General features: G+C 61.3%; 81 protein-coding genes, 1 tRNA gene and 5 pseudogenes (1 of these 87 running past the window's edge). 63 read left to right on the top strand and 24 right to left on the bottom strand.

Annotated features, from left to right (window positions below; translation table 11 throughout):
• The 9 genes from JFT44_RS20550 to JFT44_RS20510 all read left to right on the top strand — a co-directional run.
• On the top strand, nt 1–2,019 hold the 3' portion of the coding sequence (locus tag JFT44_RS20550; RefSeq protein ID WP_057438933.1) for a type I secretion system permease/ATPase. 138 nt of this gene lie to the left of the window's left edge; 2,019 of the gene's 2,157 nt are visible here — the last part of the coding sequence; its start codon lies beyond the left edge, outside the window; its stop codon occupies nt 2,017–2,019.
• Complete coding sequence (locus tag JFT44_RS20545; RefSeq protein ID WP_115129340.1) at nt 2,012–3,370, top strand: HlyD family type I secretion periplasmic adaptor subunit; 1,359 nt, start codon at nt 2,012–2,014, stop codon at nt 3,368–3,370. Before JFT44_RS20550 ends, JFT44_RS20545 begins: the two co-directional genes overlap by 8 nt.
• 332 nt (nt 3,371–3,702) lie before the next feature.
• Nucleotides 3,703–4,623 (top strand): LysR family transcriptional regulator, encoded by a 921-nt coding sequence (locus tag JFT44_RS20540; protein ID WP_057444856.1) that lies wholly within the window; start codon nt 3,703–3,705, stop codon nt 4,621–4,623.
• Nucleotides 4,624–4,855: 232 nt separating this feature from the next.
• Nucleotides 4,856–6,391: an MFS transporter gene (locus JFT44_RS20535; RefSeq protein ID WP_057438938.1), complete on the top strand. Its 1,536-nt coding sequence runs from the start codon at nt 4,856–4,858 to the stop codon at nt 6,389–6,391.
• A gap of 25 nt (nt 6,392–6,416) precedes the next feature.
• The gene (locus JFT44_RS20530) at nt 6,417–7,475 is read left to right on the top strand and encodes an HlyD family secretion protein (protein WP_057438939.1); all 1,059 of its coding nucleotides are present in this window, start codon (nt 6,417–6,419) and stop codon (nt 7,473–7,475) included.
• Nucleotides 7,472–8,917 (top strand): efflux transporter outer membrane subunit, encoded by a 1,446-nt coding sequence (locus JFT44_RS20525; RefSeq protein WP_120731179.1) that lies wholly within the window; start codon nt 7,472–7,474, stop codon nt 8,915–8,917. Before JFT44_RS20530 ends, JFT44_RS20525 begins: the two co-directional genes overlap by 4 nt.
• Nucleotides 8,918–8,990: 73 nt before the next feature.
• Nucleotides 8,991–9,500: a sigma-70 family RNA polymerase sigma factor gene (locus tag JFT44_RS20520; protein ID WP_057438940.1), complete on the top strand. Its 510-nt coding sequence runs from the start codon at nt 8,991–8,993 to the stop codon at nt 9,498–9,500.
• Nucleotides 9,497–10,453, top strand: a complete 957-nt coding sequence (locus tag JFT44_RS20515) for a FecR domain-containing protein (protein WP_198831078.1) — start codon at nt 9,497–9,499, stop codon at nt 10,451–10,453. The genes JFT44_RS20520 and JFT44_RS20515 overlap by 4 nt, the downstream gene beginning before the upstream one ends.
• A gap of 227 nt (nt 10,454–10,680) precedes the next feature.
• Complete coding sequence (locus tag JFT44_RS20510) at nt 10,681–13,134, top strand: TonB-dependent siderophore receptor (protein WP_198831077.1); 2,454 nt, start codon at nt 10,681–10,683, stop codon at nt 13,132–13,134.
• A 43-nt stretch (nt 13,135–13,177) separates the two neighbouring features.
• On the opposite strand, the gene JFT44_RS20505 is transcribed toward JFT44_RS20510, so the two are convergent.
• Together JFT44_RS20505 and JFT44_RS20500 are read right to left on the bottom strand one after the other, a co-directional pair.
• Nucleotides 13,178–13,885, bottom strand: a complete 708-nt coding sequence (locus JFT44_RS20505) for a DUF3142 domain-containing protein (RefSeq protein ID WP_186625051.1) — start codon at nt 13,883–13,885, stop codon at nt 13,178–13,180.
• Between the two features lie 4 nt (nt 13,886–13,889).
• Complete coding sequence (locus JFT44_RS20500; RefSeq protein ID WP_120731183.1) at nt 13,890–16,046, bottom strand: outer membrane assembly lipoprotein YfiO; 2,157 nt, start codon at nt 16,044–16,046, stop codon at nt 13,890–13,892.
• A 149-nt stretch (nt 16,047–16,195) separates the two neighbouring features.
• Here JFT44_RS20500 and JFT44_RS20495 point away from each other — a divergent pair, with 149 nt between their 5' ends.
• The 19 genes from JFT44_RS20495 (at nt 16,196) to JFT44_RS20405 (ending at nt 50,031) form a co-directional block, all read left to right on the top strand.
• Nucleotides 16,196–16,438: a DUF2789 domain-containing protein gene (locus JFT44_RS20495; protein ID WP_057957941.1), complete on the top strand. Its 243-nt coding sequence runs from the start codon at nt 16,196–16,198 to the stop codon at nt 16,436–16,438.
• A gap of 269 nt (nt 16,439–16,707) precedes the next feature.
• Entirely contained in the window at nt 16,708–17,139 is a 432-nt protein-coding gene (locus tag JFT44_RS20490; protein WP_057438945.1) for a MarR family winged helix-turn-helix transcriptional regulator, read from the top strand.
• Nucleotides 17,136–19,214 carry an FUSC family protein gene (locus JFT44_RS20485; protein ID WP_198831076.1) on the top strand — a complete coding sequence of 693 codons (2,079 nt, stop codon included), beginning with the start codon at nt 17,136–17,138 and terminating at the stop codon, nt 19,212–19,214. Before JFT44_RS20490 ends, JFT44_RS20485 begins: the two co-directional genes overlap by 4 nt.
• The gene (locus JFT44_RS20480; protein ID WP_057438946.1) at nt 19,211–19,420 is read left to right on the top strand and encodes a DUF1656 domain-containing protein; all 210 of its coding nucleotides are present in this window, start codon (nt 19,211–19,213) and stop codon (nt 19,418–19,420) included. Before JFT44_RS20485 ends, JFT44_RS20480 begins: the two co-directional genes overlap by 4 nt.
• Nucleotides 19,417–20,307: an efflux RND transporter periplasmic adaptor subunit gene (locus JFT44_RS20475; protein WP_198831075.1), complete on the top strand. Its 891-nt coding sequence runs from the start codon at nt 19,417–19,419 to the stop codon at nt 20,305–20,307. The genes JFT44_RS20480 and JFT44_RS20475 overlap by 4 nt, the downstream gene beginning before the upstream one ends.
• Nucleotides 20,304–21,746, top strand: coding sequence for an efflux transporter outer membrane subunit (locus JFT44_RS20470; protein ID WP_198831074.1), 1,443 nt, complete (start codon nt 20,304–20,306; stop codon nt 21,744–21,746). Before JFT44_RS20475 ends, JFT44_RS20470 begins: the two co-directional genes overlap by 4 nt.
• Nucleotides 21,747–21,827: 81 nt before the next feature.
• On the top strand, nt 21,828–22,460 hold the full coding sequence (locus JFT44_RS20465) for a hypothetical protein (RefSeq protein WP_057438948.1): 633 nt from the start codon (nt 21,828–21,830) through the stop codon (nt 22,458–22,460).
• Nucleotides 22,461–22,717: 257 nt separating this feature from the next.
• Nucleotides 22,718–24,214 carry a YdgA family protein gene (locus JFT44_RS20460; RefSeq protein WP_057957945.1) on the top strand — a complete coding sequence of 499 codons (1,497 nt, stop codon included), beginning with the start codon at nt 22,718–22,720 and terminating at the stop codon, nt 24,212–24,214.
• A 326-nt stretch (nt 24,215–24,540) separates the two neighbouring features.
• Nucleotides 24,541–26,991 (top strand): poly-beta-1,6 N-acetyl-D-glucosamine export porin PgaA, encoded by a 2,451-nt coding sequence (gene pgaA / locus JFT44_RS20455; protein ID WP_198831073.1) that lies wholly within the window; start codon nt 24,541–24,543, stop codon nt 26,989–26,991.
• 12 nt (nt 26,992–27,003) lie between these two features.
• A complete protein-coding gene (gene pgaB, locus JFT44_RS20450) occupies nt 27,004–29,004 on the top strand; it encodes a poly-beta-1,6-N-acetyl-D-glucosamine N-deacetylase PgaB (RefSeq protein WP_169990435.1) in 2,001 nt (666 codons plus the stop codon).
• Nucleotides 29,005–29,007: 3 nt separating this feature from the next.
• On the top strand, nt 29,008–30,354 hold the full coding sequence (gene pgaC / locus JFT44_RS20445; protein WP_057438950.1) for a poly-beta-1,6-N-acetyl-D-glucosamine synthase: 1,347 nt from the start codon (nt 29,008–29,010) through the stop codon (nt 30,352–30,354).
• On the top strand, nt 30,351–30,818 hold the full coding sequence (gene pgaD / locus JFT44_RS20440; RefSeq protein ID WP_057438951.1) for a poly-beta-1,6-N-acetyl-D-glucosamine biosynthesis protein PgaD: 468 nt from the start codon (nt 30,351–30,353) through the stop codon (nt 30,816–30,818). Before pgaC ends, pgaD begins: the two co-directional genes overlap by 4 nt.
• Before the next feature lie 178 nt (nt 30,819–30,996).
• Complete coding sequence (locus tag JFT44_RS20435; protein ID WP_198831072.1) at nt 30,997–32,718, top strand: ShlB/FhaC/HecB family hemolysin secretion/activation protein; 1,722 nt, start codon at nt 30,997–30,999, stop codon at nt 32,716–32,718.
• A gap of 30 nt (nt 32,719–32,748) precedes the next feature.
• Nucleotides 32,749–43,227 carry a filamentous hemagglutinin N-terminal domain-containing protein gene (locus JFT44_RS20430; RefSeq protein WP_198831071.1) on the top strand — a complete coding sequence of 3,493 codons (10,479 nt, stop codon included), beginning with the start codon at nt 32,749–32,751 and terminating at the stop codon, nt 43,225–43,227.
• Nucleotides 43,224–43,751 carry a hypothetical protein gene (locus JFT44_RS20425; protein ID WP_233098397.1) on the top strand — a complete coding sequence of 176 codons (528 nt, stop codon included), beginning with the start codon at nt 43,224–43,226 and terminating at the stop codon, nt 43,749–43,751. Before JFT44_RS20430 ends, JFT44_RS20425 begins: the two co-directional genes overlap by 4 nt.
• Nucleotides 43,752–44,112: 361 nt before the next feature.
• Nucleotides 44,113–44,400, top strand: a complete 288-nt coding sequence (locus JFT44_RS20420) for a hypothetical protein (protein ID WP_233098396.1) — start codon at nt 44,113–44,115, stop codon at nt 44,398–44,400.
• A gap of 94 nt (nt 44,401–44,494) precedes the next feature.
• The gene (locus JFT44_RS20415; RefSeq protein ID WP_198831070.1) at nt 44,495–45,187 is read left to right on the top strand and encodes a hypothetical protein; all 693 of its coding nucleotides are present in this window, start codon (nt 44,495–44,497) and stop codon (nt 45,185–45,187) included.
• A 407-nt stretch (nt 45,188–45,594) separates the two neighbouring features.
• The gene (locus JFT44_RS20410) at nt 45,595–48,183 is read left to right on the top strand and encodes an autotransporter outer membrane beta-barrel domain-containing protein (RefSeq protein ID WP_198831069.1); all 2,589 of its coding nucleotides are present in this window, start codon (nt 45,595–45,597) and stop codon (nt 48,181–48,183) included.
• A gap of 414 nt (nt 48,184–48,597) precedes the next feature.
• Nucleotides 48,598–50,031, top strand: coding sequence for a PLP-dependent aminotransferase family protein (locus JFT44_RS20405; protein WP_198831068.1), 1,434 nt, complete (start codon nt 48,598–48,600; stop codon nt 50,029–50,031).
• 3 nt (nt 50,032–50,034) lie between these two features.
• Here the strand turns inward: JFT44_RS20405 and JFT44_RS20400 are convergent, their stop codons facing one another.
• The 7 genes from JFT44_RS20400 to JFT44_RS20370 form a co-directional block, all read right to left on the bottom strand.
• On the bottom strand, nt 50,035–50,199 hold the full coding sequence (locus tag JFT44_RS20400) for a hypothetical protein (protein WP_198831067.1): 165 nt from the start codon (nt 50,197–50,199) through the stop codon (nt 50,035–50,037).
• Nucleotides 50,200–50,437: 238 nt separating this feature from the next.
• Nucleotides 50,438–51,217, bottom strand: coding sequence for a class I SAM-dependent methyltransferase (locus JFT44_RS20395; RefSeq protein ID WP_169990439.1), 780 nt, complete (start codon nt 51,215–51,217; stop codon nt 50,438–50,440).
• 93 nt (nt 51,218–51,310) lie between these two features.
• The gene (locus tag JFT44_RS20390) at nt 51,311–52,210 is read right to left on the bottom strand and encodes a DMT family transporter (RefSeq protein WP_057441728.1); all 900 of its coding nucleotides are present in this window, start codon (nt 52,208–52,210) and stop codon (nt 51,311–51,313) included.
• Nucleotides 52,211–52,272: 62 nt separating this feature from the next.
• On the bottom strand, nt 52,273–52,896 hold the full coding sequence (locus JFT44_RS20385) for a 2OG-Fe(II) oxygenase (protein WP_057957953.1): 624 nt from the start codon (nt 52,894–52,896) through the stop codon (nt 52,273–52,275).
• A gap of 2 nt (nt 52,897–52,898) precedes the next feature.
• The gene (locus JFT44_RS20380; RefSeq protein ID WP_198831066.1) at nt 52,899–53,993 is read right to left on the bottom strand and encodes a fatty acid desaturase; all 1,095 of its coding nucleotides are present in this window, start codon (nt 53,991–53,993) and stop codon (nt 52,899–52,901) included.
• Between the two features lie 143 nt (nt 53,994–54,136).
• Complete coding sequence (locus JFT44_RS20375) at nt 54,137–55,336, bottom strand: hypothetical protein (protein WP_169990441.1); 1,200 nt, start codon at nt 55,334–55,336, stop codon at nt 54,137–54,139.
• A 4-nt stretch (nt 55,337–55,340) separates the two neighbouring features.
• The gene (locus JFT44_RS20370) at nt 55,341–56,081 is read right to left on the bottom strand and encodes an SDR family NAD(P)-dependent oxidoreductase (protein WP_198831065.1); all 741 of its coding nucleotides are present in this window, start codon (nt 56,079–56,081) and stop codon (nt 55,341–55,343) included.
• Nucleotides 56,082–56,766: 685 nt separating this feature from the next.
• Between JFT44_RS20370 and JFT44_RS20365 the strand changes: the two genes are divergently transcribed.
• The 13 genes from JFT44_RS20365 (at nt 56,767) to JFT44_RS20305 (ending at nt 77,509) form a co-directional block, all read left to right on the top strand.
• Nucleotides 56,767–58,485, top strand: coding sequence for a ShlB/FhaC/HecB family hemolysin secretion/activation protein (locus JFT44_RS20365; RefSeq protein WP_057957957.1), 1,719 nt, complete (start codon nt 56,767–56,769; stop codon nt 58,483–58,485).
• A gap of 30 nt (nt 58,486–58,515) precedes the next feature.
• The gene (locus tag JFT44_RS20360; protein ID WP_198831064.1) at nt 58,516–67,545 is read left to right on the top strand and encodes a hemagglutinin repeat-containing protein; all 9,030 of its coding nucleotides are present in this window, start codon (nt 58,516–58,518) and stop codon (nt 67,543–67,545) included.
• Nucleotides 67,542–68,408 carry a PoNe immunity protein domain-containing protein gene (locus JFT44_RS20355; protein WP_198831063.1) on the top strand — a complete coding sequence of 289 codons (867 nt, stop codon included), beginning with the start codon at nt 67,542–67,544 and terminating at the stop codon, nt 68,406–68,408. Before JFT44_RS20360 ends, JFT44_RS20355 begins: the two co-directional genes overlap by 4 nt.
• The gene (locus tag JFT44_RS20350) at nt 68,405–68,686 is read left to right on the top strand and encodes a hypothetical protein (RefSeq protein ID WP_198831062.1); all 282 of its coding nucleotides are present in this window, start codon (nt 68,405–68,407) and stop codon (nt 68,684–68,686) included. The genes JFT44_RS20355 and JFT44_RS20350 overlap by 4 nt, the downstream gene beginning before the upstream one ends.
• Nucleotides 68,687–68,732: 46 nt before the next feature.
• Nucleotides 68,733–69,299, top strand: a complete 567-nt coding sequence (locus JFT44_RS20345) for a hypothetical protein (RefSeq protein WP_169960008.1) — start codon at nt 68,733–68,735, stop codon at nt 69,297–69,299.
• Nucleotides 69,300–69,361: 62 nt separating this feature from the next.
• A complete protein-coding gene (locus tag JFT44_RS20340) occupies nt 69,362–71,935 on the top strand; it encodes an autotransporter outer membrane beta-barrel domain-containing protein (protein WP_198831061.1) in 2,574 nt (857 codons plus the stop codon).
• A gap of 140 nt (nt 71,936–72,075) precedes the next feature.
• Nucleotides 72,076–72,657 carry a hypothetical protein gene (locus tag JFT44_RS20335; protein ID WP_198831060.1) on the top strand — a complete coding sequence of 194 codons (582 nt, stop codon included), beginning with the start codon at nt 72,076–72,078 and terminating at the stop codon, nt 72,655–72,657.
• 31 nt (nt 72,658–72,688) lie between these two features.
• Nucleotides 72,689–73,369 (top strand): CsgG/HfaB family protein, encoded by a 681-nt coding sequence (locus tag JFT44_RS20330; protein WP_057436965.1) that lies wholly within the window; start codon nt 72,689–72,691, stop codon nt 73,367–73,369.
• A 29-nt stretch (nt 73,370–73,398) separates the two neighbouring features.
• Nucleotides 73,399–73,761, top strand: coding sequence for a DUF4810 domain-containing protein (locus tag JFT44_RS20325; protein WP_057957961.1), 363 nt, complete (start codon nt 73,399–73,401; stop codon nt 73,759–73,761).
• Entirely contained in the window at nt 73,758–74,408 is a 651-nt protein-coding gene (locus tag JFT44_RS20320; protein ID WP_057436967.1) for a DUF799 domain-containing protein, read from the top strand. The genes JFT44_RS20325 and JFT44_RS20320 overlap by 4 nt, the downstream gene beginning before the upstream one ends.
• A gap of 203 nt (nt 74,409–74,611) precedes the next feature.
• Nucleotides 74,612–76,243 (top strand): VWA domain-containing protein, encoded by a 1,632-nt coding sequence (locus JFT44_RS20315; protein ID WP_198831059.1) that lies wholly within the window; start codon nt 74,612–74,614, stop codon nt 76,241–76,243.
• A gap of 94 nt (nt 76,244–76,337) precedes the next feature.
• On the top strand, nt 76,338–76,910 hold the full coding sequence (locus tag JFT44_RS20310; protein ID WP_120731200.1) for an RNA polymerase sigma factor: 573 nt from the start codon (nt 76,338–76,340) through the stop codon (nt 76,908–76,910).
• Nucleotides 76,907–77,509 carry a hypothetical protein gene (locus JFT44_RS20305; RefSeq protein ID WP_057957964.1) on the top strand — a complete coding sequence of 201 codons (603 nt, stop codon included), beginning with the start codon at nt 76,907–76,909 and terminating at the stop codon, nt 77,507–77,509. Before JFT44_RS20310 ends, JFT44_RS20305 begins: the two co-directional genes overlap by 4 nt.
• Nucleotides 77,510–77,610: 101 nt before the next feature.
• Here JFT44_RS20305 and JFT44_RS20300 read toward each other — a convergent pair whose 3' ends face one another.
• Entirely contained in the window at nt 77,611–78,513 is a 903-nt protein-coding gene (locus JFT44_RS20300) for a LysR substrate-binding domain-containing protein (RefSeq protein WP_273866388.1), read from the bottom strand.
• A 108-nt stretch (nt 78,514–78,621) separates the two neighbouring features.
• On the opposite strand from JFT44_RS20300, the gene JFT44_RS20295 reads away from it, so the two are divergent.
• A complete protein-coding gene (locus tag JFT44_RS20295) occupies nt 78,622–78,996 on the top strand; it encodes a nuclear transport factor 2 family protein (protein ID WP_057436977.1) in 375 nt (124 codons plus the stop codon).
• Between the two features lie 185 nt (nt 78,997–79,181).
• Here the strand turns inward: JFT44_RS20295 and JFT44_RS20290 are convergent.
• Nucleotides 79,182–79,258: transfer RNA gene (locus tag JFT44_RS20290), tRNA-Arg, on the bottom strand.
• 369 nt (nt 79,259–79,627) lie between these two features.
• Here JFT44_RS20290 and gabD point away from each other — a divergent pair.
• From gabD to JFT44_RS20275, 3 genes are all read left to right on the top strand, one after another.
• Nucleotides 79,628–81,070, top strand: coding sequence for an NADP-dependent succinate-semialdehyde dehydrogenase (gene gabD, locus JFT44_RS20285; protein ID WP_057957966.1), 1,443 nt, complete (start codon nt 79,628–79,630; stop codon nt 81,068–81,070).
• A gap of 180 nt (nt 81,071–81,250) precedes the next feature.
• The gene (gene gabT / locus JFT44_RS20280) at nt 81,251–82,531 is read left to right on the top strand and encodes a 4-aminobutyrate--2-oxoglutarate transaminase (protein WP_057957967.1); all 1,281 of its coding nucleotides are present in this window, start codon (nt 81,251–81,253) and stop codon (nt 82,529–82,531) included.
• Nucleotides 82,532–82,665: 134 nt separating this feature from the next.
• On the top strand, nt 82,666–83,877 hold the full coding sequence (locus tag JFT44_RS20275; RefSeq protein ID WP_169990533.1) for an HDOD domain-containing protein: 1,212 nt from the start codon (nt 82,666–82,668) through the stop codon (nt 83,875–83,877).
• A 192-nt stretch (nt 83,878–84,069) separates the two neighbouring features.
• Here the strand turns inward: JFT44_RS20275 and JFT44_RS20270 are convergent, their stop codons facing one another.
• Nucleotides 84,070–85,074, bottom strand: a complete 1,005-nt coding sequence (locus JFT44_RS20270; RefSeq protein WP_198799811.1) for a sensor domain-containing diguanylate cyclase — start codon at nt 85,072–85,074, stop codon at nt 84,070–84,072.
• A gap of 208 nt (nt 85,075–85,282) precedes the next feature.
• Entirely contained in the window at nt 85,283–86,467 is a 1,185-nt protein-coding gene (desA, locus tag JFT44_RS20265; RefSeq protein ID WP_057436984.1) for a delta-9 fatty acid desaturase DesA, read from the bottom strand.
• Nucleotides 86,468–86,632: 165 nt separating this feature from the next.
• Between desA and dibA the strand changes: the two genes are divergently transcribed.
• From dibA to JFT44_RS20235, 6 genes are all read left to right on the top strand, one after another.
• Nucleotides 86,633–88,543, top strand: a complete 1,911-nt coding sequence (gene dibA / locus JFT44_RS20260; protein WP_057957970.1) for a phosphodiesterase DibA — start codon at nt 86,633–86,635, stop codon at nt 88,541–88,543.
• A 289-nt stretch (nt 88,544–88,832) separates the two neighbouring features.
• Nucleotides 88,833–89,015 carry a sulfur starvation response protein OscA gene (gene oscA, locus JFT44_RS20255; protein WP_057436988.1) on the top strand — a complete coding sequence of 61 codons (183 nt, stop codon included), beginning with the start codon at nt 88,833–88,835 and terminating at the stop codon, nt 89,013–89,015.
• Between the two features lie 75 nt (nt 89,016–89,090).
• A complete protein-coding gene (locus tag JFT44_RS20250; RefSeq protein WP_120731206.1) occupies nt 89,091–90,101 on the top strand; it encodes a sulfate ABC transporter substrate-binding protein in 1,011 nt (336 codons plus the stop codon).
• A 167-nt stretch (nt 90,102–90,268) separates the two neighbouring features.
• Nucleotides 90,269–91,087 carry a sulfate ABC transporter permease subunit CysT gene (gene cysT, locus JFT44_RS20245; protein ID WP_057436992.1) on the top strand — a complete coding sequence of 273 codons (819 nt, stop codon included), beginning with the start codon at nt 90,269–90,271 and terminating at the stop codon, nt 91,085–91,087.
• A gap of 13 nt (nt 91,088–91,100) precedes the next feature.
• The gene (cysW, locus tag JFT44_RS20240) at nt 91,101–91,973 is read left to right on the top strand and encodes a sulfate ABC transporter permease subunit CysW (protein WP_029299486.1); all 873 of its coding nucleotides are present in this window, start codon (nt 91,101–91,103) and stop codon (nt 91,971–91,973) included.
• Nucleotides 91,974–91,976: 3 nt separating this feature from the next.
• Nucleotides 91,977–92,957 carry a sulfate/molybdate ABC transporter ATP-binding protein gene (locus JFT44_RS20235; RefSeq protein ID WP_057957971.1) on the top strand — a complete coding sequence of 327 codons (981 nt, stop codon included), beginning with the start codon at nt 91,977–91,979 and terminating at the stop codon, nt 92,955–92,957.
• Between the two features lie 125 nt (nt 92,958–93,082).
• Here the strand turns inward: JFT44_RS20235 and JFT44_RS20230 are convergent, their stop codons facing one another.
• Nucleotides 93,083–93,607, bottom strand: coding sequence for a DUF962 domain-containing protein (locus JFT44_RS20230; protein ID WP_057957972.1), 525 nt, complete (start codon nt 93,605–93,607; stop codon nt 93,083–93,085).
• A gap of 83 nt (nt 93,608–93,690) precedes the next feature.
• Between JFT44_RS20230 and JFT44_RS20225 the strand changes: the two genes are divergently transcribed.
• Nucleotides 93,691–94,377 carry a Crp/Fnr family transcriptional regulator gene (locus tag JFT44_RS20225; RefSeq protein ID WP_057437003.1) on the top strand — a complete coding sequence of 229 codons (687 nt, stop codon included), beginning with the start codon at nt 93,691–93,693 and terminating at the stop codon, nt 94,375–94,377.
• 134 nt (nt 94,378–94,511) lie between these two features.
• Here the strand turns inward: JFT44_RS20225 and JFT44_RS20220 are convergent.
• The 4 genes and pseudogenes from JFT44_RS20220 to JFT44_RS20205 all read right to left on the bottom strand — a co-directional run.
• A pseudogene (locus JFT44_RS20220) lies at nt 94,512–94,682 on the bottom strand (arylsulfatase); the annotation flags it as partial.
• A gap of 17 nt (nt 94,683–94,699) precedes the next feature.
• Nucleotides 94,700–95,872, bottom strand: a complete 1,173-nt coding sequence (locus JFT44_RS20215) for a CynX/NimT family MFS transporter (RefSeq protein WP_198791973.1) — start codon at nt 95,870–95,872, stop codon at nt 94,700–94,702.
• Entirely contained in the window at nt 95,859–96,326 is a 468-nt protein-coding gene (locus tag JFT44_RS20210; RefSeq protein ID WP_057957975.1) for a nucleoside deaminase, read from the bottom strand. Before JFT44_RS20210 ends, JFT44_RS20215 begins: the two co-directional genes overlap by 14 nt.
• Nucleotides 96,323–96,937 (bottom strand): ankyrin repeat domain-containing protein, encoded by a 615-nt coding sequence (locus tag JFT44_RS20205; protein WP_233093229.1) that lies wholly within the window; start codon nt 96,935–96,937, stop codon nt 96,323–96,325. The genes JFT44_RS20210 and JFT44_RS20205 overlap by 4 nt, the downstream gene beginning before the upstream one ends.
• A 154-nt stretch (nt 96,938–97,091) precedes the next feature.
• On the opposite strand from JFT44_RS20205, the gene JFT44_RS20200 reads away from it, so the two are divergent.
• The 7 genes and pseudogenes from JFT44_RS20200 to JFT44_RS20170 form a co-directional block, all read left to right on the top strand.
• On the top strand, nt 97,092–97,943 hold the full coding sequence (locus tag JFT44_RS20200; RefSeq protein ID WP_057957984.1) for a LysR family transcriptional regulator: 852 nt from the start codon (nt 97,092–97,094) through the stop codon (nt 97,941–97,943).
• Between the two features lie 66 nt (nt 97,944–98,009).
• The gene (locus tag JFT44_RS20195; RefSeq protein ID WP_057957977.1) at nt 98,010–98,189 is read left to right on the top strand and encodes a hypothetical protein; all 180 of its coding nucleotides are present in this window, start codon (nt 98,010–98,012) and stop codon (nt 98,187–98,189) included.
• Between the two features lie 102 nt (nt 98,190–98,291).
• Nucleotides 98,292–98,873 (top strand): alpha/beta hydrolase, encoded by a 582-nt coding sequence (locus tag JFT44_RS20190; protein WP_032856553.1) that lies wholly within the window; start codon nt 98,292–98,294, stop codon nt 98,871–98,873.
• Nucleotides 98,874–98,923: 50 nt separating this feature from the next.
• Nucleotides 98,924–99,850, top strand: coding sequence for a sigma 54-interacting transcriptional regulator (locus tag JFT44_RS20185; protein ID WP_057957978.1), 927 nt, complete (start codon nt 98,924–98,926; stop codon nt 99,848–99,850).
• Between the two features lie 149 nt (nt 99,851–99,999).
• Nucleotides 100,000–100,782, top strand: coding sequence for a MetQ/NlpA family ABC transporter substrate-binding protein (locus JFT44_RS20180; protein ID WP_057437018.1), 783 nt, complete (start codon nt 100,000–100,002; stop codon nt 100,780–100,782).
• A 527-nt stretch (nt 100,783–101,309) separates the two neighbouring features.
• Nucleotides 101,310–101,735 (top strand): annotated as a pseudogene (locus tag JFT44_RS20175) (ABC transporter permease subunit).
• Nucleotides 101,716–102,147: pseudogene (locus tag JFT44_RS20170) on the top strand (ABC transporter permease subunit); the annotation flags it as partial. The pseudogenes JFT44_RS20175 and JFT44_RS20170, both read left to right, overlap by 20 nt.
• A 21-nt stretch (nt 102,148–102,168) precedes the next feature.
• Here the strand turns inward: JFT44_RS20170 and JFT44_RS20165 are convergent.
• Entirely contained in the window at nt 102,169–103,329 is a 1,161-nt protein-coding gene (locus tag JFT44_RS20165; protein WP_198831058.1) for an AAA family ATPase, read from the bottom strand.
• Between the two features lie 146 nt (nt 103,330–103,475).
• Here JFT44_RS20165 and JFT44_RS20160 point away from each other — a divergent pair, with 146 nt between their 5' ends.
• From JFT44_RS20160 to JFT44_RS20145, 4 genes and pseudogenes are all read left to right on the top strand, one after another.
• The gene (locus JFT44_RS20160; RefSeq protein WP_198831057.1) at nt 103,476–104,579 is read left to right on the top strand and encodes an efflux RND transporter periplasmic adaptor subunit; all 1,104 of its coding nucleotides are present in this window, start codon (nt 103,476–103,478) and stop codon (nt 104,577–104,579) included.
• A complete protein-coding gene (locus JFT44_RS20155; RefSeq protein ID WP_057957981.1) occupies nt 104,576–105,646 on the top strand; it encodes an efflux RND transporter periplasmic adaptor subunit in 1,071 nt (356 codons plus the stop codon). Before JFT44_RS20160 ends, JFT44_RS20155 begins: the two co-directional genes overlap by 4 nt.
• A complete protein-coding gene (locus JFT44_RS20150) occupies nt 105,643–108,693 on the top strand; it encodes an efflux RND transporter permease subunit (protein WP_198831056.1) in 3,051 nt (1,016 codons plus the stop codon). Before JFT44_RS20155 ends, JFT44_RS20150 begins: the two co-directional genes overlap by 4 nt.
• Before the next feature lie 259 nt (nt 108,694–108,952).
• A pseudogene (locus JFT44_RS20145) lies at nt 108,953–111,188 on the top strand (glycoside hydrolase).
• Nucleotides 111,189–111,580: 392 nt separating this feature from the next.
• Here JFT44_RS20145 and JFT44_RS20140 read toward each other — a convergent pair.
• From JFT44_RS20140 to JFT44_RS20120, 5 genes and pseudogenes are all read right to left on the bottom strand, one after another.
• Complete coding sequence (locus JFT44_RS20140; protein WP_057444596.1) at nt 111,581–112,216, bottom strand: bifunctional 2-polyprenyl-6-hydroxyphenol methylase/3-demethylubiquinol 3-O-methyltransferase UbiG; 636 nt, start codon at nt 112,214–112,216, stop codon at nt 111,581–111,583.
• Between the two features lie 40 nt (nt 112,217–112,256).
• Nucleotides 112,257–112,901, bottom strand: coding sequence for a methionine ABC transporter permease (locus tag JFT44_RS20135; protein WP_057957985.1), 645 nt, complete (start codon nt 112,899–112,901; stop codon nt 112,257–112,259).
• Complete coding sequence (locus JFT44_RS20130; RefSeq protein WP_198831055.1) at nt 112,891–114,006, bottom strand: methionine ABC transporter ATP-binding protein; 1,116 nt, start codon at nt 114,004–114,006, stop codon at nt 112,891–112,893. The genes JFT44_RS20135 and JFT44_RS20130 overlap by 11 nt, the downstream gene beginning before the upstream one ends.
• Nucleotides 114,007–114,008: 2 nt before the next feature.
• Nucleotides 114,009–114,533, bottom strand: a pseudogene (locus tag JFT44_RS20125) (MetQ/NlpA family ABC transporter substrate-binding protein); the annotation flags it as partial.
• Between the two features lie 37 nt (nt 114,534–114,570).
• A partial coding sequence (locus JFT44_RS20120; RefSeq protein WP_198831054.1) for an integrase core domain-containing protein occupies nt 114,571–115,343 on the bottom strand: 773 nt, incomplete at its 5' end.

The raw sequence follows: 115,343 nt of genomic DNA, 5'->3' as shown, positions 1-115,343 counted from the left end.
CCATTGCCGTCACAGCAGCTGACCGCCGATTTGCTGGCCCGGGCCGCGGCCCGCGCCGGTTTGCAAGGCCGGCTGCTGCAACGCAAGCTCGATTCGATCCCCGCGATTGCCATGCCGGCGCTGCTGTTGCTCAAGGACGGCCGGAGTGCCGTGCTGCTCGGCTGGCAGGGTGAAGACGAGGCCCAGGTTCTGCTCAGCGAAAGCGATGGCGGTGAAACCATCGTCAAGCGTCAAGCCTTGGCCGATGACTACATCGGCAAAGTGTTTTTTGCCCAGCCCCAGCACAAATTCGATGTCAGCCACGGCACCCTGATCCCTCGGGCCCGTTCGTGGTTTCGCGACACCCTCAAGCGTTCGCGTTGGCTCTACGCCGATGCCATCGCTGCCAGTTTCCTGATCAACCTGATTGCCATGGCCGCGCCGCTGTTCGTGATGAACGTCTACGACCGCGTGGTGCCGAACCAGGCCACCGCCACCCTGTGGGTGCTGGCCACCGGTATTTTCATCGCCTACGTCTTCGACCTGGTCCTCAAGAGCTTGCGCAGTCTGTGCCTGGACCTGGCCGGCAAAAAAACCGACCTGATCATCTCGGCCACGCTGTTCGAGCGGATCGTCGGCATGTCGATGAAGTACCGCCCGGCGCGGGTCGGCAGTTTCGCCCAGAACATCCACGAGTTTCAGAGCCTGCGCGACTTCCTCGCGTCTCTGACCCTCACCAGCCTGATCGACTTGCCGTTCACCCTGCTGATCTTCATGGTGATCGCCATCCTCGGCGGGCACCTGGTGTGGATCCCCATGCTGGCTTTCCCGATTGCCCTGGGCATCGGTTACCTGCTGCAAAAACCGCTGGTGGCCACCATGGAACGCACCATGGCCCTGGCCTCCGAGCGCCAGTCGAGCCTGATCGAAACCCTGGCCGGGCTGGATGCGGTCAAGGTCAACAACGCGGAAAGCGAGCGCCAGTACCAGTGGGAGCAGACCATTGGCACCCTCAGCCGCCTTGAATTGCGGGTGAAAATGCTCTCTGGGCTGTCGATGAACATCACCCTGCTGATCCAGCAACTGGCGGGTGTGATCATGATTGTCTTCGGGGTCTACCAGATCATCGGCGGCAACCTCAGCATGGGCGGCCTGATTGCCTGCTACATGCTCAGTGGCCGCGCCCTCAGCCCCCTGGCGTCGCTGTCGGGCCTGATGACCCGCTACCAGCAGGCCAAAGTCACCATGGTCTCCACCGACCAGATGATGGAACTGCCTCAGGAGCGCAACTTCGAAGAGCGTCCCTTGAGCCGCCGCACCCTGCAAGGGGCCATCGAGTGCCGGGGCCTGAACTTTACCTACCCCAACCAGCAGAACATGGCGCTCAAGAACATCAACCTGGTGATCAAGCCCGGCGAGAAAATTGGCATCATCGGGCGCAGCGGTTCGGGCAAAAGCTCCCTGGCCAAGCTGATCGTCGGCCTCTACCAGCCCGACTCCGGCGCCCTGCTGGTGGACGGGGTGGACATTCGCCAGATCGACGTCAGCGAACTGCGCCACAACGTCGGCTATGTGCCTCAGGACATTCAACTACTGGCCGGCACCCTGCGCGACAATCTGGTCTCCGGCGCCCGCTACGTTGAAGACGAAGTGGTGCTGCAAGCCGCCGAACTGGCCGGCGTCCACGAATTTGCCCGTCTGCACCCGCAAGGCTACGAACTGCAAGTGGGCGAGCGAGGCCAGAACCTCTCTGGCGGTCAGCGACAAAACGTCGCCCTGGCCCGTGCCCTGCTGCTCAACCCGCCTATCCTGCTGCTGGACGAACCGACCAGCGCCATGGACAACACCGGTGAAGAACGCCTTAAACAGCGCCTGCAATCCGTTGTGGAAAACAAGACCGTGGTGCTGGTGACACACCGGGCGTCGCTGTTGTCCCTGGTGGACCGCTTGTTGGTCATCGACCGTGGGCAAATCCTCGCCGATGGTCCGAAAGCCGTAGTGATGGAAGCGTTGAAGAAGGGGCAGATCAGTGTTGCGTAAATTCAAGGACGCAGTCCGTCGTTACTTTATCGGTTCCGATTCGCTGGACGGCCAGCCACTGCCAGAGGTCAAGAAGGCCCTGATCGAAGATGCCCCGCGCGTGGTGCGGCTGACCATCTGGGGGATCATCGGGTTTTTCCTGTGCATGTTGCTGTGGGCCGGCTTTGCCAAGGTCGACGAAGTCACGCGCGGTGATGGCAAGGCCATCCCTTCCTCCAAGCTGCAGAAGATCCAGAACCTGGAAGGCGGCATCGTTGCCGAGCTGTTCGTCAAGGAAGGGCAGATCGTCGAAGCCGGTGCGCCGCTGATTCGCCTGGACGACACACGTTTTGTCTCCAACGCCGGGGAAACCGAGGCCCAGCGCCTGTCCCTACTGTTGCGTATCGAGCGCTTGAGCGCCCAGGTCGAAGACCGGCCGTTGAACATCCCTGAAGATGTGCGGGCCGCTGCGCCCACCCAGGCCATCAACGAGCAGTCGCTGTACGAAAGCCGGCGCCAGCAGTTCAAGGACGAAATCGGCGGCTTGCAGGAACAACTGACCCAGCGCCAGCAAGAAATGCGCGAGTACACCTCCAAACAGAGCCAGTACCGTAACCAGCTGTCGTTGCAGCGCCAGGAAATCAACATGTCCGAACCCCTGGTCGCCCAGGGTGCGGTGTCGCCGGTGGAAGTACTGCGCCTCAAGCGCGCAGAAATGGAAACCCGTGGCCAACTGGACGCCACCACCCTGGCCATCCCCCGTGCCGACTCGGCGATCAAGGAAGTACAGCGCAAGATCGACGAGACTCGCGGTAAGTATCGCAGTGAAGCCCTGACCGAGCTCAACGAAGCCCGCACCGACTTGAACAAGGCCCAGGCCACCGGCAAAGCCCTCGAAGACCGGGTGAGCCGGACCCTGGTCACCTCGCCGGTGCGCGGGATCGTCAAGCAACTGCTGGTCAACACCATCGGTGGGGTGATCCAGCCGGGCAGCGACATGGTAGAAATCGTCCCGTTGGACGACACCCTGCTGGTGGAAGCCAAGATCCGCCCGCAAGACATTGCCTTCCTGCACCCGGGACAAGAGGCTGTGGTCAAGTTCACCGCCTATGACTACACCATCTACGGCGGCCTCAAGGCCAAGCTGGAGCGCATCGGTGCCGACACCATCACCGACGAAGACAAGAAAACCACCTACTACATGATCACCTTGCGCACCGACCGCAGCCACCTGGGTACCGATGAGAAGCCGCTGATCATCATCCCCGGCATGGTCGCTTCGGTCGATATCATTACCGGCAAGAAAACCATCCTCAGCTACCTGCTCAAGCCCATCATCAAGGCCCGGGCGGAGTCGCTGCAGGAGCGTTGATCTTCAGTGTCTGGGCGGGCCTCATCGCGAGCAAGCCCGCTCCCACACTCAACCGCATTCCTATGTTGGAAATCGGTCGAATGTGGGAGCGGGCTTGCTCGCGAAGGGGCCCTCAACTTCACCCCATCCCTCAGCCCTACCGCAAAAAGGCCATATCGTTATTCTCTAACGGTATTTAAAGTCACTCTCCTGACTGCCAGAGAGTGATCTTATATCCGCCACCACAGCCGCCTTGCCCACCGCCTAAAGTTACCTGACGCAGTAGAAACAGTACCGGTAAAGCCTGCTACGATTGCGTGCGCTGTACTCCAAACCCATCACGAGTGCTTGGCATGCAATTACCGGATATGAACCTGCTGGTGGCCCTCGACGCCTTGCTCGACGAGGGCAGCGTGGTGGGTGCCGCGCGGCGGATGAACCTGAGCCCGGCGGCGATGAGCCGCACCCTGACGCGCATTCGCGAAGCGGTGGGCGATCCGATCCTGGTGCGCGCCGGTCGCGGTCTGGTGCCCACGCCCAAGGCCCTGGAGTTGCAAGGCCAGGTGCGCAACGTGGTGGAGCAGGCGGCGTTGTTGTTCCGCTCGGCGGACGAGGTTGACCTGAGCACCTTGCGCCGACGGTTCAGCGTGCGCGCCAATGACTTTTTTGTCGGCGTATACGGCGGTCGTTTATTCGACACCATGGAGCGGGTGGCGCCCCATTGCGAGCTGCGCTTTGTCCCGGAAGGCGACAGCGATGACGAAGCCTTGCGCGAAGGGCGCCTGGACCTGCGCGTCGGTAACACCATGCCGATTACCCCGGAAGTGAAGGTGCAGAACCTGTTCTCCACCACCTTCGTCGGCCTGGCCCGCGAAGGCCACCCGTTGTTCGATGAAGAAATCACCGCTGCGCGCTTTGCCAGCTATTCCCATATCAGCATCTCGCGTCGCGGTATCGCCCGAGGGCCGATCGACACCGCCCTCAGCGCCCAGGGCCTGGAACGCCGGGTGGCGATGATCGCGCCGGGGTTTCACGGTGCGATGTTTATGCTGCCTGACTCCGACCTGATCCTGCCCGTGCCCAAGGAAGCGCTCTACAGCGCCAATCGCCTGAAACTGCCACTGCGCGCATTTACCCTGCCGATCTCCCTGCCGACCCTGGTCCTGACCCAGGCCTGGCACCCGCGCTTCGACAAAGACCCGGCGCACAAATGGCTGCGTGAAACCATGCGCGAAAGCTGCGCCGCGACCTGGCGCGAAGCCCAACCCACCTGACGACCACGATCAAAATGTGTGGAGCTAGCCTGGCTTGTGTGGGAGCTGGCTTGCCTGCGATAGCGGTGTGTCAGTGACAGATGCCTTAGCTGACACATCGCTACCGCAGGTAAGCCACCTCCCACATTCAATCATTGCGTCTGGTGCAGTTATAACCTTCCGATAAGTCAGTTTTCGTCATGTCTAAGCCTTATTAAACTGCTCGGGTATTCTATTGCCGAGTTGTACTTTCATGACGTCCCTCGCTGCCCCCGCGCCCTTGGCCACCGCCAAACCCGCCGCCGTCAGCCCCCCTGTGTTCGGCCCACGGATCATCATCGGCCTGGTCGGCGTGCTGCTGGCGGTGCTGGTCTCGGGCCTGAACGAAATGGTGACCAAGGTCGCCCTCGCCGATATTCGCGGTGCGCTGTACATCGGGTTTGACGAAGGCACCTGGCTGGTCGCGGCCTACACCGCCACCTCCGTCTCGGCCATGGCCTTTGCCCCATGGTGTTCGGTGACGTTTTCGCTGCGCCGTTTCACCCTGTGGGCCATCGGCCTGTTTACCCTGCTGGGGGTGCTTTGCCCGCTGGCGCCGAACTACGAAAGCCTGCTGGTGCTGCGCACCCTGCAAGGCCTGGCCGGCGGCGCGTTGCCGCCGATGCTGATGACCGTGGCCCTGCGGTTTTTACCGGCCAACGTCAAACTCTACGGCCTGGCCGGCTACGCCCTGACCGCCACCTTCGGCCCCAGCCTCGGCACGCCGTTGGCAGCACTCTGGACCGAATACGTCGGCTGGCAGTGGGCGTTCTGGCAGATCGTCGCGCCGTGCCTGCTGGCCATGGCCGCCGTGGCCTATGGCTTGCCCCAGGACCCGTTGCGCCTGGAGCGCCTCAAGCAGTTCAACTGGCGCGGCCTGCTGCTGGGCTTCCCGGCGATCTGCATGCTGGTGATCGGCATCTTGCAGGGCAACCGCCTGGACTGGTTCGAGTCGCCGCTGATCACCACGCTGCTGATAGGCGGGGTGCTGTTGTTGGTGCTGTTCATGCTCAATGAATGGTCACACCCGATGCCGTTCTTCAAGTTGCAGATGCTTGGCCTGCGCAACCTGGCCTTCGCCCTGATCGTGCTGGCCGGGGTGCTGGTGGTGTTGCAGGCGGTGATCATCCTGCCGTCCAGCTACCTGGCGCAGGTGCAGGGCTACCGGCCGCTGCAAACCGCGCCGGTGATGCTGATCATGGCCCTGCCGCAGCTGATCGCGCTGCCCCTGGTGGCCGCCCTGTGCAACCTGCGCTGGGTCGACTGCCGCTGGGTGCTGGGGATTGGCCTGGGCATGCTGACCCTGTCGTGCATCGGCGGGGCGCAACTGACCTCGGCGTGGATTCGTGACGAGTTCTACGTGCTGCAACTGCTGCAAATCTTCGGGCAGCCGATGGCGGTGTTGCCGCTGTTGATGCTGTCCACCGGCAGCATCGTGCCCGCCGACGGGCCGTTTGCCTCGGCCTGGTTCAACACGGTCAAGGGCCTGGCGGCGGTGGTCGCCACCGGGGTGATCGAGGTGCTGACCACCCACCGCCTGCATTTCCACTCGACCATGCTGGTGGACGCCCTGGGCAACTCGCCCCTGGCCGACAGCGACGCCACGGGCCTGGCCCACCGGCTGCACCAGCAGGCCGTAGTGCTGACTTCTTCGGATCTTTATTACGTCATGGCCGGTGTCGCGGTGGCGTTGATCCTCCTGATTTTCTGGATGCCGACGCGGATTTTTCCGCCGCGCGCACCCGCTTGATTGCTGACGCAGACCAAGGATTTTTATGAAACGCAAAGACCAGATTGCCGTGACTGTTATCAGCCTATTCGCCGTGGGCGTGCTGGTGTACCTGCTGGCGCCGGGTGTGTTTGGCAGTAAGCGCCAGACCACCAACGACGCCTTCGTCGCCGCCGACTACACCCTGGTGGCGCCACGGGTCGCCGGGTTTATCAAAGAGGTGTTGGTGGAAGACAACCAACAGGTCAAGGCCGGGCAGTTGCTGGCGCTGATCGACGACCGTGACTTGCGCGCCGCCGCCCAGGCCGCCGATGCCGAGACCCTGATGGCCCAGGCCCAGCTGAAAAACGCGGTGGCCACCCTTGAGCGGCAGAGCTCGGTGATCGCCCAGGCCCAGGCCACGGTGGCCGCCGATCGCGCCGAGGTGGCCTTTGCCGAGCACGAATTGAACCGCTACAACCACCTCGCCGGTGTCGGTGCCGGTACGGTGCAGAACGCCCAGCAAGCCAGGACCCGCATCGACCAGGCCACCGCACGCCTGGCCAACGCCACGGCGGTGTTGGCTGCCGAACGCAAGCAGGTGGAGATTCTCAGCGCCCAGCGCGATGCCGCCGAAGGCGGCTTGAAACGCGCCCAGGCGGCGCTGGAAATGGCCAGCTATCAACTGTCGTACACGCGCATCGTCGCGCCGGTGGATGGCATGGTCGGTGAGCGGGCGGTACGGGTCGGCGCCTTTGTCACCCCGGGCAGCAAGATCCTCGCCGTGGTGCCGTTGGCCGACGCCTATGTGGTGGCCAATTTCCAGGAAAACCAACTGTCCCATATGCACGCCGGCCAGGCGGTTGAAGTGCGGGTCGACAGCCTCGACGGTGAAGTCCTCAACGGCCACCTGGAAAGCCTGGCGCCGGCCACGGGCGTGACCTTCGCCTCGGTCAAACCAGACAACGCCACCGGCAACTTCACCAAGGTGGTGCAGCGCATCCCGGTGAAAATCATCCTGGAGCCGGGTCAGGCACAGGTCCATCGCCTGCGGGTCGGGATGTCGGTGGAGGCCAGCGTCAATACCCATCCCACTGCGCAGCAACGTGAGGTGGCGCAGCAATGAGAAAACTCGCGCTGCTTACTCTCAGCCTGATTAGCTTGGGTGCCTGCACCGTCGGCCCGGATTTTAAACGGCCCGATGCCCAGCCAGCGACGCAATGGGCCGAGCCCCAGGGCCGCCAGGCCGCCAGCCGGGCGGTCAGCGACCCGTTGGAAGAACAGTGGTGGGATGTGTTCCACGACCCGCAACTGTCAGCCCTGGTGCGCCGGGCATTGACCGACAACCTCGACCTGAAACTGGCCAGCAGCCGCTTGCAACAGAGCCGCGCAGTACGCCAGGTGACGACCGCCGGGCGCTATCCAGAGCTCAGCGCCGATGGCAACTACGGGCGCAAACGCAATAGCGCCAATGGCCTGAGCGATCCATCCGGCAACAACGGCCGTTCGGCCTTCAACCTGTGGGACGCCGGTTTCGCCGCCTCCTGGGAGCTGGACTTCTGGGGCCGGGTACGGCGTGAAACCGAAGCCGCCGACGCCACCCTGCAAGTGGCGGAAAACGACCGCCGCACGGTGCTGCTATCGGTGCTGGCCGAGACCGCCCAGGACTACATCCAACTGCGCGGCGTGCAAAGCACCCGTGCGGTCACCGAGCAAAACCTCGACGTGGCGCGCCGTAGCCTGAAGCTCTCGCAACTGCGTTTGGCCGATGGCGTGGCCACTCACCTGGATGTCGCTGAAGCCGCTGCGCAAGTAGCCGCCATCGAAGCGCGCCTGCCGGATTTGCAACAGCGCCAGGACCAGTTGATCAATGCCCTGAGCCTGTTGATGGGCCAGGCTCCGCAAGCCTTGCATGCGCAGCTGTCGCCGGACGCCGCGGTGCCCCAGACCCAGCGCCAGGTTGCGATTGGCCTGCCGTCGCAACTGGCACAGCGCCGCCCGGATATCCGCCAGGCCGAGGCGCGCCTGCATGCGGCGACCGCCAGCATCGGCGTGGCCAAAGGTGACTTCTACCCACGGATCACCCTGTCGGGCAGCCTCGGTTCCCAGGCCATGCAATTGTCGGATCTGGGCTCCTGGGGCTCGCGCACCTTTGCTTTCGGCCCGTCGCTTAGCCTGCCGCTGTTCAACGGTGGCCGCCTGCAGGGCATGCTCGACCTGCGCGAAGCCCAGCAGCAGGAAGCGGCCTTGGCGTACCAGCAGACCGTGCTGCGCGCCTGGCATGAAATCGACGACCAGTTGACCCGCTACAACGCCAGCCAACTGCGCCGCGACAGCCTGGCCGAAGCGGTGCGCCAGAACCAGATCGCCCTGGACACCGCCCAGCACCAATACGTCGAAGGGGTGGTGGATTTCGTCAACGTCCTCACGGTGCAGAGCGCGTTGCTGGCGACCCAGGAGCAATGGGTGGAAAGCTCCACCGGCGTGTCCCTGGCCATGGTCGGCCTGTACAAGGCGCTGGGCGGGGGCTGGGAGTCGGTGTATCCGGTGCAGACCGCCGGGCGGTAACAGATAAAGTTTTTTGCCAGTCGCGATACAAGCTGTAATGATAATTGCTCTCAATAGTGTATCCGAGCAATTCATGGACACCGCGACTGACGGCCAGCAACAGCTTCATCTCCTGTACCGCGACCATCATGGCTGGCTGCAAGGCTGGCTGCGCAAGCGCCTGGGCGACCGCGAGCACGCAGCCGACGTGGCGCAGGATACCTTCCTGCGCCTGCTGGTGTCGGGGCGTTTTCCCGGTGCCCAAGAAAGCCGCAGCTACCTGACGCAGATCGCCCGCAACCTGGTGATCGACCAATGGCGCCGCTTGCGGATCGAGCGCGCCTACCTGCAAAGCATTGCCCACTTGCCGGAACCCGAGTCGCCGAGCCTGGAAACCCGCGCGTTGATCCTCGAAACCCTGATGCAGATCGACGCCATGCTCGACCGCATGCCCGAGAACGTGCGCCGCGCGTTCCTGCTGTCGCAGTTCGAAGGCCTGACCTACGCGCAGATCGCCGAACGCCTGGGGGTGACGGTCAGCTCGGTGCAGAAGTACATGACCCGCGCGATCATCGCCTGCTACCAGGTGGTCTACGAAGAATGAGAGCCCGCCATGACGCGCCGATTGCCCAGGCTGTGGTCGAGCAGGCCAGCGAGTGGTTGATGCTGCAATGGGGCGGCGAACTCGACGGGGCCCAGCGCCAGGCCTTTGCCCGTTGGCAGGCCGCCGACCCGGAGCATCGTCGTGCCTGGCAGCGTTTGCAGCAGTTGCAGCAGACCTTGGGCGGCGTCCCCGCCGACAGCGCCCGCGCGGTGTTGCGTGACACGCCGGACCCCCAGCGTCGGGCGGCGTTGAAACTGCTTGGGCTGTTGCTGGTGGCCGGCGGCAGCGGCTACCTGGTCCAGGGCAGCCAGCCGTGGCAGGCGGCGTTTGCCGAGCATCGCACCGCCACCGGCGAGATTCGCCACCTGACCCTGAGCGACGGCACCCAGCTGGACCTCAACAGCGACAGCGCCGTCGACCTGCGCTTCAGTGCCACTGAGCGGCGCATCCGCCTGATTCGCGGCGAGATCCTGCTGACCAGCGGCCACGACCCATCCCGGCCGCTGATCGTCGAAACCACCGCGGGCGATATCCAGGCCCTGGGCACCCGCTTTGCCGTGCGCGAACTGCACGACGGCAGCCGCGTCGACCTCTATGAAGGGCGCTTACAGGTCCGCCCGGTGCAGGGTGTGCCGGTGCTGATGAAGGCGGGTGACAGCCTGTGGTTCAGTGCGACACAGACCTCGGCAGTGACCGCGCTGGATGCCAACGCCAGCAGTTGGACCCAGCACCGCCTGATTGCCGAGCGCCAGCCACTGGGGCGGTTTGTGGCTGAGCTGAGTCGCTATCGTCCGGGGGTGTTGCGCTGTGACGAGGCCATCTCCGGCTTGTTACTGACCGGCGTGTTTCCGCTGAATGACACCGACGCGATCCTCGCCGCCCTTGAGCGCTCACTGCCGGTGCGGGTACAGGCGGTGACCCGCTATTGGGTCACCCTCAAAGCCAGGGTTTGACTCGATCAACTTTGGGCGCTGGCTTGCCTGCGATAGCGGTGGGTCAGTTGGCCCATCTGTCACTGATACACCGCTATCGCAGGCAAGCCAGCTCCTACATTGATGGGTGTTTTGGTGTGGAAAGTCAGTGGCCGCATTTTTTTTCATTTTTCTTTGTCGGTTTTCCAATCCCGTCCGGGTTACTTCTTGAAAGCCAATCAAGAAGCGTTCTCACGGGGAGTCCTGCAATGCCGCACCATCCAATCCAACCCCTGGCCCGCGCTCTGCGTCGTGGCCTGTTTGTCAGTGTGCTGGCGACTGTGCCGCTCGTCCCGACCCTGGTCCAGGCCCAGGAGAGCGCCGGCGAGGCCTTGCGCCAATACAACATCCCTGCCGGCAGCCTGGACCAGGCGTTGAACCGTTTCGCCAGCGCTTCGGGGATTTTGCTCTCGGTGGACGCCTCACTGACGTCCGGCAAGCGCAGCCCTGGTTTGCAGGGGCGCTATGCCACCGGGCCGGGCTTGGAGCGCCTGTTGGCCGGCAGCGGCCTGGTGGCGATGCAGGCCGGGAGCGGTTGGTCGGTGCAGGCCCTCGCGGGGGACGGCGCGGTGCAACTGGGGGCGACCCAGATCAGCGCCCAGCAGCACCAGGAAAACGCCTGGGGCCCGGTCGACGGCATCGTCGCCACCCGCAGCGCCACGGGCAGCAAGACCGATGCGGCGCTGGTGGAAATCCCCCAGACCATCAACGTGATCAGCGCCGCCGAAATCAAGGCGCGCGGCGCGCAAAGCGTGACCCAGGCGCTGCTCTACACCCCTGGCATGAGTGCCGGCGGCTTCTCCGACCGGGTGAAGCTGTTCGACGAACCCACATCCCGTGGCTTTTCGCCGACACCCTTGTACCTCGACGGTCTACACCTGCCTTACGGTGGCGGCAGTACCGGCGGAGCGTTGCAGATCGAGCCCTATTCCCTGGAGCGCATCGAGGTGCTCAAGGGCCCGGCGTCGGTGCTGTACGGCCACAACCAGCCCGGCGGCATCGTCAATATGGTCAGCAAGCGTCCCAGCGAGACCCCGGTGCGCCAAGTGGTACTCGAAGCCGGCACCTACGAGCACAAAAGCGCGGCCATCGACCTCAGTGGTCCGCTGGATGATCAAGGGCAGTTGTTCTATCGCCTTACCGGGCGCCTCAAGGACGAGCAAGGCGAGATCGACTACTTCGAAAACCGCCGCCAATTCATTGCGCCAAGCCTGACCTGGCGGCCCAACGACGACACCAGCCTGACCCTGTTCGCCCAGTACCAGAAAGACAAGGGCATGCCCGAGGCCCAGGGCCTGCCCGCATCCGGCACGGTCTGGCGCAACCCCAACGGCAAGATCGACCGTGATGTGTTTATCGGCGAGCCGGGTGTCAACAAGTACAATCGCGAACAATTTGCCTTCGGCTACGAGTTGTCCCATCGCTTGAACGACACCTGGACCCTCAAGCAAAACGCGCGCTATGCCGAAGTGGACGACCGCTATGTGGCGCCGTTGCACGGCTACCGTTTTGTTGCCAACCCGGCCACTGGCGCCATGGATCAACGCTACCTGGAGCGCTTCGGCGTGGACTGGAGGCAGAACAACAAAGTGATTGGCGTGGATAACATCGCCCAGGCCGAATTCACCACTGGCGAGTTCTCCCACACCTTGATCGTGGGTCTGGATTACTACCACTTCAACTCCAGGTTCCTCGGCCTCTACGACCGCACCCCACCGATCATTGATCTATTCAACCCGGTGTATGGCCAGCCGCTGAATTTCGGCCAGCCGTATCGCTGGGACAACACCATCACCCAGACCGGCCTGTACGTGCAGGACCAGATCAAGTGGGACAAATGGGCACTGGTGCTGGGTGGGCGCTATGACTGGGCCAATGTGGTCAACAAGGCGCCGCTGAGCGACGATCGCACCAGCAGCAAGGATCAGGCCTTCACCGGCCGTGCGGGCCTGGTGTACCTGTTCGATAACGGCCTGGCGCCGTTTATCAGTTACTCGGAGTCCTTCCTGCCGCTGTCCGGCACCGATGTAAACCATAAGCCTTTCGACCCGTCCACAGGCAACCAGTACGAAGTCGGGGTGAAGTACCAGCCACCGGGCCAGGAAAGTTTTGTGCAGGTCTCGGTCTATCAACTGGACCAGGAAAACATCCTGACGGCCAACCCGCCGAGCAACTTCAGCAGCCAGAGCGGCGCCATGCGTTCGCGCGGCGTCGAGTTCGAAGCCAAGGCGGTGCTGAACGATTCCTGGGATGTGGTCGCTTCGGCGGCGCGCAACGACATCAAGTACACCAAGGACAACGAAGGTCGCGAAGGCCGCCACCCGGCCGGTATCTCACCCCTGACGGCCGCGTTGTGGGTCAACTACACCGTGATCGGTGACACCCCGCTGGCTGGTCTCGGCGCAGGCCTGGGGGCCCGCTACACGCGCAGCAGCATGGGTGACTACGTTGCCGGCGCGTTCACGGTGCCGTCCTACACCGTCTACGATGCCAGCCTGAGCTACGACCTGGGCGCCTCGGCTCTCAAGCTTAAAGGCGTGAAGTTGGCGATGAATGTGCAGAACCTTGCCAATAAAACCTATGTGTCGCAGTGCACCAGCGATCTGGATTGCTACTACGGCGAAGGGCGTACGGTGGTGTCGAGCCTGACTTACGACTGGTAAGACGCTACCCCTGTAGGAACCGGCAAGCCGGCTCCTACAGGGTTCAACCCGGATTCTGCAAAAACACCACATACCCCCGAAACCACTCATTCCCCTGCAAATACCCCGGTTCCTGCCACTGCCCGCCCTGGATCAAGCCAATCTTGAACGGCATTCCCAGCCGGTTCATCCGTGGCAGGTACGCCGCGTAATCGGGGATGCTGTGGCGGCCCTGATAGGTCTGCACCACCACTTCATCCACCACGCCCTTGAGCTGGGCGATGGCGGCCGGGTCGGCGTTGCTGCTCCAGTCCATCAGGCCGGTGATGCTCAGGCGCAAATCCTTTGGCAGGCGCTGGCGCAGGTCGTTGAGGAAGTCGGCGTATTCATGCAGGTACTGGGTGCGGGCGTCGAAGTCGATCTGGATGCCCACCACCGGGTTGCCCGCTGCGCGCCAGCGTTGCACCTGGCCGAGCATTTTTGTGTAGACCGGCTCTGGCCAGCGCAAGGTGTGGGCGCGGTAGACAATCCACACTTCGCCCTGGCGGATGCGCGGCACGCTCATGCCCTGGGCGATGAACTGCACGCCGCGTGAGGGCTGGCGGCGGGTCGAGTTGATCTGGCCCTGGAGGATGTACAGCGTCTTGGCCTGCTTGAGCACCGGCTGTGGCGCGACCCCGCTCCACAGCCAGAAGGCCTCATAGTCGCGGGCATCGACCGCGCCGAAGGCCGGGCTCGCCAGTACCAGCAGCGCCAGCCAGAAACCTTTCACCGGCTTACCAGTAGTACTGCAGCGACTTGCCCCACTGGGTGTCGGCAAACCCGGTTTTCAACTGGCGGAACCAGCCCTTGCGCACCGCCTTGTCCACATCTTCGCCGCCGCAGCTGTTGTAGCCCGACGGCGCATAGCAGTTGATCGCCCGGAACAGTGCATAGGCCTTGTCGTCACGGGGCGCCTTGGGGTTGGCGATGACTTGTTTGTAACCCTCGAGCCGGGAGAAGGTTTCGCCTTTGAAGGCCGATGCGGTGCTGCCCAGGCTACCGGCCGAGCGCACTTCTTCCAGGGGCATGCCATCCAGGCCGTTGCGCAGGATGAACTCACCCAGGCAGTTGAGGCCGTGGGGGTCTTTCGGCTCGCTCTGCAAGGTGCTGGCGGTTTGCGCGATGGTCGGGCAGGTGTAGCCGGAGGCGGCCTTGTCGCCGCTCCAGCGGAACAGCGTCAGTGCCTGACCGCCGTCGTACACATAGCCCAGGCTGGTGCCGATCTTGTCGGCGGCAGGCGAGGCCGGCAGTTGCTGCAAGTCCTCGGCAAAGGTCGCGAACTGGCCGCGCAGCAGGTCTTTGTAGAGCAAAACAAATTGCGCGGTACTGCGCTCCAGCGGGTCGCTGGCCTGGCTGATCTGCTGGCGCAGCAACTCGGGCCCGGCCACGCTGCGCAGCAGGATATAGCGCACTTGCTTGGTCTGGATCGGCGAGTCGGCGGCGAACACCTTGGCCAATTGGCCGCTGCGTTCGTAGTTCATCGCCAGGGCCAGTTCCAGTTGGTCGCGCTGCAAGGGCTGCTTGGCCAGGGGTAGCAGTTGCAGCCACAGCGCCTCGGCGCCTTTCCAGTCCTGCTTGGCTTCCAGGGCCAGGCCGCGCAGGGTTTGCTGGCTGAAGGCCAAGTAATCCAGGCTCGACGGCAGCTCTTGTGGCAGATGTTTCAACGCGTTGTCTGGCTGGTGCTCGACATACAGGGCGAACGCCGCCTGCAAGTAGTCGTACAGCGCCGGCTCGTTGGCAAACGCGGCCTTTTGCCCGTCGAGAGTGGCGCGGGTCAGCTTGGGCGGGTTGTTGGCGCGCATCCACATCAGGTCGTTGATCGCCAGCAACAATGGGTTGCGGATGGTCTCGGCGTAGCTGGTCAGCAGCTTGTTGTCGGTTTCTTCCACCAGTTCATCAATGGAGCCATTGCGCTCGGCATCGCTGGCCTCGGTCAGTTGCCAGGCGTAATCGTCCGCCAGCTTGCTCGCATCGCCCGCCAACCAGTGCACCCGGCGCAACAGGCCACGGGCGGAAGGGGCGTACTCACCCTGTGGATAAGTTTTCAGGTAGCTGAGGAAACTGTGCTCGGCTTCGTCCAGCGCGGACTTATCCACAGCCTGGCGCTGGGGTAGGCCGTATTCATCGAAGGCGTTTTCCTGGGCATGGTTGAGCGACGCGCGGGCGATCATGTACACCGCCGTTTCTTTGAGCCATGGCAGTGTGGTCAGGGTCACCGCAGCAAACCCGCGCTCGGCATACACAAAGCGCCCGCTGTAAAAGTCGGAAGCGGCGAGCAGGTAGGTGGTCAGCTCGCGACCCTGGGTGGAAGTGATCAACTGCGGCTCCAGCAGCACTTCCCCCTGCCAGTCGCAGGTGCCGAGCAATTTCAGGCGCGCATTGGCCAGCAGCACTCGCTCATTCGCCGGCACATCGGCCTTGATCACTTGGCGCACAAAGTCGGTGGCACTCTGCACATTGTTGCTGCGGCAGCGGCTGCCTTCGCCCCACAAAAACTGATCGCCTGCCGCCGCCGTGGCCTCGCGCTGGATGCCCAGCGAGGCCAACAGTTGCGCAAGCTCCGTGCCTTGCTCTTCGCCCGTCTGCCCTTCGGGCGGGTGCGGCACCAGGCGATACACCGGGAACGGCACCGGGCCGAAGCCCTGGGCCAGGTCATCTTCACCCAGCGCATTAGGGGTCAGGGGCGCGTTCTTTTTTGCCGCGAGCAACAGGCGCAGGTTGGTCCGGCTGTCATTGCCGGGGCTCAGGAATGGCATGTTGCTGCAGGCGGTCAGCGAATCCTGGGACACGCGCCAGTCGGGGTAGCACGAGTCGTCGCCGCTGGCCTGGGCCTGCAGGGAAAAGGCGGCACACAGTGCCAGGGTCAGGGATGACAGAAGACCGATGCGCATGAATTGTCCTTATTCCGGGAGTCCGTGAATGCCACTGGGCGAAAGGTGAAGATGATAGCGTGAACATTGCAAAATGTTGCACGAATGGCTGCCAATCTGTGGTTTTATCGGTCTAGACTGAGGGCAATCACTGATTTTTTGGAGTTGCCATGCAATCGCCTGTTCACAGCCTGCCGTCGTTGTTCAAACAGCTCGGGCTGCCCGATGACGCCACCAGCATTGAGCGTTTTGTTGCGGTGCATTCGCCGCTCAAGCCGGAGTTGAAACTCGAAGATGCGTTTTTCTGGACGGGTAGCCAGAAGGCGTTTCTACGCGAAGAAATTCTGGAGGATGCGGATTGGGCGGAAGTGGTGGATGAGTTGAATGTGCTGTTGCGCAGCAGCCGTGCTTAAGTGAACTCATTCGAATGTGGCAGCTGTCTAGCCCGAGCGAGGCTGCGATAGCGGTGGATCAGCCAACATCAATGCCAGCAGTGCTACTGCCACCGCAGCCTCGCCAAGGCTCGACAGCTCCCACAGAGGCGGCGCGTTATAGGGGCCCCACCGCCTATCTGTGAATTTGTATCAAAACTTGACGAGATTCCATTCCTCCACCATATTGATAGTTAGCAAACTAACTGTATGCGAATGACCTCGTGCCTCAAACCCTCGAAACCCTTCATATGAGCCTCAGCAGCAGCATGGTGGCGGGCGCCCGTAACTGGCGCAAAATCTGCCAGGCCACGCTGGTGAGTTACGGTATTTCTGAAGCCTGTGCGGTGCCTTTACTGATGATCGGCCGTCTCGGCGACGGCGTGCATCAAGTCAAGGTGGCCCAGGCTTCGGGGATGGAAAGCCCGTCCCTGGTACGCCTGCTCGACCAACTGTGCAGTGCCGGCCTGGTGTGCCGCAGCGAAGACCTGCACGACCGCCGCGCCAAGGCGTTGAGCCTGACCGAGCGCGGCCGCGAGTTGGTGCAGGCGGTCGAAGCCCAGCTGGTGCGCTTGCGCCATGAAGTGCTGGCAGACATGGCCCCTGCCGATCTGGAAGCCGCGTTGCGCGTGCTGCATGCTTTTGAAGCAGCCAACCACCCACCGTTGGTCGTGGCTTCTTGAACGGATTTTTTACCGGCATGCCGCCGGCCCGGGATTGGTTCTACGGTGTGCGTACTTTCGCGGCGTCGATGATTGCCCTGTATATCGCCATGCTGATGCAAATGCCGCGTCCGTATTGGGCGATGGCCACGGTGTATATCGTCTCCAGCCCGTTTGTCGGGCCCACCAGTTCCAAGGCCTTGTACCGTGCCATCGGCACCTTTCTCGGGGCGATGGCCGCGGTGTTTTTCGTGCCGCTGTTTGTGCAGACACCGTTCCTGCTGGTGGTGGTGATTGCGTTGTGGACTGGCATTTTGCTGTTTCTGTCCCTGCATTTGCGTACCGCCAACAGCTACGCCTTGATGCTGGCGGGCTACACCTTGCCGTTGATCGCCTTGCCGGTGGTGGATAACCCCCTGGCGGTGTGGGATGTGGCCGAGGCGCGTACCGAAGAAATCTTCCTTGGCATCGCCGTGGCGGCGGTGGTCGGCGCGATGTTCTGGCCACGGCGCCTGGCACCGGTGTTCGATGACTCGGTGCGCAAATGGTTTGCCGACGCGACGATCTACAGCCAGCGCTTCCTCAATCGCAACGTACAGCCCGAGGAAGTCAGCAGCCTGCGCGGCGGCATGGTCGCGACTTTTAACACCCTGGAATTGATGATCGGCCAACTGCCCCACGAAGGCGCGCGGCCGCAAACGGTGCGCAACACCAAGGAGCTGCGCGGGCGCATGATCCATCTGTTGCCGGTGGTGGATGCCCTGGATGACGCGCTGTATGCCCTGGAGCGCCGCACCCCGGAGTTGGTCGGCAAGTTCGCGCCGCTGCTGGCGGCCACCACCGAGTGGCTGCAAAGCACCACCGATGAGGCGCCGGTCGAACGCTGGCGCGTCCTGCGTGACCAGCTCGAAGCCCTGCAACCCGACGCCGAGGCCCTGGACGACCGTCATCAGTTGCTGTTTTCCAACGCGCTGTATCGCCTCGGCGAGTGGATCGACCTGTGGCAAGACTGCCGCAGCCTGCAAGCCGCCATCCACAGCGAAAGCCAGGCCCCGTGGCGCGCGGTCTATCGCCACTGGCGCCTGGGCCGGCTGACGCCGTTCCTTGATCGCGGCCTGATGCTCTACTCGGCGTTTTCCACGGTCAGCGCGATTATCGTCGCCTCGGTGCTGTGGATTCTGCTGGGCTGGACCGACGGCGGCAGCGCAGTGATCCTCGCGGCGGTGGCGTGCAGTTTCTTCGCGTCGATGGACGACCCGGCGCCGCAGATCTACCGGTTCTTTTTCTGGACGGCGATGTCGGTGCTGTTCGCCAGCCTCTACTTATTCCTGATCCTGCCCAACCTGCATGATTTCCCGATGCTGGTGCTGGCGTTTGCGGTGCCCTTTATCTGGGTCGGAACCCTGACGGTGCAACCGCGTTTCTACCTGGGCATGCTGCTGACCATCGTCAACACCTCGTCCTTTATCAGCATCCAGGGCGCCTACGACGCGGATTTTCTGAGTTTCGCCAACTCCAACCTCGCCGGCCCGGTGGGCTTGCTGTTTGCCTTTGTCTGGACCCTGATCGCGCGGCCCTTTGGCGCTGAGCTGGCGGCCAAGCGCCTGACCCGTTTCAGCTGGCGCGATATTGTCGGCCTCACGCAGCCGGCCACCCTCGCCGAGCACCGGCGCCTGGGCGTGCAAATGCTCGACCGCCTGATGCAGCACCTGCCGCGCCTGGCCATGACCGGCCAGGACACCGGCGTCGCCCTGCGCGAGCTGCGCGTGGCGCTGAACCTGCTCGACCTGCTGGCCTACGCACCCCGCATCCTCGGCGTGCCGCGAGTGTTGCTCGACCAGGTGGTGGCCGAGGTCGGCGAGTACTTCAAGGCGTGCCTGCAGGCCGGTGAGCGCCTGCCGGCCCCCAGCGGTCTGCTGATGACCCTGGACCGCACCCGCCGCGCCCTCAACGGCCAGGGCCTGCAAGGCGAGGGCGAAACCCGCCTGCACCTGCTGCACGCCCTCAGCGGTTTGCGCCTGGCGCTGTTGCCCGGCGTGGAGTTTGTCAGTACAGGCGAGATGGACGCGCCGTTACCCGATGGAGCGCCTCTATGATCGGTGACCTGGATATCAGCGGGGTGTTCCTGCCCACGCTGCTGGTGCTGATGGGCATTACGTATGGCTTTTACCTGGTGGTGCACGGGTTGTTGACCCGCGTCCACTTCTACCGCCTGGTCTGGCACCGGGCATTATTCAATGTGGCTCTCTACGCGCTGTTGCTGGGCGCTGTGGACTCACTCAGTCGATACCTGATGACATGAAAAAACCTTTTTTGACGATCGGCCGTGTGGTCCTGACGTTGCTGGTAGTGACCTTTGCCTGCGTCGTGGTCTGGCGCATGGTCATGTACTACATGTTCGCCCCCTGGACCCGCGACGGGCATATCCGCGCCGACATCGTGCAGATCGCCCCGGACGTGTCCGGGCTGATCCAGCAAGTGGATGTGCGCGATAACCAACTGGTGACCCGGGGCCAGGTGCTGTTCTCCGTGGACCAGGACCGTTTCAAGCTCGCCCTGCGCCAGGCCCAGGCGGCCGTGGCCGACCGCCAGGAAACCCTGGCCCAGGCCCAGCGCGAAGCCAAGCGCAACCGCGGCCTGGGCAACCTGGTGGCCAGCGAGCAACTGGAAGAAAGCCTGTCCCGCGTGGCCCGCGCCCAGTCGGCCCTGGCCGAGGCGCAGGTGACGGTGGACAGCGCCCAGCTCAACCTCGACCGCTCGGTGATCCGCAGCCCGGTGGACGGCTACGTCAACGACCGTGCGCCTCGGGCCCAGGAGTTCGTGACCGCCGGGCGCCCGGTGTTGTCGGTGGTGGACAGCAATTCCTTCCACATCGACGGCTACTTCGAAGAGACCAAACTGGACGGCATTCATGTCGGCCAGAGCGTGGATATCCGCGTGATTGGCGACAACGCCCGTTTGCGCGGGCATGTACAAAGCATCGTTGCCGGCATCGAAGACCGCGACCGCACCAGCGGCTCCAACCTGCTGCCCAACGTCAACCCGGCGTTCAGCTGGGTGCGCCTGGCCCAGCGGATCCCGGTGCGTATCGCCTTTGATGATGTGCCGGCGGACTTCCGCATGATTGCCGGGCGCACGGCCACCGTGTCGATCATGGATGACCAGCCCAAGTCCGGAGACCAGCCATGAAGCAACTGCTGGCGACCGCTGGGCTGGGGCTGCTGTTGTCGGCCTGCCAGGTAGTAGGCCCGGATTACCAGTTGCCGGATGCAGCCGCCGTCAACCGTGGCGACCTGCAGGGCCAATTGGCCGGGCAGGGCAGTAATGTGGTCTCGGCGCCGGTGCCCGCCGACTGGTGGAAGTTGTACCAGGACCCGCGCCTGGATGAACTGGTGCGCCAGGCCATGGCCTCCAACACCGACCTGCGGGTGGCAGCGGCCAACCTGCAACGGGCGCGCTTCCAGGTGCAGGAAGCGCAATCGGCGGGCGGCTGGAGCGGCGGGGTCAAGCTCGGCGCCCAGCGTTTGCAGGAGTCCGGCGAGGCCTTTTTGCAGGCGAATAAAGTGCCGGTGGCGAATGTCGGTGATATCGGCATCACCACCTCCTATCAGTTCGACCTGTTCGGCACCTTGCAGCGCGGCATCGAAGGCGCCCAGGCCAATGCCGACGCGACCCAGGCCGCGGTGGATACCGCACGCATCACCTTGGTGGCGGACGTGGTGCGTTCCTACACCCAGGTGTGTGCAGCCAATGAAGAGCTGCACATCGCTCGCCAGTCTCTGGACCTGCAAGCCCAGAGCACGCGCCTGACCCAGCGCCTGCGCGATGCGGGGCGTGGCGATGAAACCCAGGTCACCCGCTCACAAACCCAATTCAAGTCTTTGCGCGCCGAACTGCCGCGCTTTGAGGCGGTGCGCCAGGCCGGCTTGTTCCGCCTGTCGATGCTTCTGGCCAAACCCCTGGACCAATTGCCGGCCGGCACCCGCGATTGCGCCGAGTTGCCGCAGATTGCCCAGTTGCTGCCGGTGGGCGACGGCGCCACCCTGCTCAAGCGCCGCCCTGACGTGCGCCAGGCCGAACGCCGACTGGCGGCGGCGACGGCGGGCATTGGCGTGGCCACCGGCGAGTTGTACCCGGATATCAGCATCGGCGCCTCCATCGGCACCGTGGGCATTATCGACAACCTCGGCAAACCGGCCGCCAACCGCTGGGGCTTCGGCCCGCTGTTGAGCTGGACGGTGCCGTCCAACGGCTCGCGTGCGCGCATCCACGAAGCCGAAGCCGCGACCCAGGGCGCCTTGGCGCACTTCGATGGAGTGGTGCTCAACGCCATCCGCGAGACCCAGACCGGGCTTGCGCAATACACCGCCCAACTGCAGCGCCGCGATGCCCTGGCCGAGGCCGAGCAGTCGGCGCAACAGGCCGCCGACCAAACGCACCGCTTCTTCCAGGCCGGGCGCGAGTCGTTCCTCGCCGACCTGCAAGCCACGCGCACCTACACCGATATGCGTGCGCAACTGGCTCAGGCCAATACCCAGGTGGCGATGAGCCAGATCGACCTGTTCCTGGCCCTGGGCGGCGGCTGGGAAAGCGGACGAACGCAAGGCACACAACCCGGCAAACCCTGAGGCGGTTGCTATGCTTTGATCAGACGGGCTTGCGTGATGGCCCGCTGATCACTGCCTGCGTTGCTCATGGGGATTCCAATAATGAAAAACCCTTATGCTCCCGCGTTCTGGTGCGTGCTCTTCGCACTGGTGTTGTTATCGGCGACTTACTTTTACGGCGTCATGCTGGCCCATCAACTGGATAAGGCCATGGTGTTCCTCGACAGCGCCTGTGCGTTGATCGCCGCGTTGTCCATTGGTGTGGTGGCCTGGGCCTCCTACCAGGGCCAGCGCACCCAGAAAAAAATCCTCGAACAAGGCAAGACGCGGGTGGCAATCTGGGACACCAAGGTCGCCCTGCGCCGGGTCGAAACCGTGTTCGACCGCTATTTCTGGGGCAGCTACTGGCAGCCTGGGCGCACCTTCCAGGAAGTCATGGGCGAACTGACCGGCACGCCCCTGGAAAAAAGCCTCGAAGCCTTGAAGCAACAATGCGTGGTACTCGACCGACAAGTGGCCGAAGGGCGGCACTGGCTGAACAACGCCCGGGAACTGTCCGACGTCGCCACCGCCATGGCCCGCGAGCGTTACCAACTGGACTTCTACGACCCCAAGGCGGATACGCCGGGCAATGCGGTGATTCACCGCGAGTTTGAAGTGCTGGTGTACACCTGGACGGCGCGGCTGAAGAGTTTTGATCACCAGCTCGACGAAATCGAGATGGAATACTCCTGACCCAGGGCTGAGTCCAGTGGACCTGATAAAACTCCGTGAGTCTTATTGGGGCTGCTACGCGGCCCAACGGGGGCAAGCCCCCTCGCCACAATGTTCCATTTCCATCCCCTGGGCCGCGTTGTTCGCCACAAGAGATTGCAACGAGCCCCCCCGCCAGTGCTAACCTTGCCCCGATTTTCGGCGGGCTTGAGCCGACGCCCCACTTCGGGGTTCAGGGAAGACAGCCCACTTCGCACAGGATTGGATCAGGACACTTCATGAATAAATCAGCCGTTGTACTTTTGGGTTTTGTTGCCGCCGTCGGCGTGGTCAGTGCCGGCGGTGCCTGGTACACCGGCAGCCAATTGGAAGGTGTGCTTAAAACCACGATCGAAGACGCCAACAAGGAGATGGAACGCTCCCTGGCCGGCGTCGATGGCCGTATGACCCTGGAGATGGTCTCCCTGGATCGCGGCTGGTTCAGCAGCACCGGCCACTTCCGTCTCAAGGCTGAAGGCGCAGTGTTCGGTGAACAGTTCAAAGACAGCGAACTGCTGTTTGTCGACCGTATCGAACACGGTCCGCTGCCGGTCTCGCGCCTGGTCACCCTGAAGTGGTGGCCAGTGCTGGCGACCAGTCACCTGGCCCTCGAGAAGAACCCGACCACCGAGAAATGGTTCGCCGCCACCAAGGACGTTTCGCCAGTCAAAGGCGTCGCCAACATCGGTTTCAACCGTTCGGTCACGGGCAACCTGGAGCTGCTGCCCCTGGAGTACAAGGACGGCACCACCAGCGTCACCTTCTCCGGCTTGAACATGGACTACTTCAACACCGAAAAGGCGACAGAGATCAAGGTCGACGGTTACATGGACGCCCTCAAGGTCTCCCTGGTCGACCCCAAGGGGGCACCGTTCCAGGCAGAGCTCAATGGCTTGACCCTCGCCAGTAACTTGACCAAGAGCAGCTTTGGTTTTTATGTCGGCCAGAATACCGTCGTGTTGAGCAACAGCACGTTCACCTTTGGCCCGGAACAAGCCGTGCTGACCGTCAAAGGGTTCGAGCAGAAAGACAGCAGCGATACCAAGGACAACAACCTGGACGGTCGCGTCGACTACAAAATCACCGAGATCGGTTACCAGGGCAAGCCCGTGGGTTCGGCGGCCATGGCCGTGAGCGTCAAGAACATCGATGTGCCATCGACCATGGTGCTGACCAAGCTGTATCAGGACAAGATGCAACCGGTGCAGGCTGCCCAGGCTGCCGGCCAACCGATTCCTGAGCTGCAACTGAGCGAAGCCGAGCAAGTGCTGGCCCAGGCCAACGTTGATCTGCTGCTGGCCGCCAAGCCGCAAGTGGCCCTGGAAAATCTGTCCCTGAAGACCGCCAATGGCGAAAGCCGCTTCAACCTGGTGGTAGACCTGACCAAGCCGTCCACCATGGAGCTGCCGCCGGTTGAACTGGCCAAGCAGATGATCACGCTGCTGGATGCCAATCTGACCCTGTCCAAGCCGATGATCGCTGACGTGGCCGCCCTGCAAGCGCAGATCGGTGGTGTGACTGACCCCAAAGCCATCGAGCAGCAGGCCCAGATGGCCAGCGAGATGGTCAGCGGCATGGCCGTGGGCACGCAACTGGCGACCCTGGAAGGCAACGACATCCTGGCCAAGCTGCATTACGCCAACAATGAAGTGACCTTCAATGGCCAGAAAATGACCGTCGAGCAGTTTATCGGCGGCGTACTGGGCAAGCTGGGTGCGGTCAGCGGCGCCCAATAAGGCTGCCCGACCCGTGTAGGAATACGGTTTGTGTAGGCGCTGGCTTGCCTGCGATAGCATCACCTCGGTGTGTCAGTGAAACAGAGGTGATGCCATCGCAGGCAAGCCAGCTCCCACAGAGGCCAGCTCCCACACAAGCCCCACGTTTGATCTCAACTGGCTTGTAGGACAATTCTGAACAATTGTCCTAATTTGTCCTATTCCATATCCTTCTCAGGGATATTGCGCCCAGGAAAGCTTGGCCGGGTCATCAGACACCGGCGGCCTGATGCGTGTTGTACAGGCGAACCTATCGCTACAGCTTTCCGAGTAAGGAAGCTGACGACATGTTGCGTAATTTCTCTCCCTCTGGCCCTGGCCGCCTGCGTCTACTGATCGGTGCTGCCTTGTTGCTGCCGACCCTGGCCGTGGCCGATCCTGCCTATGATTCCCTGATTCGCCAGGCCCGTACCGGCAACTACACGCCAGCGCTCAACCTGTTGCGCCAATTGCCTGCCGAGCGCCAGACCTCTGGCCAGGTCAGCGATCACCTGTTGATCGCCAGTTGGGCGCGCCAGGATGACGAAGTACTCAAGGTCTATGAGGCCCAGGGGCACCAGCGCCAACTGACCACCCAAGCGCTGACCACCGTGGCCCGCACCTACCGCAATCAACAGCGCTGGGCCCCCGCCGAGGCGGTGTATCGCCAGGCCTTGCTGCGCGAACCGAGCAACCCGGACCTGCAACTGGGCCTGGCCATGACCCTGGCCGATGGCGGCAAAACCGCCGAAGCCGTGCAGCGTGCCCGCACCCTGGTGGCGGCCAAGCCCGAGAATGTCGAGCGGCGTATGGCCCTGGGCTATGCGTTGTCCCGTGCCGGGCAGCCCTATGATTCGCTGTTCGAATTCGACCAGGCGTTTATCCGCGCCGGTAACCAGCCCGAGGTGGTGCGCGAATACCTGATCGCCCTGCAACGTGCACGTATGCCGGAACCGGCCCTGCGCATGAGCGCCCGCCACCCCGGCTTGCTGGACCCGGTGACCCAGCGCCGCCTGGAAGGCGACCTGGCTGCCGAACGCGTGCGCCTGGCTGAATTCCCGACGCGCAGTGAAAGCGAACGCTTTGTGATCGCCGACCGCGCCCTCAAGGATTACGACCAACTGCTCGCCACCTGGACCCCGGACGCCAGTGCCCATGACGATGTGGTGCGCTGGCGCATCGACCGCCTGGGCGCGCTCAAGGCCCGCGCACGTACCGCCGAGGTGCTCCACGACTACGAAGCCTTGCAAGCTCAAGGCGTGCAACTGCCCAACTACGCCCTGCGCTGGGTGGCCGCCGCCTACCTCGACCAGCGTTTGCCCGAGAAGGCCGCGCCGCTGTATCGCCAGGCAGTGACCGCGTCGGATGCCGACCCCAGCAACCAAGTGGTCGACAGCACCGCGCTGTACTACTCCCTGCTGGAAAACGACCAGACCCGCGAAGCTCGCGCCGTCGCAAACGACCTGGCGAGCACGCAAAAACCTCGGGTTGAACTCAAGGGGCTGCCCCTCGGTAACCCCAACGACGCGTGGCTGGCCGCCCAGCAACTGGCGGCCCAGGCCGCGACCTACGGCGCCGATCTGCCGACCAGTGAAAAAAGCCTGGAAACCCTGGTGCGCACCTCGCCCGGCAATGTCGGCATGCGCGTGGCCCAGGCGGACATGTTCCGCGCCCGCGCCTGGCCGCGACGTGCCGAAATTGCCCTCAAGAACGCCGAAAACCAGAACCCGCGCCATATCGACCTGGAAGTCTCCCAAGGCTACAACGCGCTGGATCTGCAGGAGTGGCGCCAACTCGATATGCTCGCCGATGACGTGGTCGCCCGCGCCCCGGACAATCGCCAGGTCCAACGTCTCCAGCGCCTGCGCAAGGTGCATGAGATGGCCGAGCTGCGTATCGAAGCCGAGACCGGTAAAAGCCATGGCGGCGGGGCGGTTGCCGGTAGTCGTGACTGGGGGATCGAAACCCTGCTCTACAGCCCGCCCATCGATGAAGACTGGCGGATATTCGGCGGTATCGGCTACGCCACCGCCGACTTTGAAGAAGGCACGGGCCACCACCGCTGGCAGCGCCTGGGTGTGGAGCGGCGTACCCGTGATATGACCCTGGAGGCCGAAGTCTCCAATCACTCCTACGGCAAAGGCACCAAGCAGGGCGCACGCCTGGCGATTGCCCGCGACATCAACGACCACTGGCAGTACGGGGGCAGTCTTGACTACCTGGCCGCCAGCACGCCGTTGCGCGCGCTCAATGCCAACGTCACCGCCAACGGCGGCAGCGGGTTTATCCGCTGGAGCGCCAACGAGAGCCGTGAGTGGAAACTGGCGCTGAGCCCGTCCCACTTCAGTGACGGTAACGACCGTGTCGAAGCGTCGCTCATCGGCCGTGAGGGTGTCTACCGCTCGCCGGGCGTGCAAGTAGACCTTGGCCTGGAAGTCGCCGCCAGCCGCAACAGTAAGGAAGAGGCCGCGTATTTCAACCCGCGCTCAGACTTCAGCGTGCTGCCCACGGTGAGCGTCAACCATGTGCTTTATCACCGCTACGAAACCCAGTGGAGTCAGCAGTTCCAGGCCGGTGCGGGCACTTACAGCCAGCGCGATTACTCCACCGGTGCCATTGGTTTGCTCAGTTACGGCCAGCGTTATCGCTGGAACGACGTACTGGAAACCGGCGCCAACCTGAGCTGGATCAACCGACCTTATGACGGTGAGCGCGAAAGCGATGTGCGCCTGATCGTCGACCTCACATACCGTTTCTAGAAGAGTCCGATCATGACCCTTGTTTCCCGTTGCCTGCTGGCCCTGGGCTTTTTGCTGAGCAGTGCCTGTGCCCAGTCCCCCGCGCCTTTTACGCCACCTGCTGAACGACTCAAACCGGTCAACGAAGCGCCGTGGCCGAAAAACCATTTCCTGGGCATTGCCTACCACGATGTCAACGACCGTGACCCCGACCAGAGAGTGGTGGCGGTGCGCACCGAACGCCTGATCGAACAGCTGTCCTGGCTGCGCGAGAACGGCTACCAGGCGGTCAGCGTCGACCAGGTCCTCGCCGCCCGTGCCGGCGGGCCAGAGCTGCCGCCCAAAGCCGTCATGCTCAGCTTCGACGACGGTTATTCGAGCTTTTACACCCGCGTTATGCCGATCCTGCGTGCCTACCAGTGGCCGGCCGTGCTGGCGCCAGTGGGCAGTTGGGTCGACACGCCGTTGAATCAGCCGGTGGATTTTGCCGGCGTGCCGCGTAACCGCGGGGAGTTTCTGACCTGGCAACAAGTGCGCGAAGTGGCGCAATCGGGCCTGGTGGAAATCGCCGCCCACACCGACGCCAGCCACAAGGGCGTGCTGGCCAACCCCCAGGGCAACCAGGAACCGGCCGCCGCCACCCGGCGCTATGACCCGGTCACCCGCAGTTATGAGTCCGAAGCGCAGTTCCGGGCGCGGATGCGCGCCGACGTCGCGGCGATTTCCAATAAGATCCGCGCCGTTACCGGCAAGGCCCCGCGTGTGTGGGTATGGCCGTATGGGGCGGCGGATGGCACTGCTCTGACGGTGGTGGGTGAGCAGGGTTACCAGATGGCCCTGACCCTGGAGGACGGCCTCGACAACCTCGGCAACTTGATGAGCAGCCCGCGCTTTCTGGTGGACAACGACCCGTACGGTGAGGACTTCGCCAACAGCATGGTCTCGGCGCAGGTCAAAGCACCGATGCGCGTGCTGCATGTGGACCTCGATCATGTCTACGACCCGGACAAGGCGCAGGAGGTGCGCAACCTCGACGCGCTGGTCCAGCGTGTGCTGGACATGGGCGTCGACACTGTATTCCTCCAGGCGTTCGCCGACCCCAAGGGTGATGGCCTGGCGCGTTCGCTGTACTTCCCCAACCGCCATCTGCCGATGCGTGCCGACCTGTTCAACCGTGTCAGTTGGCAGCTGCATACCCGTGCCGGCCTGGTCAAAGTCTACGCCTGGATGCCCGTGCTGAGCTTTGCCCTGGATGCCAAGCTACCCCGCGTCAGCCGCTGGGACCCGGCCACCGGCAAGGTGGCCGTCGACCCGAAACAGTACCAGCGCCTGTCGCCGTTCGATCCCCAGGTGCGCAAAGTCATCGGTGAGATCTACGAAGACCTGGCCCGTACCAGCGCTATCCACGGTGTGTTGTTCCACGATGACGCCGTGCTCTCGGACTTTGAAGACGCCAGCCCCCAAGCCCTGAAAACCTACGCCGCCAACGGCCTGCCGGGCAGCATCCAGGCGCTGCGCGCCGACCCTGAAGTGATGCAGCGCTGGACCCGTTTCAAGAGCCGGTACCTGATCGACTTCACCCATGAACTGACCGCCAAGGTCCGCGCCCTGCGCGGCCCGGAAGTGCTCACCGCGCGCAATATCTTCGCCGAGCCGATGCTCAACCCGGCCAGCGAAGCCTGGTTTGCGCAGAACCTCGACGACTTCCTCCAGCACTACGACTGGACCGCGCCGATGGCGATGCCATTGATGGAAGGTCAGTCACTGAAAAACTCCAACGCCTGGCTGGAAAAGCTCGTGGCCACGGTCAAGGCCCGGCCCGGTGCGATGCAGCGCACGGTCTTCGAGCTACAGGCCAAGGATTGGCGCACTCCAGCCGCCCCGGACATTTCCGGCGTGCAAATGGCCGAGTGGATGGGGGTGCTCAAGCGCCAGGGTGCCAGCAGTTTTGGCTACTACCCCGACAACTTCCTGGAGAATTCGCCGGATCTGAACACCGTGCGTCCGGCCCTTTCCAACAAATGGAATCCTTGACTCATGTTCGACAGAATCCTTGCTCTTCTCGTGTTGGCATTGGTGTTGGGTGTGCCCCTGGGCCTGATCTTCCTGGTCACCGGGCAGTTCCTGATGGAGTTCGTGTTTTTCTACCCGTTGTTCATGTCCGGGCTGTGGATCGCCGGCGGCCTGTACTTCTGGCTGCACTGGGAGCGCCACTGGCCGTGGTCCGATGACACCCCGGCGCCGGTGCTCAAAGGCGAGCCGCTGATCTCGATCCTGATCCCTTGCTACAACGAAGGCGACAACGCCGCCGAGACCATCGGCGCGGCGTTGGCCCAGCGCTATCGCAACCTGGAAGTGATTGCGATCAACGACGGCTCCAGCGACAACACCGCCGCTGTGCTCGACGCCCTGGCGCTGCAGGAGCCACGCTTGCGCGTGCTGCACCTGGCGCAAAACCAGGGCAAGGCCGTGGCCTTGCGCATGGGCGCCGTGGCGGCGCGCAGCGAATACCTGGTGTGCATCGACGGCGACGCCTTGCTCGACCGCAATGCCGCCGCCTACCTGGTGGCGCCGATGCTCGACAACCCACGGCTTGGCGCGGTCACCGGCAACCCGCGCATCCGCACGCGCTCGACCTTGATTGGTCGGGTACAGGTGGGCGAGTTCTCTTCGATCATTGGTTTGATCAAGCGTACCCAGCGGGTTTTCGGGCGGATCTTCACTGTGTCCGGCGTGGTGGTGGCGTTTCGGCGGGCGGCCCTGGACCGGGTCGACTACTGGAGCACCGACATGATCACCGAAGACATCGACGTGAGCTGGAAGCTGCAACTGGACCACTGGAGCATCTTCTACGAGCCGCGTGCGCTGTGCTGGATCCTTATGCCGGAAACCCTCGGCGGCCTGTGGAAACAGCGTCTGCGCTGGGCCCAGGGCGGCGCCGAAGTGCTGTTCAAGAATATTCGCGGGATCTGGCAATGGCGCCATCGCTACCTGTGGCCGCTGCTGTTCGAGTACTGCCTGTCCACCGGCTGGGCCTTCACTTTCCTGCTGTCGGTGATCTTCTGGGGCGTAGGGAAAGTCGTGCCGTTGCCCGAGGCGATTGCCGTCGGCTCGCTGATGCCGCCGGCCTTCACCGGCTTGCTGCTGGCGGTGGTGTGCCTGGTGCAATTTGCCGTGAGCATCATGATTGACCGGCGCTACGAGCGCGGCCTGTGGAAAACCCTGTTCTGGACCGTCTGGTACCCGCTGGTGTTCTGGCTGGTGAGCCTGTTCACCACCCTGGTCAGCTTCCCCAAAGTCCTGTTCCGCCAACATCAAAAACGCGCGCGCTGGGTCAGCCCGGATCGCGGCATCAAGGCACCTGCCAAGGAAGTTAAGCCATGAACCTGATCCGTACCCCACAGCGGCCTGTGATGCAGGCCATTGATATTTTCCTGACCCTGATGGCCTGGGCCGGCCTGGTGATCCTGCTGGTGCGCGGCCTGGTGCCGATGCTCGATAGCAATGGCGGCCCACGCATCGATGCACCGATTTTTGCCGCGCTGAACACCTTGCAGATCTACCTGTGGATCGCCTTGTTCAACGCGGTGTTGCTGATCGTCTGGGCGCGCTACCAACAACGACGCGGCAAGCAGTTCGCCCAGCGGCGCGCGGCGACCAAGGCGTTGAGCGACCACGGCTTGAGCGAGAGCTTCCGCCTGGCGGCAGGCGAGCTTGAGCAACTGCGCCGGCCGGGGGTGTTGGTGATTCATAACGATCAGGAGGGCGGGGTGCAGGCGGTGACGGCGCATCACTCCCGTGAGGTGCGGCGGCCAGGGTTAAAACTGGTGGTGGGGCAGGAAAACTAGGCGCGTAGGAAAAGTGACCTTTTGTTGCAGGAAAATTCGCCAATAAATTTAGGAGTACTCCTATTTATCTCGCCTCGGCGGCCCACTGACAATCACGGTTTAAAGCCGCCGTTAAAAATCCTGAGGCGTCGCAAATTCATTGCGTGCTTCCTGGCCCTTTGTTTTCGATGGATCGAATATGCCTTTATTAGTGCCACGGATTCGGCTGCGGCTGAGCTTCTGTCTTCTGATCTGCCTAGGGTCGAACGGCCTGCTGGCCGCGACGCTGCCGGGTGATCAAGAACTGATCCGCGAGCGACAGAACCGCCTGCTAGAAGATCAGCAGCGGCGCCTTGAAGAGCTCAAGAATCTGCCGGGCAAACCCGCAGAACCCACCGCCCCGGCCGCGCCGGTGGATACCCGCTGCTTCCCCATCAAAGACATCGAACTCAAGGGCGCCGACAGCCTGTCCGCTGCGCAGCGTGAGCGTTTGCTCAAGCCTTATACCGGCCAGTGCCTGGGCGTCTCCCAGCTCAATGCCGTGCTTAAGGTGATTACCAATCACTACATCGACCAGGGCATGGTGACCAGCCGCGCTTATCTGCCCCAACAGGACCTCTCCACCGGCCATCTGCAAGTATTGGTGGTGGAGGGCAAGCTTGAAGGGCTGAAAGGTGCTGATAACAGCAAGCTGTCGGATCGCGAGCTGGCCATGGCCTTTCCCGGCAAAAACGGCGAGTTGCTCAACCTGCGGGAAATCGAGCAGGCTATCGACCAGCTCAATCGTTTGCCCTCCAACCAGGCCCAAATGGAACTGGCGCCCGGCGATGCCGTGGGCGGCAGCTCGGTGCTGGTGAAAAACACTCCGCAAAAGCCCTGGCGCGCCAGCCTGTCACGCAATAACGACGGGCAAAAAAGCTCTGGCGAACAGCAATGGGGTGCCGGTTTTGAATGGGATAGCCCCCTAGGGCTAGCGGATCAGCTGATTCTGCGCGGTGGCCACGACGCCATCAGCGATCATCAGAAAACCTCGAAAAACGCCATGCTGTATTACAACGTGCCGTGGGGCTGGTGGAACTTCAACTACAGCTACAACCAGAGCGATACCCGTTCGCTGATCCAGGGCGACAGTTTTGACTTCAAACAGACCGGCGACAGCCAGAACCACCAACTGCGCGCCGAGCGCGTGGTACACCGTGACGCCCTGAGCAAAACCTCGCTCAGTGTTGGTCTGGCTCACCTGCGTACCAACAACTACATCGAAGGCAGCCGCCTGGCTGTCAGCAGTCATCGCCTCAGCGAACTGCAATGGGGTATCAACCACGGTCGGCGGGTCGGCAACGCCTTTGTCAACGTCGACCTGGGCATGCAAAGCGGTATCGGCTTGCTCGACGCCCAGGCTGAAAACGAACGCGACCGCTTCGGCAATCGGCAGGCCAATGCCCGCTACCGCAAATACACCGCCACCGTCAGCTACCTGCAGCCGTTCACGTTGTGGGGCGAGTCGTTCAGCTTCACCAGCCTGGCCACCGGCCAACGCAGTGAAGACATGCTGTTCAGCCCGCAGCGCATGAGCCTCGGTGGCTCAGCCTCGATACGCGGTTTCAAGGATCAGCAATTGACCGGCGACAGCGGCGGTTACTGGCGCAACGACCTGCGTTGGTCGCGCCCGGTGCTGGTGGACTGGCTGCGTCCGGCCTTTGGTGAATACGGCGTTAGCGTTGGCTACGACCAGGGCGTGATCCGCAACGACCGCTACAACCGCGAAGTACATGGCCGGGTCTCCAGCAACTCCGTGGAACTGTTCGCCCGTGGCAAGCACGTCAGCACCAGCGTGACCTTTGCTCATTCTTTGGAACGACCGGCAATGCTGATCGAGCGCGAAGCGCCGATCTATTTCCGGATGGATTTCTACCTGTAATTCAACGCCTAGTTGCATCGAGAGTTTGAAATGGACGTTCGCCAGTTTGCCTTCCTCGCCCGCCAGCCTTCTTCGACCTTGAAGCGTCGTGACACCTTCTGTGGCGTGCCCAAAAGCGGCCTGGCGCTGATCCTGGCCAACGCGCTGTTCTGGCAGCCGCTGCTGGTCCAGGCCGAGGGCATCGTGGTCAGCGGCCCCGGTACTACGCTGGGCGCGGCGGGTAATGGCGTACCGGTGGTGAACATCGCCACCCCTAATGGCAGCGGCCTGTCCCACAACCAGTTCAAGGACTACAACGTCGGCGCCAACGGCCTGATCCTCAACAACGCCACCGGCCGTACGCAAGAAACGCAACTGGGCGGGATCATCCTCGGCAATCCCAACCTCAAGGGCGGCGCCGCCAATATCATCCTCAACGAAGTCAACGGCGGCAGCCCCAGCCAGTTGCGCGGCTACACCGAAGTGGCGGGCCAGTCGGCCAAAGTCATCGTCGCCAACCCCTACGGCATCACATGCAACGGTTGCGGCTTTATCAACACCCCGAACGTCACCCTGACCACCGGCAAACCCATCCTCGATAACGGCCGCCTGGACCGCTACCAGGTCGATGGGGGCGCAGTGAGCATCGACGGCCAGGGCTTGAATGCCGACAACGTCGACCGCTTCGAAATCATCACCCGCTCGGCCAGGATCAATGCGCAGATCAATGCGCGCAATTTGACGGTGATTGCCGGGCGCAACGACGTGAATGCGCAGACCTTGAATGCCACCGCGCGCGCCGACGATGGCAGCGCCAAGCCGGAGCTGGCGATTGACTCCTCGGCCCTGGGCGGTATGTATGCCGGCGCGATCAAGCTGGTGGGCACCGAGGCCGGTGTCGGGGTGAAACTGGACGGCACGTTGGCGGCCAGCGCGGGCGATATCCAACTCGATGCCAATGGTCGGTTGACCATGGCCAATGCCAAGGCCAGTGAAGCGGTCGTCATCAAGGCCGGCCAACTGGACGCCACGGGCGCGGTGTATGCCGGCACGCGTATTGATGTGCAAACCACCACGGGCTTGAACAACCAGAAAAGCCTCGCCGCCCGCGACAGTATTACCCTCGCCAGCAACGGGCAATTACTCAACAATGGCATCATTGAAGCGGGGGTTAACCCTGATGAAAGCCGCAACGCCAGCGGCGATATCAGCCTGTCAGCAACCAGCCTGAAAAATACCGGCAGCGTGGTTGCCAGTCGCAGCCTCGGCGTAACCGCAACCCAAGCCCTGAACAACCAGAGCGGCACCTTGAGTGGCACGAAAACCCAGGTTAGCGCCGGACAACTGGATAACCGCGCCGGCCGCGTGCTCGGTACGGATACGCTGAACATCACTGCCACGACCCTGGACAACCGCGACAAGGGTTTGCTGCACAGCGATAACCGCACCGACATTACGGTGGCGTCCAAGTTGGATAACCAGAAGGGTCAAGTTATTGGCCTCAAGACGTTGACGCTCAATGCCGGCCAACTGACCAATGACAGCGGTCTGGTGGCCAGTCAGGGGCAGGCCAGTGTCACGGCTGGACAGGTGAGCAACCAGTCAGGCGAGATCTCCGCGACGCAAACCACCTTCAGCGCCGCGACGCTGGATAACCGTTCCGGAAAATTGCTCGGTAGCCAACTGAACGTGACGGCCAGCGGCGCCATCGATAACCGTTTGGGGCTCTTCTCCGCCGTCACATTGCTGACGGTGCAAGCGGCCAGCCTGGATAACCGCGACAAAGGCTCGGTTGTCAGCCAGGGCAGCTTGAACGCAACGATTGCCGGGCTAGTGGACAACCGCAATGAAGGCAACCTGGTCAGCCAGGGCGCCCAACAGATCGCCGCTGGGCAACTGAACAACAGCCAGGGCGGGCGGGTGTCCAGTAAAACGACCCTGGCGTTGCGCGGCGACAACATGGTCAACCAGGGTGGCCTGGTGATCGCCGACGGGGCATTGACCCTGACCGGCGGCAACCTCGACAACAGCCAGAAGGGCACCGTCAGCGGCAAGGCTAATACCCGCGTTGAACTGGCAAGCCTGAACAACAGCAACGGTGGCAAGTTGAGCAGTGCGGGCCAGTTGACGCTCAACGCCGCTCAGCTCGAAAACGCGGGCGGGCGCATTAGCGCTGTGGGCGACCTGCAGGCGACAGTCGGTGTGCTCAATCAACACGCGGGCGAGCTGGTCAGCGAAGGCGCCTTGAGCCTCAGCGGCACTACACTGGACAACCGCAACGGCGGCCTTATCGCGGCCACTGGCGGCGTAGAAGTACGCAGTCAGGAGATCCTCAACCAGCAGGGCGAAATCTCCAGCCAGGCCAAGGTGCTGGTGGTGGCCGATCAGTTGAACAACAGCGCCGGCAAAGTGATCGGCGACAGCGGCCTGAACCTCACGGTGCAGCGCCTGATCAATCAGAGCAAAGGCCTGTTGGCCGGGCGCGAAGGCCTGGTAGTAAGCGGCGGCCAGTTGGATAACAGCCAGGGTGGGCGTCTCACCAGCCAGAAAAACCTCAACATCCTGTTGACCGGCGATTTGCTCAATCACGGCCAGGGCACGCTGCTCAGTGAGGGCGAGTTGACGGTCAGTGCCGGTGCACTGGATAACAGCCAGGGCGGTATTTTTTCTGCGGCCAAGGCGCTGTCGGTCACAACTCAGGGGGTGTTGAATAACCAGGCGGGCAAGTTGCTCGCCGATGGCAGCATCACATTGCTCAGCACTGACTTAAATAACAGCCAGGGCGGTGTGATCAGCGGTAAGCAGCATGTTGACCTGCGTAGCGCTGACCTCAACAACAGCCAGCGCGGCAGCATCAGCAGCGACGCGGGCATCACCCTTGATGCCGGGCAACTGGATAACAGCCAGCAAGGTTCGATCTTTGCCAAATCGTCGATCAAAGCCACTGTCACCGGGCTGGACCAACAAGGTCGCGGCGAACTGGTCAGCCAGGCCGCTATCGACCTGGACGTAAAGAACGGGTTGTTGAACAACCGTGACCACGGCCTGATTGCAACGCCGGGACAGTTGCTGCTGCGCAATCTTGGAGCTGTGGATAATCGCCAGGGTGGCGAGATTTCCAGTACCCAGTCCTTCCTGTTGGCGGCGGCTTCGCTGGATAACCGTGGCGGCAAAATCATCAGTCGCGACAGCCTTCAGGTGCGCATCGCCCGCGCTCTGGATAACAGCGCCGAAGGCGTTGTATCGGCGCAAAACAGCTTGCAGGTTGCAGCCAATAGCCTGAATAACCAAGGTGCCGGCGCACTGGCCAGCCGTGGTGCGTTGGACCTGAAGGTCACGGGCCTGCTGGACAACCGCAATAAGGGGCAGGTCACCGCGGCCTCCACGCTGACCACCACTTCAGGGGCGGTTAATAACAGCGACAAAGGTCGCTTCTCGGCCGGCGCCCAACAGGTGCTCACCACCGGCACGTTGGACAATCATCAAGGCGGCCAAATTGTCAGCGACGCCAGCCTGACGGTCACCGCCGCCGATGTGGATAACCGTAACGGTGTCATCGGCAGCCAGCAGGCGCTGAACCTGACCACGGCCAACCTCGACAACAGCGCCGGGCTGATCAACAGCCAAGGTGACTTGAGCCTGATCGGCCAAAAGGTCGACTCAAGCCAGGGCGGCGAAATCTCGGCCAAGGGCGATTTGAAACTCATCGTGCAGCAGTTGATCCAGCGCCAAGGCCGGTTGATCGGCGAGCGCGCCGTGACCCTCGACCTGCAAGGCGGCAACCTGGACAACCGGGCTGGTTTGATCAGCGCCAAGGGGCCGCTGACCTTCGCTCGACTGGGTGAACTGAGCAACCGTGAACAGGGCGAAATCTCCAGCCAGACGGCGTTCACGGTAAAGGCCAAGCGCATCGATAACGGCGATCGCGGGGTCATCCTCAGTGCTGATCAGTTACGTCTTGAAGCTGAAGAAGTGGTCAACGCCAGTAAAGGCCTGATCTCGGGTTGGAATGGCCTGGCGGTCGTTGGCGGTAGCCTGGACAACAGCGCCGAAGGCACGTTGTCGAGCAAGAGTGGGACGCTGCAAACTCGGCTTACCGGTGCGCTGGATAACCACGGTTCGGGTGCGTTGGTCAGCCAGGGCAAACAAACGCTCAATGCTGCCAGCCTCAACAACGACCAAGGCGTTATCTCGGGCCAGGGTGATGTCACGCTCAACGTCGCGGGGCGCCTCGACAACAGCAACACAGGGTTGATTTCGGCGGGCAAAGCCCTGGATTTCAACAATGCCAACACTGAAATACTCAACCGCGGCGGCCAGATCAACGCCAGCACCATCAACCTGATTGGCCAGCACCTGGACAATAGCGCCGGCCAACTGATCAGCCAGGGCACACTCGATGGCACCCTTAGCGGTGCGTTGATCAACGCCAACAAGGCCCGCCTGGCCAGCGGCGCAGCGCTGCTGCTAAATGCTGCGAGCCTGGATAACCGTGGCGGCCAACTGATCAGCCAGGACCGGCTGAACCTGACCCTCGCCGGTGGCGACCTGGATAACCGCGACAAAGGCACCCTGGCCAGTCAGAAAGACCTGGTGATCAAGCTGTTATCCGGTGACGTGAACAACCAGCAAGACGGCCTGATCTTCAGCCAGAAGGGCCGGCTCGATCTTGCCGCCCGTACCCTCAACAACCAGCAAGGCACGCTACAAAGCAAGGCCGACAACCTGCTGCGACTGACAGCCGGCTTGAACAACCAGGGCGGACGCGTCGATAGCCTTAGCGGCAACCTGGACCTGAAGTCGGCCAGCGTGGCCAATACCACGGGGGGCGTCCTCAATAGCAGCCAGGGCTGGATCAAGCTGGTGACGGGCCTGTTCGACAACGGCGGCGGTATCACCCAGGCGCAATCCCTGGAAATCGAAGCCAAAGGCGGGCTGCTCAACCAACTGGGGCACCTTTCGGCCCTTGCCGGTGAGAGCCAGATTGTCACCACGACCTTGAACAACCAGGGCGGCGGTGTGTATGCCGATACCCTGCTCAAGGTTACGGCCAAGGACTTTGACAACCAGGGCACAGCTGTTGGCAACGGCGGTAAAGTCGGTGCGCGGAGCATCGACTTCGGGCTCACGGGTACCCTGAGCAACGGTTTTGGCCTGATCGAAAGCGACGACACCCTGCGCCTCACTGCGCAAGCCATCAATAACGTCGGCGGTAACCTGCGGGCCATGGGCCGCGTCGGCACCACCGATATCCGCACCTCGGGTCTGTTCGACAACCGCTTCGGTGCGCTGGAAAGTGCCAATCAACAACTCACGCTGCAGGCCGGCGATCTGGACAACAACGGCGGGCGCATTGTCCATAGCGGCAGCGGAACATTCGACCTGAGCTCCGACCAAGTCACCCGCGCTGGCGGCAGCTTTGTCACCAACGGTCAGTTGGACATCAAGGCCGCAAGCTGGACCAACAGCAGCGTGATCCAGGCCGGGCGTCTGAACCTCGATATCGGCCAGTTCACCCAGACCGCCAGCGGCCAGTTGCTGGGCTCGCAAAGCCTGACCGGCATTGGCGACACGTGGACCAACGAAGGACTGCTGGCCAGTGACGGCAGCCTTAACCTGACGCTCAGCGGCGGCTACAGCGGCAATGGCCGGGTCAGCAGCCTGGGTGACATGACCCTCACCAGCGCCCGTATGGACCTCGGTGAAAATGGCCGGATTGCCGGCGGTGCGCTCACCCAAATCAACAGCACCGTGCTGAACAATCAAGGGCGCTTGACCTCTATTGGCGACCTGACGGTCAACGCCACCACCTTGAACAACTACGGCACCTTGGGTGGCTCTGAAAAGGTCCGCTTGAACGCTGCTCACCTGCTCAACGATAAGGGCCTGCTGTTCAGCGGTAACGACATGACCCTACGGGTCAATGACTTCAGCAACCGCTTTGGCGACGTCTACAGCCTCGGCGGCCTGGACATCGCCCGCGATGACGCCAACGGGCGCAGCGCGCTGATCGAAAACATCTCCGGCACGCTGGAAAGCGACGGGAGCATGCGTTTGCTGGCGGATACTTTGAGCAACCGTCGCGACCAGTTCAGTACTGAAAAGAAGCTGGTGTCGGGCAACCTTAATGCTTACTTCGATGACTTCTGTTCTGGCAAGGGCTGTGAAGTTCACTTCAGCGCCGTCGAGCGTCATGACGACGTAGCCACCGGCAGTTCGGCCTCGGCGTTTATCAACGCCGGTGGCGACCTGACCGTGGGTAGCCAGACCTTCGACAACCTCTATAGCTCCGTCTCGGCCGCCAAAAGCATCCTGATCAATACCGATGTGTTGAACAATACAGGCGCGGCGGGTGGAGAAGAGATCCACTACAGCTCAGAGTTCTATACCCGGGATCGCGGTCAATACAACACGTTTATCAGCCGCAGGAACCTGTTCAACCTTTACAACGATCCCAACTCCACAGACTACCGTCCTGGCGAAATGACCATGGACAAGCTGAAGGAGGGGATTGGTACCTTTTTCCACTTCTCCAGCTATACAGTGCCCACTTCTGGCAGCGTGATCGCCCAGGCCGTGATCCAGGCGGCCGGCGCGGTCACAGTCAACGCCACCCAGGAAATCAACAACAGCGTCATCCGCCCGAACGCCACGAACATTGACACCCCGGCGGCCAATCGCAATACCAACTCGGATGTATTCGCCTCGACCGTAAAACCGGCGGTCACCGCGCAATTGCCGCCGGACCTGGCCCAGCGCCAGGTCAACCCCGTGACCTTGCCGGGCTTCAGCCTGCCCACCGGGCAGAACGGTTTGTTCCGCCTCAGTGGTCAGCAAGCCACGGCTGACGGTGCTTCCAGCGCTTCGACGAGCGTTGCGGACTTCAGCGTCGGCGGCCGCCAGATTACCGCCAAGGATCGGGAGCAAACCCTCGACTACACCGCCGTGCAAGAGCGCGGTTTCAACCTCGACGGCCAGCCACTCAGCGCTGCAGTCAACGGCCAGGGCCCACTGGCACTGGATACCGGCGCACAGTCGATCAACCGCGTGCAAGGGCTGCCGCCTGTCACTCCGGTAGACAACAGCCATAAATACCTGATCGAAACCAATCCGGCCCTTACCGACCTCAAGCAGTTCATGAGCTCCGACTACCTGCTGGCGAAACTCGGCTACAACCCTGATGACAGCTGGAAACGCCTGGGCGATGGCCTGTACGAGCAACGCCTGATCCGCGAAGCCGTGGTGGCCCGCACCGGCCAACGCTACATCGACGGTATTGCCAGCGACGACGCGTTGTTCCGCTACCTGATGGACAACGCCATTGGTTACCGTGACTCGCTCAACCTGCAACTGGGCGTGGCTCTCACCGCTGAGCAAGTAGCGGCGCTGACCCACGATATCGTGTGGATGGAGGAAGCCCAGGTCAACGGCCAGAAAGTCCTGACCCCAGTGCTCTACCTGGCCCAGGCCAACAACCGCCTGGCACCCAACGGCGCATTGATCCAGGGCCAGGACGTGAGCCTGATCACCGGCGGCGACCTGCGTAACAGTGGGACCTTACGCGCCACCAACAACCTGAACATGGTCGCCGGCAACATCGACAACAGCGGCCTGATGCAAGCCGGCAACCGCCTGGAGATGCTCGCCACCGACTCGATCCGCAACACCCGGGGCGGGGTGATCAACGGGCGCGATATCAGCGCCAGCGCCGTCACTGGCGACGTTATCAACGAGCGCACGGTGACCACCTTCCGTAATGAAGGCCAGGGCTACCAACTGCGTAACGACGTGGTCAGCTCGGGTTCACGCTTCGAAGCCACCGACACCGTAAAAATCAGCGCCGGGCGCGACCTATACAGCGGCGGTAGCACCATCAAGGCCGGTGGCGACGCGAATCTTGCGGCCGGGCGCGACGTCATCATCGCCAGCCAGACCGAACAAGATGACGCTGCGTTCCAGCGCCGACGCGTCAGCAGCACCGAGCAAACCATCCTGCAACATGCCTCCGCCGTCGAAGTCGGCGGCGACCTGACCCTCGATGCCCGTCGCAACATGGCCGTCATTGGCAGCAGCGTCAGCGCCGCGAAAAACCTCAGCGCCAAGGCTGGCGAAAGCATGACCCTGGCAGCGGCGGCGAACGAGGAACACGACTATTCCAAAGGCAAAAAAGGCGGGACCAAAACCACCAAGCAACTGGATACCGTCACCCAGCAAAGCGCTGAACTAAAGGCGGGCGGCGACTTGATCGCCATCGCCGGCACCGACCTGACCCTGGTCGCCAGCAAAATCAGCGCGGGCAACGACGCCTATGTACATGCCGATAACGAGCTGAACATGCTGGCGGCGCAGGACAGCAACTACTCGCTGTACGACATGAACAAGAAGGGTAACTGGGGCAGTAAAAAGACCCAGCGCGATGAAGTGACCGATGTGAAGAACATCGGCAGTGAGATCAAGACCGGGGGTGACCTGACGCTGGAGAGCGGTGGGGATCAGTTGTATCAAGCGGCGAAGCTCGACAGTGGCGGGGATATTGCGATTGTCAGCGGGGGGGCGGTGACGTTTGAGGCGGTTAAGGATTTGCGGCAGGAGAGTCATGAGAAGAGCAATAACAATGCCTTCTGGATGTCCTCCAAAGGCAAAGGCACCACCGACGAAACGCTGCGCCAGACCCAGATGGTCGCCGGAGGCAATATCGCGATCAAGGCGGTGGAAGGCCTGAAGATCGACGTCACGCAGGTCAATCAACAGACCGTCAGCCAGTCCATCGATGCGATGGTCAAGGCTGATCCGCAGTTGGCGTGGATCAAGGATGCGCAGGCACGCGGGGATGTTGATTGGAGGCAGGTCAAGGAGATTCACGACAGCTTCAAGTACAACAACTCCGGGTTGGGGCCGGCGTCGCAGCTCATCATTGCGATTGTGATGGCTGCGGTGGTTGGGCCGATGGCGGCGGCGGCGGCGGCAGGTGCTGGTGTGGGTGGTGTCGGTAGCGCCATGGTGGGCGCTGTAGCCGCGAATGCGTCGACTAATGCCACGGTCAGCACCATCAACAACCGGGGCAATCTCGGTGCCGTGTTCAAAGACGTAACATCTTCTGACGCGATGAAAGGCTATGCGATTTCCGGCATCGCTGCGGGCTTGACTGTGGGCTATTTCGATAAGTGGACCGGGACCGAAACCACCACGTCGATCGGCAAAGTTACTGTCCCGGGATCGCTGAGTACCTGGAGTGGTGTTGGTCAGTTTGCGGCCAACCAGACGTTACAGAACGGCACCACGATGTTGCTGAGTAAGGCCCTTGGACAGGGAGGCAGTGCCAGTGATGCGTTGAAAAATGCACTGTTTAATACGTTGGCGGCAGCCAGTTTCAACTTGGTAGGGGATTTCACGAAGGGTGTGATCAAGGATGGTTCGGCACCGAAGATTGCGATTCACGCGATGGTCGGTGGCTTGCTGGCTGAGGCCACGGGTGGCGATTTCAGAACCGGTGCGTTAGCTGCGGGGGCGAACGAAGCGCTGGTTACTCATCTGGATACGCTGGTCAAGGGTAACGATGAGCTGCTGACGATGAGTTCGCAGATCGTTGGCGTGCTGGCGGCGGCCGGGCAGAAGGATGCGGATGCGGCCAAGATTGAGAAGGGGGCTTGGGTTGCGAAGAATGCTACGCAGTACAACTACCTGTCACATAACCAGCTAAAAAGGGCTGCCAAGAAAATAGCGGCCTGTGCTGATTCGGCCTGTATTTACGAGACAACACGCGCCTACAAAGAGTTAAGCCTCCAACAAGACATTGAAGCGATTGCCTCCTGCAACGCTAACCTTTCGTCTTGTGCTACTGTGTCGAGAGAAGTCGCCAGCACTATGGCGAATCTTAACGCGGTCAAAGATTTGGTCGGTTACGGCTCGCTTGAAGCGCGGGATGCGGTTCAAAACCTTATAAATTCAAATTATGAGTTCCAGGAGATGCTCGCGACATCGACTGCTGGGCATTCGATGGAGGCAATGGTCGAGACACTCCAGGCTAAATGGGGTTTGAGTGATGCTCAAGCGCAGGACATCAGCAGCGGTCTAAAGGTTGCTGTGGCTGCGGGACTGGGGACCGCAGCAGGGGTGTTGGCGTATAAGCGGGCGGTGGCGGGAGCTACGAAAGAAGCTGGCGGTTCAAAAGCAACTACTAACGCTCCAAATACACCCAGGTTCATTACGGACTCTGCCGGTAATACTATTGATTTAGATTATACCAAGGGACTCAGGGAAACGAATGTGACGGTCACGGGAACGCGTGGTGGTGTTCAGTATCCGTTGCAAGGGCAAACTCCCGATTCTTATGCAAATCTTGGAAATGGGCATGTTGTTGTCTACGGTCCTGAGGGGCGTGCACTATATGATGTGTCTAGCTCTCGGATTAAGGTGGTCGAATGGAACCAAGCTCCGAATGGAACATATTTCCCCAAGAAGGGAAGTGATACAAAAGTTTTTGAGGGGAATGTTCCTCAGTCGGTTCTTGATAGCTTGGGGTTGAAATGATGAAAGTTTATCAGGGTAATATTTCTAAAGAGTCGTTGAGTCTGTTTGTTTCAGATATTGGCTCCGGGGAGTTTTTTTCATATGTAGGGCACTTGGTTTCATTAGAACAGGCAATTTCTGTTCTGGGTTTGCTCTCTCCTGATTTTATTGAGGTCAATGGTCACATTTTCTGGCTGCCTAACGCTCAGCAATACGATCCGCAAAAATTTCATTTGAACGGGCTGGTTGAGACCGAATCTAGTGTGTTGGAACAAAGTACATCGCGTAGAGACGTTGAACGATACAGAAATATTTTTTCAATAAATCAGTTCTTTTCAAAGTGGGAGGATGCACCGGGTCGACCCGTATTTAAAGTGGGCCTTTCGGAAGAAGATTATCGTCTTTGTCATTTATTTGCTGAACAGATCACTAGATATTGGAAGCGCGCATTATCTGATACCTTTCCAGAGAAGGTATTTCAGTTTGAAATTGCTGACGATCTTCTCGATGAATATGGTGTCTGTCTGACATTCTGGCAGTCGTAGTTTAAAGAGCGCACAGGATGTGTCCGCGCCATTAAAACCACTGCCAGAGGCTAAATAATAATTGTGCGTTTAGAAATGGTTGAGGAAAGCCTTGTAGAAAAACTTAAGGTAGTCAGTGAGGAACAACGAAGACGTGCTGTAAAAGTGGCTTGCGAACTTGCTTTACAGGCCTGCCCAGTAGAAGTGTCTATTGTTGCCGAGTCTCTTAGGTATCTACAATCTGGTAATAAACTCACGACTGATCAGGTTTCTGGGTGCAAAAGGAACTGGGGCTGTTGTAGATGACACAATCAAGGCATTACCAGCCCCAAGACAAATAGATGCATCGTGGAGCGCGAGCACTTATAACAAAGGCGGTTTGATGACAGGTATTGAGCATGTATTCTATCGCCATGGACCTGACTCAGGATTTGCGAATGTTAGTAAGTTCTCGCAAGGAACATCTGTTAAAGATGTCTCTAGCTATGTTGATAACGCACTGAGATATGGGAAGGTAACTCCTAATGGCCCAGGTGGGCACGTTATTGAGTACCACGCAGGTAAGGTGATTGGAACAAACGTCTCAGGCGCTCCAACATCGACAATCAAAATAAATAAGCAAAAGGGGACAGATTTATTTTTTTGCTTAGAGGTGTTTTTCCTCGGTTAAATAAATCTGTTCTCTTTTCACCTTTACCTAACTCCGGGGAACAATCATCAGGAAACGCAGTAATAACTCATCACTGACAATAGTAAGGAACGCCGTGAAAAATCTCCTATTGATACTCTTCAGCACCCTCGTATTAGCTGGCTGCATCAGCCACCCCCTAACTCCTGAGCATCGCGCTCAGATCAAGACCGTCAAAGTGCTGCCCGTCAAATGGGAAAGAAGCATGGATTACATGGGCCAAGGGCAGGCGTGGGGAGCGGCCTTGGGGGCGGGCCTGGGTGCAGGCGCCGGCATGGCAACCGGTACTTCAACGGTGGGTACGGCGGCGTTGTCTGGCGCGGGGTTCGCGGGTGGTGCGAAGGTCGGCGAGTTGGCTGAGATGTCGACGCCTGTGGCAATTCTCACCGTTATGGACGCTGAAAACATCGACCTGGGTGTGTTACTCAAACAGGGATTTATCGACGAGCTAAAGAAAACCTCGTCGCTCACGGTGGTTGGGGATGATGAGGTGGCGGACGCGCAGATCCAGTTGACCGTCGCACAGTGGGGCTTTCGCCTGACCCAAGGCTTTAGCAGCGTGGTTTACCCGACTATCACGGTGGTTGCGGCAATGAATCGTGGTGATGAGATGATCTGGCGCACTAGCGAGTCGATCACGCCTTTCAACGGTAACAACGTATACGGCTACACGCCGCTGACTTATCGCACAGACCCCGCCGCCTTGCGCCAGGCCTTGACGGGGATCACCCAGATCGCCGGGCAATACTTGGTCAAAGAACTTAAGTAACTCAGGCAACTGTGGCGGTATTGGACCACCCTTCTACTTCGCCAGAAATTCTTGGTTAGGCGGGACAGTTAGAAGGGCGCGGAAAAAATTATTTTTATTGTGGGAAATTTCCTAAGTTTTAGGAGTTTTCCTATTTAGCTCGATTGTCGATCCAATGACAATCGCGGAGGAGTACGCTTTAAAGCTGCCTTTAAACGTTTTATGAGCGTCTACCCGTTATAAATCAATTGCTTAGCTGTGAGTCAGGTGAGTGCCTTGCTCAATCTGCGGGAAATTTAGCAGGCCATTGATCAGCATCAAATGATGCAGGTCGTCGGTCAGTGCAAGGGCTCAAACAGGCTGTTTCGGTTTTATAACTGCTGCCGCCGAGATAGTGAGCGGAGTCCCAGTCATACATGGAGTTTTACATGAAGCCAACGCCGTTTAAAAAAAGCCTGCTGGCTTTGATCGTTGGGGCAATCAGTACCCAAGTGCTGGCCCTTGAAGTGGATATCGCTCAAGGCAAAAATATATGGATCGGCGAAACGCTTAATGAGTCATTGATCTTTACCGGGAAGCTGATTCCAACGGCCAATCAAAATACAGGCCCGGTCGCGGCCAACTTGCAGAAAGTGAATGTTTCCGGTACCAGGATTCAGGGCTCTCTGATCAATCGCGCCGATATTACGGTGAACAATGAAGACCGGTCTATTCGCGGATTTGCTGTGGATCCATTTGGGACGATGATGGGCCACTGGGCTGCCAGTACGATTACTGGCGATGTGATTCAGGCCGGTCATATCACCACGAGCAATATTTATGGTTATGAGGCCTTTGATATCGGTGACGCCACGATTGGTGGAAGTGTCATCAACTCAGGCACTATTAAATCAACACCGGGACCTGCCGATGGTGATGCCGAAAGCGGTGACGGTATATTCCTGCACAACACCCAAGTGGCAGGCGATGTCTCCAATACGGGTGTGGTCGCGGTGGAGGGTAAAAGCGTAGTGGGGCTGGCAATCGACGGTCCGCCTAGTTCTCCAATCACCATCGGCGGGAAAATTCTCAACTCCGGGACTATTACTGCAACAGGTGAGCGCGTCTGGGCCTTCGAGGTGGAAACCAGCACCAGTCCGTTACGCATCGAAAACAGCGGCCTGCTTTCGGCAAATGGCGCTGATGCGTCCGGCGTGATGTTTTATGACGGTACCGTCGACTACATCCTCAATACAGGTGTCCTAGAAGCCAAAGGCGCCAACGCCAACGCTTTCGACTTCCGTGGTGCAAACTTTGCGCAAAACAGCCCCATCGGCTCTCGCGGCATCGTCAACCGTGGCACTGTCAGCGCCGATGGCATTGCGATCAAGGTCGATGCTGGCAAGCAAACCTCCCCCTTCGAAATCAACCAGCAAGCCGGCGAAATCCGCAGCAACTCCGGCACCGCCATCGACGCGGCCAACCTGGCAAGCCTGAACTGGACTGGCGGCAAAATCGTCGGTGATGTACTCAACGTCACTGGCGTGAACATCGCAGGCCAGGCTGATTTCACCGGTAAGCGCATCAAGAGCCCGGTATCGATCAGCTCGGGCTCGTTAAACCTGTCGGACGCCGGCACCACCATCACTAGCGACCTGAATGTAGCCAGCGGCGCCGGGGTTGATATGCGCCTGTCCAACAGCGTGGTGCCGACCACGCCTTACCTGACGGTCAGCGGCGCCGCGAATTTTGCCCAGGCTTCGAAGGTGACCTTGAGCGCCAAGCCCGGTGATTTCACCGCAGCGCCCAGCGGCACCGAATACACCTTGCTGCAAGCCAGCAGCGTGCAGAACAACGGTCTGACGGTCGGCAGTACGTCGTCGCTGCTGGACGTGTTCAGTTACTCGGCTGATGCGCAAACGGTCAAGGCTGTGGTGGGCTTGAAGAGTAATCAACAGGTGCAAGAGGAGCTGACCAATGTCGGCGCCACTGAGCCGGTTATCACCGCCGTTAACGAAGTGAAAAATGACGTGCTTGGGCAACTGGATGAGAGTGATCCGGTGTTCCAGGCCGTGGCCAACGCCGGCAGCGCCCAGCAACTGGCGCAGATTGGCGAACAGCTCAAACCTGACGTAAACCGTGGTGCGCTGGACGTGGCCTTGTCCGGGCAGACCGTGATCAATGACGCGATCCTCAACCGCCTGGCCGGCCAGCGCGATGGCAGCGAACGCGGCGGTGTGTGGGTGCAAGGCTTGAGCAGCAACATGGACCAGGACGGTCGCGGTGGCGATAACGGTTACTCGGCCAACAGCAGCGGCGTGGCAGTCGGCGTGGACGGGCGTTTGAACGACATCACCCGCGTGGGCGTGGCGTACAGCTACCTCAACTCCAACATCCACTCTGACCTGGGCAACAAGACCGAAGTGCAGGGCAACGCGCTGTCGCTGTATGGCAACTGGTCGCTGCAGAACTGGTTTGTCGATGGCAGCCTGAGCTACGGCGTCAACGACAACGACAGCAAGCGTCATATCACCGGCACTACAGCGAAGGGCAGCTACGACAGCCAGGCACTGTCGGCCAGTGTGGTGGGCGGTTACAGCTTCAAGGCGTCGGACAGCGTGCTGATCGAACCGCGTGTCGCCGCGCGTTACTCCAGCGTGCACATGGACAGCCTGCATGAGAAGGGCTCTTCGGCGGCGCTGAACACTGGTTCCCAACGTTACGAAGTCGGTGAACTGGGCGCCGGCCTGCGCGTGGCGGGCAACCTGGCGCTGGGCGCCGGCACCCTGCAACCGGAAGCGACCGTGATGGCCTATCACGACCTGATGGGGGATCGCGTGGCGCAGACTTCCAGTTTTGTGAACGGTGGTTCGACGTTCAGCGTGACCGGCGCATCGGTAGCGCGTGACAGCTATGAGGCCAGCGTGGGCGTGAACTACCAGGTCTCGGCGTTCAGCGTCGGCGCTAGCTACACCCGCCAGGCTCGCAGCGGGTTTGATGCCGATGGGGTGATGGTTAAGGCGCGGTACGCGTTTTAAGTAGAAAAACCGGGGGCCAGACCACGATTGAATTTTTAATCGGGGTCTGGCCCTTTTTTATTGCTCGTTTTATGTGCTTTGCAGACTCAACCGTCGCCCAATCAAATCGTAGCCATTGCGCAATGGCTAGGTTTTCCAACCGCTGGGGGAAAACAGGCTTAAACCACGATTCAACCGCTACTGATTGTCTGGCCCCCTATTTGCTTCTTCTTTCATCAAAAAAGGCGGGTGCGTTACCTGACACGATGAGGGCACGTCGTGACAATTTGCCAGCTCTGTGCATTTGGTGAAAACTCCACTTTAAAAGGCCCCAAGAATTTGCTGGGCAGGCATGTGCTGTCAGGGAGGCTGTTGATCACAGTCTTTACGATGGCCAGTTACCACCAATGGCGATTATTTCTATAAAGGATTGAGATGTTCGAGATAGATCGCGGCAGCAAAGTACTGTTGGTGGACCAGATTCGCAGCGAAATCATCCGCCGCATCGAATCTTTTCAATGGGTGCAAGGCAGCCGTTTACCGTCAGTCAGGGCGCTTTCCAAACAATTGGGCGTGAGTATTTTTACGGTGAGCAGCGCCTACGAGGATCTCGTTGCCCAACAGGTCATCGAGTCCCGGCCTGGTGCGGGTTACTACATTCTTGCGCCCACTGCTCCGGACGTTTCCAAGGATCTGGACAAGATCATTGCGCCATCCAGTTTGCACGCGGGGTTTCTTTACCGGGCGCTGGATCCTTCCCAATACGATATTCCTGTCAGTTCAGGGTATTTTCCACCTGCCTGGTTGGCGGACGCCGTTCCGGCATCAGTGACCGGCCGGCTGATTCGCAGCACGCTGTCTTGTAGTGCCCCGGCGCCTGCTGCGGGCAAGCAGGAGTTGCGTTCGGTGATTGCGCGACAGCTGCGGGAAATACAGATCAATGCCTCCAGCAGCCAGATTGTGGTGACTGTGGGGGCTACCCATGCGTTCTCGCTGATTCGCAGTGTCATGCTTGAGCCTGGTGATTACCTGTTGGTCGAGGATCCAAGTTACCTGCTGCTGCAGTTGCGGCTGATCAAAGACCGGGATTTCAACATCATCACCGTCCCCCGCATGGCAGATGGCCCGGACTTGGAGGCCATGGAAGCCATGTTGATCCAGTATCGACCAAAACTGTTTCTTACCCAGACCCTGATCCACAACCCTACCGGGGGCAATACCTCGCCGGCCAAGGGCTTCAAGATTCTTTCGTTGGCGCAGAAGTATGACTTTCATATTGTCGAGGACGATATCTTCGGTTCGTTATGTGCCCGGCAAACCCTGCGCTTGAGCAGCCTGGATGAATGGAACCGCACCTTCTATATCAGCGGATTCAGCAAGGTACTTAGCCCGGCATTGCGCCTTGGGTATGTGGTGGCGCCGGCGAAGTTTGTCGAGGGGCTGATCGAACAGAAAATGTACAACTTGTTGTGCGGTTCATCACTGGACGAGACGATCGTGACCTACACCCTGGAGTCCGGCCGCTATCGACACCATTTGGATGGTTTGCGCCAGCGGGTGACGCAGGAGCGTGTCCGGGCGCGGGAGTGGTTGGGGAACAAGGGGGTGGTGTTTGACGATGCCAGTGCGCAGGGGGTGTTTTTGTGGGCGCGGTTTCCTCAGTACGTGGATCTGCGCCGCCTGATTGAGCGGGCACACGATGCCCGCATTTTCCTGGCGCCTGGATCACTGTTCAGTAACACGCACGATTATGATCAGTACATTCGCTTGAACGTCAGTCATTGCAACGATATCCGGTTCAAGCACTTCATCGATGCCCAACTGGACTGTGAAACTGAGCTCACAGGCAAGACTGAACAAGACGCCTGACCCTCAAGGCTTGATGCGTGACCCGGCATCGTGCGGTGAGTGTTGCGCCGGGTCGAGGTTTCGTTGCCAGCGTTTGAAGTACTCCGCCAGGGTTGCTACCTCTCCCAGGTCTTCATAAGAGTAGATGTTGCCGGTAAGGATCTGCACGTCATCATCGTCGTGGAGCATTTGGATGGATGAATCCTCAGCGATTTCCAATCCATTGACGGCCAAGCTGATGTTATCGATCCAGTACAACGGTTTTCCGTCCTGGCCGGACCAGACCTGAGCGTCTGCGTAAAACGACTTAAGGGCCAATCCGTTGGTTTTCATGGGCATAGCGTTAACCCCGTTTACTGCTGGGAGTGTTCTTGATGCCTGCTGATGGATGACGTCAGCCGCACTCTGTTAGATCAGACCGCGTGGGTCATTTTTTTTCAGCCCTGAAGCGCAGCCGTGTGTAGTCCACCGTCCAATGTCCGCTGGAGTCCAGCAGGTCGCTGGCCAGTTCCTCCGTGACCTCCTCCAGAAACTGCGCGTGTGCGTCTACCGGTAAAGCGGCCAAATAGGGGCTGCCATAGGTTTTTATCCATTCGCTGACGGGGTAATCCAGCACCATTGGGCGCTCGAACCAACTGATGAACGTGACGTGGAACCCCACCTGCTCCAACACCTGTTGGTACTCATGGGCGGAGGGCAAATACCAAGGGTCAATGTCCTGCGCATCGACGGACCTGCGTTCCAGGGCCTCATGGATGGCCCGCCGGATCAACAGGGCATTTTTCGCACCGGCAAACTCACCCACAAACCGCCCGCCGGGTTTGAGTGCCATGAAGGCGCCACGGGCTACTTGATCAGCATGACGCATCCAATGCAGGGCGGCATGGCTGAATACCGCATCGAATTCCTGGTGGAAGTAGAGCTCTTCGGCATTGCCCAGTTTCACCTCAAGGTTGCGCGAGCGTGCGGCGTTCACCTTCTCGGGGCTGGAGTCGAACCCCACCACCTCAGCACCCTGGCGAGCGAGTTGTTCACTCCAATAGCCATCACCGCAGCCGATATCCAGCACCCGCTCCCCCGTTTTGATTGCCAGCAACTCGATCGCACCGTTGGCCCGGTGAATCTGCGAACACGTGTTGGTTTCATAAGGCAGGGCGTTCCTTTCCTGCAACTCGAAAAAGGGTCGGAAAAAGCTTGAGGCAGTCATCGGGAGGTCTCCGTTTAGGGGAGGTGATGTGGCTGTCGGGCTGCAAGCCCCTCTAAGCATCACCTTGGGCGAGGTGAAAAAGGGCGCGCCGGTTCAGATGCGCTTGGACAACCAGACCAGCACGATTACCACGACGCATGCGGCCGGGGTCAACCAGTTCCAGAGCTCACCCATCAGCCAGATCGAAAAGGCAAACGTGAAGAACGGCTGCAGCAACTGCAACTGGCTAATGCGTTGGATGCCCCCCAGTGCCAGTGCACGGTTCCATGAAAAGAAGCCCAGCAGCGAGTTGACCAGCGCCAGGAAGAGCAGGGCTGCTACCCCTTGGCCAGGCAGGTTGGCAATAGCTTCGCCGTCATACAGCCAGAGGCTGACCGGAAGTAACACAGGCAGGCTGATGACCAGGGTCCAGCACATGACCTGCCAGCCCGGCAGTTCCTTGGACAGCGCGCCGCCTTGGGCGTAGCCAAAGCCGGCCAGCATGACGGCGCCCAGTAGTGCCAAGTCACCGATGTAGATATCCGAGACATTCGAGTTGATCACGGTATAGGTCATGACCACCAGGAAACCCAGGCTCGACACCACCCAGAACATTTTGGAGGGGCGGGTACCTGTGATCAGCGTGCCGAAGATAGCCGTAGACAGTGGCAGCGCCGCGAGCACCACGCCGCCGTGGCTCACGGGAACGTATTGCATGCCAAGGGCGGTAAGGATTGGAAAGCCGTAAACGATCCCGGTGGATGTCAGCAGCATTCGTTTGATTTGTGATCGAGTGGGCAGCTTGGCTCGGCCGAGAATCAGAAATGGAATTGCCGCAAACGCTGCCAGCACCGACCGGAAAAAACCGACTTGCAGGGCGCTTAGATCGCCCGCGAGTATCTTGGCCGCCGGTAGGGTCATCGCGAAAGCTGCGACCGAAATGAGCCCTAGGAAGTAGGCTTGCAAGTCCTGGTTTTTTGATTCTTGAAAGCTGGCGATATTGGTTTGCGTCATGGGACGTTTCCTTTGGTTTCGCCGGTGGTGCATCCGCCCATGCGGGTGGATGCGCAGGCCGGTCAGATCTGTTTGTTATTGAGGTTGGGTTTATCCAGGGGGCTGGTGCTCAGGAAAAATACCAACGATGAACGTGTGCCACTTTGTACCTTGCGTACCCCATGGGGGATTTCGCAGCGATTGATCAGCACATCGGCATAGCCGGTTTTAAACTGCGACTCCTGGCCTTCATGCTCGATAAAGAACTCGCCGCCTTCGTATTGCCTGCCGAACTGAATGACCACCGAGTAGCGATATTCCAGGTTGCTGTAGGTATCAATGTGCTTACCGATATAGTTGCCAGCCTCCAGCAGGTTGGATTGGCAACGACGGATAAAACACTCTCCCTCCATGATGCCGTTGAAAAACTCACGGCTTTTGCCTGACGAGAGAATTTCCACCACCCGTTCGCCATACGGTGTGTTCCGATAGACGGGCAACTGGCCTTTTTGGTCTTCCATGAAGCGCCCAACCGCCAAAAAGTTTTCTTCGCCCACATCGCCGATTTTAATGATGGTTTTGGGGATGACCTGGCACGCGGTCTCCAAGTAGTCGATATCTTCATCTGAGAACAGTTGTGAAGCCTTGAGGCGTGCGTAGGCGTCGGTGTGCAACTGTTGATTGGCTGCTTGAATCGTCTCTTGCATGGTCAGGCTCCTTGAGAGGTGGAAGTGGAGAACGGGCAGTTATGAGTGTCCGAGACAGTGGTTTCGAGAGGGCCGAAAGGCTCCTGCACACCTCGGCACAAGTGGTCGCGAATCAGATACAGCCCGGCCATGAACCCCCAGACTTCCAGGAACGGGCCATAGGGCGAGGGTTGTTGCTCGAGACTGGCGCGATAGTTGGCGATGTGCCGGAAGTGCACGTTGGGGCGGCGGTGATGCGCGTCATGGTTCGGCAAGTCTTGCGGGTACACATACATCCGCACGGGGATGTCCAGGCACACGCACTGCAAACCCCAGATCAGATGGGCGATGATGCCGCGCTCCGGCGGTTTGCGGCCCTGGTAGCGACCCCAGGTCAGGCGGCCGTAGTGGTCTTTTTCGCTGCGCCGGGCGTCCCGTTGATAAAACCAAAGGTGCTCGGTAAACAATTGCAGCCACATGGAGTGTTCAAACAGCACGGCGCGAGGAATCACGTACATCAATGCGAAAGCAGGTAACCCGCCCGTCGCCCACAAGAGCACCAGCACCACCCCCCAGAAGCACCAGCGAAACAGCGCTGCGCGGCGGTCAAGACGCACGAAGCAGTCAAGCCATGTCTCCCGCCATTGACGCAGCAGATAAGCAGGGCGAAACGGGGTGCAGCACACTCGCAACCAGTACGCTGTTTCAGGCATTCCCGGGTAGAACCCTTGCGCCCGGATAAAGCGTTGGTCGGGGTCCTCGTCAGAACACAGCACGCGGATGTTGTGGTGCTCGCGCACATGGCTCTGGTTGTAGGTGTCCCAGTCCTGATAGAGCAGCGGTGTGCTTAGAAATAACCTGGCGTAGCGCTGCGCCCGTGTCTTGTCCTTGAGTACGGCACCGTGGGTAAGGTAGTGAAAGGTGGCTTGCAGGCTACGCAGGCGATTGACCATCAAGACCCAGGCCATCAGTACCAGCAGCACCGCAGTAGCGGGTTGAAAAGCACCCTGCAGAACGGCCTGGCCGAGCATCACCAAGGCGATCATCACGGCCCATGTAAAGCACAGATGAACCACCAGGTAGCATTCCCCGGTCTTCTCCATTTCACGCTGCAACACCTGCGCTGTCCGCGCCTGACCCTTACCGGTCAGCCACGTCCAGAGCCCCTGAAAGGGCAGGTGGGCATAGGCCGCTCGAACATCGCCCCGTGGCCCGTACTGACAGTAGTGAGTGTGGTGACGTGCACCTTGCCCCGGACTCATCAGTAGACCCTGGTCAAGTAGAGGACGGGGATGGTGCTGTACAGCCAATAGAATGGCTGCATGCGATTGTGATCGGCGCCGATTACGATGGGGTTGGTCCACTGCTGGGCAAACACTTTGCCAATCGCGGCGTACTCTGCCCCCTGGGCATATAGCACCTGCATCAACTCTTCATTACTGCGCTGCTGATGCCAGGCCTGATAGAGCGCCAGCCTCGCATTCAAGATCGCGGCGTAGTCCAGATCGTTGTCGACGATGCAACCGTTATCCCCGATTGCCAGGCGTTGCTGGGCCTGCGCTGTCAGCGCGTTCCAGATGTCCTCCCCACCCGCTGCCTCGGCGATCATGATCGTCTCGGTGTCCCGCCCCAGACGGTCGAGGATTTTCTGCTGGCTGACTCGCAGTTTGTGGGCGAAACCTTCGCGTGTTTCCTTGAGGCGGCTCAACGTACGCTCGTCGAACCCTTCAAAATCCCCGGCTGCGATGGCGATGCGTGTCTCAATGCCGTGTTTTTGCAACACTGCCTGTAAGTCGGGCAGGGTCTTGACTACACGTCCGGCCACCAACCCGATGCCTTCGCCCAAATAATCGAAGGTGTAGCGAAGTCGCCCGTTTTTGTTTTCGTAGCCATAATCAGGGCATACGGGGGAAACCAGCGTGACGATTTCTCCGGCAAGCCCCTTCGCCAGGGTCTCGGCGAAACGCGCGATAAAGTGAGGCGCCGATTGGGCGAATGACAGCCGTTTAAACGCCTGCTCCAGGTCCACCACCAGAGCATCTGGCAGCGCTCGCATGGCCGGATAACGTACTTTCAAGGCTGGCGTTGTCGCGGTGTTGTCGTTTACCGCACAGAGCAGCAAGTTCAACAGCGACGGGCGGCTTTGATTGATATACGGCTTGTTCAGAACCAGCGTTTTCTTGTTTTGATGTGTGCGCACTTCCCACTGGAAGCCAGGAAACTTTGACTGGATAAAACGATAAAAGGGCATGTAGCGAGGGAGCCCCGTAACCACATCATCCGAATGTTGAAACTGTGCATATACGGCCGACAATTTTGTAACTTCTTCTTCGATACAAAGTGCCTTGACCAAGTCGGATGGCGGCATTTGAGAAAGCGATATCGGCGACAACACACGCTTGCTGATAAGTTTATGCGTAAGTTTGTTTCTGACGTAATAGTGCGCGAGAGATTGGCTCATAGGTTCACCGGTACGAAAGTTCCTGGTCGGCAGGCATTAGTTCAATACTGTTGATGTTGACGTGTTGCGGCTGCTGCAGGGCCCAAAGAACAGAATTTGCAACATCCATTGGCTCAAGTGGCGTCAGGGAGCTATACGCCCGGTCAGCCAGGGACTGGTCGCCTGCACATTGAACCAGGGCAAACTCCGAGCGGGTTTTGCCGGGCGCGATGTTGGTCAGGCGCACTTTAGTACCGACCAACTCCGTACGCAGGCACCGGCCAAAGTGATCGACAAATGCTTTGGAGGCGGCATAAACGTGCCCGCCTTTATAGTGATAATGAGCACCGATCGAAGTCAGGTTGATCACATGCCCGCAGCCACTTTTTATAAGTGCTGGCAATACGGCCCGCGTGACATTGATCAAGCCGTGAATGTTGGTATCCAACATGGTTGATACATGCTCGTCCGAGACATCCAACAGTGTGCCCTGACCCTGGATCAAGCCTGCACAATTGATAAGTTTGCTAATGTCTGCAAATTCAGCAGGAAGGCCTTTCAGGCAAGTCTTGAGCTGTGCACTGTCCCGAACATCATTGGTCAACGGATAGAAGTTTTCGCGCAGCTCATCGGCTATTGCAGATAGCCGTTCGGTACGACGTCCGATGCCGACGACCTTGTTGCCCTGCGCGATCAACTTTCTGGCACATGCCAGCCCAATGCCAGATGTCACCCCAGTTACGACAACCGTCACGTCACTGTTCAATTGAAGCCCCTTTTGATTGTGGTTTTTATGGATAACTGGAGAGCAGACGCGTCGGTGCCTAGTGAGCTCCCGCAGATTAGAAAGCATCCCAGGTGATGTACCGGTACGGCGATGAGGGGGGGCAGCAAACTGTCTGGTGCTGCGACCATGACAGTTGAAGGGGGCTATTTTTGGCGTTCGTGAGGGCGGCACAGCCGCGAAGGCAGATCTGTGATGCCATTCCCGTGCGCGACCCTCTAGGAGCCGACCCGGCGGTGGTCGTTAGCGATGACGCTGGGCAACTGACAGTCGGCGGCGCTGTAACGGCCGTTATCGCTGGCAAGCCAGTTCCACGGGAGGAGGTGGTGTCAGGGGGGGGGGCTGCGATGCCTGTCGTCAGAAATGGGATCCAATTCACACAATAGCCGCGAACTTTTCCGCTTATTTGGCTACTAACCCATCTCGGCACAACATTGATGGCTAACTAATGGCAACTTTCAAGTTGTGTCGAAAGCTGTATCAAAACTGATACCGCTTGTCGGAATAAAAATTCCGAATACAAGCATTTAATTGTTGCTGATAGTTTTTATCGTTATTAATCAGCAGCTTACGGGTGATTTAATTTTTAGCTTCAACTAGCCGGGAGTTTTGGCTGGGTGGAAGTTCGATGTTAGTTTGCCGCCCCTTGTTACTCGATGGATCGAACATGCCTTCGTTATTGCCACGGATTCGGTATTCCCTGTGTATTGCCCTGTTCGCCCTCTGTGGGTCAAACAGCGCAGTGGCCGCGACTTCGCCTGGCGATCAGGACCTGATCCGCGAGCGGCAAAACCGCCTGCTCGAAGAGCAGCGCCGGCGCCTCGAAGACCTCAAGGAATTGCCCGGCAAGGAAGTCAAACCCACAGCGCCCACCGCCCCGGTGGATAACCGTTGCTTCCCGATCAAGACCATTGAACTCAAAGGCGCCGACAGCCTGTCCGCCACCGAGCGTGAGCGCTTGATCAAGCCTTACATCGACCAGTGCCTGGGCGTTTCCCAGCTCAATCAACTGCTCAAGGCCGTCACCGATCACTACATCGACAAGGGCATGGTCACTAGCCGTGCCTACTTGCCGCAGCAGGATTTGTCCAAAGGGCATCTGCAGGTGCTGGTGGTCGAAGGCAAGCTCGAAAGTTTGCAAGGCGCGGACAACAGCAAGCTCTCGGCGCGCGAGTTGGCCATGGCCTTTCCTGGCCAAAACGGTGACCTGCTCAACCTGCGGGAAATCGAGCAGGCCATCGACCAGCTCAACCGCTTGCCATCCAACCAGGCCCAAATGGAACTGGCCCCCGGCGAAGCCGTCGGCGGCAGTTCGGTGTTGGTGAAAAACAACCCGCAAAAGCCCTGGCGCGCCAGCTTGTCGCGCAATAACGACGGGCAAAAAAGCACTGGCGAGCAGCAGTGGGGCGCCGGCCTTGAGTGGGACAGCCCCCTGGGCCTGGCGGACCAGTTGGTGTTGCGCGGCGGCCATGATGCGATCAGCGATCACCAGAAAACTTCGAAAAACGGCATGTTCTATTACAACGTGCCGTGGGGCTGGTGGAACTTCAGCTACACCTACAGCGAGAGCGATTACCGCGCGTTGGGCCAGGCCGATACGTTCAGCTTCAAGCAATCGGGTGACAGCCAGAACCACCAACTGCGCGCCGAGCGCGTGGTGCATCGTGATGACGTGAGCAAGACCTCGGTCAACGTCGGCCTGGCTCACCTGCGCACCAATAACTATGTGTTCACCACCCGCCTCGACAGCAGCACTCGCCTGAGTGAAATGCAGGTCGGCATCAACCACGGTCGGCGGGTCGGCAGTGCCTTCGTCAACATGGATTTGGGCATGCAGAATGGCATTGGCCTGCTCGATGCCCAGTCCCAGGACGAACGCGGCGAGTTTGGCAGTCGTCAGCCCAATTCGCGCTACCGCAAATACACCGCCACCGTCAGCTACCTGCAGCCGTTCACCTTGTGGGGCGAGTCGTTCAGTTTCACCAGCCTGGCCACCGGCCAACGCAGCGAAGACATACTGTTCAGCCCGCAGCGCATGAGCCTGGGTGGCTCATCCTCGGTGCGCGGCTTCAAGGACCAGCAACTCAACGGTGACAGCGGCGGCTACTGGCGCAACGACCTGCGCTGGGCGCGGCCGGTACTGGTGGATTGGTTGCGCCCGGCCTTCGGCGAGTACGGCGTGAGCCTGGGTTACGACCAGGGCGTGATCCGCAATGACCGCTACAACGACACTGTCCACGGCCGGGTTTCCAGCAACTCCGTGGAGCTGTTCGCCCGTGGCAAGAATGTCAGCACCAGCGTGACCTTCGCCCATTCTTTGGAACGTCCGGCAGTGATGAGCGAGCGCGAAGCGCCGATCTACTTCCGGATGGATTTCTACCTGTAATTCAACGCCTAGCCGCATCGAGAATTTGACATGGACGTCCGCCAGTTTGCCTTCCTCGCCCGCCTGCCTTCTGCTGCCTTGAAGCGTCGTGACGCGTTCTGCGGCCTGCCCAAGCGCGGCCTGGTGCTGATTCTGGCCAACGCGCTGTTCTGGCAGCCGCTGCTGGCCCAGGCCGACGGCATTGTGGTCAGCGGCCCCGGCACGACGGTGGGCGCGGCGGGCAATGGGGTGCCGGTGGTGAACATCGCCACGCCCAATGGCAGCGGCCTGTCCCACAACCACTTCAAGGACTACAACGTCGGCCCCAATGGCGTGATCCTCAACAACGCCGGCGGCCCGTTGCAGTCCACCCAGCTGGGCGGGATTATCGTCGGCAACCCCAACCTCAAGGGTGGCTCGGCGAATGTCATCCTCAATGAAGTCAACGGCGGCAGCCCCAGCCAACTGCGCGGCTATACCGAGGTGGCGGGGCAATCGGCCAAGGTTATCGTCGCCAACCCCTATGGCGTGACCTGCAACGGCTGCGGCTTTATCAATACACCCAACGTGACCCTGACCACCGGCAAACCGATCCTCGATAACGGCCGCCTGGACCGCTACCAGGTCGATGGTGGTGCGGTGACCATCGATGGCCAGGGCTTGAACGCGAGCAATGTCGACCGCTTCGAAATCATCACCCGCACGGCCAAGATCAACGCGCAGATCAATGCCCGCAACCTGACCGTGATTGCCGGGCGCAACGACGTCAATGCACAGACCTTGAATGCCACCGCGCGCGCCGACGATGGCAGCGCCAAGCCGGAGTTGGCGATTGACTCCTCGGCTCTGGGCGGCATGTATGCCGGCGCGATCAAGCTGGTGGGCACCGAGGCCGGTGTCGGGGTGAAACTGGACGGCACGTTGGCGGCCAGCGCGGGCGATATCCAACTCGATGCCAATGGGCACCTGAGCATGGCGCAAGCGGCGGCCAGTGGCGCGATTGACGTCAAGGCGGCAAGCCTCGACGCCCAGGGTCCGGCCTACGCCGGCACCGCCCTGACGGTGAAAACCAGCGGCGACCTGAACACCCAGAAAAGCCTCGCCGCCCGCGACACGGTGCGCCTGAGCAGCGGCGGGCAGTTGACCAACAACGGCATCATCGAAGCCGGCGTGAATCCCGATAACACCCGCACCACCACCGGCGACGTCAGCCTCGACGCCCGCGATATTCGCAATAACGCCAGTGTGGTTGCCAGCCGTACCGCCACCGTCAAGGCCAGCCAGACCGTGGATAACCAGGGCGGCGTCATCAGTGCCAGAAAGGCCCTGGACATCACCGCCAGCACTGTGGATAACCGCAACAAAGGCCGCCTGCTGACCAGCGGCAGCACCCAGTTGACTGCCGCTGCGCTGCATAACAGTCAGGGCGAAATCATCAGCGACGGCGCGTTGCAGGCCAACGTCGCGCAGGTCAATAACCAGGGTGGCGCGGTGGTCAGCCACGACACCCTCAGCGTCACCGGCGACAGCCTCGATAACAGCAACAAAGGCGTGATCTCCAGCGCCGGAGCGCAGACCCTGACCCTCAGCGGCGCGCTCAACAACAGCCAGGGCGGCGCCATCGACAGCGCCGCCGCATTCACCCTGCGCGGCAACAGCCTGGACAACAGCGCCGGCAGCCTCACCGGCAACGGCGCGCTGACCCTCGACCTGCTGGCCGACCTGATCAACCGCAACGGCAAGCTGGCCAGCGCCGGCCCGCTGTCGATCGAGCGTGTCGCCGCCCTCGACAACCAGGGCGGCAAACTCACCAGCCAAACCTTGCTGACGGTATTGGCGGCCAGCCTGGACAACCGCAACAGCGGCACCCTGGCGGCAAACGCTGGGCTGACCCTGAACGCCAGCGGCCTGGTGCAAAACGACAACGATGGCCTGATCCACAGCGAAAACGCCGGCCTGAACCTCACCGTCGGCAGCCTGAACAACGCCGGGGGCAAGCTCTCGGCCAAGGCGGGTGATGCGCTGATCAACGCCGGTGTTTTCAACAACGGCAACGGCGGTGTATTCGCCGGCCAGCGCGTGCGCCTCAGTGGCGGCAGCGTCGATAACGCCGGGCAGATCGCCGGTCAGCAAGTCGACCTCAGCCTGCTGGGCGCCCTCAACAACCGTGGCCTGATCGAAAGCGCCAGCACCCTGGATATCGCTGCCGCCAGCCTGAACAACCAGGGCGGGCAATTGCGCGCCCTGGGGAGCACTGGCAAAAGCCGCCTGGCGATTGGCGGTACCTTGGACAACAGCGGCGGCAAGCTGGAAGCGGCCAATGCCGACTTGAGCCTGGCCGCCGGCACCTTCCAGAACCAGGGCGGCAGCGTGCTGCATGTCGGCACCGGCGTGTTCGATATTGCCGGCATCAACCTCGATAACGTCGGCGGCAGCCTGGTGACCCAGGGCGACCTGAGCCTGGACAAAACCAACTGGACCAACAGCAGCCTGATCCAGGCCGGCAACCTCACGGTCAATGTCGACACCCTCGAGCAAACCACCAGCGGCCAATTGCTCGCGGCCAACCGCATCAAGGGCACCGGCCAGAACTGGTCCACCCAGGGCGTGATCGCCAGTAACGGCAGCCTCGACCTGACCCTGGGCGGCACCCTCAACAACACGGGCCGCCTGACCGCCGCCACGGACTTCAGCCTGGCCAGCGCTGCGCTGAACAACCTCGGCACCCTGGGCAGCGGTCGCACCATGACCCTGACCTCTGGCAGCCTGCTTAACCAGAACGGCCTGCTGTTCAGCGGCGGCGATATGAGCCTGCGGGTCGATCGCCTGAAAAACCTCGCTGCCGATATCTATGCCATGGGCAACTTGAGCATCGACCGTGACGGCAAGGGCGCGTTCGCCACCAGCATCATCAACAGCTCGTCGAGCATTCAGAGTGACGGCAACCTGAGCCTGGCCGCCGGCACCATCCAGAATATCCGCACGGTCCTGACCAGCGAGTCGGGGATCTACAGCGCCTCGATCAGCCCGGTGCAGTGCATTGAAAACGTCAACGGCGGTGACTGCGAAGGCGGCAAGGAAAACCGTCCGTTCCTGATTGCCCAGCGGGAGCGCCTGAGGGTCACCGACGCCAGCGCGGCCTCCAGCATTACCTCCGGCGCCAACCTGCTGCTGGTCGGCGGCGATGTGCTCAACAGCAGCAGTAGCATCGCTGCAGCCGGCAGCCTGACGGCGCGGGTCAACCAGTTGACCAACCTCGGCCTGGAAACCCACGACACCCTGACCGAGCGCGTATTTTCTTCCGAGCGCACCCGTGATCCGTCGGGCTACAACCAGACCGCCGCGCAATTTACCCAGCGTTATTCCATCGGTGGCGCGGCCTACAACCCCAATAACCTGGGGGGCCTGGAAGCGGCCATGGCGTTCTTTATCGGCGCGATGGAGCGCCAATGGGGCGAGACCAAAACCACCCAACTGGCGGCTCCGGACCAGCGCTACGCTGCGGTGATCCAGGCCGGCGGCGCGGTGAATATCCAGGCCCAGGCCGGCATCGACAACAGCGTGGTGCGCGGTGGCTACACCTACGTCGGCAGCGGCGCCAAGACCGACACCAACGCCCCTGGCTTCTCCACCCAGGTGAAGCTCAACGGGCAATTGCCACCGGATGTCGCCCAGCAACAAGTCAACCCGCTGGGCCTGCCGGGCTTCAGCTTGCCCACCGGGCAGAACGGCCTGTTTCACTTCAGCGACGGCAGTGGTGTACAGGGCCTGCCCAACAGCCAGTTTGCCGCCAACCCGCACAAGTACCTGATCGAGACCAACTCGCAGCTGACCAATATGGCTGAGTTCCTGGGCTCGGATTACATGTTGGCCAAGCTGGGCTACGACCCCGACGCCAGCCAGAAGCGCCTGGGCGATGGGTTCTACGAGCAGCGCCTGATCCAGCAAGCCGTACTTGCCCGCACCGGCCAGCGCTTTATCGACGGCCAGACCAGCGACGCCGGTGTGTTCAAGTACCTGATGGACAATGCCATCGGCGCTCGCCAGCAACTGAACCTGGCCGTGGGCGTGAGCCTCACCGCCGAACAAGTGGCGGCCCTGACCCACGATATCGTGTGGCTGGAAAACGCCACCGTTGCCGGTCAAGACGTGTTGGTGCCGGTGCTTTACCTGGCCCAGGCCAGCAATCGCCTGGCACCCAATGGCGCACTGATTTCCGGCAGCGACCTGAACCTGATGACCGGCGCCAACCTCAACAACGTCGGCACACTGCGCGCTACCAGCAACCTGGGCGCCAATATTGGCGGTGATTTGCACAACAGCGGGTTGATGGAGGCTGGCAACCGCCTCGACCTGCTGACCGGCAAGAACCTCAACAACCGTGCCGGCGGCATCATCGCCGGGCAGCAGGTCAACCTGGTGGCCGGTGCCGACCTGCTCAATGAGCGCAGCGTCACCACGCACCAGAGCGCCAGCGACTACCGCATCGAGCGCAGCGATTTTATCGACAGCGCTGCGCGTATCGAGTCGGCCAGCACTCTGGCGATGCAGGCCGGGCGCGATATCAACAGTGTGGGCGGCGCGCTCAAGAGCGGCGGCGACACCACCGCCCAGGCGGTGCGCGACGTGAATATCGTCGCGGCACAAACCCTGGACAGCGGCGCCATTGGCAGCCGTTCGCGCCACGAGATCATCACCCAGCAAGGCTCGGTGGTTGAAGCCGGGCGTGACTTCCATGTGGTCGCCGGGCGGGATGTGAGCGCGGTGGGCAGCCAGATCGAAGCCAAGCGCGACCTGAGCGTCGGCGGCGTGCGCAATGTGACCCTGGCGGCGGCGGCCAACGAGCAGCATTCGGCGTACAACTCGAAAAAGGTCAAGAGCATCGAGGACCACGTAAGCCAGGTTTCCAGCGTGCTCAAGGCTGGTGGCAACGTGAGCTTGAATGCGGGCGAAGATTTACTGCTGCTCGCCAGTAACGTCAGCGCCGGCAATGAAGCGTACCTGGTGGCCGGCAAGAATCTGGCCCTGCGGGCCGCCGAGGATCAGGACTACAGCTTCTACAGCAAGACCAAGAAAAGCTCCTCGGGGAAAAAATTCCGTCTCGACGAGACCGACACCATCAACAACGTTGGCAGCAGTGTCAGCTCTGGCGGCAACAGCACCCTGGTAGCCGGTGAAAACCTGCTGCTGGCGGGTAGCACCGTGGCCGCCGACAAAGGCGCGGCAAAACTGGTGGCGGGCAAGGATGTGCAAATCGTCGCGGTGACTGATGCCGAAAGTGCCCGGCATGAGCGCAAGGAAAGCAAAAGCAGCTGGGGCGGGCTGAAGTCGAGCAAGGTCCAGGACAAGGTCGACGAGAAGCGCACCGTGGCCGTGGGCAGCATGGTCTCGGGCGAGACGGTCAGCGTGGTGGCGGGGCAGGATGCGACAGTGACCGGCTCGGCGCTGGTCAGCACCGGCGACCTGGCCGTGCAGGCCGGGCGTGACCTGACGATTGATGCGGCGCAGAACACCTTTTCGCGCACCGACATGCACAAGGAAAAGAACCGCGACCTGACCGGCGTGTTGACCGGCAATAAGCTGGGCCTGGATGACATCACCGGCAATCAGCACCTGTCCATCAGCAGCAGCAAACACAACGGCACCGCCCAGGAAACCACCCTGACCGGCAGCACCGTTGGCTCCAGCGAAGGCAACGTTGCGTTGATTGCCGGCCGTGAATTGAACGTGGTCGCCAGTGATCTGGTGAGCACCAAGAACATGGACCTCAGTGGCGCCAACGTGACCATCACCGCCGGTGCTGAAACCGCGCGGCAAACCACCGAAGACAGCTCCAAAAGCCTGGCCGTGGGCCGGGTGATTGGCGGTGCGGTGATCGACACCGCGCGCAGCATTCACGATGCCACCGAGGCGGCGAAGAACGCCGATGACCCGCGCCTCAAGGCGGTGAAAATCGCCCAGGCCGCCCTGGCCGCCTACAACCTGGGTGGCCAGGCCTCGGACGCCAACGGCCAGAGCGCCGGCTTCAAGAACAAGCAGGGCGGCTCACCCAGCAACGGTTCGTTGATCAAGATTGGCACCGAACTGGCCAACACCCGCAGCAAGGCCAGCAGCGAGTACAACAGCCTGACGGCGCGCCAGAGCACGCTCAATGCCGGGCAGGATCTGTCGATTGTCGCCACCGGCGAAGCGCCCGGCACCCAGGGCAATATCGAGATCACCGGCAGCAGCTTGAAAGCCGCCAACACCTTGTTGCTGGCCAAGAACAACGTGTTGCTGCAAAGCGCCCAGGACACCGTCGACCGCAAGAACGATGGCTCGACCAACAAGACTGCAATTGGCGCCAGCTTCAACATCGGCGAGCAGAACGGTTTCACCCTCGACCTCGGCGCCCAGGGCGCGAAAAACAACGGCAATGGCAACTCGGTAACCCAGGTCAATACCACCCTGGACACCGGCTCGCTGCTGCTCAAAAGCGGTGGCGACACCACCCTCGCCGGCGCCCAGGTGCGCGCTGACCGCATCCAGGCGGACATCGGCGGCAACCTCAATATCCTCTCGCGCCAGGACAGCGAATCGTCGCGCAGCAAGCAGAGCAGCGCAGGCTTTGGCGCGAGTATCTGCATCCCGCCGTTCTGCTACGGCTCCACTGTCGCCGGCTCGGCCAGTATTGCTGCGGCCAAGATGAACAGCGACTACAAGGCCGTGACCGACCAGACCGGCCTGTTTGCGGGTACCGGGGGCTACGACATCAATGTCGGCAAGACCACCACCTTGCAGGGCGGGGTGATTGCCAGCGAAGCGGCGGCAGTGAAGAACCGCTTGAGCACCGATCGCCTGATCGTCAGCGATATCAAGAACACCAGCGAGATCCAGAGCCAGTCGGCGGGGCTCTCCGCTTCGTTCAGCAGCAGCGGCGGCACCTCGCCGGGTGGCAGCATTCCGGTGGCGCTCAAGGAAGACGAGCGCAGCCACACTCGCAGTGCGGTCAGCGACGGCACGATTGTGGTCCGCAACCCTGAGGGCGCCAATGACCTGGTGGGGCTGAACCGCGACACCGCCAATGCCAACCAGAAGCTCGAGCGCCCAGATGAAAAGGCCATGCAAGAGCGCATCGACCTGATCCAAAGCTCGGCGCAATTGGCCAGCGGTGTGATCAGTACGGTGGCCAAAGCCAAGGCGGATGAAGCCAAGAAGCTTGGGCAAGAGGCAAAAGACCAGGGCAGCGCGGGCTCGCCAACGGCGGGGGCTGCGGCCCAGGCGTACGAGGCGGCGAATGCCGAGGCGCTGCGCTGGCAGGTGGGTGGCGACAAGAAACTGATGGCTGACATTGCGTCCGGGCTGATTGCGGCCGGGCTGGGCGGCGCTACCGGCGGCACGGCGGTGGGGATCGTGGCCAATACATCGGCCAGCGATATCTTCAATAAAATCGGGAGTTTTGCCGACGAGCAGAAAAACCGCAAAGACATCGACAGTGCGACCAAGGCCGCCTGGGCCGAAGGCGGCGCAGCGCGCGTTATGTTGCACGCATTGGCGGGGGCTGCCCTGGGGCTTTCCAGCGGCAATGTGCAGAGCGGCGCGCTGGGTGCAGGCGCCTCGGCGGCGCTGATGCCCTCGATTCTGCAAGCGCTGGAAGACAGTGGCATGAAAGAGGCCGACCGTAAGGCCGTGGCTACCCTGATTGCCTCCGGCGTGGGTACGGCGGTCGGTTCCGGGCATGGCACCGGCGGCGCCATTGTGGCCGGTGGCACTGCGGCCAGCGTGGATCGGTACAACCGTCAGTTGCACCCGGACGAGATCAAGTTCGCCTCCGACAAAGAGCGCGTCGATCGCTACGCCGCCGAGCAAGGCATCACCGAGCAGCAGGCGCGCATTGAGTTGCTGCGCACCGCCGCGGCGATGGTCGATCGCGGCTGGAATACCGTGTTGGGTGCCGAGGATGGCAACACCACGACTGCCGCCAGTTTCCTGCGCAGCGAGCTTTCGCAGTCGAAAAGCGCGGACCTGTTCCAGGTCAGCCTGGCCGATTACAACAATGAGCGGTTGGGCCTGTCGCGCCTGATGAAAGACCGGAACTCGGTTGAGAACCTGGTCAAGTACATCGAACTGGTCGACCCCTACAAGTACCTGCACGACCCGAAAAACATGGCCGAAATTCTCAATGCCAAGGGCCAGGGCAGTGCCGAGGGTATTGCCAATGCCGTAGAGGATCTGGCCAGTTTCGGTTCCAAGACGGCGCTTTGGGCGATGAGTACCGTCAATTGCCCAAGCTGTGGCGGTCGGCAATTTATCGCGGCGGTAGAGGCGGTGCAGAGCTTGCCCGAAGAGCTGAGGCTCAAGGGCTATCTGGACACCCTGCATATCATGCAGGGCTATGGCACCGACGTGCTGCGCCAGAACGAGATGATCGCCACCTCTACCGGCGTGGGCCTCGGCCTGGGCGGCGCGGGTGTCGGTGGTGCAGGCGCGACCACCACCCGCCTGACCGGCGAGCTGGCCGGGGCTGTGGGCAAACGCTTCACCGGCATCATCAACGAAGCGGCCGAGCAGGCACTGCTCAAAAGTGGCGGTATCTTTGGCCCTGATGGCAAACCGCTGATGGATCTGAGCGTGTTGACCCGGGAACAGAAAGGGGTCATGGGCGACTTGTTTGGCGAGCGTTCCGTTAAGCAAATCGTGCCAGACGGACAGAAATTGGCACGGGTACCGGGTTTGGGTGAGACGGGGGTTGATGATCTTTACAAGGTCAGCCGCCCGGATGTCGACTTTGTCGTTATCGAATACAAGTTTGTCAGCGCCGACAAAAAGTCCGGATCTTCGGGCCTGGGCAATACGCTGGATGGCAAGCAAGGCTCCACAGCCTGGACGCTGGGCGGTGATCGCCTGATCCGTGCAGTGGGCAGGGAGCAGAGCCGGGATGTTCGGGCTGCCATCGAAATGAACCGTACCGAAACATGGGTCGTCAGATCGCGGCCGGATGGCTCGACAGAAATTGAGGTGTTGGATGCGCTTGGTAAGGTCAAACCGGTAGACACCTCTAGAATACTACCTTCCAAAAATCTGAATGGGGTTCTTCCATGATTCGTGCACCGCTGGGAGATAAGCAGTATTGGGAGGGGCGTGAGTCAAAGGACCAGCAGTGGATTGAGCGGGCCCGTAAGCTGTTGGCGGAGCCCTCAGCCAACCCCGTCTATAGGCCGCAATTTGCGTTCGACGTTGCCAAGGATAGTTTGACCTCAGGCATCAGAGCCTATTCCCAAGGGCGCAATGTCGCAGAGATCGCGACCTGTTTCCCGCTCCTGCTGGACGCCTGGGAGATGTCCAATAGTGCTGCCCACGAAGTCTGTGCACAAAACAATCTTCAGGTTTGCCGAGACTGGACTTTCGAGCTGACGGATCTAAGCCACTACATCTGGTGTTTCTGGTTGGTGAGCCTGGCGCTGGCGCTGGAGATTCCCGACGACCAGTGGCGTCGACTGGTTGCCTTGATCGGCGAAGGTGGGCAGGACGTTCTGCTGGATCGAATCATCGCCGCCCGCGAGCCCGGGCGGGTGATTGGGGAGCAGCTACTGCACGCCAAGCCTTACTCAAGATTGCTCAAGGCAATCGACGCACCCCAGGAACAACAGGCCTTGCTGTTGCTGGCGTTCGTAGAGCATTGGTACCCGGAGTTGAACCGGCGCGGTAAACAGCAACCCTGGTGGTACGTTTATGGTGACCCGGTAAAACACCCCCTTGAGATGGAAGGCTACTTCGGCCGGTGGTGCTTTGAGGCGGTTGCCGCTGTCAAGGCGTTCGGGCTGGATGACAGCGCTTGCATCGGGCATGAACATTACCCTGCCGACTTGCTCCACCCCAGTGAAGCCGTTATCCCCGCACCAGCTCCTGCCCGCGTAGAAAAAGCCGGCTGGCTGGCGCGGTTGTTTGGGCGCTCGGATGAATGAGCCGTCACTTGTACCAGTACCGGCATGGCATTGGCGTGGCTTTGGTACTGGCTGCGTTGTTGAATGGCTTCTTGCGATTTGATGGCAGTTGGAAGCGTTTGTTGACCATGGTGTTAGTGCAGCTGTGGTTTGGCCAGGCGGTTTACAACTATGCGCGTGGCGCCCGGGTGGCCATAGCACCGGGTGGCATGAGCAAGGACGCCGACCCGGAGTGGCGCGCGGCCTTGGCCGGCTTTGCCTTGTTTTTATATGGGGGCGTGTTCTTTTTGAGTTTTTGACTCTTGCAGGGCAACCCCAGCCCTTTATTGCCACGGAAGACCCTTTATGAAAAAAGTTGCCTTTATCCTCGCGGCCCTGGCCCTTGCGGGCTGCCACTCCACTGCCCGCGACTCGTCGCCCAGCCTGTTGAAAGATGGCGTGCAGTTGCAGCAGAACAAAGTTGTGGCGGACGCCGAACACGCCAAAGTGATCATGCGCGCCACCGGCTTTACTTACCCCGTGCAGTTCTCCGTGCGCCGTGGCGGCGATGCCGATCAGCGGCCGGAGATCCTCGGCACGGTGGTGGATTCTGGTCGGGGCAAGGTGTTTGGCTGGATCGCCAAGATGAGCGAGGTGGCCAACAGCGCTGCCGTCAAACGCTTCCCGCAGTTGGAAGTACTGGCCGATCCGGGGCAGACGATCGAGGTGTTGGGCGAGTCGCGAGTGTATGACTCGAACTACTACAGCTACGCCGAAAAAACGGTCTACGCCTGCGGCCCGATGACCTCGGCGTTCAAACCGCAAAAGCAAAAGGTTTACCTGGTGGAATTCGTGATTGTCGGCGCCGGCTGTGAGCAGCATGCCTATGACATCACCGACCCTGCGCAGCGCATCCCCGTCCCCGCGTCCTGAATCATGCACCCTACAACCGCCGGGCACATTGGCGGTGTTGTCCGTAGTAAATGGAGTTTCAAATGAAGCGCAAGCAGTTCCAGAAAACCCTGTTGGCCATGATGGTCAGCGCAGTTGCCGCACAAGTCAGCGCGGTGGAGTTTGACGTCAGCACCGGGCAGAACAACGTATGGGTCTCCCAGACGTTCAACGAGCCTGTGACCCTGGTGGGCACGCGCAACGTGGTGTCGACCCAGCCCAGTGCCGATGGTGTGAATATTGCCCTGACGAATATCCAGGGCACGCTGCGCAACGACGCCAACCTCACTCTGGATGCCAGCGGCCGAGCCATCCGTGGCCTGATCGTCGATGGGGCGCTGGATCAAATGCTCACCACCACCGGCAGCAACATCACCGGCGATATCATCCAGGCCGGCAATATCCACCTGAGCAACACCATTTGGGCCGAAGGCTTTGAAGTCGGTGCCAGCAACGTGGGCGGCAGCATCATCAACTCGGGCAACATCACCCTGGTCGAAGTCCCCGGCTCCGGTGATGAGTCCGACGCCGAGGGTATCTACCTCAACGGCACCACCGTGGCGGGCGACGTGGTCAACAGCGGTGTGGTGGATGTCACGTCCTACTACGGCTACGGCCTGATCCTCGATACCCACAACAACCTGCCGGTGACCATCGGTGGCAAGCTGCTCAACTCTGGAACCCTCCGCGTTACCGGTGAAGAGGCCCTGGGGATCGAGATCGAAACCGATACCAACCCCCTGCGTATCGAAAACAGCGGCCTGGTTTCCGTCAACGGCGGGCAGGCGATTGCCGTGCAGCTCGATGCGGGCACCTACGATTACCTGCTCAACACCGGCACCATCGAAGCCAGCGGCAGCAACGCCATGGCCTTCAACGTGCAAGGCGCGACCTTTAACACCACCTCGCCGAGCGGTGAGCGCGGCCTGATCAACCGTGGCGTGATCAGCGCCGACGCGACGGCGATCAAGGTCAACCCGAAGTCCCAGTTGACGCCCTTCGAGATCAACCAGCAAGCCGGCGAAATCCGCAGCAACTCCGGCACCGCCATCGACGCGGCCAACCTGGCAAGCCTGAACTGGACTGGCGGCAAAATCGTCGGTGATGTGCTCGGTGTCACGGCTGTGAACATCAACGGCCAGGCCGACTTTACCGGCGCGCGCATTGGCAGCCCGGTATCGGTCAACGCGGGTTCGTTGAACCTGTCCGGCGCCGGTACCACCATCACTGGCGACCTGAATGTAGCCAGCGGCGCTGGGGTTGATATGCGCCTGTCCAATAGCGTCGTACCGACCACGCCTTACCTCACGGTCAGCGGTGCCGCGAACTTCGCCCAGGGCTCCAACGTGACCTTGAGCGCCAAGCCCGGTGATTTCACCGCAGCCCCCAGCGGCACCGAATACACCCTGCTGCAAGCCAGCAGCGTGCAAAACAACGGCCTGACGGTCGCCAGCAGCTCGTCGTTGCTCGATGTGCTCAGCTACTCGGCCGATGCGCAGACGGTCAAGGCCGTGGTGGGCTTGAAGCCAGACGAGCAGGTGCAAACCGACCTCGGCGGCGTGGGCGCCAGCACCTCGGTAGTCACCGCCGTGAACCTGCTGAAAAACGAAGTGCTGGGGCAACTGAGCCAGGACGACGCAGTGTTCCAGGCCGTGGCCAACGCCGGCAGCGCCCAGCAACTGGCGCAGATTGGCGAACAGCTCAAACCTGACGTAAACCGTGGCGCGCTGGACGTGGCCTTGTCTGGGCAGACCGTGATCAACGGCACGATCCTCAACCGCCTGGCCGGCCAGCGCGATGGTAGCGAGCGTGGCGGCGTGTGGGTGCAAGGCCTGAGCAGCAACATGGACCAGGACGGTCGCGGTGGCGATAACGGTTACTCGGCCAACAGCAGCGGCGTGGCCGTCGGCGTGGACGGGCGTTTGAACGACAGCACCCGTGTGGGTGTGGCGTACAGCTACCTCAACTCCAATATCCATTCGGACCTGGGCAACAAGACTGAAGTGCAGGGCAACGCGCTGTCGTTGTACGGCAACTGGTCGCTGCAGAACTGGTTTGTCGATGGCAGCCTGAGCTATGGCGTAAACGACAACGACAGCAAGCGTCACATCGCCGGCACCACGGCCAAGGGCAGCTACGACAGCCAGGCGTTGTCGGCCAGCGTGATCGGCGGCTACAGCTTCAAAGCGTCGGACAGCGTGCTGATCGAACCGCGTGTCGCCGCGCGTTACTCCAGCGTGCACATGGACAGCCTGCATGAGAAGGGCTCTTCGGCGGCGCTGAACACCGGTTCCCAACGTTACGAAGTCGGTGAGCTGGGCGCCGGCCTGCGTGTGGCAGGCAACCTGCCGCTGGGTGCCGGCACTCTGCAACCGGAAGCGACCGTGATGGCCTATCACGACCTAATGGGTGATCGCGTGGCGCAGACTTCCAGCTTTGTGAACGGTGGTTCGACGTTCAGCGTGACCGGCGCATCGGTAGCGCGTGACAGCTATGAGGCCAGCGTGGGCGTGAACTACCAGGTCTCGGCGTTCAGCGTCGGCGCCAGCTACACCCGCCAGGCTCGCAGTGGGTTTGATGCCGATGGCGTCATGCTCAAGGCCCGTTACGCGTTCTAAACCGTCCTGGTAGGAGCGAGCTTGTGTGGGAACTGGCAAGCCTGCTCCCACATAAGCCTGCTCCCACCAGTGCGAAACAACTTGAGAACCGCTCTCAACCCCGTAAAATGCGCAGCACTTAATCAGGGATGAATTTGAAGATGCGCATTTTTGCCTTGCTGCTGGCTCTTTCCTTTCTGGCCGGCTGCGCTTCCAAACCCCCGTACTACATCTCTCCAGCACCCGTGACCATTCCCAAGACCGCCACCTTCTGGGTCGATACCTTCGACGTCAAAGTGGTGGGGCAGGGCCGAATTTTCATGTCGGACGCCAAAGTCCGCGAGCAACTGGGCGTCGACCTGGTTGACCGTCTGCTCAAGGCCAAGCGCTACGCCAGCAGCAAGCAGACCGCTGACTACCTGCTGGACGTGGATATCGTCTACGTGCGTCATATCCTCGACTCCAAGGGCGGTATCACCAGCCTGGTGGTCGACGACAACACCATCCTGCAAAGCATCGACTTCGGCTACAAGGTCAAGGTCAAGAAAGCCGACGCCGAGGTGCTGCATTTTGCCCAGGATCGGGGTGGCCTGGTGCCCAATAACTGGGGCGGCCAGGTGCAGCAATGGAAGACCATTGGCGGGGTCCTGACCAATGAAGGCAGCGCCAATATCGAGCGCCATTTCACCGGTGGCTTGAGCAATTACATCGTGCACGACCTGCGCGCCATACCCTCACGTTAATACCCCGGATTTATTCACCTAGGAGCACCCTGTGAAATCACTCTGCAAAATCCTGCTGTCCGGCCTTGCCGCCACGGCACTGCTGACCCTGGCCGGTTGCGCCACGGAAAGCTCCCGCGCACTGCCGATCGAAAAAGTCGCCAGCGCCAGCGTCGCCTACTCCGGCGTACGCGTGCCGATTGCCGTGGGCAAGTTCGATAACCGCTCCAGCTACATGCGCGGGATCTTCTCCGATGGCGTGGACCGCCTCGGTGGCCAGGCCAAGACCATCCTGATCACCCACTTGCAGCAGACCAACCGCTTCAGCGTGCTGGACCGCGACAACATGGGCGAAATCTCCCAGGAAGCGAAAATCAAGGGCACCGTCCAGAACCTCAAGGGTGCTGACTACGTGGTGACCGGCGATGTGACCGAGTTCGGCCGCAAAGAAACCGGCGACCGCCAGTTGTTCGGCATTCTCGGCCGTGGCAAGACCCAGGTGGCCTACGCCAAGATCAACCTGAATATCGTCAACATCAGCACCTCCGAAGTGGTGTATTCCACCCAGGGCGCCGGTGAATACGCGCTGTCGAACCGTGAAGTCGTGGGCTTTGGCGGCACCGCCAGCTATGACTCCACCCTCAATGGCAAGGTCCTGGACCTGGCCATGCGCGAAGCGATCAATCGCCTGGTCGACGGTATCAACGCCGGCGCCTGGAACCCGCGTAACTGATTTAAGTGTTTTCAAGGAGCAGTACACGGATGAGCAAGGCAGTTAAGTTAGCGCTGATGCTGACAGCAACCGCGCTGGTTGCAGGGTGCCAGACGGCACCCAAGCCCCTGTATCAATGGGAAAGCTACCAGCCACAGGTTTACGAGTACTTCAAGGGCGAGCCCAAGGAAGCCCAGGTCGAAGCGCTGGAACGCGACCTGCAAAAGATCAACGCCAGTGGCCGCCAGGCCCCGCCGGGCTACCACGCTCACCTGGGCTTGCTGTACCTGAGCATGGGCAAGGATGACCAGATGGTGCAGCAGTTGCGCACCGAGAAGGCGCTGTTCCCCGAGTCTGCTGCCTACATGGACTTTTTGCTCAAGAACGCCAAGGCCCCAGAGGTGAAGAAATGAGCTTTTTGAAACTCACCGGCGCCTTGCTCGCCCTGGCCTTGCTGGGCGGTTGCGCAGCACCCAAGACCGTCGATTACTCGGCCTACAAGCAGGCGCGGCCGAAGTCGATCCTGGTGCTGCCACCGATCAACGAGTCCCCTGAAGTGCAGGCCTCCTACAGCCTGGTATCGCAGGTGACCTACCCGTTAGCGGAAGCCGGCTACTACGTGATGCCGATTGCCCTGGTGGACGAAACCTTCCGCCAGAACGGCCTGACCACCGCCAACGATATCCAGGGCGTGCCGCCGGGCAAGCTGCATGAGATCTTCGGCGCAGACGCGGCGCTGTACATCACCGTCAGCGAGTACGGCACCAAGTACATGCTGATCACCAGCGACACCTCCGTGACAGCCTCGGCCAAACTGGTCGACCTGCGCACCGGAACCACCCTGTGGACCGGCTCGGCACGGGCGTCCAGCGAGGAAGGCAACAACAACGGCGGCGGCCTGGTGGGCATGCTGATCACTGCGGCGGTCAAGCAAGTGATCAACAGCTCCACCGACGCGGCGCATCCGATTGCTGGTATCACCAGCGCGCGCCTGTTGTCGGCCGGGCAACGCACCGGGATCCTGTACGGCCCGCGCTCGCCCAAGTACGGCTCGGACTGATCTGGACCAGTCACTGCCGCTCCAATGTGGGAGCGGGCTTGCCCGCGATAGCGGTAGGTCAGTCACCGTATGTATTGACTCGCCCACCGCTATCGCAGGTCAAGCCAGCTCCCACATAGGTTGAGTGACCAGACGCTAACCCGAATCCCGACGCGGCTACGTCTGACCTTGTGAACGCATCATTCACACACGAGGTTCAGCCCATGTCCCATCCTCTTCTCCTCCTGCGCCCCGCTGCCCAGGGCTTCGCCGTGACCTTGCTGGTGGCACTTGCCGGGTGTGGGCTGTCATCCCGTGACGAGGCCAAGGCGCCCGAAGCGGCTGTCGTCCCCGAACTGCAAAGTGCGCCTGTCCAGGCTCAGGGCGCCATGCTCAAAAGAATGGCGATGCCGGCACCGATGGCCATGCATGACGCCGTGGCGATGGAGTACCGCGCCGAGCCGCGTGAGCAGTATCAAAACCTGCCGGACAACCCAGTGCACAGCGTTGCCGAAACCCCGGTCTCGACCTTCAGCGTCGATGTCGACACGGGCAGCTATGCCAATGTCAGGCGTTTCCTCAACCAAGGCCAGCTGCCGCCCGAAGGTGCCGTGCGACTTGAGGAAATGGTCAATTACTTCCCCTACGACTACCCACTGCCGAGCGATGGCTCACCGTTCGGCGTGACCACCGAAGTCGCCGCCACCCCCTGGAACCCCAACACGCGCCTGCTGCGCGTCGGCATCAAGGCCTCCGAGCGTGCGGTGGCCGAATTGGCGCCGGCCAATCTGGTGTTCCTGGTGGATGTTTCCGGCTCCATGGACCGCCGCGAAGGCCTGCCGCTGGTGAAAAGCACCCTCAAGCTGCTGGTCGACCAACTGCGCGATCAGGACCGCGTGTCGCTGGTGGTGTATGCCGGCGAGTCGCGGGTGGTGCTCAAGCCCACGTCCGGTCGCGACAAGGCAAACATCCGCAACGCCATCGAGCAACTGACCGCCGGCGGCTCCACGGCGGGCGCATCGGGCATCGAACTGGCCTATCAGATGGCCCGCGAAGGGTTTATCGACCAGGGTATCAACCGCATCCTGCTGGCCACCGACGGTGACTTCAACGTCGGCATCAGCGACTTCGACAGCCTCAAGCAGATGGCCGTGGACCAGCGCAAAAGCGGGGTATCCCTGACCACCCTGGGGTTTGGTGTGGACAACTACAACGAGCACCTGATGGAACAACTGGCCGACGCGGGCGATGGCAACTACGCCTATATCGACAACCTGCGCGAAGCGCGCAAGGTCCTGGTGGAGCAACTCAGCTCGACCCTGGCCGTGGTGGCGCGGGATGTGAAGCTGCAGGTGGAATTCAACCCGGCCCAGGTCAGCGAATATCGCCTGCTGGGCTATGAAAACCGCGCCTTGAAACGTGAGGATTTCAGCAATGACAAGGTGGACGCCGGCGAAATCGGTGCCGGGCATACCGTGACAGCGCTGTATGAAATCGTACCCAAGGGTTCAAAAGGCTGGCTGGAACCGCTGCGCTATACCCAGGCCAAGGCTGGCGAGGGCAACGCCACAGAACTGGCCATGTTGCGGGTACGCTACAAGCCGGCGGCGGGTGGCAGCAGTCGCCTGATCGAACACCCGATCAAGAGTGCTCAACACACGCCCAGCGACGACCTGCGCTTCTCGGCCGCCGTGGCCGCCTTCGCCCAACAGCTCAAGGGCGATGGCCGCTACACTGGCAGCATGAGCCTAAAAGACACCGCCGCCCTGGCCCGCTCGGCCCGGGGTGATGATCCCTACGGCCTTCGTAATGAATTCGTACAGTTGGTGGAACTGGCCCAGAGCCTCAAACACTGATCTTGCACACGATACAGCTCTAATGTGGGAGCTGGCTTGCCCGGCTCCCACAGGTAATCTGCAGTGATCCATCGAAAGGAGTTCGCCACTTAACATGGCCGTACCAGATGATCCACCCAGCGACGAATCGCTGCTGGCCCGCTACCGCAGCGGCGATGCAGGCGCCTTCGAAATCCTTTATGCCCGGCACCGCCAGGGCCTTTACCGGTTTCTCGTGGGCCTCTGCAATAAGGCCGAACTGGCTGAGGAAATCTACCAGGACACCTGGCTCAGCCTGATCCGCAGCACTACCCAGCCACAAGGCCGCGCGAGTTTTCGTACCTGGCTGTTCCAGATTGCCCGCAACCGCCTGATCGACCATTGGCGCAAGCACGGCATCCACAACCCGCTGCACGACAGCTACGACGAACAACTGCACGCCCAGCCCGACACCGGCGCCGGCCCCGAGCAGCAACTGAGCCTGAGCCGCGACCAGGGCCGTCTCGATGCAGCGTTGCAAGACCTGCCCGAAGACCAGCGCGAAGTGTTTATGCTGCGCCTGCACGGCGACCTGGAACTGCCGCAAATCGCCGCCCTGACAGGCAGCCCACTGGAAACGGTAAAAAGCCGCTTGCGTTACGCCCAGCAGAAATTGCGTCGGCTGCTGGCCGAGGAGGTACCCGTATGACTGACTCCCGACACCCCCAGGATCCGACTGACGAAGGGCTGATCCAGCACTTTCGCCAACACAGCGCCAGCGAGCCGCCTGCGTCCCTCGACGCCTTCATCCTCGCCGCCGCCCGCCGCGAAGCACCGGCTCCCGGGCCAAACCTGTGGCAACGCTGGCTGCAAGCTTGCCAACGACCACGCTGGCAGATGGCGTTTGCCACCGTGGCCGGGGTCGCACTGATGATTGGCGTGGTAATGCGCTCGCCAGTACCTGATATCGACCTGCCCGAAGCCGCCGAATATGCCGCTGCGCCACCGCCGCAGGCACTGTCTGCCCCAGCCGCCCCCGCGCCCATGGCCCGTATGGCGATGGCACCACAGGCTGACAGCGCGTCGGTCCAGGCCGAGATGGCGGCGGTCATGGCCGATGAGCCCGTGGCGAAAATGAGCAAGCAGATAGCCGCCAAACCGCAGTCCCTGGAGCAGGGGCTTGAGGAGATTGTGCATCTGCGCGAGGCGGGAGAGAGCAGGGCGGCGGATGAGAAGCTGCTGGCGCTGCACAAGCGCTTTCCTGACGAAGATCTGCCCGCCCGGTTGGAAGCGTTGCAAAAGCGTTGAACCCGCGCCCACCAAAAAGCCCCAGGTCTTGCGACCTGGGGCTTTTCGTCTGTATCTGCGGCTCCCGGACCAGTTTGAACTAAGACCTACAGGCAGCGGTTTTATAGGCTGTCTTTATACGCCACGACTTGGTCTTTGAGCCAGCTGTGCAGGGAGGTTAATTGCGCCGAACGTTTAATCCCCAGTGGCCAGACCAGGTAGTAGCTCGAAGAATGCGCCGGTTCGATGTCGGTGAGTTTGACCAGTTCCCCACGTTGAATCAGTGAATGGGCGATCGAGCGGCGCGTCAATGCGACGCCGTGCCCGAGCCGTACCGCTTCGAGCAGCAAGGTGGAGTCGGTGAACTCCAGCGAGGCGTGAGGGCGCTGCCCCTCCACGCCTGCGGCGCACAGCCAGGTTGCCCAGCTTTCACTGGCGTGCAGCAGTGGCTGCTCGAGGATGGCGTGCGGCGTGTCTGGCAATACACCGTGGTTGAAGTCGCGAGCAGCGACCACCAGCAATGAGTCGCTCATCAGTGTTTCGCAATGCATATCGGGCCATTGGCCGTGACCGAAGCGGATTGCGCAATTGACCAGGCCCTGTTCTAAACCGGCGAACGCCATGGTCGATTCCAATTTCAGGCGCAGCCCGGGATGGGCACTCATGAAACCGTGCAAGCGCGGCAATAACCAGTGCATGGCATAGGAGGGCAGCACCGACAGGGTCAGTTGCGGGAAATTGCTTCTCGCCAGAAACTTCTCTGTGACCCCGGCGATTTCACCCAGCGCCTGCCTGATCTGGTAGGCATAAATGCGCCCCTCTTCCGTCAACACCAGGGAACGTCCGCTGCGCATCACCAAGGCAATACCCAAATACTCTTCAAGAGAGCCAATCTGATGGCTGACGGCACTGTGGGTCACGTGCAGCTCAACGGCCGCCAAATTCACCTTGCCCAGCCGGGCCAAAGCCTCGAAGGCGCGCAATGCGGCGAGTGGAGGGAGCTTCAATAGGTGAATTCCTTTCACGGAAAAGTCTAATAATAGCCGCTATACGTGAAGCGAGCGAGATACCGATAATAGCGACGATTTAATTATTTAAATAATGTCATGCTAATAAAGCGGGAGTTGTTCGCCATGATCAATGAAATCCAGTCGTTTCTGAAAAACTACTTTGATGTACTGCAAACCCAGGACTTGAATCTGTTTGATCGGGTCTTTCATCGGGGTTGCGTGTTATATAGCGCACAAGACTCGACCGTGGTCGTCCGGTCTTTTGATGAGTACAGGGCCATGGTTCAAGGCCGTCAGTCGCCACAGGAAGGTGGTTTTCCACAACTTGATGAAGTATTGATGATTGATGTGATGTCTGCGGAAATGGCCATCGTTAAAGTGCGTTTGCGCCTATTCAATAACGTCATGGTCGACTACTTGAACTTGATGAAAGTCGATGGCCAGTGGATGATCTTCGCAAAGCTCTTTCACAAGGCCGGTGAAGTGACAACTCAGTAAGCTAACGGCCAGATGAAAAATGAGAACAAACTTATGTAGTGCACTCTTCGCGTTGCCAGTTTACGCACTCCAACTTACAACGCAAAAGCGCTTTGCCTAGTTGGATATGGCCGGCAGAAGAGTCTTTGTGACAGCGCCCACAAAAAAGCCCCAGGTCTTGCGACCTGGGGCTTTTTCTCTGTATCTGGTGCACCCGGCGGGATTCGAACCCACGACCCCTGCCTTCGGAGGGCAGTACTCTATCCAGCTGAGCTACGGATGCTTGTGCGGGCGCCATCATACCCATGTCGACCTTGGGCGTCCATGCTGGTTTTTGGCCGTCTGCCGGTAGGATTCTGGAGCGGCGAGGCTCTGTACCGGGCGGTGTGCGTCCTTGGCGCTGAATCCGGCTGTTGTGCGCCTGTCAGAATAATTCGGCTAATGCGCCGTTTTCGTTCTTTTTTTCGAACAGACTATTGCCCTGCCCCCCCATTGATCCTAGGATTCGTTTGAGATTTCAAACGCTCTGTCTCCCGTGCGCGATGTTTCAGCTTGCGCCCAGTGACTGATTTCCCTGACGGCAGCCTTCGAGGCGCCTTTCAACAACTCTAATTTGCCCCGCGCGCGCGCGGTGCTGTTAAGGAAAGCCGACATGCAGCTTAAAGACACCCAGTTGTTCCGCCAGCAAGCCTTTATTGATGGCGCTTGGGTCGATGCGGACAACGGTCAAACGATCAAGGTCAACAACCCCGCGACTGGCGAGATCCTGGGCACCGTGCCGAAGATGGGCGCCGCCGAAACCCGTCGTGCCATCGAAGCCGCCGACAAGGCCTTGCCGGCCTGGCGCGCACTGACTGCCAAGGACCGTGCAAACAAGCTGCGTCGCTGGTTCGAGCTGATCATCGAGAACCAGGATGACCTGGCGCGTCTGATGACCCTGGAGCAGGGCAAGCCGCTGGCCGAAGCCAAGGGCGAAATCGTCTACGCCGCTTCGTTTATCGAGTGGTTCGCCGAAGAGGCCAAGCGTATCTACGGGGACGTGATCCCTGGCCATCAGCCAGACAAGCGCCTGATCGTGATGAAGCAGCCGATCGGCGTCACCGCCGCCATCACGCCGTGGAACTTCCCGGCCGCGATGATCACCCGTAAAGCCGGCCCGGCCCTGGCTGCCGGTTGCACCATGGTCCTCAAGCCTGCGTCGCAAACCCCGTTCTCGGCGTTTGCCCTGGCTGAGCTGGCCCAGCGTGCCGGGATTCCAAACGGCGTGTTCAGTGTGGTCTCCGGCAGCGCTGGCGATATCGGCAGCGAGCTGACCAGCAACCCGACCGTGCGTAAATTGTCCTTCACCGGCTCGACCGAAATCGGTCGCCAGTTGATGGCCGAATGCGCCAAGGACATCAAGAAAGTTTCCCTGGAACTGGGCGGCAACGCGCCGTTCATCGTGTTCGACGACGCCGACCTGGATAAGGCCGTCGAAGGCGCGATCATTTCCAAGTACCGCAACAACGGCCAGACCTGCGTGTGCGCCAACCGTCTGTACATCCAGGATTCGGTGTACGACGCGTTCGCTGAAAAACTCAAAGTGGCCGTAGCCAAATTGAAGATCGGCAACGGTCTGGAAGAAGGCACCACGACTGGCCCGCTGATCGACGAAAAAGCCGTGGCCAAGGTCCAGGAACACATCGCCGATGCCTTGAGCAAAGGTGCGACCCTGTTGGCGGGCGGTAAGGTTATGGAAGGCAACTTCTTCGAGCCGACCATCCTCACCAACGTGCCGAAAAACGCTGCCGTGGCCAAGGAAGAAACCTTCGGCCCGCTGGCGCCGTTGTTCCGCTTCAAAGACGAAGCCGAAGTGATCGCGATGTCTAACGACACCGAATTTGGCCTGGCCTCCTACTTCTATGCCCGCGACCTGGGCCGTGTGTTCCGTGTGGCCGAGGCCCTGGAATACGGCATGGTCGGCGTCAACACCGGGCTGATCTCCAACGAAGTGGCGCCGTTCGGCGGTATCAAGGCGTCGGGCCTGGGCCGTGAAGGCTCCAAGTACGGCATCGAGGATTACCTGGAAATCAAATACCTCTGCCTGGGTATCTAACCGGCAAGGTATCGCTGCAAACGCAAAGGGCACGAGAGCGCTGTCCCTTTGCGTGCTTCAAACCGTTATTCGAAGTGGCCGGGAAAGCTGTGGCAGTCGATCATCGCATGCTGCCGTAGTTGCCTCCCCGTCACGTATTCCTTGGACCACGCCACCCGATGAGTGGCGAATGAGGACTTTATGAGCAACAAGACCAACGCTTCCTTGATGAAACGCCGCGAAGCCGCTGTACCGCGCGGTGTTGGCCAGATTCACCCTATCTTCGCCGAATCCGCGAAGAACGCCACCGTGACTGACGTTGAAGGTCGCGAGTTTATCGACTTCGCCGGCGGCATCGCCGTACTGAACACCGGTCACCTGCACCCGAAAATCATCGCGGCCGTGACCGAGCAGTTGAGCAAGCTGACCCACACCTGCTTCCAGGTCCTGGCCTACGAGCCGTACGTGGAGCTGTGCGAAAAAGTTAACGCCAAGGTGCCAGGTGATTTCGCCAAGAAAACCCTGCTGGTCACCACCGGTTCCGAAGCCGTGGAAAACGCCGTGAAAATTGCGCGTGCCGCGACTGGCCGTGCCGGCGTGATCGCCTTCACCGGCGCTTACCACGGCCGCACCATGATGACCCTGGGCCTGACCGGCAAGGTCGTGCCGTACTCCGCTGGCATGGGCCTGATGCCAGGCGGTATCTTCCGTGCGCTGTACCCGAATGAGTTGCACGGCGTGAGCATCGACGACTCCATCGCCAGCATCGAACGCATCTTCAAGAACGATGCCGAGCCGCGTGATATCGCTGCCATCATCATCGAGCCGGTACAGGGCGAGGGCGGTTTCTATGTCGCGCCTAAAGCCTTCATGAAGCGCCTGCGCGAACTGTGCGACAAGCACGGCATCCTGCTGATCGCCGACGAAGTGCAAACCGGTGCCGGCCGTACCGGGACCTTCTTTGCCATGGAGCAGATGGGCGTTGCTGCCGACCTGACCACCTTTGCCAAATCCATCGCGGGCGGCTTCCCGTTGGCTGGCGTGTGCGGCAAGGCCGAATACATGGACGCCATTGCCCCAGGTGGCCTGGGTGGCACCTATGCCGGTAGCCCGATCGCGTGCGCCGCGGCCCTGGCCGTGATGGAAGTGTTCGAAGAAGAGCACCTGCTGGACCGCTGCAAGGCTGTTGGCGAGCGTCTGGTCACTGGCCTGAAAGCCATCCAGGCCAAGTACCCGGTGATCGGCGAAGTGCGTGCCCTGGGCGCGATGATCGCGGTCGAGCTGTTCGAGGACGGCGACAGCCACAAGCCGAACGCTGCTGCGGTGGCCGCGGTGGTTGCCAAGGCGCGTGACAAGGGCCTGATCCTGCTGTCGTGCGGCACCTACGGCAACGTGTTGCGCGTGCTGGTCCCGCTGACCTCGCCGGACGAGCAGTTGGACAAAGGTTTGGCGATCATCGAAGAGTGCTTCTCCGAGCTGTAAGCGCAGGTTGGCTGGATCGAAAAAACCCGCTTCGGCGGGTTTTTTTGTGGGCTATGCACCTATTCAGGCCTTGTTCCTTGTACGCAGGTGCTTCCTTTGTCTAATGTGCAGGGATTGCCGATGGAGCGTGCTGCATGACTGCTGTTGATTTACCTGCTGTGCCCCGTGTGCTGATTGCCGAGCCCGACCCCTGGTCGCGGGATCTGCTCAAGCAGGTGTTGTTGAATGTGCGCTGCGACGCGCGGCTGGATGTGTGCGCCGACGGGCAGCACGCCGCCGAGCTGCTGCGAGACAAACCCTACGATTTGATCATTGCCGATTGGGAGCTGCCGGGCGTTGACGGCCTGAGCCTGTTGCGCAGTGTGCGTCAGCGTCGGCGGGTGCCCGTGTTGCCGTTTATCCTGCTCAGTACACGCAATGACGGCGCCAGCGTGCGCGAGGCACTGCCGCTGGCGCCCACCGCCTACCTGACCAAGCCACTGAACATGGAGGGTCTTACGCAACGCCTGCAGGATTTGTTGCTCAACGAAGGCGAAACGGTGTATTGCGAGCCCCCCGTCCTGGCGGCGGGCATGTCCTTGCCGGTGTTCCTGGAGCAGCGTCGCGAGCTGTCGGACGGCGCGCCGCTGCGGGTTGACGTCAAGGCGGCTGTGCAACGCAGCCTCACGCCGCAGGGGCTGGATCTCGAGCAGTTGGAAGAGCAGGTCAAGGTTGATCCACAGATCACCGCGGTGCTGATCGCCGCCGCCAACAGCGCCGGCCAGCACGGCACACCGGTGCAGACCCTGTCCATGGCGCTGCACAAACTGGCCGCCGGGCAGAGCATGAACCTGATCCTCGGCCTGGCCCTCAAGCACAACGTGATCCTCAGCGATGCCAGCCTGATGGAATACGCTGAGCGTTATTGGCAGTTGTCCCAGCGGACTGCGCAATACGGTCGTTCACTGGCGCGCATGCTCGATCTTGAACACGAACGCTGTTACAGCGCCGGTATTCTCCATCGGTTGGGCGACCTGGCCCTGCTGCGCAGCTTGCAGGAGTGGCGCCAGGGCGGTGGTGAGCTGGATGAGGCGTTGATTGGCGAGTCATTGTCCACCTTTGGCGCCAGCTATGGCTCGGCGCTGCGCACGCGTTGGCGCTTGCCCCTGGAGCTGCGCCAACTGATCGCGGCGACCTACTCCCTGGAAGGCGGGGTGTATTCCCGTGAGGCGCTGGTGATGAACATCGCGGCGCAACTGGCAGGGCTGACGGAGCATGAAGGGGTCGAGGCGTTGGCCAAGGGCAAGACGGCGAGGTTGCTCAAGGTCGGGTTTGCAGAGCTGACGCGTATCCGCAAGCCTGGGTAGGCGCTGTGTCTGGCAGCAACAATGCTGAATGTGCCGCCGCCATCGTAGCCTCGCTAAAGCTCGACAACTCCCACATTTGATTTGTGGTGTGTCCAGAACTCCCGGCCTGGTCGAGATCCCCTGTGGGAGCGGGCTTGCCCGCGATGGCGGTGGTCCAGGCGCTATTGTTTAGCGCCGTGAAAGGGCAGGCATTCAGCCGACAATCACCCGGTTCTTGCCCTGGCGCTTGGCTTCATACATGGCCGCATCAGCCCGGGCGAACAGGCTATCAAGGCTTGCATCTGCGGCGGTGAGGCTGGCCAGGCCCTGGCTGACGGTCACGCCATAAAACCGGCCGTCATGGCTGAACTCCAGTTGGCGCACTTCCTGCCCCAGGCGTTCGGCGACCTGCATGGCCCTTTCCGGTTCGCATCCTGGCAGCACCGCAGCAAATTCTTCGCCGCCAATGCGCCCGAACAGGTCGCCACGGCGCAATACCCCGCGGCCGCTCTCGGCGATACGCAATAACACCTGATCGCCCTCCAGGTGGCCGTAGGTGTCGTTGATGGCCTTGAAGTTATCTATATCCAGCAACAGGAAGGCCAGGGGCAGGCCTTGGGTGCAGGCACGTTCGAATTCGTGATGGGCGCACTCGAAGAAATGGCGACGGTTGCTGCTGCGGGTTAGCACGTCGGTGGTGGCCAGGCGCTGCAGCTCGAGCTCCAGGTGCTTTTTTTCGGTGATGTCCTCAGCGATGCCCACCACAATCAACGGTTTCCCTGGGGTGGCCTGTTGGTTGGTGAAGCACTTGTCGCTGAGCCAGCGGATCTGCCCGTCTGCGGTGATGATGCGGTACTGGCGATTCTCGACCGCCCCCAGCTCCAGCACCTGGGCCAGGCTGTGCTCGGCGTAATGCTGGTCTTCGGGGTGGATACTGTCGCGCCAGCCACGGTGCTCGGCCAACAGTAGGCTGGCCGAGCGTCCGAAGATGCGCTCATAGGCCGGGCTTACATACAGCACGCGGCGGGTCTCCCACTCGATGGCCCAGAGCACGGCGTTCACACTGACCAGCAGCGAGCTCAACAGCTGTTCACGCTGGCTCAGACGCTCCACTTCGCCCTGGGCATGCATCAACGCCAGCAAGGTAGCGGCAGCCGGCCGGGACGTATCCGTTGAGTCAGGCGTGGTGGGGATCGGGGAGTCCGTTTCGTGGACCATCGGCACAATTCTCTCTGGACATGCCGCAGCATTGAACAGCAGTCAAAACAAGGCCCGCCAGGATGGCGAAGTGTTGTTTGAGAGAGGGGAATTGCAGCTAAGTTCCGTTATCAGTCGCGATTGAGAGGGAATGTTCGGTGACTGTGAAATGGCGCCAAAAAACTGTGGAGCCGGTAAGGACTGGGTGTCCTCCCGGCTCCTGCAACACCTAGGCGTTTGCGGGGCGCAACGAGTAGGTTTTCAACTGGTGGGCAAAGTCGCGCAGGGATTGGATCCCGCTGGCCTCGGCCTCGTGCACCCACTCCTTGATGGCCGCGAGCATGTCATGCCCGTTGCTGCTGGTCTTGAGCCAGATCTGTTGCAGCGCCAGGCGCTTTTCGTAGATCACCTTCAAGGCCTGGCTGTGCTCCAGCATGCTCTGGATGCGCACATGGTGACGCTCATCCAGCAGGCTGGTTTCCCGTGACAGCAGGCGCTTGGCCCGGTGGAACTGGTGGCGTACCGAATGATCGACCTTCTCCAGTTCTTGCTTGACCAGCGGCGCAATCACCAACTTGCGGTACTGGGCCATGATCTGGAAGCGGTTGTTGAGGATCGCCATGGCGGTGTCCATGTCCAGGTGGCCCTTGCCTTCCACCCGATGGGCAATCGGCGCCACGCGCTGCACCTTGGCCAGGCGCAGGAAGCTGAACACTTGGATCCAGGCCCAGCCCAGGTCGAATTCCCACTTCTTCACCGACAGTTTGGCGGAGTTGGGGTAGGTGTGATGATTGTTATGCAGCTCTTCGCCACCGACGATGATGCCCCACGGCACCAGGTTGGTCGCCGCGTCGCGGCATTCGAAGTTGCGATAACCGATGGCATGCCCCAGGCCGTTGATCACACCGGCGGCCCAGAACGGGATCCACATCATCTGGATCGCCCAGATGGTGATGCCGATGGTGCCGAACAGCAGCACGTCGATAACGCCCATGAGGGCCACGCCCAGCAGCGGATAGCGGGTATAGAGCTTGCGTTCGATCCAGTCGTCCGGGCAGTTCTTGCCGTAGATGCGCAGGGTCTCGGGGTTTTCCGCCTCGGCGCGGTACAACTCGGCTCCTTTGCGCAGGACCGTGGACAGGCCCTTGATCACCGGGCTGTGGGGATCGTCGACGGTTTCGCACTTGGCGTGGTGTTTGCGGTGGATAGCGGTCCATTCGCGGGTATTCTGCGCCGTGGTCAACCACAGCCAGAAGCGGAAGAAGTGTTTCAGGCCAGCATTGAGCTCCAGGGAGCGGTGGGCTGAATAGCGGTGTAGATAGACCGTGACACCGATAATGGTCACGTGGGTCATCAACAGAGTGACTGCCACCAGTTGCCAGGCTGACAAGTCAAGAAAACCGTTGTACCACATAGGCTGTATGGCCCTCAGATAAAGATAAGAACAGCTGACGCATTATCACTTAGCCTACAGATAAAACCAGTCACCCTTTCAGATAGGAGTGACGAGATGTTACTTGTCCTATAATCCGCAGATTCTGTAAGGCGATTCTGTTTTTTAGTAAGGATTACTAGTCATATGCTGCTTTCATACCGAGGTGCCCTGCGTGCAGGGCTGGTGTACTTGTTGCTTTCGGTCTTGTGGATACAGCTCAGTCAGCAGGTATTTATCAATTTTATTGATGAACCCAAGGAAATGATTCACTGGCAGATACTGCGCGGCTACCTGTGGGTGACCCTCAGCGCCCTGTTTATTTTCCTGTTGTGCGCCCGCAGCGCCCGCAACCATCGCATCCAGCAACCCTTGACGGAAAACCGCGAGCGCCTGCGCCAGGCGGCGGCGGTGTTCGATTGCACCCGCGAAGGGGTGCTGGTCACCGACGCCCGCGGGCAGATAGTCCACGTCAACCGCGCGTTTATTGAAATCACCGGTTACCAGGTGGAAGACGTGATGGGCCGCCAGCCGAGCCTGTTCAAGTCCGGGCGCCATTCGCCGGACTTTTATGAGCAGATGTTTCGCGCGCTCAACCAAGAGGGCGAGTGGAGCGGCGAGATCTGGAACCGGCGTAAAAGCGGGGAAATTTATCCACAGTGGCAAACCATCCGTGTCATCCATGATGACCAGGGCCAGGTCAGCCATTACGTGGCGGTGTTTTCTGACATCAGTGCCATCAAGCACTCCGAGCACGAACTGGCGCACCTGGCCCACCACGACCCGTTGACCGACCTGCCCAACCGCCTGCTGTTCACCGACCGCGCCGAGCAGGCGCTGGCCTCGGCGCAGATTCACAAGCGTGGCTGTGCGCTGTTGATGCTGGATCTGGACCACTTCAAGATCATCAACGACAGCCTGGGTCATAACGTCGGCGACCAGTTGCTCAAGGCCGTGGGCGAGCGCCTGCAGGGCTTGTTCGGTCCCGGCGTGACTTTGGCGCGCCTGGGTGGCGATGAGTTCGCGGTGCTGGCGGAAAGTTGTCCACAGGTGGTCCAGGCGGCCGCCCTGGCCCAGCGCATCATTGACGGCATGAAGCAGCCGTTCGTGTTCAACGGCCACCAGCTGTTTGTCAGCGTCAGTATTGGCATCAGCCTGTTCCCCAGCGATGCCCTGAGTGCCGAACAGTTGCTGCGCAACGCCGACTCCGCGTTGTTCAAGGCCAAGAGTTCCGGGCGCGAAGGCTACGCCCTGTACACCGAGGAACTGACAGCCCACGCCCAGCACCGGATCGAGATCGGCAATGAGCTGCGTCGCGCCCTCGATCAGCAAGAGTTGCGAGTCTACTACCAGCCGGTCCACGACCTGCAAACCAGCCGGATGATTGGTGTGGAAGCCCTGGTGCGCTGGCAGCACCCGCTGCGCGGCCTGGTGTCACCGGCAGAATTTATCCCGATTGCCGAACGCACCGGGTTGATCGCCGAGATTGACGGCTGGGTCATGGAGCAGGCCTGTCGCCAGATGTGCCAGTGGCTGGCAGACGGCAAGAACCTGTCCTTTATGGCGGTCAATATCTCCAGCCGCCTGTTTGCCCGCCACGAATTGTACGAGCAGGTGGCCAAGGTGCTGCACGACACCGGCCTGGACCCGGCGAAGCTGGAACTGGAAGTCACCGAAAGCGCAGTGATGGACGACCCGGAAGTGGCCCTGGAACAACTGCACCGCCTGCGCGAACTGGGCCTGAGCCTGGCCATCGACGACTTCGGCACTGGCTATTCGTCACTGCTGCGCCTCAAGCGGTTGCCGGTGCAGAAGCTGAAAATCGACCAGGGCTTCGTCGCCGGCCTGCCGTGGGATGAAGACGATGCGGCGATTGTGCGGGTGGTCATCGCCCTGGCGCAGAGCATGGGTATGCAGGTGCAAGCCGAGGGTATCGAGCAGATGGAACAGGCACGGTTCCTGTTGAATCACCAATGCGACCTGGGCCAGGGCTACTGGTTTGGCCGGCCGATGCTGGCGGCAGAGATTGATTGGGCCCTGGCCCCCGCCATCCACTAACCCCACCCTCCGGGGTTGGAATGCAATAAAAAATGTGGGAGCGGGCTTGCCCGCGATAGCGGTGTATCAGTGCCAGATTTACTGGCTGACACTCCGTCATCGCGGGCAAGCTCGCTCCCACATTTTTATCTGCGCACGCCTTAACGTCGTGTCCTGCCTGAAAATTCTTTCTGGTTATATAAACATTCTTAAATAGTATTTTTAAGAATATCAGCGCTTATCTACTATCGCTCTCACGCCGCAAGCAGTGCCGCCACTGCCAGGCACTTCTCATTTCAGGAGCACGACCATGAGCGCATCTCTACGCAGCGTCGACGGCCAGGACGAAGCAGCCATTTTGCGCGAGATCCAAAGCGCATTGCGTGACCTGCGTTTCGGCGCAGTGGAAATCACCGTACACAACGCCCAAGTGGTGCAGATCGAACGTAAAGAGAAATTCCGCTTGCAGAGCCCGGGCAACAAAACGAGCTGAGCCAAGACGGCGCTTCGATTGCAGGACCCGTACTTATAAGAAAAGCCAACACCCAAGAATTTCAGGAGCTTGTCTATGTCGTCGATTCGCCGTTACGCCCTGGCCGCCCTGGCCAGCGCCGTGTTTGCCGGTTCCGCAGTGGCCAAGGATTACGAGCTGCTTAACGTTTCCTACGATCCGACCCGTGAGCTGTACCAGGCGTACAACGCCGAATTCACCAGTTTCTGGAAAAAGGCGCACCCTGGCGACAACGTCAAGATCCAGCAATCCCACGGTGGTTCGGGCAAGCAGGGCCGGGCGGTGATCGACGGCCTGCGCGCCGACGTGGTGACCCTGGCCCTGGCCGGCGACATCGACGAAATCGCCAAGCTGGGCAAGACCCTGCCAGAGAACTGGCAGACCCGCCTGCCCGAAGCCAGCACGCCATACACCTCGACCATCGTGTTCCTGGTGCGCAAGGGCAACCCCAAGGGCATCAAGGACTGGGGCGACTTGATCAAGAACGACGTCTCGGTGATCACGCCGAACCCGAAAACCTCCGGCGGCGCCCGCTGGAACTTCCTCGCCGCCTGGGCCTATGGCCTCAAGGCCGGTGGCAGCGAAGCCAAGGCCCAGGAATACGTGAAAGCGCTGTTCAAGCACGTGCCGATCCTCGACACCGGTGCGCGCGGTTCGACCATCACCTTCGTCAACAACGGTCAGGGTGACGTGTTGCTGGCCTGGGAAAACGAAGCGTTCCTGGCCCTCAAGGAAGATGGCGGCGCTGACAAGTTCGACATCATCGTGCCGTCCCTGTCGATCCTCGCCGAGCCGCCCGTGGCAGTGGTCGACAAGAACGCCGAGAAAAAGGGCAACACCGAAATCGCTACGGCGTACCTCAACCACCTGTACAGCCCGGCTGGCCAGGAAATCGCGGCGAAGAACTTCTACCGCCCGCGTGACAAGGATGTGGCCGCCAAGTACGCCCAGCAGTTCCCGAAACTGGAGCTGGTGACTATCGACAAAGACTTCGGCGGCTGGAAAACTGCCCAACCGAAATTCTTCAACGACGGTGGCGTGTTCGACCAGATCTACACTGCCCAATAACCAACACGGCCTCCCTGTGGAATGCGGCTTGTGTGGGAGCGGGCTTGCTCGCGAAAGCGGTATGTCAGTCACTAAATGCGTTGACTGGCGCACCGCTTTCGCGAGCAAGCCCGCTCCCACATAAGTTCGTTCCTGCAGTGGTATTGAACTGTTAACCAAGGACTTTTATGTCGCGTCGTATCTCCCCCGTCATACCCGGCTTCGGGCTGACGCTGGGCTACACCTTGGTGTACCTCAGCCTGATTGTGCTCATACCGCTGGCGGCCATGTTCGTCCACGCCGCCCAACTCACCTGGGATCAGTTCTGGGCCATCATCTCGGCGCCGCGGGTCTGGGCAGCCTTGAAGTTGAGCTTCAGTACCGCCCTGTATGCCGCGCTGATCAACGGCGTGATCGGTACGCTGCTGGCGTGGGTGCTGGTGCGCTACACCTTCCCCGGGCGCAAGATCATCGACGCGATGATCGACCTGCCGTTTGCCCTGCCCACCGCCGTGGCCGGTATTGCGCTGACTGCGCTGTACGCGCCGTCCGGCCTGGTCGGCCAGTTCGCCACCGACATGGGCTTCAAGATCGCCTATACCCCGCTGGGCATCACCCTGGCCCTGACCTTCGTCACGCTGCCTTTCGTGGTGCGTACGGTGCAGCCGGTGCTGGCCGATATCCCCCGGGAAATCGAAGAAGCCGCCGCCTGCCTGGGCGCCAAGCCCTGGCAGGTGTTTCGCTACATCCTCGTGCCGGCGCTGCTGCCGGCCTGGCTGACCGGGTTCGCCCTGGCGTTCGCCCGAGGTGTGGGTGAGTACGGTTCGGTGATTTTCATCGCCGGCAACATGCCGATGAAAACCGAGATCCTGCCGCTGCTGATCATGGTCAAGCTCGACCAATACGACTACACCGGCGCTACCTCCATCGGCGTGCTGATGCTGGTGGTTTCCTTTGTCCTGCTGCTGCTGATCAACCTGTTGCAGCGGCGCATCGAACACCCATAAGGAGGCGCGGAACATGTCCCAATCGTCTATTTCCGCCGCGTCTTCGGCCAATGCTGCCCGCCGTGGCAGTGCGGTGTCGCGACGCATCCTGATCGGCCTTGGCTGGCTGATCTTCGCCCTGTTTTTGCTGTTGCCGCTGTTTATCGTGGTGTCCCAGGGCCTCAAGCTCGGCCTGGGCGCGTTCTTTGCCGCGATCTTCGAGCCCGACGCGCTGTCGGCCTTGAAGCTGACGGTGATTGCGGTGCTGATTTCGGTGCCGCTCAACCTGGTATTCGGCGTCAGTGCGGCCTGGTGCGTGAGCAAGTACTCATTCCGTGGCAAAAGCATGCTGGTGACCCTGATCGACCTGCCGTTCTCGGTCTCGCCGGTCATCGCCGGCCTGGTCTATGTGCTGATGTTCGGTGCCCAGGGGTTCTTCGGCCCGTGGCTGCAGGATCACGATATCCAGATCGTCTTCGCCTTGCCGGGCATCGTGCTGGCGACGATCTTCGTCACCGTGCCGTTCGTGGCCCGTGAACTGATCCCGCTGATGCAGGAGCAGGGCACCCAGGAAGAAGAAGCCGCACGCCTGCTGGGCGCCAATGGCTGGCAGATGTTCTGGCATGTCACCGTGCCCAACATCAAGTGGGGCCTGATCTACGGCGTGGTGCTGTGTACCGCGCGGGCGATGGGTGAGTTTGGCGCGGTGTCGGTGGTGTCCGGGCACATTCGCGGCGTGACCAACACCTTGCCGCTGCACGTCGAGATTCTCTACAACGAATACAACCACGTTGCCGCGTTTGCGGTGGCGAGTCTGTTGCTGATCCTGGCGCTCTTCATCCTGCTGCTCAAGCAGTGGAGCGAGAACCGTATTAACCGCCTGCGCGCCGGTGCGGCTGAGGAATAAGTCATGTCGATCGAAGTCCGTAACGTCAGCAAGAACTTCAACGCCTTCAAGGCCCTGGACAGCATCAACCTGGATATCCAGAGTGGCGAGCTGGTGGCTTTGCTTGGCCCCTCCGGCTGCGGCAAGACCACCTTGCTGCGCATCATTGCTGGCCTGGAAACCCCGGATGCCGGGAGCATCGTGTTTCACGGTGAAGACGTGTCCGGCCACGATGTGCGTGATCGCAACGTCGGCTTTGTGTTCCAGCACTACGCGCTGTTCCGCCACATGACCGTGTTCGACAACGTCGCCTTCGGCCTGCGCATGAAGCCGAAGAACCAGCGCCCGAACGAAACCCAGATCGCCGCCAAGGTCCACGAACTGCTGAACATGGTGCAACTGGACTGGCTGTCGGATCGCTACCCGGAACAACTCTCCGGCGGCCAGCGCCAGCGGATCGCCCTGGCCCGTGCCCTGGCGGTGGAGCCCAAGGTACTGCTGCTCGACGAGCCTTTCGGCGCCCTGGACGCCAAGGTCCGCAAGGAACTGCGCCGCTGGCTGGCACGCCTGCACGAGGACATCAACCTGACCTCGGTATTCGTGACCCACGACCAGGAAGAAGCCATGGAAGTTGCCGACCGGATCGTGGTGATGAACAAGGGCGTGATCGAGCAGATCGGCTCACCGGGCGACGTCTACGAAAACCCGGCCAGCGATTTCGTCTATCACTTCCTCGGCGACTCCAACCGCCTGCACCTGGGTGCAGACCAGCACCTGCTGTTCCGCCCCCACGAAGTGTCGTTGTCACGCCATGAACTGGAAGACCACCATGCTGCGCAAGTGCGCGACATCCGCCCGCTGGGCGCCACCACGCGGGTCACGCTGAAGGTCGAAGGCCAGAGCGAGCTGATCGAAGCGGAAGTGGTGAAGGATCACGACAGCCTGACCGGGCTGGCGCGGGGCGAGACGTTGTTCTTCAAGCCCAAGGTCTGGCAAAAGGCTTAAAAAATTGCAAAAAATCTGTGGGAGCGGGCTTGCTCGCGAACGCGCAGTGTCAGTCACTGGATGTACCGACTGAACCACCGCTTTCGCGAGCAAGGCCGCTCCCACATTTGGATTACCGGTGCTTCTCAGACCGTGGCGTTCTTGTGACGCGCGCGCACCGGCCCCGCCCGCTCTTCAATTTGCCGCTTGAGCTCATGGCGCAACCCCAGCAGAAACGCCAGCTCTGCCACCACAAACAACGGCCCCACGATCAGCCCGGACACGTCATCGACGAACGCAGGCTTGCGCCCCTCGTAGTAGTGGCCGACAAACTGGATCACCCAGCCCAGCACAAACAGTCCGATACCACTGCTGAGCCACACCAGCGTGCTTTGCGCCGCCAGCACATGCCCGGCCCACACCGACAGGCCCATCAGCACGCTCATCAACACCCCCAGCGCCAGTTCCAGGCGCAGGTAGAACCCCGCAGAAAACAGTGCCAGCAGCACCGCCGGTGACAGCCACAGGCCGGCCACTTGCCATTCGGGGCGTGACAGCAGCACGGCGACGGCCACCACTATCATGGGGATGCCGATAAAGTGGCTGGCGATGTTGCGCGGGTCGCGGTGGTAGGCGGCGTATTGGCTCAGATGGTCGACGAGGCTTTTCATTGTTATTCCTCCTGTAGGATGCTTGATCATGCCCTGTAGGACTGCGACAAACTGTCAACTGGGCGACAATCTTTGGAGTTCTCATGGACGCAGAGTCTTGGCATGGGCGCCTGTCCAGCGGCCACTGGTACCGCCATCTGCCTGCTCCCTTGCAGCATAGCTTGCTGGCCAACGCCCGCGTGCGGCAGCTGGCGGCGGGGCAGGTGCTGTTCAAGCGCGGCGACCCACCGTGCGGCTTGTATGCGGTGCTCGATGGCAGCCTGCGCATCAGCGCGGTGAACGAGCAGGGCAAGGAAGCGTTGTTGAGCCTGGCGCAAGCGCCTTTCTGGTTTGGCGAAATCGCCGTGTTCGACGGTCTGCCACGCACCCACGACGCTTGTGCGGTCGGGCCTTGCACGCTGTTGCAGGTCCCGCAGTCGGCGATCCTGCACTTGCTTGCGCAAAGCCCGGCCTATTGGCGGGACATGGCCTTGCTGATGAGCCAGAAGTTGCGGCTGACCTTTATCAATATCGAGCAGTTGAGCCTTGCGCCCGCGTCGGTGCGGGTGGCCCATCGGTTGTGGATGATTGCCGAGGGTTATGGCGAGATCGACGGCTCGCGGCGTGTGGTGCAATTGGCGCAAGAGGATTTGGCGGCGATGCTGGGTGTGTCGCGCCAGACCACCAATGCGCTGCTCAAGGCGTTGCAAGAGCAGGGCGTTGTGCGGTTGGGGTATGGGGAGATTGAGATACTCGATGTGCTGCGGTTGCGGGAGATGGCGCAGGGGTAGGCGGTGCCTGTAGCGGCCCTTTCGCGAGCAAGCCCGCTCCCACATCCGACCACATTCCAAAGAATGTACTCGGTCAAATGTGGGAGCGGGCTTGCTCGCGAAAGGGCCCTCCCAGGCACTAAATAACCTCAGTCCGGCTGGCTCGACGCCAGATCATGGATCTCCCCAGGATCCCTGCCCCAGTCATACAGCTGCCAGGTCGCCGGCCCCAAGGGCCCGGGGATGTACACCGCCTTCCACTGCCCCTGGCGAATCGCCCTGCGCCCGAACAGCTCCCAACCGGTGACGGTGTGTTCATCGTGCACCTGGCGCGCTACGACTTCTAGCCAGGGACGGTGGCGCTGCGGTAGGTGGCCGGGCTGAAGACCCGGGTCACCACCAGCATCGCGATCACCGTCACGGCCAGCACCACCCAGGCGCTGACAAAACTGCCAGTGAGTTCGCGCAGCCAGCCGGTCATCCATGGCGACACAGCATTGATCAAAAAGCCCACGCCCTGCACGAATGCCGCCAGTTGCCCGGCTTCCCGTGGGTCGCGGCGATGGTCCAGGGTCAACAGCAGGCTCAGGGCAAAGCACGCCCCCAGGCCGAAGCCGATCAGCGCCACCCACAGGTGCGGGTATTGCAGCGGCGCCAGCAGCAGGCCGAGGTAGCCCACGGTCTGGGCCAGCAGGCTGATGGTCAGCAAGGGCCGGCGGTCGATACCGCGTTGCGCCAGCGCCGGCATCAACAGCGCGGCGATCACCTGGAAAATCGTCATGAACGCCAGCAGCGAGCCGCTGGGCAGCACGCCCCAACCCAGTTGCTGGTAGTACGCCGGCAGCCACGCCACCATGCTCATGTACCCGCAATTCACCAGGCCGAAATACAGCGCCAGCAACCAGGCACGGCGATTGCGCAGGCCCTTGAGCGGCGCCGTCGCCTGCAGGTTTTTCGCCGCGCCCAACGGCAGCCATGCCCACAGCAGCAACGCGCCGAGCGCCGGCAGCAGCCAGATGCCGAGGCCGGCCTGCCAGTGCTGGAAATGGCTGGCCACCAGCGGGCTGAGCAGCGCCGCCAAGCCACCGCCCCCCATCAACGAGGCCGAATACACCCCCATCGCCAGCGGCACCCGGTGGTGGAACTGGCGCTTGATCATCGCCGGCACCAGCGCCTGGATCAGCGCCACCCCGGCCCCGCCCAGCAAGGCCGTGGCCAGCAGCGCCGGTGCCTGGCCCAGCAGCCAGCGCGCCAGGCACGCCAGCAGGATCATCATCAAGCCCAGGGCAATCCCGCGCCGCTCGCCCAACTGCGCTTCGACGCGGATGCCCACCAGCGCCACCAAACCCATGCACACCACCGGCAGGCTGGTGAGCAGGGCACTGCTCTGGAAACTCAAGCCGGTGGCCAGGCGGATTTCCCCGAGCAACGGGCTGATAGAGCTGAGGATCGGCCGCAGGTTGAGGCCCAGCACGACCAGCAGGCCCCAGCCGGCGAGGGATTTATTCAGGGGCATGCAGGGTCTTCCATTGGCGGTAAAGGGCTTGCATGGCCGGCACAGGCAGGTGCTCGACGGGCAGTTGCTGGGCGGTCAATGGCAGGCTCATCTGTTGGTAAATCGCTGCGGTCGACAGGCCAAAAGGTGCCGCCATTTCATTGCTCGCGGCAAACACCACGCGGGACACGCCGCACAGGTACATCGCGCCCAGGCACATCGGGCACGGCTGGCCGCTGGCGTAGATCACACAGCCTTCAAGGCGCGTACCGAGCTGTTGGCTGGCGCGGCGCATGGCGAGCATCTCGGCATGGGCGGTGGGGTCCTGGTCGAGGTGGATCTGGTTGACCGCTTCCACCAGCACTGCACCGTCCTTGACCAGGACGGCGCCAAACGGCCGTCCACCCTGGGCCACGTTGTCCTGCGCCAGGGCCACGGCGCGCTGCAGCCAGGCTTGATCGTTCTGTGAACTCATTGCGCACCGGCTGCTTGCAGGCGCTGGGCGGTGGCGACCTGACCACGTTTTTGCGCCTGTTGCAGTGGGCTGACGCCGTCGCGGTCGGGCAGGTTCACGTCGGCGCCGGCAGCGATCAGCATGGCGACGATTTGCTGATGCGGCGGCCCGCCGTCCGAGAGCACGATGGCTTCCATCAGGCCGGTCCAGCCCAGGCGGTTGACGTGGTTGACGTCGACTCCAGCGTCGATCAGCAGGCGCACGGTTTGCACGTGCCCGCGCTCACAGGCAGGAATGAGGGCGGTGCCACCGTAGCGATTGGTGCTCTTGAGATCGGCGCCATGGGCCAGGGTCATGGCCAGGATCTGATCGTGGCCGCTGGCGCCGGCCAGCAGGTAGGGGCTGTCTTGCATCAGGTTCTTGCGGTTCACATCAGCCCCGGCTTCGATCAGGGCGCGGGCGATGTCGATGCGATTGGCCTGGGTGGCCAGCAACAGCGGGGTGCTGCCATCAATGGCGCGGACATCAAGGTCAACGCCCTTGGCCAGCAACTGTTCGACCTGTGCCAACTGCCCGCCGCGCACGGCGTCGAGCAGATCTTTATCGGCCGCCATGGCGCTACTCGCCACCATCAACCCCAGCGCCAGCACGGCGGTTTTGAAAGGAATGGGCCATGCCATGGGAACCTCGCTTCAGTGCAATGAACGCGAAGTATGGCCACCGCCTGGGGTATTCTGAAATTAAATATAACCATGCCAACCAGTGGCAAACGAGATGGTGGTGCCCATGTTCGATCCCGTGCTGTTGCGCAGTTTTGTCGCCGTCGTGGATTGCGCGAATTTCACCCGCGCCGCCGAGCGCCTGCACTTGACCCAATCTACGGTCAGCCAGCAATTGCGCCGCCTGGAAGACAGTGTCGGCTGCCGCTTGCTCGACCGGGATCAGCGCCGGGTGGTGGCGACGGTCGAGGGCGAGCGCCTGCTGGCCTATGCGCGGCGCATCCTGGCACTCAACGAAGAAGCCGCCGATGTGCTGATCAACCAGCAGAGCGACGGCGTGCTGCGCCTGGGCGTGCCCGAAGATTTTGCCGCCGAGCGCTTGATGCCGTTGCTGTCGGCGTTTGTCGTGGCCTACCCACGGGTGCGCCTGGAGGTCACCAGCGGCCTGGGGCCGGCGCTGTTGCGCCAGTATCGCGGCGGTGAGTTCGATGTGTTGCTGGTCAAGCAGATGGGCGACAGCGACGACTGCCTGGCCTCCTGGCCGGAGCCGTTGTGCTGGGTCGACAGCCGCCACATGCCGGCCCTGGGCCGCGATCCATTGCCCTTGGTGGCGTTCCCGGTGGGCGGCCTGTACCGCAATGAAATGCTCCAGCATCTGGAGGTCGGTGGCTGGCGCTGGCGCATTGGCTATTCCAGCGCGAGCCTGGCCAGTGTGTGTTCGGCGGTGGCGGCGGGGTTGGGCATCAGCCTGCTGCCTGAGCGAGTGGTGCAGGCCGGGCATGTGGTGCTCGGCGCCGACAGTGGTTTGCCCGCGGTGCAGGGCGTGCGGCTGGCGCTGTATGGGCGCAATGGGATGGGGGCGGCGGGGCAGAGCCTGCAGCGGCAATTGTGGGATTTATGCGAGGCCAACCCGCGCTGAGGCATGCCTTTGAGGAATATTTTGCAGGCGCGTAAAGCATCCTGAAGTCGCCGTGAACGCATTTTAGTGGGCCTGTTGACGCTGGCGCTGCATGGCGCGGTGATCTACTGGGTCAGCCAGAAACCGGTGCCGGTACTGCCGATTGTGCCGCCGGAAGTTCCACCGATGAGCCTCGGTTTTTCCCTGCCGGCGCCGGGGTCTTCAGCCAACGCCGCGTACCTGAAGACCCCGGCTTTATTGAAGTGACTGTGTTTTTGGTTATTAATAAATAGCTTCTTATTCCTTAACGAATATATGCCCCGTCCCTATACTGGTCAGCAACGTTAAACGCTGCAGGAGGGCACACCCATGCACAGCGAGTTGATCCGTTACCTGATCGTGCCGGGCTGGCAAGGATCGCCAGAAGATCATTGGCAAACCCATTGGCAGAACAGCCTGCCCAACAGCGCCCGCGTGGAGCAGGCCGACTGGTTGACCCCGCGCCGTGAAGACTGGGTGGCGGCCCTGGCCGAAGCCATTGCGGCCGACAGTACCCCGGTGATTCTTATCGCCCACAGCCTGGGTTGCATCACGGTGGCGCACTGGGCGGCCAGCGCGCCGTTGCAGTTCCTGCGCCAGGTGCGTGGGGCCTTGCTGGTGGCCCCGGCAGATGTCGAGCGCCCGGCGTGTGCGCCGGCGTTGCGCAACTTTGCACCGATTCCCCGTGACCTGTTGCCGTTTCCCAGCCAGGTCGTCAGCTCCGACAACGACAGTGCGGTCAGCGCCCCTCGGGCCCTGGAGCTGGCGCGTAACTGGGGGGCTGAAGCCGGGATTCTCGCAGGTGCCGGGCATATCAACGTGAAGTCCGGCCACCAGCGCTGGGAGCAGGGTTTCGCCTACCTCTATCGCCTGCAAAACCGTCTGGAGCATCACTCCCGACGCCGCGCCTAATACCTTTTCAACGCCCCGTCCCTTGAATGGAAACGGGGCGGGAGCCTGCCATGAGCCTGCATGAAACCTTCGGCCAGCCGTTGCTGACCTTCCCCGACGCCGAAAAAAGCCCCTTGAGCATCCGCGCCAAGGCGCTGGTATTTGTCGACCCCCGTTCCCGGCAACTGCGCGAAGACCTCGAAAGCCTGGCCCCGCGTGCCTTGCCCGTACTGATTCGCGGCGAAACCGGCAGCGGTAAAGAGCTGCTGGCGCGCCATGTCCATCGCGGCAGTGACCGCAGCGGCTTGTTTGTGTCGGTCAACTGCGGTGCGATCAGCCCGACTTATGCCGATGCCGAACTGTTCGGCTATGCCGCCGGCAGCCACAGCGGCGCGGCCAGCAGCCGGGCCGGTTGGTTCGGCTCGGCCAACGGCGGCACCTTGTACCTCGATGAGATCGGCGACTTGCCGCTGCCGATCCAGATCAAGCTGCTCGCCGCCCTGGAAAACCACGAAGTCACCCGCGTAGGGGCGCATCAACCGAGCCCGGTGGATGTGCGCCTGGTCGCCGCCACCAGCATCGACCTGGCCCAGGCCGTGGCCGTCGGCAAGTTCCACGAGCGCCTATTCCATTACCTCAGCGAAGGCCAACTGGAGCTGCCGGCGCTGCGCGAGCGCGTAGGCGACATCCTGTCCCTGGCCGAGTACTTCCTGGGCATCTACAGCCAGCGCCTGGACTTGCCGGTGCCGCTAATCAGTGAGGACGCGCAGCGGCTGCTGGAGCAACACAGCTGGCCGGGCAATACGCGGGAGCTGGAGAACGTGATCCACTTTGCGCTGCTGGTCAGCAGTGGCGATGAGATCCTGCCGGAGCATCTGAACCTGCCGGTGGCGTCGGTGGCGCAGATTGAGCAGCAGGTGCGACAGATCCTGAGCAGCGGCAGCGAAGTCGAGCGCGCAGCGTTGACGCGTCTGTTTCGGGGCTTGGGCTCTGTATGAACAAAATGGAATATCAACGTGAATAAAAGGTATTGTTCGGGAATAAAAAATATCGGTATTGTCCATTCCACGCCGCGATAGCACATCGCTGGCACCCCCATAAGAAGTGGCCGTCACCGACGTCCCGGATTTTCGATTAAGGACACTGCATGAAAAAGGTTCTGTTGTTCACCGCCCTGGCGGCTGCCCTGACTGCCGGTATCGCTCAAGCCAACGAAAAACTGGTGATCGCGGCCACCCCGGTGCCGCACGCCGAGATCCTTGAGCTGATCAAGCCGACCCTGGCCAAAGAAGGCGTGGACCTGGAAATCAAAGTCTTCACCGACTACGTGCAACCGAACGTGCAAGTGGCCGAGAAGCGCCTGGACGCCAACTACTTCCAGACCCTGCCGTACCTGGAAAACTTCAACAAGGGTAAAGGCACCAACCTGGTCACCGTGATTGGCGTGCACGTAGAACCGTTTGGCGGCTACTCGAAGAAAGTCACCAAGCTTGAAGACCTGAAAGACGGCGCCACCGTGGCCATTCCCAACGAAGGCTCCAACAGCGGTCGCGCCCTGTTGCTGCTGCAAAAGGCCGGCCTGATTACCCTCAAGGACCCGAAAAACGCCCTGTCCACGCCAAAGGATATCGCCAGCAACCCGAAGAACCTGAAGTTCAAGGAGCTGGAATCGGCCCTGCTGCCGCGCGTCCTGGACCAGGTTGACCTGGACATGATCAACACCAACTACGCCCTGGAAGCCGGCCTGAACCCAGCCAAGGATGCACTGATCATTGAAGGCGCCGACTCGCCGTACGTGAACTATCTGGTGGCTCGTCCAGACAACAAGGACAGCGCCGCGATCCAGAAACTGTCCAAGGCCCTGACCAGCCCTGAAGTCAAAGCCTTCATCGAGAAGAAATACAGCGGCGCGGTCTTGCCAGCGTTCTGATTTGCCAAACCCCCTTCAAGAAATGTGGGAGCTGAGCTTGTGTGGGAGCTGGCTTGCCTGCGATAGCATCACCTCGGTAATACTGATAAACCGAGGTGTCTGCATCGCAGGCAAGCCAGCTCCCACACAAGCCTGCTCCCACATTGGGTTGGTGTTATGCCTGTTAATCCCGGCGGTTGATCGCCCGCCGCAGCGCCACCAGCCACTTCACCAAGTCCTGCGGATCAATCGGTTTCGCCTCGTTCATCTGTCATTCCCTCGCTGGTTAAATGGCCCTCAGTCTGGCCATGCGCTGTCCTTCCTTGTGGTTCAGCGCTGAAAAAAGACCCTTCCTACATCCCCCAGAACAATAGCTGTCACCTGCCATCCCGGCGAATCCGCAGGTTAGCTTTTTGGGTGATATCAATATGCTATTTCGGTATTTAAATTTTGGTTTTTATACCTTTAAAGTCAGCTTCTGCCGACGTTACCGCGTCGAACCGGACTGCGTTTACGCCGCATTACCCCTGCGGCGCCCAGGACTTGAAATGACCTTAGACTACGCGTTTATCCTCAGCACCCTGCCGGCGTTTCTCAAGGCCGTGGGGGTAACCCTGCAAGTGGGCTTGATCGCCATTGGCACCTCGCTGCTGGTGGCGCTGATCGAGTCGGGCAAGTCCATCGGCCTGTCCGACTGGCAGTTGCTGCGCCATGTGATCCTGCCCCAGGCCGGGATCCTCAGCCTGCCGGCGCTGTTCGCCAATTTCATTTTTTTGCTCAAGGAAACCACAGTGGTTTCGGCAGTGGCGGCGCCAGTGATTCTCTAGACCACCAAAAGCTACATCGCCCTCTACTACAAGACTTACGAAATGCTCGCCGTGCTCACGCTGATTTGCGTGCTGCTGTTCTTGCCGCTGTCGCTGCTGCTCAGCCGTCTGGAAAGGAGGCTCCAGCATGGCCAGTTCGGGTCTTGAGTTGTTGTGGGTGTCGTTGCCGCAACTGGGCAAGGGCGCTGCGCAAACCCTGTCGATTTCGTTTTTGAGCATCGCCTTCAGCACGATTGGCGGGGTGGTGTATGGGGTGCTGCGCACTTTGAATGCGCGCGCGATCAACCTGCTGCTGCGCATTTACCTGGAATTGTTCCGCGCGATTCCGGTGCTGGTGTGGCTGTATCTGCTGTTTTTTGGCCTGCCGATTGGCTTGTCGGCGCCGCAACTCTATGGCTACGTGCTGCTGCCCCAGGCGCTCAAGCGCATGACGCCGCCAACCATCAACGTCTACACGCGGATCATCAAGACCAGTTCCCTGGCGGTGCTGATCGGCGTGGTGGATGTGATCAAGGTCGGCCAGCAAATCATCGAGCGCACCTATGAGTCGGTATTGATCTGAGGCCGGTGCAGGCACCGCCTAACTCGGCCAATGCCAGGCCGGCTCATCCAACACCCGCTGCCCCACAATCTGCGTCTGCCCCAGCACCTTCTCCAGCACAATCGAATTGCATCCCTCATCCTGCTGCAACGCCGCAATCAAGCGGCTGGCATGGGACACCACCCACACCTGGCAGTGCCTTGATGCCTGGATAATCAGGCGCGCCAAGGCCGGCAACAGGTCCGGGTGCAGGCTGGTTTCCGGTTCGTTGAGCACCATCATCGTCGGCGGGCGTGGCGTCAGCAGGGCGGCGATCAGCAGCAGGTAACGCAAGGTGCCGTCCGATAACTCTGCCGCCGATAGTGGCCGCAGCAAGCCTTCCTGATAAAACTCAATGGTAAAACGTCCGCCCTGCAACGGCTCGATATGCAGGCGTGCGCCGGGGAACGCATCACTCACCGCCTGCTGCAATGCCTCGGGATTGCCGGTTTCGCGGATGGTCTGCAACGCGGCCGCGAGGTCGCGGCCATCGTGATGCAGCACCGGCGTGCGCGTACCCAGTTGCGGCTGGCGCACAGGTGCATCGGCGTCGCTGCGAAAGTGATCGTAGAAGCGCCAGCCACGAATGCTTTCGCGCAGCATCAGCACTTCCGGCGAGCCGTGCAGGCTGCCGACCTGGTCGAACAGGCTGTGGTAGTTCGGCGTGTGCTGGGCCAGCACATCCCAGGCCTGCCCGTCTCGGGCGCGCACCATCGCCCCGGAGCGCTGCACCAGCAGGCTGGCCGGGCGATAGACGTGACCGGCCCAGATGCATTCCTTCTTGATCTCGGGGTCGAGGGAAAAATACGACGAGCTGGGTACTGGCAAGCCCAGGGAAATCGCGTAGCTGAAATCCTCCCCGGCAAAGCCCAGGCGCAAGCGCTTGGCGCCTTGGGCCACGCTGCCTTGTACCGGGATTTCGCCATTGAGCATGCGCCGGCTGACGTTTTCGGGGCCGGCCCAGAACGTCGAATCCAGGCCCCCTTCACGGGCCAGCGCATTGATCACGCCGCCCTGGGCGGTTTCTGCCAGCAGGCGCAAGGCGCGGTACAGGTTGGACTTGCCGCTGCCATTGGGGCCGGTGATCAGGTTCAGCCGATCCAGCGGTACCACCAATTTATTGATCGAGCGGTAATTGGCTACCGCTAAGGTCTTGAGCATTGAGGGCGTTCCGCGCCGGCATGGACCAACATCTTATCGCGTAGAACCGCATCATCGCAGGCCTGTAAAAGATGAAGGTGGAACCCTGAACTAAGCTCACAGTCGCATACACACTGGCACGTCAGTATTACGCGAAAGGAGTCTGCATGGGCGGTCCCACCTCAACAGTTATTTGTGGCCTTGCCCTGCTGGCATTGCTGAGCGGCTGTGGCCAGGAAAAACCTGAACCCAAGGCCCATTCAAGGGTGTTTGTGCAAACGGTGCAGCCGACCGATTTCGCCGCCGCAGTGACCCTTACCGGGGATATCCAGGCGCGGGTGCAGACCGATTTGTCGTTCCGCGTCGGCGGCAAAATTATCCAGCGCATGGTCGATGTCGGCGACCGCGTGACAGCCCGGCAAGTGCTGGCCAAGCTCGATCCCAAGGATTTGCAGACCAATGTCGATTCCGCCCAGGCCCAGGTGGTGGCGGAACAGGCACGGGTCAAACAGACGGCCGCGGCCTTTGTGCGCCAGGAAAAACTCCTGCCCAAGGGCTACACCAGCCGCAGCGAATACGACGCCGCCCAGGCTGCATTGCGCAGCAGCCAAAGTGCCCTGGCGGCCGCGCAGGCGCAGTTGGCCAACGCCCGTGAGCAACTGGGCTATACGGCGTTGATCGCCGAAGCGCCGGGGGTGATTACCGCGCGGCAGGCCGAAGTCGGCCAGGTGGTGCAGGCCACCGTGCCGATTTTCAGCCTGGCCCGTGATGGCGAGCGCGATGCGGTGTTCAACGTCTACGAATCGCTGCTGGCGGAGCCTGTGCCGGATGTACCAATCACCGTCAGCCTGCTGGACAACCCGGGCATCAAGGCCGTGGGCCGAGTGCGTGAAGTGACCCCGGCCGTCGCCGCCAACAGCGGCACGGTGCAAGTAAAGATCGCCCTGGATGCCTTGCCCAAGGGCATGCAACTGGGGTCGGTCGTCAGTGCCACTGCCAATGGGCAAGCCAAACCCAGCGTCGAGCTGCCCTGGGCGGCACTGACCAAAGACCTCAGCGAGCCTGCCGTGTGGCTGGTGGACGGTGACGGCAAGGCGCAATTGCACAAGGTCACTGTCGCGCGCTACCTGACCGGCAAAGTGATCATCAGCGATGGCCTCAAAGGCGGCGAAAAAGTCGTGGTGGCCGGCGGGCAATTGCTGCACCCAGGCATGTTGGTGGAGATCGCCCAGGCGCCGGACCAGGCCCAGGCCAGCGGAGTGCAGCCATGAAGCGCCTGACGCTGATCCTCGCCAGCAGCCTGTTGCTGATCGCCTGTTCCAAGGAAGAGCCGGCGCCGGAGCCTATAAGGCCAGTGCTCTGGGTCGAGGTGAAAGCTGAAGACCAGGAAAACCTCGGGCGCTTCGCCGGTACGATCCAGGCACGCTACGAAAGCAACCTGGGCTTCCGAGTGCCCGGTCGCATTGCCCGGCGCGCGGTGGATGTGGGCGCCGAAGTGAGCAAGGGCGCCTTGCTGGCGGTGCTTGACCCCACCGACCAGCAGAACCAGTTGCGCGCCGCCCAGGGCGAACTGGCGCGGGTCCAGGCGCAATTTATCAATGCCCAGGCCAATGCACGCCGCCAGCAGGAACTGTTCAACCGTGGCGTCGGCGCCCAGGCGCAACTGGACATTGCCCAGACCGACCTGAAAACCACCCAGGCCTCTCTCGACCAGGCCAAGGCGTCGGTGGCCCAGGCCAGGGATCAGCTCAACTACGCCGAACTGCGCACCGACCACGGCGGCATCGTGACCGCCTGGAATGCCGAAGCCGGCCAGGTGGTCAGCGCCGGCCAGCAAGTAGTGACCCTGGCCCGCCCGGATATCAAGGAAGCGGTGATCGACCTGCCGGCTGGCCTGGCCGAGCGCTTGCCGCCCGATGTGGTGTTTCTGGTAGCCAGCCAGTTGGAGCCCGGCATCAACACCACCGCCACCGTGCGCGAGATCGAGCCCCAGGCACAAAGCGCCACCCGCACCCGTCGCGCGCGCCTGACCCTGGCCCAGACGCCCCCGGCGTTCCGGTTGGGCACGGCGATCAGTGTGACCTTGAGCTCGGCCATCGCCCCACGTATCGAACTGCCCGCCAGCGCGGTGCAGGACGTCGAGGGCAAGACCCGCATCTGGGTCATGGATCTGCAGCAGCAGACCGTGCAGCCCCGTGACGTGACCCTGGTCAGCCGTGATGCCAGCAGTGTTGTGCTCAGCGGTGGGGTGCAGCCTGGCGAGCGTGTGGTCAGCGCCGGCGTCAACAGCCTCAAGCCCGGACAAAAAGTCAAAACCGACGAGGACAGCCCACGATGAAAGGGAGCTTCAACTTATCCGACTGGGCGCTCAAGCATCAGTCCTTCGTCTGGTACCTGATGTTCGTTGCGCTGCTGATGGGCGTGTTTTCCTACATGAACCTGGGGCGTGAAGAAGATCCGTCCTTCACCATCAAGACCATGGTGATCCAGACCCGCTGGCCGGGCGCGACCCAGGAAGAAACCCTCAAGCAGGTCACCGACCGCATCGAGAAAAAGCTCGAAGAGCTGGACTCGCTGGATTACGTGAAAAGCTACACCCGGCCCGGTGAGTCCACGGTTTTCGTGTTCCTCAAAGACACCACCAGCGCCAAGGCGATCCCCGAGATCTGGTACCAGGTGCGCAAGAAGGTCGACGACATTCGCGGCACCTTCCCCCAAGGCTTGCAGGGTCCGTCGTTCAACGACGAGTTCGGCGATGTATTTGGCTCGGTGTATGCCTTTACCGCCGATGGCATGTCGATGCGCCAACTGCGCAACTACGTCGAACAGGTGCGCGCCGAGATCCGGGCGGTGCCGGGGTTGGGCAAGGTCGAGATGATCGGCCAGCAGGACGAAGTGATTTACCTGAATTTTTCCACGCGCAAACTCGCCGCCCTGGGGATTGACCAACGGCAAGTGGTGCAGAGCCTGCAATCGCAGAACGCGGTGACCCCGGCCGGGGTGATCGAGGCCGGGCCGGAGCGGATTTCGGTGCGTACCTCCGGGCAATTTGCCTCGGAGAAGGATCTGGCCGACGTCAACCTGCGGCTCAATGACCGCTTTTATCGCCTGGCGGATATCGCGGATATCAGCCGTGGTTATGTGGATCCGGCGCGGCCGATGTTTCGTTTCAATGGCCAGCAAGCCATCGGCCTGGCCATCGCCATGCAGAAGGGCGGCAATATCCAGGAATTCGGCAAGGCGCTCCACCAGCGTATGGATGAGCTGACTGCCGACCTGCCGGTGGGCATCGGCGTGCATAAGGTGTCGGACCAGGCCGAGGTGGTGGAAGAGGCCGTCGGTGGCTTCACCAGTGCGCTGTTCGAAGCGGTGATCATCGTGCTGGTGGTGAGCTTTATCAGTCTCGGCCTGCGTGCCGGGCTGGTGGTGGCGTGCTCGATCCCGCTGGTGCTGGCGCTGGTATTTGTCTTTATGGAGTACAGCGGCATCACCATGCAGCGGGTGTCGCTGGGCGCGTTGATCATCGCCCTCGGTTTGCTGGTGGATGACGCGATGATCACCGTGGAAATGATGATCACGCGCCTGGAAAAGGGCGAGACCCTGGAGCAGGCGGCGACCTTCGCCTACACCTCCACCGCGTTCCCGATGCTCACCGGCACCCTGGTGACCGTGGCCGGCTTTGTACCGATTGGCCTTAACGCCAGCTCGGCGGGTGAGTACACCTTTACCCTGTTTGCGGTGATTGCCGTGGCGATGCTGGTGTCGTGGGTGGTGGCCGTGTTGTTTGCGCCGGTGATCGGCGTGCATATCCTCAGCACCAAGGTCAAACCCCACAGTGACGAGCCGGGGCGGGTCGGGCGGGTGTTCAACGCCGGCATGCTGTGGGCCATGCGCAATCGCTGGTGGGCGATTGGCCTGACGGTGCTGCTGTTTGCGGCGTCGGTGTTTTCCATGCAGTTTGTGCAGAACCAGTTTTTCCCGTCGTCGGATCGCCCGGAGATCCTCGTCGACCTCAACCTGCCGCAAAACGCCTCGATCAATGAAACGCGCAAGGCCGTGGACCGGCTGGAAGCGATCATCAAGGACGACCCGGATATCGCGCGCTGGAGCACCTACATCGGCCAGGGCGCGATCCGCTTCTACCTGCCCCTGGACCAGCAACTGGAGAACCCGTACTACGCGCAGTTGGTGATCGTCAGCAAGGGCCTGGAGGAGCGCGGCGCGTTGATCGAGCGCCTGCAACAGCGCTTGCGCGATGATTTCGTGGGCGTCGGCAGCTTTGTCCAACCCCTGGAAATGGGCCCGCCGGTCGGGCGGCCGATCCAGTATCGGGTGTCGGGCAAGGACATCGACCAGGTGCGTAAACACGCCATCGAGCTGGCGACGTTGCTGGATAAAAACAGCCACCTGGGCGAGATCATCTATGACTGGAACGAGCCGGGCAAAGTGCTGCGGATCGATATTGCCCAGGACAAGGCGCGCCAGCTCGGGCTGTCGTCCGAAGACGTGGCGCAGTTGATGAACAGCGTGGTCAGCGGCTCGGCGGTGACCCAGGTGCACGACGATATCTACCTGATCAACGTGGTCGGCCGTGCCGAAGACGCCGAGCGCGGCACTCCGGAAACCTTGCAGAACCTGCAGATCGTCACGCCCAGCGGCACTTCGATCCCGCTGCTGGCCTTTGCCACCGTGCGTTACGAGTTGGAGCAGCCGCTGGTGTGGCGTCGCGATCGCAAGCCGACCATCACCATCAAGGCCGCCGTGCGCGACGAGATGCAGCCGACCGATCTGGTCAAGCAGCTCAAGCCGGAAATCGAGAAATTCAGCGCCGGTTTGCCGGTGGGCTACACGGTCGCTACCGGCGGTACCGTGGAGGAAAGCGGCAAGGCCCAGGGCCCGATTGCCAGCGTGGTGCCGTTGATGCTGTTCTTGATGGCGACCTTCCTGATGATCCAGTTGCACAGCGTGCAGAAGATGTTCCTGGTGGCCAGCGTGGCCCCGCTGGGCCTGATTGGCGTGGTCCTGGCGCTGATTCCCACGGGTACGCCCATGGGCTTTGTGGCGATCCTGGGGATCCTCGCGCTGATCGGCATCATCATCCGCAACTCGGTGATCCTGGTGACCCAGATCGACGCCTATGAACAGGAAGGCTACACGCCATGGGACGCGGTGGTGCAGGCCACCGAGCACCGGCGCCGGCCGATCCTGCTGACGGCGGCGGCGGCCAGCCTGGGCATGATCCCCATCGCCCGGGAAGTGTTCTGGGGGCCGATGGCCTACGCGATGATCGGCGGGATCATCATCGCCACCCTGCTGACGCTGCTGTTTTTGCCGGCGTTGTATGTGGCCTGGTACAAAATCCGCGAGCCTCAGGCCGCGCCATAAGGCAAACACGCTGTTGGGCATCACTATTGTGGCGAGGGGGCTTGCCCCCGTTGGGCTGCGAAGCAGCCCCAAAACCGGCCACCTCAGTGTGTCTGATACAACCCGGTGGATCTTACAGGGGCCGCTGCGCAGCCCAACGGGGGCAAGCCCCCTCGCCACAAGGGCAGGCAGTGGGAAAACTCTCTAAATGTGTATTGGATTAGTTCCGGTCAACGAACTGTTTTACCCTCGGGCTTTCGCTCCTGTGAAGGCCCACGTCATGACCCTTAACCTGCGCCGAGCCTTGTGCATCTGCGTGCTGCTGCTGTCGCCACTGGCCGTTGCCGGCACCGTTCTGGAAAACCCCCAATGGCGCATCGAGCTCGACCCGGCGAACCTGGCCGTGCGCGTGACCCCTTCCGGCGGCGAGCCGGTGCAGGCCTCCAGCGGCGTGGCTACCCATAAGGTCAGCCAGTTGCAACAGTCCACTCAACACGCCAACTGGCAATGGGACAACGGTGCCTATCGGCTGAACGCCACCCTGGACCAGCGTGACCTGATCCTGACCATCACCGCCCGCGAGGCCGGCGAGCTGGAGATCGTCCGCCAGCCGGCCAGCGCCATGGGCAAGGGCCTGATCTGGCCGCTCGCCGAGGGGCATTACGTGCCAGCCGGCAACAGCCTCTGGCAGCGCTTTTTGCTGGAGCAGGGGGATGTCAACAGCACCCAGGACCTGAGCCTGCCGTTATGGGGCGTCGATCACGCAAGCTTCACCCTCAACTGGCTGCTGACCAACCCCTACAACAACCGTTTGCAGTGGCAGGCCGAGGGCCCGCGCCTGGGCTTGTCGTTGCATCATGAATTCACCGCCCTGGACCCCACCGCGCCCATGACCCTGCGCCTGAATCTGGGCGAGGCCGATTTGCTGGCCGGTGCCAAGCGCTACCGCCAATGGCTGGTGGAACAGGGGCTCTACGAGCCGTTGGCCGACAAACTGCAACGCCTGCCGGCCGGCGAAAAGCTATTGGGTGCCAGCCACGTCTACCTGTGGGGCAATGACCTGCTGGGCCTGGGCGATGTGCGCGATTGGGAGCAGTTACGCACCGTACTGCGTGCACCCGATGGCTTGGGCGCACAACTCAATGGCCTACTGGACTCGGAGGCGACACAGGTGGTGCAAGCCCCCCAGCCGTTTCTGGATCGCTACCAGCAAGCTGTGTTGCTCAGAGGGCTCAACGCGGCGCTCAACAAAAAGGCGCGCCAGGGCTGGCAAGCCACGACCGAGCCCGACATGCCCGCGCTTGCCCAAGGCTACGGCGCACTGCGCCAGCAACTGGCACTGGCGTTTGCCGGTGCCTTGCGTGCCAACCCCGAAACCTGGGGCAGCACGTTATCCGCGACGACGATCAAGACCCTGCAGGAGAGTGGCCTGCCACGCCTGCTGCTGACCCTGGGCGAAGGCTGGGAGGGCGGGCTCTGGCACCCGGAGGCGGTGCGTGACGGGGTCGCGGCCGGGTACTTGATGGCGCCTTACGACTCCTATGAAACTGCCCTGGCAGCCAGCGAAAACCCCGACTGGACCACCGCGCACCTGGGCAGCCGCGCCTATCGCGACTGCGCGATCATGTTGAAGAACGGCCAGCTCAAGACCGGCTTCCAGAAGTCCGGGCACTACACCGACCCGCGCTGCGTCCGCCCATTGCTGGAGGCGCGGGTGACGGCGGTGCAGGCCAAGGCCGGGTTCAATGCCTGGTTCCTCGACGCCTATGCCACCGGCATGCTGTTACAGCTATCGCTCGGTGCTGGGCATGACCCAGGCGCAGAACGCCCAAGGCAACATCGACGCCGCCCGCTGGATCGCCAGCCACCTCCAGTTACCGGTGGGTTCCGAAGATGGCAACGCCACCACCGCTCGCGGCGTGTTGTTCGCCCATGGCATGCAAACCCCGGTCATGGGCTGGGGTGATCGTGAGATGACCCAGGACAAGCAATCACCGTACTACGTGGGGGCCTGGTATCCACCGGAGGAACCGGCGGTGTTCTTCAAACGCGTGCCGCTCAAAGAGCCGCTGCGCAGCGTGTACTTTGCCCCGGCGATGCGCCTGCCGCTGTATCAGGCGGTGTTCCATGGTTCGGTCATTACCAGCCATCACTGGTTGTTCGACAGCCTGAAGCTGAGCAATGTGCAGGCGGAAAACGAGCTGGCCCAACTGCTGTACAACGTGCCGCCGCTCTATCATCTGAGCGCCGCTACCTTGAAGCAGCGCTTGCCGATGATCCAGCGTCAGGATGGGTTCTTCCGGCCGTTGCATGAGCGTCTGGCGACCCAGGCAATGACGGATTTTCGCTGGCTGAGCAACGACCGGCTGGTGCAGCAGACCACGTTTGCCGATGGCACACGGTTGGTGGCCAACTTTGCGCAGGAGGAGAGGGACGGGTATGCGGGGCAGAGTGTGACGGCGTGGGTGGTGGGTGAAAGTCCGGTGGTGTATCAGGTGGCTCAGCAGCGCCCTTGAGGCCATCGCGGGCAAGCCCGCTCCCACAGGGGAGCTCGACCCGGCAGGGAATTCTGGACACGCCACAAACCAATGTGGGAGCTGGCTTGCCTGCGATGACGGTATGTCAGCCACCAAAAATAGTGCCTGTACTACTGCCATCGCGGGCAAGCCCACTCCCACAGGGGGGTCTCGACCAGGCAGGGAATTCTGGACACACCACAAACCAATGTGGGAGCTGGCTTGCCTGCGATGACGGTATGTCAGCCACCAAAGATAGTGCCTGTACTACCGCCATCGCGGGCAAGCCCGCTCCCACAGGGGAGCTCGACCCGGCAGGGAATTCTGGACACGCCACAAACCAATGTGGGAGCTGGCTTGTCGGGTCGCCGCATCGCTGCGATAGCGTCCGCTCAGACAGCCCCTACCTTACGCCACACACTGGCCAACCAAGGCTGCTGCTCGCGCGGCAGTCCTGCCGGGCGATAGTAGTGTTCCAACTCCACAAACCCTGCGGTGGTCAGCAGCGCCTGCCAGGCCGCAAGGTCGTGATACGAGCCATAACGCGGGCCGTTCCAGCCCTCCTGGTTTTCCCCCCTGGGGTTGGAGCTGAACAACACCCCACCCGGTTTCAGCGCAGCCTGCAGTTGCTGGAGAATGCGCGGCAGTTCCTGCTTGGGGATATGAAACAGCACCGCATTGGCAAAAATTCCGTCGAAGCGCGCGGCCGGCAGATCCAGTTTGAGGAAGTCCTGGTGCAGTACTTCACAGCCGCTGTCCTGGCGCGCCATCTGCGCGAAACGCTCGGCGCCATCCAGGCCTACGGCGATATGCCCAAGCCGGGTGAAGGTCTGCAAATCCCGCCCCGGTCCGCAGCCGAAGTCCAGCACGGTAAACGGCGCCTGCGCCTGGATATGCCGCAGCAACGCGTCGATGTTCTGGCTCACATCATGGTCGCGGGTACCTTCGCGAAAATCTTCGGCCACCTGGTTGTAGTGACCCAGGGTGGTAGAGGTGATCTGGTCGAGGTCGTCGGGGGCGAGTTTCATGGCAGTCGGCACCAGGGCAAAGAGAGGTGCCGACTATACCTCAGCGCTTGTTCAGCCCGCGCGCCAGGCGATCGCCACCCAGTTGGATCGCGGCCACCAGCAGGACCAGCAACACAATCACCGTGAGCATGATCTGGCTGTCGAAACGCTGGTAGCCGTAGCGGTAGGCAATATCCCCCAGGCCACCGGCGCCAATCGCTCCGGCCATGGCCGACGAGTTGATCATGGTCACCAGAGTAATGGTGAACCCGCCGACAATCCCCGGCAGCGCTTCCGGCAACAGCACATGCCTGACGATATGCCAGCGCCGGCAGCCCATGGCCTGGGCGGCTTCGATCAGGCCATGGTCGACTTCCCGCAGGCTGACCTCGGCGATTCGCGCAAAGAACGGCGTGGCGGCGATGGTCAGTGGTACCACGGCGGCCCATACACCGTAGGTGGTGCCCACAATCAGCCGGGTGAAGGGGATCAGCGCCACCATCAGAATCAGGAACGGGATGGAGCGGAACAGATTGACGAACGCCCCCAGCACCCTATTCAACGCGGGGGCCTGGTAGATGCCGCCCTTGTCGCTGGTGACCAGGAACACCGCCAGCGGGATACCCACCAGCAGCGCGATCAACGACGACACGCCGACCATCAGCAAGGTGTCGATGGCGCCCTGCAATAAACGATCAAACCACATAGCCCAGCACCTCCACCTGTTGTGCCCAGCGCGTGGCGCGGGTGCGTAATGTGTCGGCGTCCAGGGCGGAGCCGGTCACTGCCAGCAGCAATTGCCCCAGGGCGTGGCCCTGGATGCGCTCGACCCCGCCTTGCAGCAGGCGCACGCGCCCACCCAGGGCACTGAACAGTGTGGCGAGGTCCGGTTCATCCGCGCTGGCGCCGGTAAATTGCAGGCGCAGCACCACGGCCGCATCCACCGACGCTGGCGTGGCCCGCAGGCGCTTTTGCAGTTCCTCGGGCAAGCCATGTTGCAGGGGCGCGAGCAGGGTTTTACTGACCTGATGCTTGGGGTTGCCAAACACTTCCCACACCGGGCCTTGCTCGACGATCCGCCCGTGTTCCAGCACCACCACGCGGTCGCAGATTTCGCGGATCACCGCCATCTCGTGGGTGATCAGCACGATGGTCAGGCCCAGGCGCTGATTGATCTCGCGCAACAGGCCGAGGATCGACTGGGTGGTCTCCGGGTCCAGGGCCGAGGTGGCTTCGTCACACAGCAGGATCTGCGGGTCGTGCACCAGCGAGCGGGCGATGCCCACCCGTTGCTTCTGCCCGCCGGACAACTGCGCCGGGTACGCCTGGTGCTTGTCCTGCAAACCCACCAGCTCCAGCAGCTCGCGGACCTTGTGCTCGCGTTGCGGCTTGGGCACACCGGCGACTTTCAGTGGCAGCTCGACGTTCTGCCACACGGTCTTGGCCGACATCAGGTTGAAGTGCTGGAAGATCATGCCGATGCGTCGCCGCAAGGCCACCAGATGGTCTTCGTCGAAATCGCCGATATCCACCTGGTCGATCAGCACTCGGCCGCTGCTGGGTTGTTCCAGGCGGTTGATGGTGCGGATCAGCGACGACTTGCCGGCGCCGCTGCGGCCGATGATGCCGAACACTTCGCCACGCTGGATCGCCAGGTCGATGCCTTGCAGCGCATGCACCGTGCCGTCGTAGGTTTTGCCCAGGTTGATAAAACGCACATGGGCGTGGTTCAAGTCAGGGTGTAGCTCTGTCTGTTGCGCGTCCCTGGGCAGTGTGCCCAGGTCGCGCAGTTGGGCATTGGCGGCGCTCATATTCAGCCTTCCCAGCCGACTTGGTACAGCGTGCCCAGGGATTTATCCAGGGCCGCGCGGACCACCGGCGAATGCTGGTAGATCTCGACGAACTTGATCACCCGTGGGTCGGTTGTGCCCTTGGGCTGGGTCACGAACTGGATCACGTATTCCGGGTGGTCAAGGCCATCGAACAGCAGCGCCGACTCGGCATTGAAGGTCTTGGACAGGCGGATATAGGCCGGGTAGCCCTGCACCAGGTCGGCGTCGTCATAGGCGCGCACTAGCTGCACCGCTTCGACCTGCAGGATCTTGAGCTTTTTCGGGTTGGCGACGATGTCGTCTTCGGTGGCCTTGTAGCCCACGCCCGGCTTGAGGGTGATCAGGCCGGCCTTGGCCAGCAACTGCAGGCCGCGCCCGCTGTTGATCGGGTCGTTGGCGATGGCCACGCTGGCGCCCTGGGGCAGCTCATCGAAGCTTTTGAATTTTTTCGAGTACAGACCGACGTTGTTGATGATCCCCGGCTTGAACGGCACCAGGTCAAAACCTGTACGGGACAACCACATAGGTTACAAAAAAGTGCATTCACATAGGTGACACTTTGATTGAAACATACCCGTTCTTTGCGTCTCTAGCATCGACACGGCCTAGGATCACAGGCCCGAAGATCACCTCCCAGACATCATCTCGAATTAGCTCCATTCCAATGGTCTGATGCTTGAGCAGATTGCCTATGTAGATCCTAAGACCTGCTCGATTGATGATTCCATTACTATCAGCCAGGTAACACTCCACGTGGCTCGCATACCCCATTTCAGGCAGCTTTTCCGGGTAAGCGCGGGGTGAGGGCAAATAACATGAGGCTGGTGTTTTCTGGCCAAGCGCCTCGTGCCCTCGCTCATGATTATAGTGCTGCATAAAGCGATCAAAGTGTTTCTGCTGAGCTTCCCAAGCAATCGCCGCTGGTTGGGGCAAAGTGCTTTTCAGGGTTCGGTGCATCCTTTCATGGCGCCCATTCTGATCTGGGCGGCCGGGCTCAATTCGCTCAGGGATAATCCCCAACCGCAGCCACCAGATCGACAGCTGTGATAACCCTGCACGGCCCGTGCTGGCAAACGGTATGCCGTTGTCGGTCCGAATACGTTCAGGCAAGCCATACTCGCGAAAAACACGCTCGAAGGTTTGTTGGGTTTCTTTGAAGTTGGTATTGCGCATGCCCTGGCAGGCCAGTAGAAAGCGGCTGGCATGGTCCATGATCGTCAGCGGATAACACCACACTCCGGCCCCTGTCAGAAACTGCCCCTTGTAGTCAGCGCTAAAGAGCTGATTTGGGGTCTCTGCCTTGCACAGGGGCTTTG

Source organism: Pseudomonas sp. MF5691 (assembly GCF_016405645.1).
Lineage (GTDB): Bacteria > Pseudomonadota > Gammaproteobacteria > Pseudomonadales > Pseudomonadaceae > Aquipseudomonas > Aquipseudomonas shahriarae.
This window is presented reverse-complemented; position numbering and strand designations above follow the sequence as displayed.

Excerpts from the sequence above, each read along its gene's own strand:
- JFT44_RS20140 (WP_057444596.1), bottom strand. The coding sequence starts at position 112,216 with ATGAAACTCGCCCCCGACGACCTCGACCAGATCACCTCTACCACCCTG.
- JFT44_RS20520 (WP_057438940.1), top strand. The coding sequence starts at position 8,991 with ATGGACACCGCGACTGACGGCCAGCAACAGCTTCATCTCCTGTACCGC.
- JFT44_RS20305 (WP_057957964.1), top strand. The coding sequence starts at position 76,907 with ATGACTGACTCCCGACACCCCCAGGATCCGACTGACGAAGGGCTGATC.
- JFT44_RS20400 (WP_198831067.1), bottom strand. The coding sequence starts at position 50,199 with ATGCTCCACGACGATGATGACGTGCAGATCCTTACCGGCAACATCTAC.
- JFT44_RS20430 (WP_198831071.1), top strand. The coding sequence starts at position 32,749 with ATGGACGTTCGCCAGTTTGCCTTCCTCGCCCGCCAGCCTTCTTCGACC.
- JFT44_RS20420 (WP_233098396.1), top strand. The coding sequence starts at position 44,113 with ATGACAGGTATTGAGCATGTATTCTATCGCCATGGACCTGACTCAGGA.
- JFT44_RS20310 (WP_120731200.1), top strand. The coding sequence starts at position 76,338 with ATGGCCGTACCAGATGATCCACCCAGCGACGAATCGCTGCTGGCCCGC.
- JFT44_RS20315 (WP_198831059.1), top strand. The coding sequence starts at position 74,612 with ATGTCCCATCCTCTTCTCCTCCTGCGCCCCGCTGCCCAGGGCTTCGCC.
- JFT44_RS20150 (WP_198831056.1), top strand. The coding sequence starts at position 105,643 with ATGAAAGGGAGCTTCAACTTATCCGACTGGGCGCTCAAGCATCAGTCC.
- JFT44_RS20320 (WP_057436967.1), top strand. The coding sequence starts at position 73,758 with ATGAGCTTTTTGAAACTCACCGGCGCCTTGCTCGCCCTGGCCTTGCTG.
- JFT44_RS20210 (WP_057957975.1), bottom strand. The coding sequence starts at position 96,326 with ATGAGTTCACAGAACGATCAAGCCTGGCTGCAGCGCGCCGTGGCCCTG.
- pgaB (WP_169990435.1), top strand. The coding sequence starts at position 27,004 with ATGACCCTTGTTTCCCGTTGCCTGCTGGCCCTGGGCTTTTTGCTGAGC.
- JFT44_RS20160 (WP_198831057.1), top strand. The coding sequence starts at position 103,476 with ATGGGCGGTCCCACCTCAACAGTTATTTGTGGCCTTGCCCTGCTGGCA.
- JFT44_RS20345 (WP_169960008.1), top strand. The coding sequence starts at position 68,733 with ATGAAAAAAGTTGCCTTTATCCTCGCGGCCCTGGCCCTTGCGGGCTGC.
- dibA (WP_057957970.1), top strand. The coding sequence starts at position 86,633 with ATGCTGCTTTCATACCGAGGTGCCCTGCGTGCAGGGCTGGTGTACTTG.
- desA (WP_057436984.1), bottom strand. The coding sequence starts at position 86,467 with ATGTGGTACAACGGTTTTCTTGACTTGTCAGCCTGGCAACTGGTGGCA.
- JFT44_RS20530 (WP_057438939.1), top strand. The coding sequence starts at position 6,417 with ATGAAACGCAAAGACCAGATTGCCGTGACTGTTATCAGCCTATTCGCC.
- JFT44_RS20270 (WP_198799811.1), bottom strand. The coding sequence starts at position 85,074 with ATGGTCCACGAAACGGACTCCCCGATCCCCACCACGCCTGACTCAACG.
- JFT44_RS20325 (WP_057957961.1), top strand. The coding sequence starts at position 73,399 with ATGAGCAAGGCAGTTAAGTTAGCGCTGATGCTGACAGCAACCGCGCTG.
- JFT44_RS20525 (WP_120731179.1), top strand. The coding sequence starts at position 7,472 with ATGAGAAAACTCGCGCTGCTTACTCTCAGCCTGATTAGCTTGGGTGCC.
- JFT44_RS20365 (WP_057957957.1), top strand. The coding sequence starts at position 56,767 with ATGCCTTCGTTATTGCCACGGATTCGGTATTCCCTGTGTATTGCCCTG.
- JFT44_RS20375 (WP_169990441.1), bottom strand. The coding sequence starts at position 55,336 with ATGAGCCAATCTCTCGCGCACTATTACGTCAGAAACAAACTTACGCAT.
- JFT44_RS20165 (WP_198831058.1), bottom strand. The coding sequence starts at position 103,329 with ATGCTCAAGACCTTAGCGGTAGCCAATTACCGCTCGATCAATAAATTG.
- JFT44_RS20480 (WP_057438946.1), top strand. The coding sequence starts at position 19,211 with ATGATCGGTGACCTGGATATCAGCGGGGTGTTCCTGCCCACGCTGCTG.
- JFT44_RS20355 (WP_198831063.1), top strand. The coding sequence starts at position 67,542 with ATGATTCGTGCACCGCTGGGAGATAAGCAGTATTGGGAGGGGCGTGAG.
- JFT44_RS20250 (WP_120731206.1), top strand. The coding sequence starts at position 89,091 with ATGTCGTCGATTCGCCGTTACGCCCTGGCCGCCCTGGCCAGCGCCGTG.
- JFT44_RS20510 (WP_198831077.1), top strand. The coding sequence starts at position 10,681 with ATGCCGCACCATCCAATCCAACCCCTGGCCCGCGCTCTGCGTCGTGGC.
- JFT44_RS20350 (WP_198831062.1), top strand. The coding sequence starts at position 68,405 with ATGAGCCGTCACTTGTACCAGTACCGGCATGGCATTGGCGTGGCTTTG.
- JFT44_RS20435 (WP_198831072.1), top strand. The coding sequence starts at position 30,997 with ATGCCTTTATTAGTGCCACGGATTCGGCTGCGGCTGAGCTTCTGTCTT.
- pgaC (WP_057438950.1), top strand. The coding sequence starts at position 29,008 with ATGTTCGACAGAATCCTTGCTCTTCTCGTGTTGGCATTGGTGTTGGGT.
- JFT44_RS20185 (WP_057957978.1), top strand. The coding sequence starts at position 98,924 with ATGAGCCTGCATGAAACCTTCGGCCAGCCGTTGCTGACCTTCCCCGAC.
- JFT44_RS20205 (WP_233093229.1), bottom strand. The coding sequence starts at position 96,937 with ATGGTGGCGAGTAGCGCCATGGCGGCCGATAAAGATCTGCTCGACGCC.
- JFT44_RS20405 (WP_198831068.1), top strand. The coding sequence starts at position 48,598 with ATGTTCGAGATAGATCGCGGCAGCAAAGTACTGTTGGTGGACCAGATT.
- JFT44_RS20425 (WP_233098397.1), top strand. The coding sequence starts at position 43,224 with ATGATGAAAGTTTATCAGGGTAATATTTCTAAAGAGTCGTTGAGTCTG.
- pgaD (WP_057438951.1), top strand. The coding sequence starts at position 30,351 with ATGAACCTGATCCGTACCCCACAGCGGCCTGTGATGCAGGCCATTGAT.
- JFT44_RS20490 (WP_057438945.1), top strand. The coding sequence starts at position 16,708 with ATGAGCCTCAGCAGCAGCATGGTGGCGGGCGCCCGTAACTGGCGCAAA.
- JFT44_RS20535 (WP_057438938.1), top strand. The coding sequence starts at position 4,856 with ATGACGTCCCTCGCTGCCCCCGCGCCCTTGGCCACCGCCAAACCCGCC.
- JFT44_RS20180 (WP_057437018.1), top strand. The coding sequence starts at position 100,000 with ATGAAAAAGGTTCTGTTGTTCACCGCCCTGGCGGCTGCCCTGACTGCC.
- gabT (WP_057957967.1), top strand. The coding sequence starts at position 81,251 with ATGAGCAACAAGACCAACGCTTCCTTGATGAAACGCCGCGAAGCCGCT.
- JFT44_RS20225 (WP_057437003.1), top strand. The coding sequence starts at position 93,691 with ATGGACGCAGAGTCTTGGCATGGGCGCCTGTCCAGCGGCCACTGGTAC.
- JFT44_RS20540 (WP_057444856.1), top strand. The coding sequence starts at position 3,703 with ATGCAATTACCGGATATGAACCTGCTGGTGGCCCTCGACGCCTTGCTC.
- cysT (WP_057436992.1), top strand. The coding sequence starts at position 90,269 with ATGTCGCGTCGTATCTCCCCCGTCATACCCGGCTTCGGGCTGACGCTG.
- pgaA (WP_198831073.1), top strand. The coding sequence starts at position 24,541 with ATGTTGCGTAATTTCTCTCCCTCTGGCCCTGGCCGCCTGCGTCTACTG.
- JFT44_RS20235 (WP_057957971.1), top strand. The coding sequence starts at position 91,977 with ATGTCGATCGAAGTCCGTAACGTCAGCAAGAACTTCAACGCCTTCAAG.
- JFT44_RS20495 (WP_057957941.1), top strand. The coding sequence starts at position 16,196 with ATGCAATCGCCTGTTCACAGCCTGCCGTCGTTGTTCAAACAGCTCGGG.
- JFT44_RS20395 (WP_169990439.1), bottom strand. The coding sequence starts at position 51,217 with ATGACTGCCTCAAGCTTTTTCCGACCCTTTTTCGAGTTGCAGGAAAGG.
- oscA (WP_057436988.1), top strand. The coding sequence starts at position 88,833 with ATGAGCGCATCTCTACGCAGCGTCGACGGCCAGGACGAAGCAGCCATT.
- JFT44_RS20200 (WP_057957984.1), top strand. The coding sequence starts at position 97,092 with ATGTTCGATCCCGTGCTGTTGCGCAGTTTTGTCGCCGTCGTGGATTGC.
- JFT44_RS20465 (WP_057438948.1), top strand. The coding sequence starts at position 21,828 with ATGAAAAACCCTTATGCTCCCGCGTTCTGGTGCGTGCTCTTCGCACTG.
- cysW (WP_029299486.1), top strand. The coding sequence starts at position 91,101 with ATGTCCCAATCGTCTATTTCCGCCGCGTCTTCGGCCAATGCTGCCCGC.
- JFT44_RS20515 (WP_198831078.1), top strand. The coding sequence starts at position 9,497 with ATGAGAGCCCGCCATGACGCGCCGATTGCCCAGGCTGTGGTCGAGCAG.
- JFT44_RS20295 (WP_057436977.1), top strand. The coding sequence starts at position 78,622 with ATGATCAATGAAATCCAGTCGTTTCTGAAAAACTACTTTGATGTACTG.
- JFT44_RS20475 (WP_198831075.1), top strand. The coding sequence starts at position 19,417 with ATGAAAAAACCTTTTTTGACGATCGGCCGTGTGGTCCTGACGTTGCTG.
- JFT44_RS20335 (WP_198831060.1), top strand. The coding sequence starts at position 72,076 with ATGCGCATTTTTGCCTTGCTGCTGGCTCTTTCCTTTCTGGCCGGCTGC.
- JFT44_RS20470 (WP_198831074.1), top strand. The coding sequence starts at position 20,304 with ATGAAGCAACTGCTGGCGACCGCTGGGCTGGGGCTGCTGTTGTCGGCC.
- JFT44_RS20135 (WP_057957985.1), bottom strand. The coding sequence starts at position 112,901 with ATGTGGTTTGATCGTTTATTGCAGGGCGCCATCGACACCTTGCTGATG.
- JFT44_RS20390 (WP_057441728.1), bottom strand. The coding sequence starts at position 52,210 with ATGACGCAAACCAATATCGCCAGCTTTCAAGAATCAAAAAACCAGGAC.
- JFT44_RS20215 (WP_198791973.1), bottom strand. The coding sequence starts at position 95,872 with ATGCCCCTGAATAAATCCCTCGCCGGCTGGGGCCTGCTGGTCGTGCTG.
- JFT44_RS20275 (WP_169990533.1), top strand. The coding sequence starts at position 82,666 with ATGACTGCTGTTGATTTACCTGCTGTGCCCCGTGTGCTGATTGCCGAG.
- JFT44_RS20385 (WP_057957953.1), bottom strand. The coding sequence starts at position 52,896 with ATGCAAGAGACGATTCAAGCAGCCAATCAACAGTTGCACACCGACGCC.
- JFT44_RS20130 (WP_198831055.1), bottom strand. The coding sequence starts at position 114,006 with ATGAGCGCCGCCAATGCCCAACTGCGCGACCTGGGCACACTGCCCAGG.
- JFT44_RS20500 (WP_120731183.1), bottom strand. The coding sequence starts at position 16,046 with ATGCGCATCGGTCTTCTGTCATCCCTGACCCTGGCACTGTGTGCCGCC.
- JFT44_RS20410 (WP_198831069.1), top strand. The coding sequence starts at position 45,595 with ATGAAGCCAACGCCGTTTAAAAAAAGCCTGCTGGCTTTGATCGTTGGG.
- gabD (WP_057957966.1), top strand. The coding sequence starts at position 79,628 with ATGCAGCTTAAAGACACCCAGTTGTTCCGCCAGCAAGCCTTTATTGAT.
- JFT44_RS20155 (WP_057957981.1), top strand. The coding sequence starts at position 104,576 with ATGAAGCGCCTGACGCTGATCCTCGCCAGCAGCCTGTTGCTGATCGCC.
- JFT44_RS20360 (WP_198831064.1), top strand. The coding sequence starts at position 58,516 with ATGGACGTCCGCCAGTTTGCCTTCCTCGCCCGCCTGCCTTCTGCTGCC.
- JFT44_RS20340 (WP_198831061.1), top strand. The coding sequence starts at position 69,362 with ATGAAGCGCAAGCAGTTCCAGAAAACCCTGTTGGCCATGATGGTCAGC.
- JFT44_RS20190 (WP_032856553.1), top strand. The coding sequence starts at position 98,292 with ATGCACAGCGAGTTGATCCGTTACCTGATCGTGCCGGGCTGGCAAGGA.
- JFT44_RS20230 (WP_057957972.1), bottom strand. The coding sequence starts at position 93,607 with ATGAAAAGCCTCGTCGACCATCTGAGCCAATACGCCGCCTACCACCGC.
- JFT44_RS20460 (WP_057957945.1), top strand. The coding sequence starts at position 22,718 with ATGAATAAATCAGCCGTTGTACTTTTGGGTTTTGTTGCCGCCGTCGGC.